Annotated in this window: 111 protein-coding genes and 1 pseudogene (1 of these 112 running past the window's edge); 42 read left to right on the forward strand and 70 right to left on the reverse strand. The window is 67.5% G+C overall.

Features of this window, described 5'->3' with window-relative positions:
• A partial coding sequence (locus NET02_RS10400; protein ID WP_284057345.1) for a hypothetical protein occupies window positions 1–372 on the reverse strand: 372 nt, incomplete at its 3' end.
• Window positions 373–562: 190 nt separating this feature from the next.
• Here NET02_RS10400 and NET02_RS10405 point away from each other — a divergent pair.
• Both NET02_RS10405 and NET02_RS10410 read left to right on the forward strand, forming a co-directional pair.
• Window positions 563–784 carry a helix-turn-helix domain-containing protein gene (locus tag NET02_RS10405; RefSeq protein WP_284057346.1) on the forward strand — a complete coding sequence of 74 codons (222 nt, stop codon included), beginning with the start codon at window positions 563–565 and terminating at the stop codon, window positions 782–784.
• A gap of 66 nt (window positions 785–850) precedes the next feature.
• Window positions 851–2,386, forward strand: coding sequence for a recombinase family protein (locus tag NET02_RS10410; protein WP_284057347.1), 1,536 nt, complete (start codon window positions 851–853; stop codon window positions 2,384–2,386).
• A gap of 50 nt (window positions 2,387–2,436) precedes the next feature.
• On the opposite strand, the gene NET02_RS10415 is transcribed toward NET02_RS10410, so the two are convergent.
• From NET02_RS10415 to NET02_RS10445, 7 genes are all read right to left on the reverse strand, one after another.
• Window positions 2,437–3,951 (reverse strand): sugar ABC transporter ATP-binding protein, encoded by a 1,515-nt coding sequence (locus NET02_RS10415; protein ID WP_284057348.1) that lies wholly within the window; start codon window positions 3,949–3,951, stop codon window positions 2,437–2,439.
• 57 nt (window positions 3,952–4,008) lie between these two features.
• Complete coding sequence (locus NET02_RS10420) at window positions 4,009–5,109, reverse strand: sugar-binding protein (protein ID WP_284057349.1); 1,101 nt, start codon at window positions 5,107–5,109, stop codon at window positions 4,009–4,011.
• Window positions 5,110–5,183: 74 nt separating this feature from the next.
• Window positions 5,184–6,029 carry an IclR family transcriptional regulator gene (locus tag NET02_RS10425; RefSeq protein ID WP_284057350.1) on the reverse strand — a complete coding sequence of 282 codons (846 nt, stop codon included), beginning with the start codon at window positions 6,027–6,029 and terminating at the stop codon, window positions 5,184–5,186.
• Window positions 6,030–6,538: 509 nt separating this feature from the next.
• Complete coding sequence (locus NET02_RS10430) at window positions 6,539–8,362, reverse strand: ABC transporter ATP-binding protein (protein ID WP_284057351.1); 1,824 nt, start codon at window positions 8,360–8,362, stop codon at window positions 6,539–6,541.
• A complete protein-coding gene (locus tag NET02_RS10435) occupies window positions 8,359–9,126 on the reverse strand; it encodes an energy-coupling factor transporter transmembrane component T family protein (RefSeq protein WP_284057352.1) in 768 nt (255 codons plus the stop codon). The genes NET02_RS10430 and NET02_RS10435 overlap by 4 nt, the downstream gene beginning before the upstream one ends.
• Window positions 9,127–9,148: 22 nt before the next feature.
• Window positions 9,149–9,772: an ECF transporter S component gene (locus tag NET02_RS10440; RefSeq protein ID WP_284057353.1), complete on the reverse strand. Its 624-nt coding sequence runs from the start codon at window positions 9,770–9,772 to the stop codon at window positions 9,149–9,151.
• A gap of 220 nt (window positions 9,773–9,992) precedes the next feature.
• Window positions 9,993–10,445 (reverse strand): arsenate reductase ArsC, encoded by a 453-nt coding sequence (locus NET02_RS10445; protein ID WP_284057354.1) that lies wholly within the window; start codon window positions 10,443–10,445, stop codon window positions 9,993–9,995.
• 206 nt (window positions 10,446–10,651) lie between these two features.
• Here NET02_RS10445 and NET02_RS10450 point away from each other — a divergent pair, with 206 nt between their 5' ends.
• Window positions 10,652–11,440, forward strand: coding sequence for a TIGR01458 family HAD-type hydrolase (locus NET02_RS10450; RefSeq protein ID WP_284057355.1), 789 nt, complete (start codon window positions 10,652–10,654; stop codon window positions 11,438–11,440).
• Here the strand turns inward: NET02_RS10450 and NET02_RS10455 are convergent.
• Entirely contained in the window at window positions 11,433–12,755 is a 1,323-nt protein-coding gene (locus tag NET02_RS10455) for a flavin monoamine oxidase family protein (RefSeq protein WP_284057356.1), read from the reverse strand. The two genes, NET02_RS10450 and NET02_RS10455, sit on opposite strands and share 8 nt — an antisense overlap.
• Window positions 12,756–12,830: 75 nt before the next feature.
• On the reverse strand, window positions 12,831–14,033 hold the full coding sequence (locus NET02_RS10460) for a pyridoxal phosphate-dependent aminotransferase (RefSeq protein ID WP_284057357.1): 1,203 nt from the start codon (window positions 14,031–14,033) through the stop codon (window positions 12,831–12,833).
• Window positions 14,034–14,289: 256 nt separating this feature from the next.
• Between NET02_RS10460 and NET02_RS10465 the strand changes: the two genes are divergently transcribed.
• On the forward strand, window positions 14,290–14,514 hold the full coding sequence (locus NET02_RS10465) for a hypothetical protein (protein WP_284057358.1): 225 nt from the start codon (window positions 14,290–14,292) through the stop codon (window positions 14,512–14,514).
• A gap of 405 nt (window positions 14,515–14,919) precedes the next feature.
• Here the strand turns inward: NET02_RS10465 and NET02_RS10470 are convergent, their stop codons facing one another.
• From NET02_RS10470 to NET02_RS10480, 3 genes are all read right to left on the reverse strand, one after another.
• Window positions 14,920–15,393 (reverse strand): Fur family transcriptional regulator, encoded by a 474-nt coding sequence (locus tag NET02_RS10470; protein WP_284057359.1) that lies wholly within the window; start codon window positions 15,391–15,393, stop codon window positions 14,920–14,922.
• A gap of 154 nt (window positions 15,394–15,547) precedes the next feature.
• Complete coding sequence (locus NET02_RS10475; RefSeq protein WP_284057360.1) at window positions 15,548–16,234, reverse strand: hypothetical protein; 687 nt, start codon at window positions 16,232–16,234, stop codon at window positions 15,548–15,550.
• A gap of 247 nt (window positions 16,235–16,481) precedes the next feature.
• Window positions 16,482–17,429 carry a DUF4331 domain-containing protein gene (locus tag NET02_RS10480; protein ID WP_347711033.1) on the reverse strand — a complete coding sequence of 316 codons (948 nt, stop codon included), beginning with the start codon at window positions 17,427–17,429 and terminating at the stop codon, window positions 16,482–16,484.
• A gap of 338 nt (window positions 17,430–17,767) precedes the next feature.
• On the opposite strand from NET02_RS10480, the gene cbiM reads away from it, so the two are divergent.
• Genes cbiM through NET02_RS10495 form a run of 3 tightly spaced genes read left to right on the forward strand, consistent with a single transcriptional unit; the run spans window position 17,768 to window position 20,501 of the window.
• Window positions 17,768–18,802 (forward strand): cobalt transporter CbiM, encoded by a 1,035-nt coding sequence (gene cbiM / locus NET02_RS10485; protein ID WP_284057361.1) that lies wholly within the window; start codon window positions 17,768–17,770, stop codon window positions 18,800–18,802.
• Between the two features lie 8 nt (window positions 18,803–18,810).
• Complete coding sequence (gene cbiQ, locus NET02_RS10490; protein WP_284057362.1) at window positions 18,811–19,674, forward strand: cobalt ECF transporter T component CbiQ; 864 nt, start codon at window positions 18,811–18,813, stop codon at window positions 19,672–19,674.
• Complete coding sequence (locus NET02_RS10495; RefSeq protein ID WP_284057363.1) at window positions 19,674–20,501, forward strand: energy-coupling factor ABC transporter ATP-binding protein; 828 nt, start codon at window positions 19,674–19,676, stop codon at window positions 20,499–20,501. Before cbiQ ends, NET02_RS10495 begins: the two co-directional genes overlap by 1 nt.
• A 291-nt stretch (window positions 20,502–20,792) precedes the next feature.
• Here NET02_RS10495 and NET02_RS10500 read toward each other — a convergent pair whose 3' ends face one another.
• From NET02_RS10500 to NET02_RS10520, 5 genes and pseudogenes are all read right to left on the reverse strand, one after another.
• The gene (locus NET02_RS10500) at window positions 20,793–21,788 is read right to left on the reverse strand and encodes a sigma-70 family RNA polymerase sigma factor (RefSeq protein WP_284057364.1); all 996 of its coding nucleotides are present in this window, start codon (window positions 21,786–21,788) and stop codon (window positions 20,793–20,795) included.
• A 391-nt stretch (window positions 21,789–22,179) separates the two neighbouring features.
• Window positions 22,180–22,434 (reverse strand): annotated as a pseudogene (locus tag NET02_RS10505) (AAA family ATPase); the annotation flags it as partial.
• A gap of 65 nt (window positions 22,435–22,499) precedes the next feature.
• Window positions 22,500–23,705 carry a S1C family serine protease gene (locus tag NET02_RS10510; protein WP_284057366.1) on the reverse strand — a complete coding sequence of 402 codons (1,206 nt, stop codon included), beginning with the start codon at window positions 23,703–23,705 and terminating at the stop codon, window positions 22,500–22,502.
• 175 nt (window positions 23,706–23,880) lie between these two features.
• Window positions 23,881–25,287 (reverse strand): sensor histidine kinase, encoded by a 1,407-nt coding sequence (locus NET02_RS10515; RefSeq protein ID WP_284057367.1) that lies wholly within the window; start codon window positions 25,285–25,287, stop codon window positions 23,881–23,883.
• Window positions 25,288–25,293: 6 nt separating this feature from the next.
• Window positions 25,294–25,971 (reverse strand): response regulator transcription factor, encoded by a 678-nt coding sequence (locus NET02_RS10520; RefSeq protein ID WP_284057368.1) that lies wholly within the window; start codon window positions 25,969–25,971, stop codon window positions 25,294–25,296.
• 278 nt (window positions 25,972–26,249) lie between these two features.
• Here NET02_RS10520 and NET02_RS10525 point away from each other — a divergent pair, with 278 nt between their 5' ends.
• The 6 genes from NET02_RS10525 (at window position 26,250) to NET02_RS10550 (ending at window position 32,057) form a co-directional block, all read left to right on the forward strand.
• The gene (locus NET02_RS10525; RefSeq protein WP_284057369.1) at window positions 26,250–27,035 is read left to right on the forward strand and encodes a YceI family protein; all 786 of its coding nucleotides are present in this window, start codon (window positions 26,250–26,252) and stop codon (window positions 27,033–27,035) included.
• Between the two features lie 2 nt (window positions 27,036–27,037).
• Window positions 27,038–28,207, forward strand: a complete 1,170-nt coding sequence (locus NET02_RS10530; protein ID WP_284057370.1) for an alpha/beta hydrolase family protein — start codon at window positions 27,038–27,040, stop codon at window positions 28,205–28,207.
• Window positions 28,208–29,133: 926 nt separating this feature from the next.
• Window positions 29,134–30,075, forward strand: coding sequence for a Vgb family protein (locus NET02_RS10535; RefSeq protein ID WP_430981080.1), 942 nt, complete (start codon window positions 29,134–29,136; stop codon window positions 30,073–30,075).
• Between the two features lie 35 nt (window positions 30,076–30,110).
• Window positions 30,111–30,521, forward strand: a complete 411-nt coding sequence (locus tag NET02_RS10540) for a hypothetical protein (protein ID WP_284057372.1) — start codon at window positions 30,111–30,113, stop codon at window positions 30,519–30,521.
• Window positions 30,522–30,732: 211 nt separating this feature from the next.
• Entirely contained in the window at window positions 30,733–31,284 is a 552-nt protein-coding gene (locus NET02_RS10545; RefSeq protein WP_284057373.1) for a sigma-70 family RNA polymerase sigma factor, read from the forward strand.
• Window positions 31,284–32,057: an anti-sigma factor gene (locus NET02_RS10550; protein ID WP_284057374.1), complete on the forward strand. Its 774-nt coding sequence runs from the start codon at window positions 31,284–31,286 to the stop codon at window positions 32,055–32,057. Before NET02_RS10545 ends, NET02_RS10550 begins: the two co-directional genes overlap by 1 nt.
• On the opposite strand, the gene NET02_RS10555 is transcribed toward NET02_RS10550, so the two are convergent.
• A complete protein-coding gene (locus NET02_RS10555) occupies window positions 32,054–33,157 on the reverse strand; it encodes an aminopeptidase (RefSeq protein WP_284057375.1) in 1,104 nt (367 codons plus the stop codon). The two genes, NET02_RS10550 and NET02_RS10555, sit on opposite strands and share 4 nt — an antisense overlap.
• 272 nt (window positions 33,158–33,429) lie before the next feature.
• Here NET02_RS10555 and NET02_RS10560 point away from each other — a divergent pair, with 272 nt between their 5' ends.
• The 6 genes from NET02_RS10560 (at window position 33,430) to NET02_RS10585 (ending at window position 38,377) form a co-directional block, all read left to right on the forward strand.
• Window positions 33,430–33,903 carry a TadE/TadG family type IV pilus assembly protein gene (locus tag NET02_RS10560; protein ID WP_284057376.1) on the forward strand — a complete coding sequence of 158 codons (474 nt, stop codon included), beginning with the start codon at window positions 33,430–33,432 and terminating at the stop codon, window positions 33,901–33,903.
• Between the two features lie 13 nt (window positions 33,904–33,916).
• Window positions 33,917–34,330, forward strand: a complete 414-nt coding sequence (locus tag NET02_RS10565) for a TadE/TadG family type IV pilus assembly protein (protein WP_284057377.1) — start codon at window positions 33,917–33,919, stop codon at window positions 34,328–34,330.
• Window positions 34,331–34,457: 127 nt separating this feature from the next.
• Entirely contained in the window at window positions 34,458–35,762 is a 1,305-nt protein-coding gene (locus tag NET02_RS10570) for a pilus assembly protein TadG-related protein (protein WP_284057378.1), read from the forward strand.
• A gap of 295 nt (window positions 35,763–36,057) precedes the next feature.
• Entirely contained in the window at window positions 36,058–36,543 is a 486-nt protein-coding gene (locus NET02_RS10575) for a TadE/TadG family type IV pilus assembly protein (protein ID WP_284057379.1), read from the forward strand.
• On the forward strand, window positions 36,540–36,989 hold the full coding sequence (locus NET02_RS10580; protein WP_284057380.1) for a TadE family protein: 450 nt from the start codon (window positions 36,540–36,542) through the stop codon (window positions 36,987–36,989). Before NET02_RS10575 ends, NET02_RS10580 begins: the two co-directional genes overlap by 4 nt.
• A 134-nt stretch (window positions 36,990–37,123) precedes the next feature.
• Window positions 37,124–38,377: a pilus assembly protein TadG-related protein gene (locus NET02_RS10585; protein WP_284057381.1), complete on the forward strand. Its 1,254-nt coding sequence runs from the start codon at window positions 37,124–37,126 to the stop codon at window positions 38,375–38,377.
• Between the two features lie 48 nt (window positions 38,378–38,425).
• Here NET02_RS10585 and NET02_RS10590 read toward each other — a convergent pair whose 3' ends face one another.
• Together NET02_RS10590 and NET02_RS10595 are read right to left on the reverse strand one after the other, a co-directional pair.
• Window positions 38,426–38,752: a GYD domain-containing protein gene (locus tag NET02_RS10590; protein WP_284057382.1), complete on the reverse strand. Its 327-nt coding sequence runs from the start codon at window positions 38,750–38,752 to the stop codon at window positions 38,426–38,428.
• Between the two features lie 40 nt (window positions 38,753–38,792).
• Window positions 38,793–39,359, reverse strand: a complete 567-nt coding sequence (locus NET02_RS10595; RefSeq protein ID WP_284057383.1) for an O-methyltransferase — start codon at window positions 39,357–39,359, stop codon at window positions 38,793–38,795.
• Window positions 39,360–39,532: 173 nt separating this feature from the next.
• Here NET02_RS10595 and NET02_RS10600 point away from each other — a divergent pair, with 173 nt between their 5' ends.
• Window positions 39,533–40,894, forward strand: coding sequence for an MFS transporter (locus NET02_RS10600; protein ID WP_284057384.1), 1,362 nt, complete (start codon window positions 39,533–39,535; stop codon window positions 40,892–40,894).
• A gap of 10 nt (window positions 40,895–40,904) precedes the next feature.
• Here NET02_RS10600 and NET02_RS10605 read toward each other — a convergent pair whose 3' ends face one another.
• Together NET02_RS10605 and NET02_RS10610 are read right to left on the reverse strand one after the other, a co-directional pair.
• Entirely contained in the window at window positions 40,905–42,002 is a 1,098-nt protein-coding gene (locus NET02_RS10605; RefSeq protein WP_284057385.1) for a quinone-dependent dihydroorotate dehydrogenase, read from the reverse strand.
• A 90-nt stretch (window positions 42,003–42,092) separates the two neighbouring features.
• On the reverse strand, window positions 42,093–42,479 hold the full coding sequence (locus tag NET02_RS10610) for a hypothetical protein (RefSeq protein WP_284057386.1): 387 nt from the start codon (window positions 42,477–42,479) through the stop codon (window positions 42,093–42,095).
• A gap of 125 nt (window positions 42,480–42,604) precedes the next feature.
• Here NET02_RS10610 and NET02_RS10615 point away from each other — a divergent pair, with 125 nt between their 5' ends.
• Together NET02_RS10615 and NET02_RS10620 are read left to right on the forward strand one after the other, a co-directional pair.
• On the forward strand, window positions 42,605–43,972 hold the full coding sequence (locus NET02_RS10615) for a M20/M25/M40 family metallo-hydrolase (RefSeq protein WP_284057387.1): 1,368 nt from the start codon (window positions 42,605–42,607) through the stop codon (window positions 43,970–43,972).
• A 238-nt stretch (window positions 43,973–44,210) separates the two neighbouring features.
• Window positions 44,211–44,609 (forward strand): DUF2283 domain-containing protein, encoded by a 399-nt coding sequence (locus NET02_RS10620; protein WP_284057388.1) that lies wholly within the window; start codon window positions 44,211–44,213, stop codon window positions 44,607–44,609.
• A gap of 165 nt (window positions 44,610–44,774) precedes the next feature.
• Here NET02_RS10620 and NET02_RS10625 read toward each other — a convergent pair whose 3' ends face one another.
• The 8 genes from NET02_RS10625 to NET02_RS10660 all read right to left on the reverse strand — a co-directional run bounded on the left by NET02_RS10625 (window position 44,775) and on the right by NET02_RS10660 (window position 53,701).
• Window positions 44,775–45,449 carry an HAD family hydrolase gene (locus NET02_RS10625; RefSeq protein WP_347711035.1) on the reverse strand — a complete coding sequence of 225 codons (675 nt, stop codon included), beginning with the start codon at window positions 45,447–45,449 and terminating at the stop codon, window positions 44,775–44,777.
• Window positions 45,450–45,717: 268 nt separating this feature from the next.
• Window positions 45,718–47,172: an RtcB family protein gene (locus NET02_RS10630; RefSeq protein WP_284057390.1), complete on the reverse strand. Its 1,455-nt coding sequence runs from the start codon at window positions 47,170–47,172 to the stop codon at window positions 45,718–45,720.
• A gap of 64 nt (window positions 47,173–47,236) precedes the next feature.
• Window positions 47,237–47,725, reverse strand: coding sequence for an archease (locus NET02_RS10635; protein ID WP_284057391.1), 489 nt, complete (start codon window positions 47,723–47,725; stop codon window positions 47,237–47,239).
• A gap of 541 nt (window positions 47,726–48,266) precedes the next feature.
• Complete coding sequence (locus tag NET02_RS10640) at window positions 48,267–49,469, reverse strand: flagellin N-terminal helical domain-containing protein (RefSeq protein WP_284057392.1); 1,203 nt, start codon at window positions 49,467–49,469, stop codon at window positions 48,267–48,269.
• A 650-nt stretch (window positions 49,470–50,119) separates the two neighbouring features.
• Window positions 50,120–51,697, reverse strand: a complete 1,578-nt coding sequence (locus NET02_RS10645; RefSeq protein ID WP_284057393.1) for a pilus assembly protein TadG-related protein — start codon at window positions 51,695–51,697, stop codon at window positions 50,120–50,122.
• Between the two features lie 43 nt (window positions 51,698–51,740).
• On the reverse strand, window positions 51,741–52,178 hold the full coding sequence (locus NET02_RS10650) for a TadE/TadG family type IV pilus assembly protein (protein WP_284057394.1): 438 nt from the start codon (window positions 52,176–52,178) through the stop codon (window positions 51,741–51,743).
• An 11-nt stretch (window positions 52,179–52,189) separates the two neighbouring features.
• Window positions 52,190–52,597, reverse strand: a complete 408-nt coding sequence (locus NET02_RS10655) for a TadE/TadG family type IV pilus assembly protein (RefSeq protein WP_284057395.1) — start codon at window positions 52,595–52,597, stop codon at window positions 52,190–52,192.
• Window positions 52,598–52,999: 402 nt separating this feature from the next.
• Window positions 53,000–53,701, reverse strand: a complete 702-nt coding sequence (locus NET02_RS10660; RefSeq protein WP_284057396.1) for a PRC-barrel domain-containing protein — start codon at window positions 53,699–53,701, stop codon at window positions 53,000–53,002.
• Window positions 53,702–53,879: 178 nt separating this feature from the next.
• Here NET02_RS10660 and NET02_RS10665 point away from each other — a divergent pair, with 178 nt between their 5' ends.
• The 5 genes from NET02_RS10665 to NET02_RS10685 all read left to right on the forward strand — a co-directional run bounded on the left by NET02_RS10665 (window position 53,880) and on the right by NET02_RS10685 (window position 57,698).
• Window positions 53,880–54,338, forward strand: coding sequence for a Fur family transcriptional regulator (locus NET02_RS10665; protein ID WP_284057397.1), 459 nt, complete (start codon window positions 53,880–53,882; stop codon window positions 54,336–54,338).
• A gap of 149 nt (window positions 54,339–54,487) precedes the next feature.
• Window positions 54,488–55,564 carry a metal ABC transporter substrate-binding protein gene (locus NET02_RS10670; RefSeq protein WP_284057398.1) on the forward strand — a complete coding sequence of 359 codons (1,077 nt, stop codon included), beginning with the start codon at window positions 54,488–54,490 and terminating at the stop codon, window positions 55,562–55,564.
• A complete protein-coding gene (locus NET02_RS10675) occupies window positions 55,565–56,383 on the forward strand; it encodes a metal ABC transporter ATP-binding protein (protein WP_284057399.1) in 819 nt (272 codons plus the stop codon).
• Window positions 56,373–57,218 (forward strand): metal ABC transporter permease, encoded by an 846-nt coding sequence (locus tag NET02_RS10680; RefSeq protein WP_284057400.1) that lies wholly within the window; start codon window positions 56,373–56,375, stop codon window positions 57,216–57,218. Before NET02_RS10675 ends, NET02_RS10680 begins: the two co-directional genes overlap by 11 nt.
• A 75-nt stretch (window positions 57,219–57,293) precedes the next feature.
• On the forward strand, window positions 57,294–57,698 hold the full coding sequence (locus NET02_RS10685) for a SaoD/DsrE family protein (RefSeq protein WP_284057401.1): 405 nt from the start codon (window positions 57,294–57,296) through the stop codon (window positions 57,696–57,698).
• 361 nt (window positions 57,699–58,059) lie between these two features.
• Here NET02_RS10685 and NET02_RS10690 read toward each other — a convergent pair whose 3' ends face one another.
• The 7 genes from NET02_RS10690 to NET02_RS10720 form a co-directional block, all read right to left on the reverse strand.
• Window positions 58,060–58,182, reverse strand: a complete 123-nt coding sequence (locus tag NET02_RS10690; protein ID WP_284057402.1) for a hypothetical protein — start codon at window positions 58,180–58,182, stop codon at window positions 58,060–58,062.
• 111 nt (window positions 58,183–58,293) lie between these two features.
• Window positions 58,294–58,422 carry a hypothetical protein gene (locus tag NET02_RS10695; RefSeq protein WP_284057403.1) on the reverse strand — a complete coding sequence of 43 codons (129 nt, stop codon included), beginning with the start codon at window positions 58,420–58,422 and terminating at the stop codon, window positions 58,294–58,296.
• A 262-nt stretch (window positions 58,423–58,684) separates the two neighbouring features.
• Entirely contained in the window at window positions 58,685–59,389 is a 705-nt protein-coding gene (locus NET02_RS10700; protein WP_284057404.1) for an ABC transporter permease, read from the reverse strand.
• 8 nt (window positions 59,390–59,397) lie between these two features.
• Window positions 59,398–60,270 carry an ABC transporter substrate-binding protein gene (locus NET02_RS10705; RefSeq protein WP_284057405.1) on the reverse strand — a complete coding sequence of 291 codons (873 nt, stop codon included), beginning with the start codon at window positions 60,268–60,270 and terminating at the stop codon, window positions 59,398–59,400.
• 46 nt (window positions 60,271–60,316) lie between these two features.
• Entirely contained in the window at window positions 60,317–60,754 is a 438-nt protein-coding gene (locus NET02_RS10710; RefSeq protein WP_284057406.1) for a DUF6069 family protein, read from the reverse strand.
• Window positions 60,755–61,019: 265 nt separating this feature from the next.
• On the reverse strand, window positions 61,020–62,390 hold the full coding sequence (locus tag NET02_RS10715) for a TrpB-like pyridoxal phosphate-dependent enzyme (protein WP_284057407.1): 1,371 nt from the start codon (window positions 62,388–62,390) through the stop codon (window positions 61,020–61,022).
• Window positions 62,391–62,511: 121 nt separating this feature from the next.
• Window positions 62,512–63,522 (reverse strand): cation diffusion facilitator family transporter, encoded by a 1,011-nt coding sequence (locus tag NET02_RS10720; protein WP_284057408.1) that lies wholly within the window; start codon window positions 63,520–63,522, stop codon window positions 62,512–62,514.
• Window positions 63,523–64,023: 501 nt separating this feature from the next.
• Between NET02_RS10720 and NET02_RS10725 the strand changes: the two genes are divergently transcribed.
• The 4 genes from NET02_RS10725 (at window position 64,024) to NET02_RS10740 (ending at window position 66,398) form a co-directional block, all read left to right on the forward strand.
• Entirely contained in the window at window positions 64,024–64,254 is a 231-nt protein-coding gene (locus tag NET02_RS10725; protein ID WP_284057409.1) for a hypothetical protein, read from the forward strand.
• 20 nt (window positions 64,255–64,274) lie between these two features.
• On the forward strand, window positions 64,275–64,646 hold the full coding sequence (locus tag NET02_RS10730) for a hypothetical protein (protein WP_284057410.1): 372 nt from the start codon (window positions 64,275–64,277) through the stop codon (window positions 64,644–64,646).
• A gap of 592 nt (window positions 64,647–65,238) precedes the next feature.
• Complete coding sequence (locus tag NET02_RS10735; RefSeq protein ID WP_284057411.1) at window positions 65,239–65,646, forward strand: hypothetical protein; 408 nt, start codon at window positions 65,239–65,241, stop codon at window positions 65,644–65,646.
• Between the two features lie 11 nt (window positions 65,647–65,657).
• Window positions 65,658–66,398 carry a DUF4388 domain-containing protein gene (locus tag NET02_RS10740; RefSeq protein ID WP_284057412.1) on the forward strand — a complete coding sequence of 247 codons (741 nt, stop codon included), beginning with the start codon at window positions 65,658–65,660 and terminating at the stop codon, window positions 66,396–66,398.
• A 25-nt stretch (window positions 66,399–66,423) separates the two neighbouring features.
• Here the strand turns inward: NET02_RS10740 and NET02_RS10745 are convergent, their stop codons facing one another.
• From NET02_RS10745 to NET02_RS10775, 7 genes are all read right to left on the reverse strand, one after another.
• Complete coding sequence (locus tag NET02_RS10745) at window positions 66,424–67,791, reverse strand: tyrosine-protein kinase domain-containing protein (protein WP_284057413.1); 1,368 nt, start codon at window positions 67,789–67,791, stop codon at window positions 66,424–66,426.
• A gap of 4 nt (window positions 67,792–67,795) precedes the next feature.
• Window positions 67,796–68,488 (reverse strand): Wzz/FepE/Etk N-terminal domain-containing protein, encoded by a 693-nt coding sequence (locus NET02_RS10750; protein WP_284057414.1) that lies wholly within the window; start codon window positions 68,486–68,488, stop codon window positions 67,796–67,798.
• Window positions 68,479–69,669, reverse strand: coding sequence for a glycosyltransferase (locus NET02_RS10755; RefSeq protein WP_284057415.1), 1,191 nt, complete (start codon window positions 69,667–69,669; stop codon window positions 68,479–68,481). Before NET02_RS10755 ends, NET02_RS10750 begins: the two co-directional genes overlap by 10 nt.
• A 124-nt stretch (window positions 69,670–69,793) precedes the next feature.
• Window positions 69,794–70,387, reverse strand: coding sequence for a GNAT family N-acetyltransferase (locus NET02_RS10760; protein WP_284057416.1), 594 nt, complete (start codon window positions 70,385–70,387; stop codon window positions 69,794–69,796).
• Window positions 70,388–70,575: 188 nt separating this feature from the next.
• Window positions 70,576–70,944 carry a hypothetical protein gene (locus tag NET02_RS10765; protein WP_347711036.1) on the reverse strand — a complete coding sequence of 123 codons (369 nt, stop codon included), beginning with the start codon at window positions 70,942–70,944 and terminating at the stop codon, window positions 70,576–70,578.
• Between the two features lie 7 nt (window positions 70,945–70,951).
• The gene (locus NET02_RS10770; protein WP_284057418.1) at window positions 70,952–71,419 is read right to left on the reverse strand and encodes a ClbS/DfsB family four-helix bundle protein; all 468 of its coding nucleotides are present in this window, start codon (window positions 71,417–71,419) and stop codon (window positions 70,952–70,954) included.
• Window positions 71,420–71,718: 299 nt separating this feature from the next.
• Window positions 71,719–72,504, reverse strand: a complete 786-nt coding sequence (locus NET02_RS10775) for a VOC family protein (RefSeq protein ID WP_284057419.1) — start codon at window positions 72,502–72,504, stop codon at window positions 71,719–71,721.
• 582 nt (window positions 72,505–73,086) lie between these two features.
• Here NET02_RS10775 and NET02_RS10780 point away from each other — a divergent pair.
• On the forward strand, window positions 73,087–74,130 hold the full coding sequence (locus NET02_RS10780) for a dipeptidase (RefSeq protein ID WP_284057420.1): 1,044 nt from the start codon (window positions 73,087–73,089) through the stop codon (window positions 74,128–74,130).
• Between the two features lie 87 nt (window positions 74,131–74,217).
• Here NET02_RS10780 and NET02_RS10785 read toward each other — a convergent pair whose 3' ends face one another.
• From NET02_RS10785 to NET02_RS10825, 9 genes are all read right to left on the reverse strand, one after another.
• Window positions 74,218–75,003 carry an ABC transporter permease gene (locus NET02_RS10785; protein ID WP_284057421.1) on the reverse strand — a complete coding sequence of 262 codons (786 nt, stop codon included), beginning with the start codon at window positions 75,001–75,003 and terminating at the stop codon, window positions 74,218–74,220.
• A complete protein-coding gene (locus NET02_RS10790) occupies window positions 75,000–75,869 on the reverse strand; it encodes an ABC transporter ATP-binding protein (RefSeq protein ID WP_284057422.1) in 870 nt (289 codons plus the stop codon). Before NET02_RS10790 ends, NET02_RS10785 begins: the two co-directional genes overlap by 4 nt.
• A gap of 49 nt (window positions 75,870–75,918) precedes the next feature.
• Complete coding sequence (locus NET02_RS10795) at window positions 75,919–76,533, reverse strand: acyl-CoA-like ligand-binding transcription factor (protein ID WP_284057423.1); 615 nt, start codon at window positions 76,531–76,533, stop codon at window positions 75,919–75,921.
• A 190-nt stretch (window positions 76,534–76,723) separates the two neighbouring features.
• Window positions 76,724–76,945, reverse strand: a complete 222-nt coding sequence (locus NET02_RS10800) for a hypothetical protein (protein ID WP_284057424.1) — start codon at window positions 76,943–76,945, stop codon at window positions 76,724–76,726.
• Between the two features lie 303 nt (window positions 76,946–77,248).
• Window positions 77,249–77,743: a peroxiredoxin family protein gene (locus NET02_RS10805; RefSeq protein ID WP_284057425.1), complete on the reverse strand. Its 495-nt coding sequence runs from the start codon at window positions 77,741–77,743 to the stop codon at window positions 77,249–77,251.
• A 164-nt stretch (window positions 77,744–77,907) separates the two neighbouring features.
• The gene (gene trpS / locus NET02_RS10810) at window positions 77,908–78,912 is read right to left on the reverse strand and encodes a tryptophan--tRNA ligase (protein WP_284057426.1); all 1,005 of its coding nucleotides are present in this window, start codon (window positions 78,910–78,912) and stop codon (window positions 77,908–77,910) included.
• 255 nt (window positions 78,913–79,167) lie between these two features.
• A complete protein-coding gene (locus tag NET02_RS10815; protein ID WP_284057427.1) occupies window positions 79,168–80,007 on the reverse strand; it encodes a lytic transglycosylase in 840 nt (279 codons plus the stop codon).
• A 462-nt stretch (window positions 80,008–80,469) separates the two neighbouring features.
• Window positions 80,470–81,747, reverse strand: a complete 1,278-nt coding sequence (locus NET02_RS10820; RefSeq protein ID WP_284057428.1) for an MFS transporter — start codon at window positions 81,745–81,747, stop codon at window positions 80,470–80,472.
• A gap of 32 nt (window positions 81,748–81,779) precedes the next feature.
• Entirely contained in the window at window positions 81,780–83,075 is a 1,296-nt protein-coding gene (locus NET02_RS10825) for an MFS transporter (RefSeq protein WP_284057429.1), read from the reverse strand.
• A gap of 231 nt (window positions 83,076–83,306) precedes the next feature.
• Between NET02_RS10825 and NET02_RS10830 the strand changes: the two genes are divergently transcribed.
• The 3 genes from NET02_RS10830 to NET02_RS10840 all read left to right on the forward strand — a co-directional run bounded on the left by NET02_RS10830 (window position 83,307) and on the right by NET02_RS10840 (window position 86,689).
• Window positions 83,307–84,602, forward strand: coding sequence for an aspartate aminotransferase family protein (locus NET02_RS10830; RefSeq protein WP_284057430.1), 1,296 nt, complete (start codon window positions 83,307–83,309; stop codon window positions 84,600–84,602).
• A 164-nt stretch (window positions 84,603–84,766) separates the two neighbouring features.
• Entirely contained in the window at window positions 84,767–85,507 is a 741-nt protein-coding gene (locus NET02_RS10835; protein WP_284057431.1) for a class I SAM-dependent methyltransferase, read from the forward strand.
• An 834-nt stretch (window positions 85,508–86,341) separates the two neighbouring features.
• Window positions 86,342–86,689, forward strand: coding sequence for a GYD domain-containing protein (locus tag NET02_RS10840; protein ID WP_284057432.1), 348 nt, complete (start codon window positions 86,342–86,344; stop codon window positions 86,687–86,689).
• Window positions 86,690–86,724: 35 nt separating this feature from the next.
• On the opposite strand, the gene NET02_RS10845 is transcribed toward NET02_RS10840, so the two are convergent.
• From NET02_RS10845 to NET02_RS10865, 5 genes are all read right to left on the reverse strand, one after another.
• A complete protein-coding gene (locus tag NET02_RS10845; protein WP_284057433.1) occupies window positions 86,725–87,984 on the reverse strand; it encodes an MFS transporter in 1,260 nt (419 codons plus the stop codon).
• A gap of 201 nt (window positions 87,985–88,185) precedes the next feature.
• Window positions 88,186–88,524, reverse strand: a complete 339-nt coding sequence (locus NET02_RS10850) for a spore germination protein GerW family protein (protein WP_284057434.1) — start codon at window positions 88,522–88,524, stop codon at window positions 88,186–88,188.
• A 51-nt stretch (window positions 88,525–88,575) separates the two neighbouring features.
• Window positions 88,576–88,776: a PspC domain-containing protein gene (locus tag NET02_RS10855; RefSeq protein WP_284057435.1), complete on the reverse strand. Its 201-nt coding sequence runs from the start codon at window positions 88,774–88,776 to the stop codon at window positions 88,576–88,578.
• A 16-nt stretch (window positions 88,777–88,792) separates the two neighbouring features.
• Window positions 88,793–89,707, reverse strand: coding sequence for a dihydrodipicolinate synthase family protein (locus NET02_RS10860; RefSeq protein ID WP_284057436.1), 915 nt, complete (start codon window positions 89,705–89,707; stop codon window positions 88,793–88,795).
• A 79-nt stretch (window positions 89,708–89,786) separates the two neighbouring features.
• The gene (locus NET02_RS10865) at window positions 89,787–92,057 is read right to left on the reverse strand and encodes an LUD domain-containing protein (protein ID WP_284057437.1); all 2,271 of its coding nucleotides are present in this window, start codon (window positions 92,055–92,057) and stop codon (window positions 89,787–89,789) included.
• A gap of 241 nt (window positions 92,058–92,298) precedes the next feature.
• On the opposite strand from NET02_RS10865, the gene NET02_RS10870 reads away from it, so the two are divergent.
• Window positions 92,299–92,982, forward strand: coding sequence for a flagellar brake protein (locus tag NET02_RS10870; RefSeq protein ID WP_284057438.1), 684 nt, complete (start codon window positions 92,299–92,301; stop codon window positions 92,980–92,982).
• 213 nt (window positions 92,983–93,195) lie between these two features.
• Here the strand turns inward: NET02_RS10870 and NET02_RS10875 are convergent, their stop codons facing one another.
• From NET02_RS10875 to NET02_RS10915, 9 genes are all read right to left on the reverse strand, one after another.
• Complete coding sequence (locus NET02_RS10875) at window positions 93,196–94,275, reverse strand: winged helix DNA-binding domain-containing protein (RefSeq protein WP_284057439.1); 1,080 nt, start codon at window positions 94,273–94,275, stop codon at window positions 93,196–93,198.
• Window positions 94,276–94,485: 210 nt separating this feature from the next.
• Window positions 94,486–94,926 carry a VOC family protein gene (locus NET02_RS10880; protein ID WP_284057440.1) on the reverse strand — a complete coding sequence of 147 codons (441 nt, stop codon included), beginning with the start codon at window positions 94,924–94,926 and terminating at the stop codon, window positions 94,486–94,488.
• Window positions 94,927–95,082: 156 nt separating this feature from the next.
• Window positions 95,083–96,762 carry an MDR family MFS transporter gene (locus NET02_RS10885; protein WP_284057441.1) on the reverse strand — a complete coding sequence of 560 codons (1,680 nt, stop codon included), beginning with the start codon at window positions 96,760–96,762 and terminating at the stop codon, window positions 95,083–95,085.
• A gap of 387 nt (window positions 96,763–97,149) precedes the next feature.
• Window positions 97,150–97,530 (reverse strand): hypothetical protein, encoded by a 381-nt coding sequence (locus tag NET02_RS10890; protein WP_284057442.1) that lies wholly within the window; start codon window positions 97,528–97,530, stop codon window positions 97,150–97,152.
• Between the two features lie 38 nt (window positions 97,531–97,568).
• On the reverse strand, window positions 97,569–98,000 hold the full coding sequence (locus NET02_RS10895) for a DUF6220 domain-containing protein (protein ID WP_284057443.1): 432 nt from the start codon (window positions 97,998–98,000) through the stop codon (window positions 97,569–97,571).
• Between the two features lie 77 nt (window positions 98,001–98,077).
• Window positions 98,078–98,554, reverse strand: a complete 477-nt coding sequence (locus tag NET02_RS10900; protein WP_284057444.1) for a cupredoxin domain-containing protein — start codon at window positions 98,552–98,554, stop codon at window positions 98,078–98,080.
• 143 nt (window positions 98,555–98,697) lie between these two features.
• Window positions 98,698–100,380 (reverse strand): sensor histidine kinase, encoded by a 1,683-nt coding sequence (locus NET02_RS10905; RefSeq protein WP_284057445.1) that lies wholly within the window; start codon window positions 100,378–100,380, stop codon window positions 98,698–98,700.
• 11 nt (window positions 100,381–100,391) lie between these two features.
• Window positions 100,392–101,096, reverse strand: coding sequence for a response regulator transcription factor (locus NET02_RS10910; RefSeq protein ID WP_284057446.1), 705 nt, complete (start codon window positions 101,094–101,096; stop codon window positions 100,392–100,394).
• A gap of 98 nt (window positions 101,097–101,194) precedes the next feature.
• Window positions 101,195–102,715: a DUF2207 family protein gene (locus NET02_RS10915; protein ID WP_284057447.1), complete on the reverse strand. Its 1,521-nt coding sequence runs from the start codon at window positions 102,713–102,715 to the stop codon at window positions 101,195–101,197.
• A gap of 905 nt (window positions 102,716–103,620) precedes the next feature.
• Between NET02_RS10915 and lysX the strand changes: the two genes are divergently transcribed.
• The 5 genes from lysX to melA all read left to right on the forward strand — a co-directional run bounded on the left by lysX (window position 103,621) and on the right by melA (window position 109,683).
• Entirely contained in the window at window positions 103,621–104,517 is an 897-nt protein-coding gene (gene lysX / locus NET02_RS10920; protein ID WP_284057448.1) for a lysine biosynthesis protein LysX, read from the forward strand.
• A gap of 143 nt (window positions 104,518–104,660) precedes the next feature.
• Window positions 104,661–105,785, forward strand: coding sequence for a citrate synthase (gene mmgD, locus NET02_RS10925; RefSeq protein ID WP_284057449.1), 1,125 nt, complete (start codon window positions 104,661–104,663; stop codon window positions 105,783–105,785).
• 42 nt (window positions 105,786–105,827) lie between these two features.
• The gene (locus NET02_RS10930; RefSeq protein WP_284057450.1) at window positions 105,828–107,270 is read left to right on the forward strand and encodes a bifunctional 2-methylcitrate dehydratase/aconitate hydratase; all 1,443 of its coding nucleotides are present in this window, start codon (window positions 105,828–105,830) and stop codon (window positions 107,268–107,270) included.
• An 18-nt stretch (window positions 107,271–107,288) separates the two neighbouring features.
• Window positions 107,289–108,230: a methylisocitrate lyase gene (gene prpB / locus NET02_RS10935; RefSeq protein WP_284057451.1), complete on the forward strand. Its 942-nt coding sequence runs from the start codon at window positions 107,289–107,291 to the stop codon at window positions 108,228–108,230.
• Between the two features lie 22 nt (window positions 108,231–108,252).
• Entirely contained in the window at window positions 108,253–109,683 is a 1,431-nt protein-coding gene (gene melA, locus NET02_RS10940) for an alpha-glucosidase/alpha-galactosidase (protein ID WP_284057452.1), read from the forward strand.
• A gap of 23 nt (window positions 109,684–109,706) precedes the next feature.
• On the opposite strand, the gene NET02_RS10945 is transcribed toward melA, so the two are convergent.
• Window positions 109,707–110,930, reverse strand: coding sequence for an amidohydrolase family protein (locus NET02_RS10945; RefSeq protein ID WP_284057453.1), 1,224 nt, complete (start codon window positions 110,928–110,930; stop codon window positions 109,707–109,709).
• Between the two features lie 229 nt (window positions 110,931–111,159).
• Between NET02_RS10945 and NET02_RS10950 the strand changes: the two genes are divergently transcribed.
• Window positions 111,160–112,038 carry a Rieske (2Fe-2S) protein gene (locus NET02_RS10950; protein WP_284057454.1) on the forward strand — a complete coding sequence of 293 codons (879 nt, stop codon included), beginning with the start codon at window positions 111,160–111,162 and terminating at the stop codon, window positions 112,036–112,038.
• A 50-nt stretch (window positions 112,039–112,088) separates the two neighbouring features.
• Here NET02_RS10950 and NET02_RS10955 read toward each other — a convergent pair whose 3' ends face one another.
• A protein-coding gene (locus NET02_RS10955) for a hypothetical protein (RefSeq protein ID WP_284057455.1) crosses the window boundary here: on the reverse strand, window positions 112,089–112,250 show its 3' portion. The gene runs 45 nt beyond the window's last position; the window shows 162 of its 207 coding nt (coding positions 46–207); the start codon falls outside the window, past its right edge; it ends in the stop codon at window positions 112,089–112,091.

Here is a 112,250-nt window from a genome sequence, read left to right on the forward strand (position 1 = left end):
CACCACCGAGACGTCCGCCGGCAGGCGATCGGACAGCTCCTCGAAGAACTGGAACTTATCACAGAAGCTGCTTACCGCTCCGGGGCAGTGCTGCTCCAGCCAGTCGGCGATCTCCGGCAGCGTGTCGAAGGTGTGCGCCTCCAGGTGGTCGCGCTCGCCCGTCCAGTTGGAGAGGCGCTGCTCGTAGAGCACGTACTGGGAGAGATCGGCCACCAGGTAGAGCACGAGCGCCGTCCAGCGGCCGGGATCGCCGGAGTAGCGCGGGTGCGCGCGGTCGGGGCTGGTCTCCCAGCGCCACACTTCGCGGCCGCGGAACGTGAGCGGGCGGCGGCCCGTCCGTTCCAAGATGATCTCCTTCATGACGTCGTTCATGACTCGCTCCCTTCCAGCATGCTCCAGTGGAACCCCAGGGACGCTGCTCGAGGTGGCGACCGTGGCATCGGTGACTCCGCTCCGGTTGTCTCTGTCATTCTCTGTGTGTATCATAGTGTCAATGACTGTCTGTGTCAACAGGTACGTAGCGGTCTCGCGTCGTCTTCGTGCTAAGATCGGGGAGATAGGGATGACGGCAGTCATCGAGAGGCAGACGGTGAAAGAGCGACTAGTCACCGTCAAGCAGGCGGCAGACATGCTGCAGCTCAAGCCGGCGACGATCCGCACCTGGATACGCCAGGGGAAGATTCGTGCCGTGTATCTCGGCTCAGACGCGGCTGGCTACCGTATCCCGCTGTCGGAGATCGAGCGGCTGCTCCGGCTGCCAGAGCCGCCGGAAGAAGAGGAGTGAAGGAAGAACGCCCCGCGCCTAGGCTGAGGCGGCCAACGCGGGGCGTTGAGCAGAGAGGAATCTGCCATGAGTGTACCACGTGCTGCGATCTATACCCGTGTCTCAAGCGACCTGCAAGAGGACAACTACTCGCTCCCGACCCAGGAAGCCGCCTGCCGCCAGTACTGCGACCAGCACGGCTACCAGGTAGTCGGCGTCTTCAGCGACGTGCACACCGGAGCCCAGTACCGCGAGCGGCCGGGGCTCTCCCAGCTCCGCGAGCTCATGCGCCAGAGGGCCCTCGACGTGGTGGTGTGCTACGCCGTCGATCGGCTGAGCCGCAACCAGGCGCACCTGTACATCCTGGTTGAGGAGCTGGCCGACCACGGCTGCCGGCTGGAGTTCGTCACCGAGCGCTTCGAGGATACGGCGGTCGGGCGCTTCATCCTGGCGGCCAAGTCGTTCGCCGCCGAGATCGAACGGGAGAAGATCGCCGAGCGCACCATGCGCGGCCGCTTGGCACGCGCCGAGGCTGGCAAACTCATGTCGCCGGTGCCGCTCTACGGCTACCGCTGGGCGGACGCCGAGAAGACGCGCTACGAGCCCGATCCGGAGACTGCTCCGATCGTGCGGCGGATCTTCGCGCTGGCGCTCCAAGGCCAGGGTGTGACGGCGATCGCCAATATGCTGACTGCCGAGGGCATCCCGACGCCATACGGCAGAGCCCAGTGGTCGCTGACGACCGTCTGGCGCATCCTCACCAACCGCACCTACACCGGCCAGGCCCGCGCCTTTACCTGGAGGCGTGGGAACAGCGGCAAGCGGAGCTACCGCCGCGACTGGGACGCCGGCATCGCCCTGCCGCCCGACGTCGTGCCGGCGCTGGTCGATCCGGAGACGTTTGCCGCCGTGCAGGAACGGCTGCGACTCAACCGGCTGCGCTCCGCGCGCCGCAACCGCTCGCCTGAGCTCTGGCTGCTGCGTGGTGGCTACGCACGCTGCGGCGTCTGCGGCGCCACCATGACCGCCTGCCATATCCACGGCGCGCCAGGGTACCGCTGCGCCAACCGTACCCGGCATCCCGATAGCATCGCCCGGCCGGGGATCACCGCGGACGAGCTGGACGCCATTGCCTGGCGGGCCGTGCACGCGGCGATGGAGCGTGACGACGTGCTCCAGCATGGCATGGAGCTGGTACTGAGCCAGCAGCCGTCTGAGCACGAGCTGGCCGGCATCGAGCGCGTCGTGAGCCAGCTCAAGCGCCAACAAGCCAACCTGGCTAAGGCCATCGCGCTGGCGTCCGACGACACCGCACTGGGGACGCTGATGGCCGAGCTCGAGCGCGTGGCGCAACGGTTACGGGAGCTGGAGGCGGAGCGCGACACGCTGGTGAAGCAGGCCCGGGCGTGGGAGCGTAAGCGTAGCCAGCTCCAGGAACTGACCCGCTGGCGACGCCAGGTGGCAGCGTACCTCGACCAGATGGGCTACCGCGAGCGGCGCTGGCTGCTGGATCTCCTGGGGCTCGTAGCGCACGTCTATCCGGCAGGTGACGCTGAGCACGACCGCGTGGAGATCAGCATGGCACTGCCACTGGCCGGAGACTTTGATTTACAGACGTCTTGACGTCGGTGATGCGCACGCCGCCTCCTTCCGTTCCGAAATCCAGTCTCTGCCTACCCGACCAACGCTTGCTCGCCGGTCGCAGCCGCCAGGATCCGCTCTTCGGTCGCCTCACCGTGAGGGAACTCGGCCACGATGCGTCCCTGTCTCATCACCAGGACGCGATGGCTCATCGCCAGGATCTCCGGCAGCTCCGAGGAGATCATCAGGATGCCGACGCCCTCGCGGGCAAGCTGCGCTACGATGGCGTGAACCTCGGCTTTGGCCCCCACGTCGATCCCGCGGGTCGGCTCATCGAGAATTAACACCTTCGGGTCGGTGGCCAGCCAGCGGGCTAAGACCACCTTTTGCTGATTGCCGCCGCTAAGGTTTACGACGCGCTGCTCTGGCGAGGGGGTGCGAATCCGCAGCCGCTCGATGTACTGGCCTACCAGGGCACGCTCGCGCCTCCGCGAGGGGAAGCCGAGACGGGCGAGGCGGGGCAACGTAGGCAGCGTCATGTTCTCGCGGACGGTCAGGATCAAGACCAGACCCTGGAGCTTGCGGTCTTCCGGCACCAGGCCGATCCCGAGCTCGACCGCGTCGCGGGGCGAGCGGATCGTCACCGGACGGCCGTCCAGCAGAATCTCGCCACTGTCGTAGGGATCGACCCCGAAGAGGCACCGTGCTAGCTCGGTGCGCCCCGAGCCGACCAGGCCCGCCAAGCCTACGATCTCCCCCGCGCGCACGGTCAGGCTCACGTCATGCAGCACTCCCGCCCGACGCAGCCCGCGCACCTCCAGTCGCACCGGCCCTGGATCTCCCTTCTCGGGGGCAAAGAGGCTGCCCAGCTCGCGCCCGACCATCATCCTGATCAAGCCTTCGCGAGTCGCTTCCTCGATCGGGAGCGTGCCCACTAGCTTGCCGTCGCGCAGCACCGTCACCCGCTGGGCGATGGCGAACACCTCCTCTAGACGGTGAGAGATGTAGATGACAGCCACGCCCTTCGCCTGTAGCCCGCGGATGATCTCGAACAGCTTCTCGGTCTCCTGCAGCGAGAGCGCGCTGGTCGGCTCATCGAGGATCAGCACGCGCACGTTCTGCGAGAGCGCGCGGGCGATCTCGACCATCTGCTTCTGCGCGACGCTGAGGCGAGACATAGGGGTGCGCGGGTCGATAGGCGCGCCGACGCGCTCGAGCAGTTCGGCCGTGCGTCGCCAGACCTCCGGCCAGTCCACCGCGATGGGCAGGCCTGGCCGGCGGGGCAAGCGGCCGAGGAGGACATTCTCCCCTACCGTCAGGTTGTCGATCGGACTCAGCTCCTGGTAGATGATCGCGATGCCCAGCTCCAGCGCCTGGCGCGGATCCGCGAACTCAACTGGCCGGCCATCGAGCAGGATCTGCCCCTCGTCCGGCTGGAGCGCTCCCGAAAGGATCTTCATCAGCGTCGACTTGCCGGCGCCGTTCTCGCCGACGACCGCTAGTACCTCGCCCGGAAACACGGTGATCGAGACGTCGTCGAGTGCCAGCACGCCGGGGAAGCGCTTGCGAATGTTCCTAGCCTCCAGGACTGGTCTTGCTCCCGCCATCCCCAATGTCCAGCTAATCTCGCGGGCCGGGTCATCTCAACCCGGCCCGCTCCGGCACTACTTGGTGTAGCTGTTCAGGTTGTCCTTAGTGACCACGGTGACGCCGGTGTCGATGTTCTCGAACGGCGGCTTGGCCTTACCCGTCAAAATATCGTAGGCCCACTGCACGGTGAGCACGCCCATCTGCACTGGGCGCTGGACCATGGTCGCCTGGATGATCCCCTCCTCGATGGCGCGTTTGGTCTCCTCCAGGTCATCGAACGCGACGATCTTGAGTTTGCCGATACGATCCTGGAACTCGGGCGACTTCAGCACCTGGGCCAGCGTGGGGCCACCGGTCGCGCTGACGCAGGCGATGCCGTTCAGATCCGGGTGAGCGCGCAGCATCGCCTCGCTGACGCTGAGCCCCTTCTGCAGGTCATCGTCGGTCGCCTGGGTATCCACGACCTCGATGTTGGGGCCGATGCCCTCCTTGAGCCCCTCGATGCGCTGGTTGAGGTTGAGCGCGCCCAGCCCACCGGTGATGATGCCGATCTTGCCCGTACCGCCAAGCAGCTCGGCCAGCGTCTCCCCCTGAGTCTTGCCCGCCGCCTTGTTGTCCGTACCGATGTACATGACGCGCTCGCTCTCGGGAGAGTCGGCATCGAAGGTCATCATCAGGATACCGCGGCTCATCCCCTCGGCAATGACCGGCTCTACCGACTTCGGCTCGTTCGGCGAGATCGAGATGGCGTGAACCTGCTTCGCGATCAGATCCTCGATCATCTGCACCTGGATCGCGGGGTCCGCCGTCTGCGGCGCCACCCACTGGAAGTCGACGCCCAACTCCTCGGCCTTCTGCGCGGCGCCCTGGCGCACGTCCTCGAAGAAGGGATGCACCAGCTTGGGTACCAGGGCAATGGTGATCTTCGTGCCGGGTGCGACAGTCGGCACTGGGCTCTCAGCGGTCTCGGCCGGTGTCGTGGCGGCTGCCGGGGTAGCCGCTGCCGCGCGGGTGGGGGTAGGAGACGCGGCGGGAGCCTGCGCTGGCGCTGTCGGCGCAGCCGCCTCCTGCCGGCAGGCACTGAGGATCGCCAGCGAGGCCGAGCCGAGGGCGAGGGAACTGAGAGCCTGTCGTCGGGTCAACCGTTTCTGCCAGAAGTCGATCGATCGCGCCATAGGTCTCCTCCTTCACGGGTCACCACCTGCACTAGGCTCATCGAGCAGTCCCACCCAACGTCCCGCCTCGCGCTTCACCTCCCCTCGCGGGCGGCATCGCCACGATGCCAGGGTGGAGGTTCCAGCACTCTCTCCGGATCAACGACCGTGCCCCGGTATCCGAGCCGGCGGGAGAGCTCGCCGGCACCGACGCGCACCAACCGGGCCAGCTCGCGGAAGCGTTCCGGCGTATCGCGGACGATGGGGAAGGAGATGCTCATTGCGGCAACGAGCTGCCCTCGGTGGTCGTGGATCGGGGCTGCCACGCAGCGCGCGTCGGCATTCGACTCGCAGTTGTCGTAGGCTACCCCACGCCGCCTGATGGCCGCGAGCTCGCGGCGCAGCGCGTCGAGTTCCGTGATGCTGTTCGCCGTCAGCGCCGGGAGCCGGTCGATGCCGCGATAGCGTTCGGCGAGCTCCGCGTCGGGGAGGCCGGAGAGCAGCATCTTGCCGACGGCCGTGCAGTGAGCCGGCAGTCGCCGGCCGATGGCTGAGACCAGGCGGACGGCGTTGGTACTGTCTACCTTGGCGATATAGAAGACCTCGGTACCGTCGAGCACCGCGATGTGGACAGTCTCGTCGCAGGCTGCAGCGATGCGCCGGGCCACCTCCTGGCCCTCGCGAGCGAGATCCAGCGTCGCGGCATAGGCGTTCCCCAGCTCGAAGACCTTGACATCGAGGGCGAAGCGGTGCGGATGGTCCTCGAGCGCGCGCAGGTAGCGCCGGGCAACCAGCGTCCCGACCAGCTCATGAACGGTGCTGCGCGGCAGCTCGAGCGCGCGGGCGATCTCCGGCACGGAGAGCGACTCCGGCTGCGGCGTGCGGAGAAACAGCTCCAGGATATCGAACGCTCGGTCGACGGCAGGGACTCGTCGCGGCATCCGTCTTGTCCGATATTTCAGACAGTATCCGAGATATCGATCGATCCGGACACAGTCTAGCGGCCCACCCGAGGACATGTCAAGCCCTCAGGGCGAACCACGCTTGGGACATCGACCAGCCGGGTCAAGGCGAGAGGGAAAGCAGGTGAGACGATCAGAGCAACTCGGAGCCAGCCCGATCAGCGGGAACCCGGCGCCCCGCTCACGTGTCTTGAGGGCAGCAAGGACAGGGCGCTCATTGGCAGTACGCCACCCCAGCCTGGGACGCGGTGATCCAGCGCACCCTGACCGAGCACAGTGTTGTCTTGCCGGGAGCGAGCACGGCTGAGAGCGCGCCAGCGATGCGCTCGGTACCCGCCCCAATGCCCACCTGGACTGGACCATGGCTCTGGGACGTCACCCTACCGTCTAGCGGGCCGATCGCCGCGACTGGCTGGGTAACCTGGCGTGATCGCCGACAGAAGCAACCCGAGCGCGATATCCACTGAGCACGAGCGCAGCCAGCGGCCTCAGCCAGGCGGAACCGAGGCAGCGGGTCGATCCGACGGCCCCGCCCCGAGGCCGGTCCAGTACTCGATGAATTCGCCAGGCGTCAGGGGATCAGCAGAGAGGCCAAGGGCGCGCGCCAGCCGGAGCGTCGACGGCGGCTCCAGCCCAGCCTGCCCGAGCAGCTCCGGCTGTGCGAAGACCGCCCGCGCTGAACCGGCGGCCAGCACCGCGCCGCGTGCCAGCACGACCACTCGAGGACAGTAGCTCGCGACGAACTCCATGTCGTGGGTGATCACGATGACCAGCCGGCCTTCGGTCTGAAGCTCGCGGACCAGCCGGCCGATCCGCTCGACTCCCGGATGATCCTGGGCGATCGTCGGCTCGTCGAGGATCAGGATCGGAGTCTGCATGGCCAGCACGGAGGCCAGGGCCAGCATCTTGCGCTGCCCCAGGCTGAGGTCGTAGGGGTTCTCCTCGGCCAGCGACCCCAGTCCGACCCGCTCCAGCGCCTCGCGGGCCCGCCGCTCGGCCTCGCGTGGAGACAGGCCCAGGTTGAGCGCGCCGAACATCGCCTCCTCGAGCGCCCGGCTCTTGAAGAGCTGGTCGTCGGGATTCTGGAACACCAGCCCAACCCTCCGGGCGATCTGCGCCGCGGTCTGCGCGCGGATCGCCTGTCCATCGATCAGGATCTCTCCGGACTGGGGACGGAGCAGCCCGGCGATCAGCTTGACCAGCGTGGTCTTGCCGGCCCCGTTCTCGCCGATGAGCGCAACCGGGCCGGCACCCGCGGCTACGTACCCTTCAGGCGCAGCCCCTGGCTCGACACCGCCGAGGGCTAGGCTCAGCTCCTGGAAGACGCGGGTGCCGTCGGGATAGGCGAAGCTCACCCCCCGCAGAGCGATGCGCGGTACGGTCCTGCTCGTCGATAGTCGCGACTCCTCGCGGTCAGCCGGAGTGTCCATCGTCCGAACCGCCGGCTCGAACGAGCCCGCCTTCGCTGCCAGCCGAGCGACGCGCAGGGCAGCCACGGTGTCTTCGATCCTCAGGGGGAGGGAACCGCTCGCCGAGCGGGCGCCCAGGCAAGCGGCGACGCGGATAGGGGCTGGGAGCGCCAGGCCGCAGGATTCGAGTTGGCCCGATTGCAGTACCTCCCCAGGAGGGCCCCAGGCCCGCACTCTGCCGTCTGCGAGCAGCAGGAGACGATCGGCGTGCTCCAGCAGCCGCTCCAGCTTGTGCTCGACCATCACCACTGTCAGGCCATCGGCACGCAGGCGGGCGATGCAGTCGAAGACCTCGCGCGTGCCGCTGGGGTCGAGCTGCGAGGTCGGCTCGTCGAGCACGAGCACGTCTGGGCGCTGGGCCAGCATGCAGGCGATGGCTAGGCGCTGGAGCTCCCCGCCGGAGAGGAGAAACGGGCTCTTCTCCCGCAGGTGGACTATACCCACCTGGTCCATTGCCCACTCGACCCGGCGACGCATCTCGCCCCTGGGCACGCCGAAGTTCTCCAGACCGAAGGCGACCTCCTCCTCGACCGTGAGCCGGGCGCCGGACAACTGGGTGAACGGGTTCTGGAAGACGAGGCCGGCCCGCCGTGCCAGCTCGTGCACCGGAGTACGGTTGACGTCCATGCCCGCCACCGTCACCCTGCCCTCGTACTGGCCGCGGAAGACCTGCGGCACCAGCCCGAGGAGCGCATAGCAGAGCGTCGACTTGCCGGCCAAGTTCGGCCCTACCACGCCGACGAGCTGGCCGGCCTCGACCGCGAACGAGACGTTTTCGAGGGCGTTCGCCTGCCCGGTGGGATAGCGGTAGGTGAGGCCTTCGACCTCGACGATAGGAGTCACCCGGCCAGCCTCCAGACCAGCGCCCCCAGTAGCGCAGAGAGCGCCGCCAGCCGCACAGGCCAGGCCAGCCGGTGCTGCCACGGCGGCCGGTAGAACGTGCGCGGTCCGGGCGCGCCGAAGCCGCGCACCTCGAGCGCCAGCGCTCGTTCCTGCATCGCGACTAAGGACGAGATAACCAGCGGCCCGAGCACGGGGAGAAGAGCCCGCATCCGCACCCACACCGGCCCTTCAGTCTCCATACCGCGGGAGCGCTGCGCGTCCTGAATGACCGAGACCCTCGCAGCCATCGAAGGGATGATCTGCAATACCGACAACAGCACGTAGCCGACCCGCGGCGGCAGGCCGGCCCGCATCAGCTCGTCGACGAGGTCGGCCGGACGCGTGGTGAAGAGCAGGACGAAGGCGGAGAGCGTCAAATTGATGAAGCGGGCTGACAGCCACGCGGCATGGGCCAGCCCTTCCTGGTAGAGTACAAGCGGGCCGACGCTCACCAGCGGCGTGGCGTTTCCCGGATACACCATGCCCTGGACGATGAAGAGCGTCGCCAGGAAGAAGCCCACCCCGGCCAGCGCGAGCAAGCCCTCGCGCAGCACGCGCCCCACGACCAGCAGACCGAGGTTGACGACGAGAGCGACGAACGTGATGCGCAGGTCGCCCGCGACGAACGGCACGAGCGCCAGGCAGACGGCATAGCTCAGCTTCGTGATCGGGTCGAGGCCATGGATGGGGCTCTGCCGCTCGACGTACAGGCCGACTGGCCGCATCGGTCCCCGGTTACCTGGCAGGTCAGGCAGTGCGCCGGTGCCCGGCCTCGCCGAGGTCGAACTGGCTGAGGAGCCGTCGCGGGAGCGCTCTGAATAGCCCGAATGCGATCAAGACCGTCAGCACCTTGTCGGGAAGATCGACGACCAGCTCGTCGAGGAAGGACGCCAGCCAGAGCGGCACGCCCCGCAGGGTCAGGGCCGTGAACAGTGCGTCGCCCCAGACGTTTCCAGTCTGCCCGCTCCAGAGATAGATATTGATCGGGAACGACACGACCGTGGCGACCAGTGCCACCACCAGACCAGCCACCACCGCGCGGGCAGTCGAGCGGATGAATCCCAGCCGGGCCATGATACCCGCGCTCAGCCCGATCCCGACCGAGGTGATGAAGTACCAGAACGACACGGGATCGACGGTCAGCCCGTAGATGATGTTGTTGAGCGCTCCGGTCAGGGCCCCCACCCAGGGCCCGGCGATGAAGGCGGCCAGCACCGTGCCGATCGAGTCCAACCACAGCGGTAGCTTCAGCGCCTGGGCGACGAACTTTCCGACGAAGTTGATGGCGATCCCGACCGGGATCAGCACCAGCGTGAGCGTGGTCCAACGGGTAGTCCAAACACCTGCCCGCGGCTGCGCGCCTGTCGCCATCGTTCACCCTCCTCGTCCACAGCCCGGATCACGATCTCTGGGGATCAGCAGGCTGGCCGCTCACTGCCGGTGATCCGCGCCACCCTCCTCTCCGCGCCGGCACGGCGAGGTAGAGGCGAGACCAGCTTGACCGGTCTCGGGGAGACTGCAAGACCAGATCTCGAGCGGCGCCTCCCGCTCGCCTCTGAGTAGTAACGACCGTTCACCCGCGTGAATTGTATCAGCCGCGTGAGAGTTCTGCGGACATCCAGCGTTGCAGGTGGTCCAGCAGCCGGTCGCGGAATGCGCGGAATTGGTGAAGGCGCTCCTCCTCGCTCCCGCTTGCCGCTGAAGGGTCTGGTAGCGACCAGTGCAGCCTTCGCGCCGCGCCGGGGAAGACTGGACAGGCCTCGGCCGCCTGGTCGCAGACGGTGATCACCCAGTCGAAGCGTTGCCCGAGAAAGCGATGAACGGGCTTCGATTCCGCGCCGCTGATGTCGACCCCCAGCTCAGCCATCGCCTGGACCGCCAGCGGGTGTACCCGCGACGGTTCGGTTCCGGCCGAATACGCCTCGACCCGACCGCCGGCCAGCCAGCGCAGCAGCGCCTCCGCCATCTGCGACCGCGCCGCGTTGTGCGTACAGAGAAACAGCACGCGTACGGGTGCGCTCTCTGTGTGTCCGCTCGCTTCCATTGTCCATTCTCCTCGCTGCTCTCCGCTCGCGATCCGCTGGCGATTGTGCTTCAGGCGGCCGCCCGGCGCGCTGTCGGGGTATGAACATCGTTTGAAGTTGTGGACACGGGTAGAATGAGAGGGAGCAGCGGAAGACTGCAAGCAGGCTGCCGTCCTACCGGACACGATCGAGCGCTTCATGCCTAGCCGGGAGGATGCGGGGAGCGATGGAAGCGCGAACGATCGATGGCTTGCTCATCGACGTCGAGGGCGTGCTCCACATCGATGGGCGCCCTATTCCCGGCGCTGCTGAGGCTCTACAGGCACTGGCCGAGGCTGGACTTCCGTACGTCCTGCTCACCAATACCACCATCCGGACTCGTCGCCAGCTCGGTGGGCTGCTCCGACGGCTCGGGTTTCCCGTGAACGACGAGCAGATCATCACGGCCGCCGCAGCCACCGCCGACTACGTCCGGCGACAGTACCCGGGTGAGAGCTGCTATCTGCTCGTCGAGGGCGATCTCAGCGAAGAGTTCGCCGGCATTCCGCTCACCGAGGGGCACGACGCTCGAGTGGTCGTCATCGGCGGCGCGGGGGACTGTTTCACCTACAGTCGAATCAACCACGTCTTCCGGCTACTCCTCGGCGGCGCCGCCTTCATCGCCATGCACCGGAACCTGACCTGGGAACGGCAGGACGGGACATACCTCGACTCTGGCGCCTACATCCTCGGCCTGGAGGCAGCCACCGGGGTTCAGGCTCAGGTCGTCGGCAAGCCCTCGGCCGACTTCTTCCAGGCAGGACTCCGCCTGCTCGGCGTCCCTCGAGACCGCGCGGCGATGGTCGGAGACACGATCGACCAGGATGTCGAGCCCGCCCAGCGCCTGGGGATGGCCGGTATCCTGGTTCGTACCGGGAGATTCCGGACTCGCGAGCCAGAGACCGGCCGACCCGACGCGATCCTGGACTCGATCGCCGATCTCCCCGCCTGGCTCGGCCTGCGACCGATCAGGTGAGGGAGGAGCCAGCCGCCACGAAGCGCTGCAGGACAGCATCGGCCGCGCGATAGCCACTCTCCAGCGCCCCGTGCACGGTGCCCGGGCGGATCGTGCTCGTCGCCTCACCGGCAAAGAAGAGCACGTCGCAGACAGGCTCGCTCAACCGCGCGCGCAGCCCGGCACTGCCGACTGGAGTGAACGAGTAGGCACCGCGGGCCAAGGGGTCGTGAGTCCAGTCGATCACCCGCGCCTCGACTACCTCGCCGCTCAAGTCGCGCCCCAACGCCGCAGATAACCCAGCGACGACCTCACGGATAGCTCTGTCAGCACCGAGCGATGATAGCCGCTCGGCGTCGCCGCCACCGACCAGCACGGTGAATAGCGGCAATCGCGAGCCGTAGCCCAGCCCTGGGCGCTCCCAGACTCCTCGTGGCTCGGCGGTAAAGATGCAGCCCACCTCCTCGGGCCAAATCTCACCCCGGAAACGGAGGGCGACGCGGAACGCCCGCCCCGGGCGCAGGCCATCGATGGCCTGCCGCAAGCTGGCCGGCAGCGGCGGGTCGAACTCGACCGTCCCAGCCTGGAGCACCCCGAGCGGGAGGGTCACCACCGCGCACGCAGCCTCGAACGTCTCGCCGGCCGCCACAGCGACCACGCCCCACTTGCTCCAGTGGATCCGCTCCACCGGGTGGCCGAGCCGCAGGTCGAGACCCTGATCGACGAGCCGTTCGACCACGCGACTGTAGCCGTCCGCTACCCGGAAATTGCGCTCGCCGTCTCCCTCGTAGGTCTCCTCGTCAGTGCCATAGACGCCCAGCTCTTCGAGGTCGGCCGACCAGCCGATCGCGGCGAGCGTCTGCCAGAGACGCCACCAGCGCTCGTCGGCGGCCAAGCCGTGCCGCTCGACCCACCAGCGAAGGGCTTCTGCCAGGGTCGTATCCGGTCGCCGCGCCGCGACCCACTCCTCCTCAGCCGCGACGAGCGCTGCCCATAGGCCTCCGGCAGGCAACTCCTCGGGCGCGTTGGCGCTCAACAACCTGCTGTCTAGCGCGAAGAAGCGGCGATATTGGCTCGGATCCTCGAAGACGCGCAATCCGAACCGCCTCACCAGTTCCCAGGTTATGACACGATCACCGTGTATGAACTCGGCACCGAGCTCGACCGGGAATGGCGCAAGGTCATACGCGGTCAGGATGCGCCCGCCGACCCGGTCGCGCGCCTCCAGCACTGTGACCGGAATCCCGTGCTCGCGCAGGCGCCGGGCTGCCGCCAGGCCCGCGGCCCCGGCACCGATCACCAGTACGCGCCGCTCCGCTTCGTCATCCTCGTCCATCGGAACCTCCAGACCGGCCCGGTTGGGCAATCGGTGGGCCTTCGCCGCGCGTGTCGCGAGGCCCCTTCGAGCAGTTCAACGGTAGCGCGTCTCGATCAGCCTGCCCATCCGCTCGAGCGCCTCCAGGATGTTTTCGAGCGAGTTGGCGTAGGAGAAACGCAGGTATCCCGCACCACCCCGACCGAACCCATCGCCGGCCAGCACCGCCACGCCAGCCTCGTCGAGAAGGTCACGCGCGATGGTGCGAGAATCCTTCCCCAGGCCGGAGACGTTGGGGAAGACATAGAAGGCGCCGGCCGGGCGGAGGCAGCGCACCCCCGGCAGGCGATTCAGGCCATCGACGATGGCATCTCGCCGGCGCCGGAACTCCTCGACCATGCGGGAGACATCGTCCTGGGGCCCGGTGAGCGCTGCTACCCCGGCGAGCTGGACGAAGCCGGGCACGCAGGAGTTGCAGTTGATCGCCAGCCGGGTCACCTGCTCGGCTAAGGCAGGCGGCATCACCCCGTAGCCCAGCCGCCAGCCCGTCATGGCGTAGGTCTTGGAGAACCCATCGAGGATGATCGTGCGGTCGAGCATGCCGGGGAAGCTGGCCACGCTGGCGAACTCGCCCTCGTAGAGGATTCGCGAGTAGATCTCGTCGGAGAGCACCAGGAAGTCACGGTCCTGAGCGAGCCGCGCGAGCTCCGCGAGCGCGTCGCGGCCCACGACCGCTCCCGTCGGGTTATGGGGCGAATTGACGATGACCAGCCGCGTGCGCTCGCTGACCAGCGAGCGGAGCTCGTCCGGATCGAAGGCGAAATTGTTCTCCTCACGCAGCGTGAGCGGCACTGGCCGCGCGCCGGCGAACCGAATCACCGACTCGTAGATCGGAAAACCGGGGTCGGGGTAGATCACCTCGTCTCCTTCGCCGGCCAGCGCCAGGATGGTAAAGAACATGATCGGCTTGCCGCCCGGCGTGACCACGACGCGCTCCGGCCCCACCTCGACCCCGCGTGTGCGGCTGACCTCACGCGCGATTGCCTCCCGCAGCTCCGGGATACCGGTCGCTGGAGTGTAGTGCGTGTGGCCGGCCCGCAGCGCCTGCACCGCGGCCGCGACGATATGGGGCGGGGTATCGAAGTCGGGCTCTCCGATCTCGAGGTGAATGACAGAGCGTCCCTGTGCTTCGAGCGCCCGCGCGCGGGCCAGCACCTCGAAGGCGCTCTCAGTACCCAGGCGGCTCATCCGCTCAGCCAGGCGAAGGGTAGAGACCGGTCGGGATTCACCGTTGCTCATCCTCGTGCCCCTTCACGAACCCGCACGTGACTCGGCTCTCGCTCGAGCAACCCGGTCGGGTCCGCGCGAGCGACCGGGGGTTGCCCGCATCCCTGGCTACTGAAACATACTCGGGAACGCGTGACAACCAGCCCCGGATGCTTGCACCGCTCGATCGCAACTCCCATAATCCCTCACGGGCATGTGCGGCGAGTCCGCACCCGCCCGGTCAGAGTGACCGAAACGACTGCGGCGCTCCGGCGGAGAAAGGGGAAGCATGCAGAAGGGTCAGAACCTCAAGCTAGCGGTGCTGATCCCGTTGGCCGCGATCCTAATCACGGTCGCGTCGATTGTCATCATCGGCGAGCTACTACTGTTCGTCAGCACAGCCATCGGCGGCACGGAGGCGATCCTGGTCGCCGTCCTCATCATGGCGGCGATCACGGTCGTTGCGGTGCTTCTCTCGCGCTCGAGCGGCCAGAGGGAGTCTCGGCACTCCTAGCGCCGTCTCCGGCTCAGTGCGTCCTGACCGTGAGCTCGCCGCGCGGGCCTATTGCCGCCACCGAAGCGGCCAGCGACTCGGGCCCTGCCGCGCTGCGACTCGAGCAACAAGGGATGTGTCGCAGCCTCCTGCCCCGGCGACCCGCGATACCGGTCGCGGTCACACGTGGAATACACAAGGCTGTTTGCCGGACGCGGGTGGTTCTGCTGACGGCACCGGCAAGGCCGTAGCGGCCTTGTCGCTGTCCCTGGGACCATCAGCACACCTATCAGGGCTGAAACGACCCGCGAGAGTCTGCGCCCCGGTAACGAACCGGACTGCCGGAGGGAATAGCGGAGAGCGATTGCCACGCGCCGCGCTGGCTCCGCCAGGATCCAGGAAGTCTGCCTGTAGCGGTTGGAATCGCTATGCCGGCGCTCGTGTCCCCGCTGCCCGGCTGCGCGACCAGCAAGCGGAACACGTGCCGAAGATGGCGAAGTGATCCATGCGAGCTACGAACCCATAGCGCTCGCGCAGCGCTGCCCGCAGCGGCTCGAGCAGATCGTCTTCCAGCTCGAACACGGCTCCGCACTGCTGGCACACGAGGTGATGGTGCCGCTCGGCACGGACGAGCTCGAAGCGCCGAACACCGCCCCCGAGATCGGTCTGGGTCACCAGCCCAAGCTCTACCCCTAGGTCCAGGTTCCGGTAGACCGTCGAGAGATTGACATCAGGGTGCTGAGCCCGAACCACATCGTAGATCTCCTCGGCGGTGCGATGACCACCCAACCGCGCCAGCGCGGTAAACACGGCCAGGCGCTGACGCGTCACCCGCTGACCCGACTGGCGTAACCGCTCCGCGACCCGGCGGAGCTCGGCGCTCCAGAAGTCTCTGGCCATCCCTGGCCCCCGCTTCCAACATGCCCCCGCCACCGAGACTGTCTCGATGGCGGAGGGATTGCATGTCTCGACGTGTCCCTGTCGGTAGGCTCGCATCAGGATGGTAACGCTGTTCCAGACCGGGGACAAGAGGCAGCACCGGAGCCGAGCGTGGTCAGGCGGCTCTATTTGCGCGAACTAGCATCTGCGCATCCGCAGCGGTCGCGATCTGCTCGAGCCAGGGTAAGAGAGCCGCGAGGTCCTCGGTCTGGAAGACATCGACCCGCACGATGCTGTCGCCCCACATGTCCCTACCGAGCTCGACCGCTAGCCAGCGGTTAGCCCAGCGGGAGGGCGCAACCTCGTCCCCCGAGCCAGCCTCGGCTGGCACGGCACGAAGCCTCTGCCGGGGCCCGCTCACCGCTGCCCCTGCTGCGCGCACAGTCAGGTACACGGCCGTCTTGCTCATCGACAGGCCCAGCGCCCGCAGCGCTCGCGGTACGTCTGCATAGCTCAATCCCAGGAGGTAGAGCAGCAGTGACAGGTGACGCAGCCGGAGCGAGGTCTGCGCTGGGCCGATACCCTGGGGGTAGACTCTGAACGTACGGCCGCAGCGCAGGCAACCGTAGCGCCGTGCCATGACCTGCCTGAGGAACGGGTCACGCACGGCTTTCGGCACGATCTGGCGGAGCAGCACATCTCGGCTCCCGCAGCGTGGATACGGGCAGCGTACCGGCTCAGGGTAGCGGTATGGCTCGAGCGCCGGGAACCGGAACGCGATCTGACCGGCCGGTAGGCGTTCCAGCGCAACTGGCCTCCGCCTGATCCCCAGTGCTGAATCTCGTGAAATAGGTGACGACATGGCGCGATACTCCTCTCCGCTCCACTGTTCCCCTGTGCGGACAGCTTAGGCAGCGACATGTTCAAGATACAGACCATTTCGTAGCCGTTCGTTGTTCACTCCTTGGTCAGTCCGTGCCCAGGCAGCATATGTTTCGTGGAAATCCGAGGCGCAGGCAGCTTGAACCGCATCCAGCACACACGAGCGAGCGCGGGATTCGATCCCGCGCTTCGAGGGTGTCGGCTGAACTGGCCGGTGTGGTCGAGAGTCAATCGTGCTCGTGCTCGTACCCTTCATGTGGGTGGCCGATATAGGGAAAGTCCCGCAGTGGCGGCACATCGTTCGCAGTTCCGTCCGCCAGGACCGCAGCAGCGGAATCCGGGGTGAAGGTCGGGTCGATCAGAGGATAGGTGAGGCCGGCAATCGCTCTCAGCTCGATTGCGACAACGTCGTCGAAGACGCGACGACCATTGGGAAAGCCTCCCAAATCGTCCCCCAAGATACCCAACGGGCTCGGATCCACGGTCGTCGGAGGGATGGCGAGATTCAGTCGGAGCATGTCGGCGGGGGTCGAGCCGGTGAAGTTCTGGAATTCGGGGATCAGCCCAGCGGGGATACCGGTCAGCAGGATGGCGAGCAGATCATTGCGAGGCCGGCTAGCAGGCGGCGCGCCCAGCAGCGCAGCGAGATTCGGAAAGACGCCCGGATACAGCACCGGCAGGAGATTTTGCAACTCGGGGTCGAGGTAGTATCGCAGGAACTGCTCGTCGTCCTCTGGCTCGCTCGCATTCCAGCGGTCCTTGTTGCCAAGCGGGATGATAACCTCGTTGATCAGCGGCATACCCAACCGCGAGACCTGGACCCACGGCCCAGCGAGGCGGACTGCCCCTCGCTTGGGCTCGCGCACCGACGCTCGCTGTCGGCTAGCAGTGGCCCATATCCCGATGACCGACGAGGGGTTCATCGGATCGGTCGGTTCGGAGTCGTCTCGGGTCAACTCTGTCTTCGGCACCTGCAGCGCGATAGTGTGGACGTTGAATCCCTTGGTCGCATCCACGCCGTCCGCGGCTGGGGTCGGGATCAGGTGGAGGTTCTGAAAGGGCCGGAGTGTACCGAGGTCGAAGATGGCGCCGAGATCGACGAAGAAGGCCTCCTCCCGCTGGCCGGCGAAGACCTTGCGCCCGCCTTCCAGCTCGTGGATAGCCGCCGCGGCCAGAGCCTCGTAATCGGGAGTTGACCGGGAGCGGTGGCATCAGCGCGGTTCGCCTCCCCCAGGCTGAGATCGCGCGGTCAGCTCGTGACTCCGCGTTCGATCCCATCGAGGTTCAGCCGGCGGTAAAACTCGGCTGGTGTGATCATTGACACCTGGAACCTCCCGGCGTAGAATCAGTCCGGCTATTACTGCAAGCTTTTGCAGCAACGGGCGTCGGGAGGACACAGCGACCGGGGAGCGGCTGATCGGTTTGCCACAGGCCTCCCGCAGCATATACGAGTTCCGCTTACGAAGACGGCGCCTCGGCCCGATGGACGCCGGACGAGCAGGAAGAGAGAGCGATGCATATCCCGGATGGGTACATCAGCCCTGCGACTGCGCTGGCGTTCTACGGCGCGGTGCTTCCCTTCTGGTGGGCCGCTGGCCAGCGGCTCAAGCGCGTCCTCACGGGCCAGCTCGTCCCGGCCCTGGCGCTCTTCTCCGCCTTTACGTTCGCGATCATGATGTTCAATATCCCAGTTCCAGGCGGTACCACCGCGCACGCTGTCGGTGGGACGCTGGCCGCGGTCGTCCTGGGTCCCTGGGCAGCGATCATCTCCGTGTCAGTCGCGCTCATCATCCAGGCGCTCTTCTTCGGTGACGGCGGTATCACGGCCATCGGAGCCAACTGCTTCATCCTCGGGGTCGCCTTGCCTCTCACCGGCTACGGCGTCTACCGGCTGGTCAGCGGCCGATCCGATCCACTGTCGCGGCGCCGGCTGCTGGCCGCCGCGATCGGGGCCTATGTCGGGATCAATGTCGCGGGCCTGCTGGTCGGACTAGCGCTCGGCATCCAGCCCATCTTCTGGAGCGAGAACGGGCGAGCGCTCTACTCGCCGTACGGGCTGCGCGAAGCAGTGCCGGCAATGTTGATCCCACACCTGACGATCGCCGGAGCGGCCGAGGTGATCGCGACGGTCTTCGGCCTCGCCTACGTCCAGCGGGCCCACCCCGAATTGCTGGAGCGGCGAGCGGCGACCGCGCGAGTGGCTCCATCAGCCCGGCGCTTGACACTGGCCATCTTCGTCCTGCTCGCCCTGTTCAGCCCGCTCGGCCTGCTTGCAACCGGAAGCGCATGGGGCGAGTGGGGTAGCGATGAGCTAGCGCAGCGCGTCGGCTACGTCCCGCGTGGCCTGGAGGAACTCGAATCGCTCTGGAGCGCGCCGCTCCCTGACTACACGCTCCCGTGGATGACGGAGACGGCGAGTTTCGCCGAGCAGGCGCTCGCCTACATTCTGTCCGCTATCGTCGGCATCGCCTTGATCTTCGCTACCACGTTCGCTCTGCGGATCCTGCTTCGACCACGACAGGGCCAGCAGGCCACCGCAGGCGGCTAGGAGCCAGCATGACCGCTTCGCCGACTTCCCGGCGCCGCAGGGCGCGCAAAAGCTTCGTCGAACGGACGATCACCGGGGTCGGCGCCGCGATCGAGCAGACGGTGTACGCGGAGACGTACGCGCGGCAGGACGGCTTCCTCCAGCGGGTCGACCCCCGAGCCAAGGTCGGTCTCTTCGCGCTCGCGCTGCTGGTGACCGGTCTCGTCCACGACCTTCCACTCCTGGCCGGCCTCTGGCTGGGCCTTCTCGGTCTGGGCATAGCGACACGCCTGCCCTTCCGCGTCATCGCGGTGAGGACGATGCTGGGCGTCCCACTCTTCACCGGGCTGGTTGCCCTGCCCGCGCTCTTCCTGGTCGATGGCCGCTCGCTCTTCACGATCGGGCCGGTGGGCTCGATAACGTTAACGGTGTCGGACCAGGCCGTCCTCAGCGTCGCGACCTTTCTCCTTCGAGTGAGCGCATCGGTGACGCTGGCAGCGCTGCTGGTGTTGACCACCCGCTGGGCCGACTTGCTCAAGGCGCTCCGCATCTTCCGCGTGCCGGACGTCTTCGTCATCGTCTTGGGCATGACCTACCGCTATGTCTTCCTGTTGCTCCGGCTCACCGAGAATCTCTTCCTCGGGCGCGCCAGCCGCACAGTCGGCAGGACGTCGTCCGGCGAACAGCGCCGCTGGGTCGGCGCCAGCATGGGGACGCTGATGAGCCGGAGCCTCAAGATGAGCAATGACGTCTACGCCGCGATGGTCGCCCGCGGCTTCAGCGGGGATGTACGGACACTGGCGACGTTTCGCATGCGCGACGAGGACTGGCTGTTCGTCTCGCTCGGCGTTGCCCTGCTGGGGCTGGCCTGGCTCGTGGATCTGAGCCGGTGATGGCGCAGACGGGCCCGATCTTCCGGCTGGAAGGCATCTCGTACCGCTACCACGGTCGCCACTCCGCGCTCGACCAGGTCGACCTGGTCGTCGAGCCGGGAGAGCAGCTCGTTATCCTGGGGGCCAACGGCAGCGGCAAATCGACCCTGCTCAAGATTCTCGACGGTCTCTATCGCCCGACGAGTGGTCGCCTCTGGGCCTTCGGCGAGGAGATCACCGATGTGGCCGACGACCCCGAGCGAGCTCGCTGGCTTCATCGCCGCGTCGGACTGGTCTTCCAGGATCCCGACGTCCAGCTCTTCTCGCCCACCGTCTACGACGACGTTGCTTTCGGCCCGCTCCAGCTCGGCTGGCCGGAAGAGCAGGTACGCGAGCAGGTGGCGCGAGCGCTCCGCGCGATGGAGGTGGCCCACCTGGCTGACCGCGCGCCCTACGAGCTGAGCGGCGGCGAGAAGAGGCGCGTGGCGATCGCGACCGTGCTGGCGATGGATCCCGAGGTGGTCTTGCTCGACGAGCCCACCGCCAACCTCGATCCCCGCACGCGCGCGGCACTGGTTCACCTGATCCGCGGCATGCGCGACCTGGGCAAGACCGTGATCCTGACCACCCACGAGCTGGATATCGTCCCGGGCATCGCCACCCGGGTCGTGGTATTCGGGGATCAGGAGCGCCGGCCGGTCGCTTCGGGCCACCCCAGCGAGATCCTGCGCGACACCGATCTCCTGGTGCGGACGAACCTGATCCACGAGCACCTGCACTGGCACGGCGAGCTCGCCCACACCCATCCCCATGCCCACGACGGCGAGCACCTGCACGAGCACCGTTGAGCGCTACCGCTCAGGCCAACCCGATGGGCGCAACGCCGGGTGCAAGCGAGCCTCGCTCACTACGCCGTGCGGCGTGACACCGGCCCCACCGGCAAGATCGTGAACTGCGGCCATCAGGCTCCGCGTCTCGCGTGGGCGCGAGCCACCACCTGACTACGCTGAAGCTGCCCGCGGTGCTCGATGCGGACCTCATAGCCTGAACATGAGCTTGGATCGCACTGAAACGACGAAGCCCCGGAGGGTTTACCTCCGGGGCTCATCGGTTGGTTCGCCTTCTTCGAGCTCGATCGCTCAGGCCGCGCTGGCGAGCTGGCGCAAGTCCGAGTTGCGGAGCTTGGCCAGCGCCTCCTTCTCGATCTGGCGCACTCGCTCGCGGCTGATCCCGTAGTGATCGGCGATCTCGGCCAGCGTGCGCGGCTGCTCGCCGCCCAGGCCGAAGCGGAGCATCAGGACACCGCGCTCGCGCTCGGTGAGCTGATCCAGGCTGCGTCGGATCTGCTCTCGGATCGCGTTCGTCAGCGCCTCGTCGACGACCTCCTCGCTGCGCGGATCCGGCAGCAGGTCGCCGATCGTGCTCTCGCCGTCCTCGCCGATCGGCTTGTCCAGCGACGAGGTCCGCGGGATGGACGAGCGGGCCTGCTCGATCCGGCTGACCTCGATGCCGAGCTGCTCGGCCAGTTCCTCGTTCGTCGCCGGCCGGCCCTTAGCCTGCTCGATCTGCGCCTCGGCACGCCGGATCTTGGCGATCAGATCATGCATGTGAACCGGAACCCGAATAGTCCGGCTCAGGTTCGCCACAGCCCGGCCGATCGCCTGGCGGATCCAGAAGGTGGCGTACGTGCTGAAGCGATAGCCCAGTTCCGGGTCGTACCGCTCGACCGCGGTCATCAGACCGATGTTCCCCTCCTGGATCAGGTCGATCAACGGGAGTTCGCTCGAGCGGTAGCGCTTGGCGATCGAGACGACCAGTCGCAGGTTGTGGCGAATCAGCTTCTCGCGGGCTTCCTGACCCTTGCGAACCAGCTCCCGCAGCTCCGGCGTGTCCTCGCCGGCCTCCATGCGCTTGCGCGCCTCGAGACCCGCCCTGACCGCTCGCGAGTACTCGATCTCCTCGGCGTGCGTCAGCAGCCGGTGCCCACCTACCTCACGGAAGTAGCGGTACACAGCGTCATTCGCTGCCTGGTCGATCAGATCGGCGGTCTCTTCGACCTCGTCGATCTCGTCGACCTCGGCCTCCTGCACCAGCTGCTCGAGCTCGAGAAGCTCCTGGATCTCTCGCTCTGTCATCGGTGCCGTCTTACCTCCACTGCCGTCCGTACACCTTGTTCGGACAGGCTACGTCGTCGTTTATAAACCTTCGTATTCTAGCACGATTCTGACGATCTGTCAACTGTGCAAAGCATCACGATCACGAGCCTGCCCGTCTCTCTCACCCGTTCACCTGTTATACGGTCGCATCCCCCTCTTGGTTCCGCTCCGCATCTGTCGTCGATCGTCCCATCGAGGAGGAAGAATTATGTCAATTATACCAGGCCCGCCCATTGGAGTCACCTGCCCATACACTAAACCGTTCCTCACCCCTTCGCTTATACCCAGCAGTCCCGATCGTTCCCCTGACCACGGTCATCCTCCATCTATGGCAGCCGCTGGAACCAGCGCAGGCTCAGCAACCCGCCAGCGTGAACTGCACCCGGCCGAATGTGCCACCGACCACCTGGGCCAGTGCCCGCACTGTCATCGTTTTGGCCAGGCCGGGCACTCCCTCGAGCAGCACATGCCCGCGCGCCAGGAGGGCCACAAGGAGCCGCTCCAGCAGGTAATCCTGGCCCACGATCAGCCGCTTGACCTCGAACAGCACATGCTCGAGCACGTTCAGCGAGTGCGACGTCTCTCCCAGGGGCCGCGGCAATTGGCGGAAACTTCTCGTCGTCATGCACCGCGCTCCTCTATCTGACTTCCCCGTTCCCACTCAGGTTTCCCGGCGGCGTCCCCGCCCAGCTATGGCGCTTCCGCCGGCCAGCTTCCCAGTGTCACCGTGACCTCCTGCTGCCGCCCGTCGCGCACGATCGTGAGCCGGACAGTGTCGCCTGGCGCGTGCCGGCTGATCTGCTCGACGAGCTGATCCATGGTCTCGATCGTCGTGCCGTCGATAGCGACGATGATGTCGCCACCGCGCGGCACCGTGCCGTCGCCCGTATCCTCACCACCACGCAGTCCGGCCTGATCCGCCGGGCTATCGGGTACCACGCTGGCCACCAGGACGCCACGATCGATCGAGAGGCCCTGCTCCCGCGCCAGGGCCGCGTCGACCGTCACCCCGCTGATACCCAGCCAGGCAGGCTGGAGCTGCGCCCCTGCCTCGAGCTGCGGCAGCATGCGCCGTGCCGTGTTGCTCGGGACCGCAAAGCCGATCCCCACCGAGCCACGTATCGGGCTCTCGATCATCGTGGTAATCCCGATGACCTCACCGTTGACGTTGAAGAGCGGTCCGCCGGAGTTGCCCGGATTGATCGGCGCGTCGGTCTGGAGCAGCCCGGTCCTCGTCCGGCCATCGCCGGGTTGCCAGGTGCGGTTAACCGCGCTGATGATCCCCTGGGTGACCGTGCCCTCGAGGCCGAACGGGCTGCCGATCGCTACGACGACGTCGCCGACTCGCACCTGATCGGAATCTCCGAGCGGCGCGACCGCGATGCCCTCCGGGAGCTCGACCTGGAGGAGCGCGAGATCGTTCCCAGTGTCCGTGCCGAGCACCCTCGCCTCGCGCACCTCTCCGTTGCTGAAACGCACCCGAACGTTCTCGACACCCTCGACGACATGAGCCGCAGTGAGAACCAGCCCCCGTTGATCGACGACCACCCCCGAGCCACCACCGACGGGCGTCGTCCCTAGCCGCCCCTCGACCGAGGTGACGATCTCCACCACCGCGCTACCGACCGCATCGTACACCGCCCCAGCGACATTTCCGGGAGCAGCAGTCTGATTCGCGACCGGTCGAGCCATAACCACCGGCTCGGACGCTGGTGCCGGCTCCGGCCCCAGCCAGCGCAGCCCAACCGCCGCTCCGGCCACCCCGACGGCGAAGACCGCCAGCATAACCCCGGCCACCGCCAACGCGATCAACCTAGGGCGTCGCCTACGGGTGTCACCCCGGCCGCTCTCTTCCGGCTCACCCTGACTCGATGTTCCCTGATACTGGTCGAACATGGCGGGTCTCCCTCGTACACCGACCGCTACCCTTTCCGGTAGGTGAAGGGTAGACCCGCAACTTGAAGGCACCCTAAGCGAGATCTGAGAGGAGGCTCAGCCGAAGCTAAGAATTCCCTAAGAGCCTGACTCGCAGTGCTGGGGGACGACTGGGTGACCGGAGGTGAGATGGAGGTCACTCGTCGGCGGGCAGCGCCTCGGCTCGGGGAAGCGTGACCGTGAAGACGCTTCCCCGCCCGAGCTCGCTCTGTACGCGAATCTCGCCCTGCTGGGCTTCGACCAGCGATTTGGCGATGGCGAGACCGAGTCCAGTATTCTGGCCGCTACGAGAAGAGTCGCCACGGTAGAAGCGCTCGAAGATGTGGGGCAGGGCAGCCGGATCGATTCCCGGTCCGGTATCGCGCACACTGATCTCGACCCTGCCATCCCTGACGGCCGCAGCGACGGTGATCATCCCGCCCTCCGGCGTGTACTTGAGGGCATTATCGAGGAGAATAAGCAATACCTGCTTGAGCGCATCACGGTCGGCTAGCACCGCGGCCTCCACCGTGTCGTCCCACACGAGTGCGCGGCCATCGGCGAGCACCAGTGCCTGGCGACAGGCGTCGTCGATGAGCGGGCACACCGGCACCGGCTCCCTGCGCAGTGGCAGCCCGGCATCGGTGCGGGCCAGGAGCAGCAGGCCGTTGACCAGGCGGATCATCCGTTCGATCTCCTCGGCCACATCATGCAAGACCGCGACGCGATCCTCCTCGCTGATGGGCGGGTCGCGCTGGAGCAACGCCACGTTTCCCCGAATGGTGGTGAGCGGCGTGCGCAGCTCATGCGAGGCATCGGCGACGAACCGCCGCTGTGCCTGGAGCGACTGCTCCACCTGCCGGTAGGCGGCCTGAAGCTCGGTCAGCATCGTGTTGAACATCGTGGCCAGCAGTCCGATCTCGTCGCTCGGCCCCGAGTACTGGACGCGACGGCTGAAGTCGCGCCGCGCGCCGATCTCCTGCGCTGTCTGGGTGATCCGGTTGATGGGACGCAGGCTCAGCCCGGCCAGCCCCCAACCGATCCCGAACGCCGCCACCGTCGCGAGGCCCGTCCCGACCATGAGCGTCCACTTCAAGGCTCCGAGGGCTCGATCCTGCTCGGCGAGCGAGCGCGCGACCTGAAGGATGCCCGCCGGCTGGCCAGGGAAACGGAACGGCTTGCTGTAGACCAGCAGCCGGCCATCCTCGGTCGAGACCGTCTCGGTCCATGACTTCGCCTCGCCGGTGCGGAGTTGCCGCATGCCTTCCTCGCTGATCGGCAGCGTGAAGTCCCCCAGGTTGGGGGACTTGTCGGCCACCTCACCGTCGAGCGTGCGCACCTGTACGTATGTCTCGGGGACAGCGATCCGGCCACGCGGCGTGTCGATGACCGTCAGCGTGAACACCCCCTGGGTGAGAATCTGGGTCGCCTCCTCGACGAGCGCGTTCTCCTGGAAATCGAGCATCACGCGCGAGACGGTGAGGTAGATCGTCACGCTGAAGGCAATCAGGGTAAAGACGAGGATCGCGCTGTAGAGCAATGTCAGCCGCAGGCGAACCGACATATTTCGCTAGCCTTCGCGCAGCACGTAGCCGACCCCGCGTACCGTGTGGATCAAACGTGGCTCGCCGCCAGCCTCGGTCTTGGCCCGGAGATAGCCGATGTACACATCGAGCACGCTGTCGTAGCCATCGAAGTCATGGCCCCAGACTGCCTCCAAGATCCGGCTTCGCGGGAGCACCCGGCGCGGGTTGCGCAGGAAGAAAGCGAGCAAGTCGAACTCCCGAGGACTCAGCGTGAAGGCCCGGTCACCACGACGTGTCTCCCGCGTGACGGGGTCGAGCCAGAGATCGGCAAAGCTGAGCGGCTTCTCGTCGGCTGCCGGCTCGGCCCGCCGCAACAGCGCGCGCACCCGGGCGAGCAGCTCCGCCGGCGCGAACGGCTTGACCAGGTAGTCGTCGGCGCCGCTGTCCAGACCCGCGACCCGGTCCTCGACCGCGTCGCGCGCAGTCAGCATCAGCACCGGCGTGGTATCGCCCGCCATCCGCAGGCGCTGGATCACCGTCAACCCGTCCAGCTTCGGCATCAGCCAATCGAGCACCACCACGTCCGGGCGCTGCTCTTGTACCCTCGCCAGCGCCTCCTGGCCATCGCTCGCCGTGACGACCCGGTAGCCCTCATAGGCGAGCGTGCGCCGGAGCATCTCGACGAGTCGTACGTCGTCGTCCACGATCAACACGGTCGCCATGTCCGCATCCCCTCGATGGCTCGTCTTCGATCCGCGGTCAGGCGCGCACGGGCCAACGGACAGTACCAGCCCAAGCATCGTGGAATGGTACCACGCGGCTAACCAACGCCCGGTCCGACCACCAGCTCACGGGAGGCGAACCACCCGTCTTAGCCTTTTCTTAGCTTCATCTTGGGTACGCTTTGGTTGCCGCAAGGTAGCATAGCGCGACGCTGAAGCCCAGCGAACGGCCAGGGCCGGCACGTGAACGTTGCCAGCAAGAAGAAAGGGGGAAAGGGGTGCGGATCGCTCAGGCTACGAGTACGCTGCGGCTCCTCGGAGCGTTGCTGCTGCTCGGGTTCGCCCTGGCAGCCTGTAGCGGGCAGGAAAATCCGGCGGCATTGACGCCTGCACCCAGCCCAACCGCTGCGACTTCCCAGGCGATGCCGACCATGCCGCCGACGCCCGCGTCATCTCCCGAACCGACGAGCACGGCAGCCACACCGGCTTCTCCGGCCGCAGGCGACGAATCGTCCACGACCGGCACCGTTCGACTGATCCTCGTTCCCGAGGAGAGCGAGGCACGCTACCGCGTGCGCGAGCAGCTCGCAAGCCAGTCGCTCCCCAACGATGCTGTCGGCGCTACTAGGGACGTCAGCGGCGCGGTGGTGCTGGCAACGGATGGCCGCATCGTGAGCGAGGAGTCTCGTTTCGAGGTCGACCTGCGTTCGCTCCAGAGCGACCAGAGCCGGCGCGACAACTTCATCCAGGAGAACACGCTCGAGACAGCTCAGTTCCCAACCGCTGTCTTCGAGCCACGCGAGACGAGCGGCCTGCCCTGGCCACTACCCGAGGGCGGCGAGTTCACCTTCCAGCTCGCCGGCGACCTGACCGTCCACGGTGTCACCCGCCCGGTGACGTGGGATGTCACGGCCAGGATGGAAGGCGACCGGCTGGTCGGCAATGCGGTCACTCGGGTAACATTCCAGGACTTCGGTATGGAGCAGCCGCGCGTCGCCGTCGTCCTCAGCGTCGAGGAGACGATCCAGCTCGAGCTCGACTTCACCCTCGTCAGGGAGCAGTGACCATGTCCCTCTCAACGACCATCGCTCGATCGCTCAGCGTTGCGGCCGGTACCGCGCTCTTCCTGGTGTCCCTGCTGGCTGCCTGTAGCTGGCGCGGCGAGCCATCCCCACCGGCCAGCACCGCGACGCCGGTGGTGTCGCCAGCGCTTGGCGATTCGACGCCGGTCACGAGCCCTGGCGGGGGTACAGCTCAGACGACGCCGGTTCCACCCAGCCCGACAGCCACGACACCCGCCCCGCAGCCCCAGCCCACCCCACCGCCACAACCGACCGCCACGCCTGAACCGACTCCGGCACCGCATCCCCTGGCGGCCTATACCATCGACGGGCTGCGCAGCCGCCAGTATCCCGGTGGCACAATCGAGATCCTGGGGACGCTCGATGCCACCGATGCGTACACCCGCTACGCGATCGCCTACCCCAGCGACGGGCTGCGGATCACCGGGGTGATGCACGTGCCTCACGGCGAGGGCCCCTTCCCGGTGGTGATCCTCAACCACGGCTACATCCCGCCCGAGCAGTACTGGCCTGGCGCTGACACCTGGCGCGAAGCCGACTTCCTGGCCCGCAGGGGTTACCTCTGCATCGCGCCGGACTTCCGTGGTTGGGCCGGGTCAGACCAGGGGCCCAACTACTTCCGAACCGGCATCGTCATCGACGTGCTCAACCTGATCAGCTCGCTCCCGTCCGTTCCTCAGGCCGATCCCCAGCGCGTGGGACTGTGGGGGCACAGCATGGGTGGCGGGCTGGTAGCCAAGGCGATCACGATCGACCCGCGGATCGACGCCGCCGTGCTCTACGGGCCGGTCAGCGCCTACGACCTCGACAACATCCAGAAGTGGGGCGACGGGCTGCCGGAGAACACCACTGACCCGCTGGCGCCCATCTACCGCGAAGCGGCCCGCGATCCGGCCTTCATCCGGCTGACCTCCGCCACGTTCTACTTCCACTACGTGACAGCCGCCGTGCAGATCCACCAGGGCACGGCCGATACCGTGACACCGCCCGAGTGGGCCCGCTCGATCCGCGACAGCCTCCAGCTCGCCGGCAGGAGTGTCGAGTACTACGAGTACCCGGGACAGGGGCATGCCTTCCAAGGCCAGAGCTGGCAGCTCTTCATGGAGCGCACGGCTGCTTTCTTCGATACCCACCTCAAAGGAGGTGGGGCTTAGGGCAGCCTGTTGAGCCGGGCAGCATAGCCCATGCCTCGCGGATCGCCTCCGGTGCCTCAGTACCCTCTCAGGGTCGCCTTAGACTCTTCTTAGCTGTGCGGCCTATGCTCTAACTGACGACTTCAGCTATCGCCGAGCGCGAAGACGCCGTCTATGAAGAGATCGCGGCCGAGGCTTCCAGTCATCTCGTCGCTGGCCGTCGCGCTGGTCACCCTCGCTGCAGTCATGGCATGCGCTGCTCCACCGGACCGCCCGGCGACGGCTGCGGCTCCGCCGGGGCCATCCCCATCGGCTCCGACTGCCCCAGTGCGCCCGTTCCCCTCACCGACCACGCTGGCCCTTCTTACACCTGTAGCTCAAGCCTCACCCATGCCGCCGCCTCCCGGCACTAACACCGTGCTAGTGGGGCACCTGTTCAACATCCTGGCCGCCGCCGGCATCTCTCTTCCCGAGGGCGGCGCGGTGATTTTCGAGCCGCTCGGCGATGCAGGCTTCCCACTGCTTGCGGTGGTGTTGTCCGAGGAGTGGACAAGCCTGGCCGGAACGGGCTCTGCCCCCGGCAGGCCCGCCAGCTCACGCTTTCACGTAGCTACACCCGATCGTCAGCCCCGCCGGCAGCACAATGCCGCGCGGGCCGGTCCCCCGCGCCCAGGATCCGTCGTCGACCGGGAGATCCCTGCGAACTCACAGCCGCCCGCGGCCTGGCACGAGCGAGCAGGAGGCGCGCCCGGGGCCTTGCTTGCGATCGTCCAGAGAGGGGATACACGACAGTGAAAAGACTCCTATGCCTGCTGGTCGCCGGGTTCGTGCTGGCTGGCTGCGGCGGCCCGGCCCAGCCGGCGCCGACGCCGACCACTCCGGCACCGCCGACAGTGCCCCCGGCGACTACACCATCCGTGCCGGCCGCCACCCCGAACACCGCCGAGGTGACGCCCACAGCTTCGCCGAGCCCGGCCGCCATCCCCAGCCCTGCCGGGACTCTGTCGATCCAGGAGTACCCCGTGCCGGAGGGATCGCACCCGCACGACGTTGCACCAGCACCGGACGGCACCGTCTGGTACACCGCCCAGGCCTCCGGCGAGCTCGGCAAGCTCGACCCGGTCACCGGAGAGACACGCCACATCCCGCTCGGCGAGGGCTCGCGACCTCACGGTGTGATCGTCGGCCCGGACGGCGCAGCCTGGATCACCGACGGCGGACTGAACGCGATCGTCCGGGTCGACCCACAGACCGAGGAGGTGCAGATCTTCCCGCTCCCTACCGGCTACGTGAACCTGAACACTGCCACCTTCGACCGGAACGGCGTGCTCTGGTTCACAGGGCAGGCCGGCGCCTACGGGAGGCTCGACCCGGCGACCGGCCAGATCGAAGTGTTCGAGGCACCTCGCGGGCGCGGGCCCTATGGCATGACCACGACGCCACAGGGCGACGTCTACTATGCGTCTCTGGCCGGCAGCAATATCGCGCGGATCGATGTGGAGACCGGGCAGGCGACCGTGCTCGAGCCGCCGACACCAGGACAGGGAGCACGGCGGGTATGGTCGGACTCCCGAGGGCGAATCTGGATCAGCGAGTGGAACGCTGGCCAGCTCGGGATGTACGACCCAGCCAGCGGCGAATGGCGCGAGTGGCCCCTGCCGGGCGACAACCCGCAGCCCTATGCCGTCTACGTCGATGAGCGCGATATTGTCTGGCTGAGCGACTTCGGAGCTAACGCGCTGGTGTCGTTCGACCCCGCGACCGAGACATTCCAGGTCCACCCGCTGCCCAGCCCGAACGCCAATGTGCGCCAGCTCCTCGGCCGCCCGGGCGAGGTCTGGGGCGCCGAGTCCGGCGCGGACAAGCTCGTCGTCGTGCGCTATCGCTGAGGTCGCCGTGCTCACGAGGGAGGAGAGAGTTTTCGATGCAGCGAACCAGTCGCATCTACGTCATGGAACTTGTCCGAGCCTATCAGTGCGGGCAGATTGGCCGTCGCGACTTCCTGCGCCAGGCAACGGCCGCGTTCGGCAGCACGGCCGCGGCTGCGCTCCTGGCTGCGTGTCGCCAGCCCGCGGCGGGGACGCCGCCACCAGTTGTGGTGACTCCTTCGCCGACCGTGACGTCGCCGGCGGCCACGGTAGGGCCGGCGCCGAGAACGACGGCCACTATCACTCCGATAGCAGGAGTGGAGGCCCGGACTGTCGAGTATCCGGACCCGGATGGGGAGACGCTGATGGGCTATCTCGCGCTGCCAGTCGAGAGCTACCGGCCCGAGGCTGCGCCCGACGCGTGGCAGCGCGCGCTCGCCTGGCTCCGGGAGTATCTCCAGGCCTGACCTCTCCCGGAGTCGCCGCCGGGCAGCTCACCCCGATCTAGCAAATCGGTACCGGCCGTCGCGTCCGGTATACTGGGACTGCAGTGGGAGCTTTACGATGCATCTTCATGTGTCTCTTCGACGTATATCCCAATGCAGCGGGCTCGATCGGCCTGCTGGCGAGACAAATGAAACGACCGGCGAGCTCCAGCGACTGGACGATGCGGAGCTGGTGACGCTAACCGGCCAGGGTGAGGTCCGCGCGCTGGAAGTGCTCTATAACCGGTATGCCCGCGCGGCGTTCGCCTTCGCCGTCCGGATCGTCGGTGACCCGCTGGAAGCTGAGGAGATCCTGCAGGAGGCCTTTTTGCGGGTGTGGCAGCAGGCCAACCGCTTCCAGCATGCCCGGGGAAGCTTCGCGAGCTGGCTCCTGAGCATCACGCATAACCTGGCGATCGATGCCTTGCGGCGACGGCAGCGGCGTCCACAACGGGCCGACATGGTCGACTTCTTCGAGGTGCTGCGCACTGAAATCGACACCGCGGTCGACCTCGAGGAGGCGGCGATGGTCGCGGAGCTTCGGCAGCAGGTGCAGGCGGCGATCGCCCAGTTGCCGCAGCGCCAGCGCGAGGTGTTAGAGCTCGCCTATTTCCAGGGATTGACGCAGCGCGAGATTGCCGAGCTGCTCGATGAGCCGCTCGGTACCGTCAAGACCAGGATGCGGCTGGGGCTACAGAAGCTACAAGAGGCCCTGCAGGCTCAGAGACCGGAGACCTCGGGCTGATGACCGGTGGAATCGAACACGACCAGGGCCACGTCGGCGATCTGATCGCCGCCTACGTGCTCGACGCGCTCGACCCGGAAGAGCTCGAACTGGTCGAGCGACACCTCGAGGATTGTCCGCAATGCCAGGCGGCCGTGATCGAAGCCCGAGCAGCCATCGACCTCATGGCCTACCTCCCGGATCCACAACCCGTGCCGCTACGCGCTCGCCATCGCCTCCTCGCTCGCCTGCACGCGGACGCGGCGAGCACGCCGGAAGCCGCTCCTATTCGCCTGCGCAGCCGGCTCGGCTGGCTCGCAGCCGCAGTGGCGGCGGTGCTGGCGCTCGCGTTCGCCTGGCAGAGCTTGCAGTCGCAGGCCGAAGTGCAGGAGCGCGAAGCGCAGGTACGCGAGCTGGAGCAGCGTGGCCAGGTGCTCACCCAATTCGTCAACAACCGGCCGCAGGGTTTCGTCATGCCGATCGAGAGCACCGTCGCCGCTCCCGGCGCGCGCGGCGGGATTATCCTCGACCCCACGAGCAACGCCGCGCTGGTTATGATCGAGGGACTCCCGCGCTTGCCCACCGGTCAGGCATACGTGGTCTGGCTCGTCGACGGCGACCGGTATATCAATGCCGGGGTACTGCCGGTGGATGATCAGGGCCGGGGAGAGCTGTACCTGACGCCCCAGGAGGCATTGTCGACCTTCACCGGCATCGCCATCACCGTCGAGACCGGTGCCCTGGCTTCCAGCCCGAACGGCCAGCCTGTCGCACAGGCCACCATCGGTCGCTAGACCACGACCTGGCCATCCTTCATGAAGAGCTGGCCATCGACCCACACCTCGCTCGACTCGCGCAGGTCGCAGATCATGTCCCAGTGCACGGCCGACTGGTTGCGGCTGCCGGTCTCCGGATAGCCGGCCCCGATGGCCACATGAATCGTTCCCCCGATCTTCTCGTCGAACAGGATGTTGCCGGTAAAGCGGGTGATGTTGCGATTCAGCCCGAACGCGAACTCGCCGAGGTAGCGCGCCCCCTCATCCGTCTCCAGCATCCGATGCAGAAACGGCTCGTTCCGGGCCGCCGTCGCCTTGACCACTCGCCCCTCTTCGAACCAGAGACGGATGTCCTCCACGCGCCGCCCGTTCACGATCGAAGGAAAGCTGAAGCGGATGTGGCCGGTCACCGAATGCTCCACCGGGCCGGTGAAGATCTCGCCGTCGGGGAAGTTCTTCCGGCCGTCGGCGCTGATGAACGTCCGCCCGGCGATCGAGAGGCGTAGATCGGTGTCGGGCGCGCGGATGTGCACCTCGCGCTTGTCCTTGAGCCAGTCGATCAGCCGTTGCTGCTCCCGGCCCTGTGCCTGCCAGGCAGAGACCGGGTCGTCGATATCGAGCAACCCTGCTCGGAAGACGAACTCCTCGTACTCCGCCAGCGACATGTCGGCGTCCTGGGCGTATGCCTCGGTGGGGAACAGGGTGAGGCACCAGTTGAGCTTGCCCTCGGCTGCGCGCTGCAGGTAGGTCCGGCGCAGCTCGGTTCGCGCCCGCTGGAAGACCTGCTGGCGCTGGGGATCGATGCCGGTGAGGGCACGAGTGTTGCTCTCGCTGAGGATGCGAAGCAACGCATCGGCGCGCTCCGGCCCCAGCCGCTCGTCGGGCGTGATGTAGTTGAGCTGGTGGTCGCTCGCCGTGCGGAAGAAGACCTCGCTCAAACCGGGCAGCGAGACCTGCACCACCGGGTGCGCGCCGCGCTCCAGCACGAGCCGGAAGACCGAACGGATCAACGGCTCGGCAACCGGCATGCCGCCGATGACGACGAGCTGGCCCGGCTGTACCCCGAGCGAGTAGTCGACCAGCACGCCGGCCAGCTTCTCGATGCGAGGATCAGTCATACCCCTACCTCCTCTGCCTCTGGAGGATGGTATCGCAGATGCCACCCCTGGCAAGAGACCCCTCCGTTGCGTTCATCTGTTCCCGCGTGAAATTCAAGAGAGGTCTGGCGATGGATAGAGCAGGATCAGGCGGAAATCCTTTGGCAGCGGCATCGCTTCTGTGGTGGGAACGAACGGCAGACAGCGAATAGTACCTTTGGCTCTATGGCGTACCCCCTGAAAGTCATATGATAGACATAGCGCATAGGCCTAGAGCACTAGGACGATCGCGGATGGCAGGCAGAGGACGATCGCCAGCACCGAGACCACACCAGCGGCGCCACGGGCAGGCGCTCGTCGAGTTCGCGCTGCTCGGCTTGATCCTGGTGCTGATGCTAGCCGGCGCCGTCGACCTCGGTCGCGCCTTCACCGCCTGGATCGCGATGGGGAATATGGCCCGCGCCGGCGCCCAGTACGGCACGATCGTCCCCCTCGTGGATCCCTCCTCGAGCGACGGCATCAGTGTGAGCGAGGTCGAGGAAGACATGCGAGCGGCTGCCCTGGCTGAGCAGCCGTCGATCTTCGGTTCCACGCCCACCGTCACCGCGGACTGGGTCACCGGCAACGACTGCCTGGCCCGGGTGACGGTCACCTACGACCTGGAGCCGATCTTGCAGATCCCGCCGATCCCGAACAGCATCACGCTCGAGCGCAAGGCTCAGATGCGGATCCAGTACGTGCCGCCCGGATATTCGTGCTCGACGTAGCGAGGAGTCGCTCGTGCGCGCGCATCGTCTTTTCGGCCAATCGACCGTCGAGTTCGCGCTGATCGCGCTCCCCTTCTTCCTGCTGGTCTTCGGGATTATCGAGGGCGGCCGGCTGGTGTTCACCTACCACGAGATCCAGAACGCCGCGCGGGAAGGCAGCCGGTACATGGTGGCCCACGGGGCTTTCGCCGATGACCCGCTGGCGCCCGGCGACGCCGACGAAGTCGAGGACTACGTGCTCAGCAAGACCGCCGGGCTCGATCCTGGAGCGCTGGAGATCTCCGCCGACTGGCTCGATGGCAGCAACGAGCCGGGCAAGCGCGTCGAGGTAACGGTTCAGTACGAATTCGAACCCATCGTCGGGATGGTGCTGGGCGCCGACCCGATCACGCTGTCGGCCCGCAGCGAGATGCGAATCCATTATTGACCTGGCTGTGCGCGGCGAGGGGGAGGACACGATGCGAAACCGATGTCGCCCAAGGATGTTGAAGCTCCGCGGGCTGGCGGCTGGCGTGGCCGGCGCCCTGCGCCGCCCCGCCCATACCGGGCAGACGATGGTGCTCTTCGCACTGATGGCGGTCGTCCTGTTCGGCTTCCTCGGCCTAGCAGTCGACGCGGGATATCTCATCAGCGAGCGGCGCCGAGCACAGAATGCTGCCGATGCCGTAGCACTAGCAGCTGCCAGACTTATTGCTCAAGGAAAATCGACTGATGTGGCGACCGCTGCAGCTGTTGCCGTTGTAGCACCGTCGGACGACTATCCTGATGGGTTCCCGAGCACAGAGATAGCGGTGGTCTATGAGCCCTCCGAGACATCTCCTGACCGGGTAATAGCCACCGTGCAACATGAGGTGCAGCCATTCTTCATCAGAGCGCTTTACACCGGCGAGTGGGCGGTTTCAGCCGAGGCGGTAGCGCGCTACGCTAGCCAGACAGGCCCATTCGCGCTGCTGGCATTGGCTGAGGGGAATAACTGCAACGCTCCGAACACCGGGATACGCTTCCAGGGTAGCGGGACAGTCGTGATCCACAACGGGAGTATCGGGTCGAACAACTGTATCCGGGTCAGCGGGGCAAACAACCTCACGGTCGACGTGAACGGTGGCAACGCGGAGGCAGTCCGCGAAGTGGTGTACAACGGAGGAGCTGAGATCGAGGTGGACGGCGGGTACTCGGTCCACGGCGCGATTCCTCCTATCCCCAACCCACTGGCTGGCCTGACTCCGCCGGCCTGTACCTCTCTGACGACGAACCCAGCGCCGCTCCCCGACCCGCAGTTCCCCGGAAACAATGATTACGTCATCTTGAAGCCTGGACGCTACACAAACTTTCCATCGAATGGATACAAGGGGATCAGCTTGCTCCCTGGGGTCTACTGCTTCGAAAAACGCATAACCGTCAAGAGCAACGGCTTCATCAGAAGCGTGGACGCGTCCTACAGCTCCGGCACTGCGCCGGGTGCCCTCCCCGCCGGAGGCGTGGTGATCTACCTCACGGGAAGTCAAGGAGAGCTTAGACTCAACGGCGGTGCCAAGTTACAGCTGCAGGCCGCTGGCGCCGCGCCGTCATTGACCTGCAGTGCGCTTAACGGGATAAATAGTGGGCTCTGCGATGAGAAGGTGGTGATCTGGATCGCCAACTCGAACTCATTGACGCTGAACGGGCATGTCGAAAACGAGCTAGTCGGCACCATCTACGCTCCCAACGCAAGTGTCACGCTAGCGGGCACGTCGGATACCCCTGTCCTGACGGGTCGCGTAATCGCCCGTGACATCACCATCACGGGCGACGCGGTACTTAACCTGGAGGCTGACCCGGAGAGCACCGCAGATCCCTCTCGCGTCTACTTGATCAAGTAGTCCGGGACCTGCTGCGCCGTACGTCTTTATGGCCGCTATCAGCCCCAGGGCCCCGAGCCTTGGGGTTGCCTGCTCCTGTTAATGCCAAGCTTCTGCTGCCACGCCCAACAGCGAACAGGACACATGGCGTGGATCAGTCATCTCGCCCACACCTTCCCCTCACAATTCATGCACCAGAGTAGCCATACCAGCCTATCCACGGTTAGGACCAATGGGCTCTGTTCCGTGACCTTAGAACTCCCCATGATGGCGATGTGAGACCGAGCAGCGCGAGGGCAGGGGGTTCGGCCACGCCATGACGTTCGCACGCCCCGGCCACCACCATGCTAGACCCGGCCAGTCCCTGGTCGAGTTCGCGCTCCTGGCCACAACGCTCGTCCTGATGCTCGGCCTCGCGGTCGACGGCGCGCGTGCCTTCTCCGCGTGGATCGTCATGGGCAACATCGCCCGCGCAGCGGCCCAATACGGCACCATCGGGCCGATCATGGACCCAGCGGTCGACGAGGAGCACGAGATCGAGGCCGGCATGGTCGCTGCGGCTGAGGATGAGCTCAATGACCAGGTGCTCGCCTTCGTCTTCAACGGAACCGCCGGGCCCGACGTGACCGCAGAACTGATTCAAGACGACCCGAACACCGCCGTCGGCGACTGCGCGGCTCGCGCGACCGTCAGCTTCGACTTCGAGCCGCTCTTCGTCCCGGTCTTTCCCGGGTTCGACATCCAGCGCCAGGCGACGATGCGCATCCAGTACGTCCCGCAGGGATTCGAGTGCCCGCTATGAGCGCGATCGCGGAGGGCATGCGCGTGTCCCGCCAGCAGCTCGCCGGCCAGACACTTATCGAGTTCGCGCTCGTCGCGCTGCCGTTCTTGCTCCTCACCTTCGGCATCATCGAGGGCGGGCGGCTGCTCTTCACCTACCATGAGGTCAACAGCGCTGCCCGGGAGGGAGTGCGCTACATGGTCGCCCACGGCGCGCTACACCCGGATCCAGATGAGCAGCTCGGCCCCGGTGACGAGGACGCGGTCATCGAGTACGTGCTCGACCGCACTGCCGGGCTCGACCCCGCCGACCTGACCGTCTCGCCGGCCTGGAACGACGGCGGCAACGCGCCTGGCCAGGTCGTCTCGATCCAGGTGAGCTATCAGTTCGAGCCGGTCATCGGCATGATCTTCGGCATCGACCCGATCGAGCTGGAGGCCACGAGCGAGATGCGCATCCACTATTGAGAAAACGGGCAACCACGCGCGGTTGCCCCTTCGGGAGAATGGGTAACCACGGGTTGCCCCCGAGGAGACATGTGCCGAGACAGGGGTATCCACGGAAGCGTTTTGGGGAGACCTCGCCCTCGGGAGGAACGTCTATGCGGGCATCGATTGTCGCCAGCACACGGGGTCGTCTCTTGGCCGCCGCTGGCCGGCATGCCGGCACTGGGCAGGTCATGGTTCTCTTTGCGCTCATGCTCACAGTCCTGGTGGGGTTCCTGGGGCTCGCTATCGATGCGGGCTTCCTGCTAGCCGAGCGGCGCGCCGTGCAGAACGCGGCCGACGCCTCGGCGCTCTACGGCGGGCGGCTCTTGAGCCAGGGGAAGTCAAGAGCTCAGGCCGAGGCCGGAGCGCTCGACTACGCAGCCCAGATCTACGGCTACGCCTCGTCCGACCCGGACGTCCAGATCGAGGCGGAGGCCACGTCGACGCAGGTGCGAGTGGAGATCACGCGGGAGCTACCACGCTTCTTCCTCGGAGTGCTTTACACCGGCGACTGGTCGGTACACGCCAACGCCGTGACCAGCATCAACCCGGAGACCGGCCCGTACGCGATGATCGCTCTCGGCAAGCTGCCCGATTACAACGGCATCGACTTCAACGGCAACAACACGTTGACCATTACCTGTAGCCCACCGGCCCCAGGGTGCGGCAGCATCGGGTCGAACGCCGACATTACGTTTTCAGGAAGTGGCAGCTCGATCCAAGCCACCGTCTGGGGTAACCTCGGCGCGATGGGGAACATCGAAGAGCTCCCCACCGGATTCCACGTCGAGGGCGACGTAGCCGGCGGCCAGGGGGAAATCGAAGACCCGTTCGCTGCTGTCAGTGCGCCGGATTGCGACAGCATGCCGGTGCAGCAGCCCCCCTCTGGCCCGCCCAACGAGCCGGTCGTGCTCGAGCCCGGACGCTACACAGGGAACGTCCGAAAACGGAACATCACCCTCCTGCCCGGCGTGTACTGCTTCGAGGGCACGCTGGAGATCATCGGCAACGGCTCCATCAGCGGAAACGGCGTTCTCTTGTACTTCCGCGGGCCCAACGGGCTGTTCGTCCCGGGGAACGCCACGATCGAGCTGACCCACACGAGTGACCCCGCCTGGAAGAACATTGTCATCTGGCTGGCGACCTGCAACGAGAGCCTGAAGCTCGACGGCAACGGCGACATGGTCATCACCGGGGCGGTTTACGCGCCCTGCTCGCACGTCGATCTCGGCGGCAATGCCGATTCCCAGGTGGTGAACGGCATGGTCGTCGGCCGTACGATCAAGCTGCACGGCGACGTCACGATCAACCTGGTGACCGGCAGCAGCTACACCGCCGGCCCGAAACAGGTCTATCTGATCGAGTAGGCGCCGGCTGCTGGCTAGGCCGCGAGGCGGGGTGTGGGCCGCGCGCCCTCACTCCCCTTCGCTCTCGTCGTCTTCGTCCTCTTCGACGCCGGCCTCCAGGCCAGCAATGAACTCGTCGATCGGAATAGCCGGCAGCGTCATCAACTTCACCGTGCCCCGTGCGCCCAGCGCGACCGACACCCGCGCGATCGTCTCGTTGTCGGGAGCTTCGACCAGGTTGACGAAGTCGTACGGCCCCAGAACGGCCCACTGCTGGAGCACCTTCGCTCCCATCTTCTCGACTTCCTCGTTCACCTCCTTGATGCGCCGCGGGTGCTCGTGCAGCGTCTCCATCCCGTCATCGGTCAGCGTGCTGAGCATGATATAGAGCGGCATTCTGTGCCTCCTTTCCGTCCGCCGAGCGTGTTCCCGATGCCTACGCCGGGAGCCAGCAAGCCAGGAGCTGCCCTGGCCCGAAGGGCAGCTCGACCGTATCTAGCCGCGGGTCGGACCGCACCCGTTCCAGGAACGTTCGGAGCTCTCCGGCGTGCGAGCGCACGTTGTCGGCCATGATCAGCCCGCCTGGCCTCAGCTTGGGCAGCACCGCCTCGAGATAGTGGATGTAGGACTCCTTGTCGGCGTCGATCAGGACGAGGTCGAAGGGGCCGGGCTGCGCGAGCACCGTCTGGCGCGCATCGCCGAGCACGATCCGCACCCGGTGGAGCAGCCCGACCTGCTGCAGATTCGCGGTCGCCATCGCGACCTTGCGCGGATCGGCCTCCAGTGAGATCAGGTGCCCGCCGGTCCGCTCCAGCGCGTCCGCCAGCCAGATCGTCGAATACCCGTTCGAGCCGCCGATCTCCAGCGCCCGCTGGGCGTCGATGGCTAGCGCCAGCAGGTGCAGCGCCTGGGCCGCCTCGGGGTTCAGGTTCCACATGCCACCGTGTTCGCGCCCCCAGGCGTGCAGGTGGTCGAGGAACGCCTTGCGAGCCGGGTCGATCATCGTCGCTCCTTCGCGTACCTGAGTTGACCACGATCATACCCCGAGTGGGCAGGTAGCGCGAGACTGGCGCCGGAGATTAGGATGAGAGGTGGCGCGACGATGAGAGGACCAGGCCGTTCGCAGCCGGGACGAGCCGTGGCGTCTCATCCACCGAGCGAGGAGGCAGGCCGGACATGGTCACCGTGAGCGACCGTCTCGAAGCGATCCCGACCACCAGGGAACACTGGCGCATCGTCCTGCTCAGCGGGCTGGGCTGGATGTTCGATGCCATGGACGTGGGCCTGGTCGGCTTCGTGCTCGTCGGCATCGGCCGCGACTGGGGGCTGGAGCGCACCCAGCTCGGGTTGATCGCCTCCGCCGGCTTCTTGGGGATGTTCCTCGGAGCGCTGGTGGCCGGCCGGCTGGCCGACCGCTATGGGCGACGTCCGCTCTTCATGGCCACGCTGCTGACCTATAGCATCGCCACCCTGCTGAGCGGGCTAGCCTGGAACCTGCCCTCGTTGCTGGCCTTCCGCTTCCTCGTCGGCCTCGGGTTGGGCGGTGAGCTGCCGGTCGCCTCGACGCTGGTGAGCGAGTTCGCACCGGCCGGGAGCCGCGGCCGGATGCTCGTCATCCTCGAGAGCTTCTGGGCCTACGGCTGGATCCTGGCCGCGGTGATCGGGCTGGTGGTCGTCCCCGCGCTCCCGGAGTGGGGCTGGCGCGTCGCGTTCTTCATCGGCGCGCTGCCGGCGCTCTACGCGCTCTACCTGCGCCGGCGCCTGCCAGAGTCGCCGCGTTACCTGGAGCTGGCCGGCCGCCACGAGGAGGCGGTCGCCGTTGTCCGCCGTCTCGAGGCGGCTGCTGGTGCTGGAAGCGCGCCGCTGGAACCAGAGATGGCCCGCCCGGCCCGGCGGGAGGCTATCCGGTCACGCTTGCTGGCACTCTGGAGCCGCGACCTCGCGCGCCGCACGCTGATGCTCTGGGTTCTCTGGTTCGGTATCGTCTTCTCGTACTACGGCGTCTTCACCTGGCTGCCGCAGCTCCTCGTGGATCGAGGCCTGGAGATCGCCCGGAGCTTCAGCTACGTCTTCATCACCACGCTGGCCCAGATTCCGGGGTACTTTTCCGCGGCCTACCTGGTCGATCGCTGGGGACGCCGGCCCACGCTGGTGGCTTACCTGCTCGGCTCGGCCATCGCGGCCTGGCTGCTCGGCAACGCCGGGAGCGACCCGATCCTGGTGCTGTGGGGCTGCCTGCTCTCGTTCTTCAACCTGGGCGCCTGGGGCGTCGTCTATACCTACACGCCGGAGCTGTACCCGACGCCGATGCGCGGCTTCGGCGCCGGCGCGGCCGCGGCCTTCGGGCGGCTGGCCGGGATCATCGCGCCCTACCTCACCCCCTGGCTGCTTACCAGCGGCGGGCTCTCCCAGCCTGCCGTGTTCGGGCTGTTCATGGCGGTCTTCGCGCTCACCGCGGTAAACGTCCTGGTCCTGGGCGAGGAGACCCGCGGCCGACCGCTCGAGCAGATCGCTGCCTCGGCTGGTGCGGCCGATTGATCGGCACCGTTCAGGCGTCGACGCCGACGAGCTGCTCGACGGAGCGGAGGCCCTCCCGCTCAAGGTAGGCCAGAAGGCCGCGGAGGATGCGACCCGGTAACGCGGGGCCCTCGTAGACGAAGGCGGTGTAGAGCTGCACCAGGCTGGCCCCGGCGCGCAGCCGCTCGACCGCGTCCTCGGCCGAGCCGATCCCGCCCACCCCGATGATGGCTAGACGGTCACCGGCTCGCCGGTAGGCCTCGCGGGTCAGCTCGGTGGCGCGCGCCCGCAACGGGCGGCCGCTGATACCGCCGGGGAGATCCGGGGCCGGTCGACAGAGGAGCCGGCGATCGGTGCTGGTGTTGGCGATCACCAGCCCCTGCGCGCCACCCTCGAGCGCCGCCTCGATCACCTGCTCCAGCCCACCGAGGTCCAGATCCGGCGCGACCTTCACGAGCAGCGGCCGCGGGCGCAGCCCGCGCAGGCGCGCCAGGCGCCGGTTCTCGTCACCGAGCGCCTGGAGCAGCTCGACCAATGCCGCGCGCGCCTGTAACTCCCGCAGGCCGGGCGTGTTCGGCGAGCTGACGTTGACCACCAGGTAGTCTGCTACGTCCCAGAGCGCCGCCAGCACCGCGACGTAGTCCTCCGTGGCCCGCTCGAGGGGCGTCTCGCGGTTCTTGCCCAGGTTGACCCCGACCACGCCGGGAAAGCGCCGGCCGGCCAGTCGCGCCCGAACCGCGGCCATCCCGGCGCTGGGAAAGCCGAGCGCGTTCACCAGCGCGCGCTCCTCCGGCAGGCGCCAGAGCCGGGGCCGTGGGTTGCCCGGCTGCGGGCGCGGCGTCACCGTGCCCACCTCGACGAATCCGAACCCCAGCGCCAGCAGCGCGCCGACCGCCTCGGCGTCCTTGTCGAAGCCGGCTGCCAGCCCCAGCGGGTTCGGGAACCGGCGGCCCAGGCAGTCGACGGCCAGCCGGTCATCGACGGGCGGGTCACAGAGCTGGCGCAGCAGCCGGCAGCCGCCGGGCAGCCGGTCGAACGCCAACAGCCCGCGCAGCGCCAGCCGGTGCGCTCGCTCCGGGTCGAGCCGGGCGAGCCCTGGGTAGACCACGTGCTCGTACCAACCGGTCATCGAGCTGCTATCCTCACCGCTCTCCTAGCATCACGATGCCCGGCCTCGTGGCTCGCGCGCGAGCGACGACAGGCCGGCCGTGCTCCTTCTCTACCACAGCACCTTCACCCACCAGCGCGGATCCACGACCTCGACGAACGCGCGGCCACGGTACTCGAAGGTGTACTCGCTCCGGTTCCGGAGCCGGTCCTCCTCGATCCAGAACTCGATGAGCTGAACCGCCTGATCCAGCAGCCGCTCCTCGCTGAAGTCCTGCTCGTCGACCTGGGCGAGCAGCGGGTACATGAAGGCGAACGCTGCCAGGCCCTCCGCCCACGCCACCAGATACGAGGCGACCTTGCCCAGCATCACCGGCGTGAACTCGAAGCCGGGCTGGCGCAGGTAGATCTCGTGCCCGCGATAGGTGCGGACCAGGCGATGCGTCGGCAGCACGGCGCGTTCCGATCGATCGAGGTCACCCAGGGCGACCGCCCACACCGCATCCTAGTGTAGTCGCTCCAGCCCGGCCCGGTTGCCGAGCGCGCCACGCTCTTCCCCGCCCCGGCAATGAGGTATATCCTGGCGGGGGGATGCTCGGGAGTTCAGGGAGAGGAGTGACCGGAGTGAGCAGAGACAGCCGGCTGGCCGAGCTCGACCGCTATATCGAGGACAACCTGCAGGCGTTCCTGGACGATCTCGCCGCCCTCTGCGCGCTGCCGACCGTCTCGGCACAGGCGAGGGCGATCGACGAGACGGCGAGCGCCGTCCGAGACCTGCTCGAGAAGTACGGCATCCAGGCCGAGGTGCTCCCCACCAGTGGTTTCCCGGTCGTCTACGGCCGGGCCGAAGGGGCTAGCCCGCGCACCCTGCTCTGCTACAACCACTACGACGTGCAGCCGGCCGAGCCGTTCGAGCTCTGGGACTCCCCGCCCTTCGAGGCGACGCTGCGCGACGGCAAGCTGTACGCCCGCGGAGTCGCCGACGACAAGGGCCACATCGTCTGCCGGCTGGCCGCCATCGCCGCGCTCCGCGCCGTCTACGGCGAGCTACCCTGCTCCGTTATCTTCATGATCGAGGGCGAAGAGGAGATCGGCTCGGTCAGCCTGCCGGCCTTCATCGAAGCCAACGCCGACCGGTTCCAGGCCGATGCCTGCCTCTGGGAGTCGGGGCGCGTCGACTACGAGGGGCGCCCGCAGATGTACCTGGGGATGCGCGGCGATTTTTATGTCGAACTCCGGGCACGTTGCATGAGCCGGGACGCGCACTCCGGCCAGGGCGGCTCGATCTTCCCGAACGCCGCCTGGCGGCTGATCTGGGCGCTCGCCACGCTCAAGGGGCCGGACGAGCGCATCCGCATCCCGGGCTGGTACGACGACGTGCGCCCGCCCTCGCAGCGCGACTTGGAGCTGCTCGCGGCCGCGCCGGAGCAGGACGAGGAGCTCAAGCAGACCTACGGCATCCGCGAGTTCCTGCTGGGCGCGAGCGGGCTCGAGCTGAAGCGCCGGCAGATCTTCGAGCCGACGTGCACCATCTCCGGCATCGCCTCTGGCTACCAGGGGCCAGGCTCCAAGACCGTGCTGCCGGCCGAGGCGATGGCCAAGGTCGACTTCCGCTTGGTACCGGAGCAGCGGCCCGAGGACCTGCGAGTCAAGCTGCGCCGCCACCTCGAGGAGCAGGGCTTCGGCGACATCGAGATCATCGAGCACTGCGGCTACCCGGCGGCGCGCGTGGATCCCGACCACCCGTTCGTCCAGATGGTCGCCGAGGCCGGCCGCGAGGTGTACGGCAAGGAGCCGGTGATCCATCCGATGAGCGGCGGCTCGGGGCCGATGGATCCGTTCGTGCGGGTGCTGCGGGTGCCGATCGCCAACGCTGGGATCGGCTATCCCGATTCGCGGGCCCACGCGCCCAACGAGCACATCCGGCTGAGCGACTTCGTGGACGGGGTTAAGCACACGGCGAGAGTGATGCTCCGCCTGCCCGAGCTGTAGGCGCCGGAGCTCTTTCGGAATCGACCCGGTCGGACGCCGGGGATTCGATAGATCACCAGAACGCTGAACCAGACCTCTTGTCGGGGCGACCGGCCGGTCGCCCCGACCGCTCCCGGGATGCGAAGGGCGGCGCGAGAACGATCGAAGGGGCGGGGGCTTCAGGGCCACGCCCCTCGGGCACGTCGCGGCTTCTGGTGCTAGGCTTGGGGGCGGCAGCGAGAGCCGGCAGGAGGACACTGTGCGCTTGACCTACCAGCCGCGAGAGAACGCGCTGCGGCTCGTCCTCGGGCCCGAGCCGCGGCCGGCCGCTCGCACAGTCGAGGGGACCGGGATCCTCGACCTCGGTGAGCAGGGACGTCTGCTCGGACTCGAGATCAGCGCGCCTCCCGGCCTCGACCTTCGACAGGCCTTCTGTCCCTGGCAGGAGCGCACTGGCTTCCCCGAATGGCTGAGCCTCGGCACCGCGAGCGCCTACCTGCGGCTCGTCCCCGAACCGTTGGCCCAGGCAAGCCGGCAGGCCCGCTCGGTCTCCGTCCGGCTGGCAATGGAGCTGGACGAACAGGGCACGCTGCTGGCCGTCATTCTCCCTCGCCGCGGCGAGGGTTACGAGCTGAGCTCCCCCAGTGGCAGCACCTGATGGCTCCCCCAGCGGCCCGGTGGGCCCGGCGATTGGATCTGCGAAGACGAGCAGCAGTAGGAGCGCCCGAGTATCTACCCCGCGCTGAACGAACGCGCGGAGCGAGCGACCGTTGGGTTCGTCGCCAGCTCTGCATCGCCCGCTAGGTGATCAGCCTCGACCCGGCTAGTAGACGAAGGTGCGTACCCCGACCTCGTCCAGGTGCCGCAGCAGGTCGGCCGGGTCCTGGTAGACGCGATACGCCCCGGCCACCTCCAGCTCCGCCTGGCCGTAGCCGCCGGAGAGCAGCCCCACGCCCAGCGCCCGCGCCCGGCGCGCGGCGAGCATGTCCCAGATGGAGTCCCCGACCACGACCGCCTCGGTGATCGGCACCCCGAGGCGCTCGGCTGCAGCCAGGAACAGGTCCGGGTCCGGCTTGGCATGCCGCACCTGGTCACGCGTGACCACGGGTACGTCAGGCCTCACCTCGAGCAGCTCGAGGGTGAGGCGCGCGCTCTCCATCCGCCCGCTGGTGGCGATGGCCCAGGGTACGCCGATGTCGGTCAGGTAGGCCAGCAGCTCGCGGGCGCCGGGCAGCGGTCGCACCTGCCCCACCTGGCGGGCGTAGGCCTCGGCATGGACGCGCTGGATGCGCTCGACCTCCTCCGGGGTGACCGGCCGGCCGGTCTCCCGCAAGAGCGCGCTTAGGAAGAGACCGCCGCTCATCCCGATGCGCCGGTGGATACGCCATACCGCCAGCTCGATCCCCGCCGACTCCAGCGCCTCCCGCCAGGCGAGCACGTGCTGGTAGACCGAGTCGACCAGCGTGCCGTCGAGGTCGAACAGGAAGGCTGGCCCCATCCGCCCGGCATCGCTCGGGTCTCGCGTCGCCGGCCCCGGCGACTGGTCTCTCGTGGCCATCGCGTGGCCCCCTCTCTTCGAGCGCCTGACGACGCTCCTAGCCTAGCCGCGCCGTGGCACGCGAGCCAAGCCCGCTAGGTTGCCATCTCGTTGTGACGCTGGCCGGCTGCCAGTTCAGCAGGTGCGGCAAGCTAGCCGTTAACCGGCGGGCAATCGGGTTCTGCCTTGCTCATCCCCCGAAGAGCCAGGGGCGAGCACGGCGCGAGCGCTAGCCCTTCAGGCAGATGATCGGTCTCAGCCGGGCCACCCGGGCGACGATGCCGGCCTTGCACATCACGTCGACCACGTGATCCACGTCCTTGTAGGCACCCGGCGCCTCCTCGCTGATCGAGGCCTTGCCGTGGGCGCGGACGATGATGCCCTGCTCGCGCAGCCGGCGCACGATCTCGTCGGCCGGGTAGGCCTTCTTGGCGGCCCGGCGCGACTTCGCCCGCCCGGCGCCGTGCAGCGCCGTGCCGAACGTCTCCCGCATCCCCTGCTCGGTTCCCCGCAGGATGTAGCTGGCCGTACCCATCGTGCCGCCGACCAGCACCGGCTGCCCGACCTGCCGGTACCGCTCGGGCAGCTCCGGCCGGCCGGGCCCGAACGCGCGGGTCGAGCCCTTGCGGTGAACCAGCAGGCGCTTGCGCTCGCCGTCCACCTCGTGCACCTCGAACTTCACGGTGTTGTGCGCCACCTCGTAGAGCGTCTCGATGGCGGTGTCGGGCACCCGGAGCGCCTTCCAGAACGCCTCGCGCACGAGGTGGGCCAGCACCTGCCGGTTCGCGAAGGCGCAGTTAGCGCCGGCCATCACCGCCCGGTAGTACTGCCGGCCCTCGGGGCTGTCGATCGGCGCGCAGACCAGCTCGCGATCGGGCACCTCGATCCCGTACTTCTTCGTTGCCTTGTCGAGGAAGGGTAGGTAGTCGGTGCCGATCTGGTGGCCGAGTGCCCGGCTACCGGTATGGAGCATGATGACGATCTGCCCCAGCTCCAGCCCGTAGGCTTCGGCAGCCTCGGCATCGTAGATCTGGTCGACCACCTGCACCTCGACGTAGTGGTTGCCCGAGCCGAGCGTGCCGACCTGCGCGAGCTGCCGCTGCTTGGCCGTATTGCTGACGACCGACGGGTCGGCGTCAGGCAACCGGCCGGTCTCCTCGATGTAGGTCAGGTCGTCCTCCCGGCCGTAGCCGAGGCTGACGGCATAGTGCGCCCCCTCACGTAGCACCCGGTCGATCTCCTTGGTGTTGAGCTTGAGCTCGCCGGTACTGCCCAGCCCGGCCGGGATGACCTGGTACATCGTGTCGGCGAGCTGCTCTTCCTTCCCCTCCAGGTCCTTGCGGAAGAGCGTGGTTCGCAGGCAGCGCACGCCGCAGTTGATATCGAAACCCACGCCAGCGACGCTGATGACCCCCTCTTTCGGGTCGAAGGCCGCCACTCCGCCGATCGGGAAGCCGTAGCCGGGGTGGATGTCGGCCATCGCCATCGCCGCCTTCTGGATGCCCGGCAGCGTGGCCACGTTCTTGAGCTGCTCTAGCGCGTTCCACTCCTGGCTACTCTGCTCCGTCAGCTCGCGCAGCGCCCGCTCGTCGATGAAGAGACGGGCGGGCACGCGCATGCGCCCTTGAGGCGGGATCTCGAACAGATAGTCGTGGATCTTGCGTACCAGCGCTTTGACGCTCATAGCAGCATCCCTCCCTGGTCACGACGGACGCGTCTTCATCCTCAGCGCGCAGTGCTCTGGATCGCTACAGGTCGAGGACGCAGCGGAAGCGCCAGCCTTGACCGGTGTGCTCGGCCAAGAAGCCGCCGTACGTGGCCGCCTTGACCTCGATCTCGACCGCATGGCGGCCGAGGTCGATCGGCTCGCCGGCTAGCACGCCCTCGGCCACCCACTGCCCATCTTCTTGCTCGACGCGGATGAGCCGGAATTCCCGGAAGAACATGCCGTGCAGGTCGATCGCCGCCAGCACGGCGTTCAGCAGGGAGACGAAGAGAGCGCCGGGGTCGTCGGCGCTCGCCTGAACGGGGACCTCCTCCCGTGGCTCGACCGTCTCCACGTCGACGAGCAGGTGGAGCAGCCCGGTCACCCCGTCGCTGAGGGCTTCCTCTAACGTGGCACCGGTGGCCTCGAGTCCGATGTCGGCCTGGTGCTCGAGGTACTCGTACGGCACGGCTCCCCGCTCTCCCTCAGCCGCAGCACCGGCTGCGCCCCAGCGCGCCCGACGAACGATCATGACCAGATATCCAATTGTACCGCCAGTGCCGCGGATCCAGCGAAAGATCTAAGGGGAGAAAACGACGAGGCCCCGACGATCCTTGTTCGGTACTCTCTACTCGCCTTGCGGCTTTCGATTTCCCTCCCGCGAACCATCGGGACCTGCCAGCATAGTAGCATGCCCGTGCCCCGATGTCAATACCCCGAGCCTGCTGCTCGCACGGCGGTTCGGGCGGGCACACGTTCGCCACCGGCGCGGCGGCGCCCCCCGGACGAGTGGCTCCCCGGTTGAAGCAGCCCGAGCCCAGCCGCCGCCACGTGGGCGGGCCGGGACCCGCCCCGTCGGTGGAGCCAGCAGGGCGAGGGGGAGGCGGCAGGCTCAGGGAGCGACCGCGCCTGGCCGGCGACTGCTCCGCCGGCTCGGGCGCGGCTGGGACGGCCGGTGAGCGCCGGCCGGCTCTCGCGATCGAAGCGGCGCCCCGGCTCGCGCGGCGCGGGGCACAAAGCCAACTGCCCCGGCCGGGTATCCGGCCGGGGCAGGGTCAGCGCGCCGACGTGCGCTAGCGGAGGAGCTGCAGCACCGACTGCGGGATGGTGTTGGCCTGGGCCAGCACGGCGATGCCTGCCTGCTGCAGGATCTGGCCGCGCGTGAAGTTGACCATCTCGGCCGCCATGTCCACGTCGCGGATGCGGCTCTCCGAGGCCAGCAGGTTCTCGTGGGCCACGCCCAGGTTGGCGATCGTGTGCTCGAGCCGGTTCTGCGCCGCGCCGAGCGTCGAGCGCACTTCGTTGACCGCTACGATCGCGCCGTCGACCGCTGTGATCAGCGCCTGCGCGTTTCCCACGCTCTGGCTCGAGTCGAAGCTGTTAAGCGCGGTGTACAGATCTGAAAAACGCGTGTCAAGATCGGGGTCAGCAGACGCGATCTCAACCCACGCGAAGCTGACGGTCATCGAGTCGCCCTGGTTGGCCCCGACCTGGAAGTTCGCGGATCCACTGGTGCTTGCGGTCAGGATGCTGTCCGTCGCGGCCGTCGTCAGCGCAGTGCCGAGGTTATCGGCCGTGATGCCGCCTGTACTCGTGATCGTCAGGCTGACGCCGAGTTCGCCGAAGTTGAGGGTCTGGCTTCCACCGGCCGCGATCGCGTTCAGCACGATTGTCTGCGAGACGTTGTCACCGCTGCGAGTCAGGGTAAGTTGGTCGGTCGTCGCGTTGTAGGCGAACGTGTAGGTCCTGCCCGGTGCGGCCGCGGAGACATCGAGCGCGTAGACGTGAGCAGTATCGGTGCCACCAGTCAGCGTCGTGCCGACCTTGAGTTCGCTCGTGGCATCCACCTGAGTCACGAGCGAACCGGTAAGCAACTGCTTGCCGTTGAAGGTCGTCCGGCTCGAGATGGCATTGATCTCCGTCTGAAGTTGTTGCAGCTCGCGGTTGATCGCCTGGCGGTCCTCAGTAGACAGTGTGTCGTTAGAGGCTTGCACCGCCAGCTCGCGCATGCGCTGGAGCATCGAGTGGACTTCGTTCAGCGCGCCTTCGGCCGTCTGGATCATCGAGATGCCGTCCTGCGCGTTGCGCATTGCCTGAGCCAGGCCTCGCACCTGCGCGCGCAGCTTCTCGCTGATCGACAGCCCGGCCGCGTCGTCGGCCGCGCGGTTGATGCGCAGGCCGCTCGAGAGCTTCTCGATCGACTTGGCCAGCGCGAACCCGGTGATGCTGAGGTTCCGCTGGGCGTTGACCGCGTTGACGTTGTTGTAGATCCGCATCGATGGCCTCCTCTGCCAGTTTCTCGCCGGCACCTCCCTGCGCCGGCTTCATGCTGGATCAATCTCGCGACCGTGCGGCGTCGCTCCCGGTTGACCTTTGCGTGCCGCCTACCAGGCGGTCGTTCCTCCCTTCTGCAAAGGTGTATCGGCAAGGTGGCCGGAAACTTTACCCCCGAGGCTTCCGGGGCTCGATCCGTCTCGTGTCTCTGCTTACCTCCGCTCGTCCCGAACGCCGTCCTGCGCTGGCCTGGAGCCCCGCGCTCACGGGCCAAGGCCAACTCGCCAGGGCGAAGCACCTGGTCGAGTGGGCGTCGGGGCTGGGGGTTAAACGCCCGAAGAACGGGCCGTCCTGCGCGCATCTCCAGGAGACACGTTCTGCCAACTCCTGGCGGGTATCCGTACGTGCCGGCGCGCGCACGCATGACCTCCGGCGAGGTCGCGGCCGCACGGGGGAAATCTGCATCGGCACGAGCGAACTCGACGGGTAGGGTGGACGAAATCCGAAGGTCTAGAGGCATCTGCGAGTGGCGAGACGAATGGTCGCTCGCGCTCTAAGCGCCTCGGACAAGCACGTGGGTAGGCGGCCAGCGCCCGCCCCGGCCTCAGGCTGGCCGACCAGGCGTAGAGCTTACCCGCACCGTCACGTCGAGCTACTCGATCAGCCAGACGGCAGGCAAATCGATGTTTACGTACTGGCGATATCTGACTTCGGCATCGGTGTTGCCATTGTTCCGGAGCTGGTCGACGATGAGCTGGCCCTCGGCCCAGGTGCCGGAGGCGTTGCCGCTGAGTTCCAACGGAGCGTCCGGCAGGTAGACGATGCCCTGGATGAAGGCGCCGCTGTTGCCGACCATTCGAAACGTCGACGTGTTACCACGCTCCTGGAAGATGGTCAGGCCGGGCTGCATGCCGGGGTAAAGCGGCGTGGTCGAGCCCGCGAGACGGTATGACGTGTTGCCGACCACGTCCATCCGGGCCCCGTTTGCCAGGTAGAAGAGCACGTCCTGGCCGACGATCGTCTGGTTGCCAATCAGCCGGAACGTGCCACCGTCGAAGTAGTAGATGCCAGGGAAGAGCGTCGTATCGCTGTTGCCAGTCGTCGCGAAGTCACTGTTCTGCATGTAGAAGCTGATCTGGCCCGGAGACGTTCCGCTGAACTGAAGGTTTCCGGTATTCAGGAACGAGCTGTTGATGAAGAAGAAATTGTACTGTCCGGAGAGCAACCGCACGGAGGCATTGCCGGTGATGCTGAACGCTCCACCCCGGAACACGTAGGTGCCTGGGTGAAGCACGACAGTCGCGTTGCCCGAGACGGAGAAGCCGGAGTCGAACTGGTAGAAGCCCGAGTTCAGCGTGACCGTGCCGTTGCCAGAGTAACTGACGGCGCGCTCGAACCGGTAGGTGCCCGCCTGGAAGGTCAGATTGTCATTTCCTGAGCAGGTCACGTTTTGGCGGTAGCGGCCCGGCGAGAAGACCCATGGAGCCTGGTTGTCACACGGGTAGGGCGGGTTAACCACGGCTGGATTGACCTGAGCTGGCACAGTCGGACGTGGCGGTGCGGGCATGTTGCGCAACGGATCCTCCACCACCGGCATGCCGCCGTTTCGCCCCTGCGCCCCCTGGAACTGGCAGTTCCCCGTCTGGCTGAACCCAGGCACGAGGTGAGCGTCGACCGTGCTATCAGCATGGAGCGACCCGTTCCCCACGCAGCGCATCCCACCGTTCGACATCGCGCCCCCGCCGACGACGTGGATATCGACGTTACCGATCAGGTTGATCGCCGTAGGATTGTCCTCATCCAGGGCCAGCAGCGCGTAGTCGCCTGGCTCGGCTCCGACCTTGGCCACGGCCTGCGCGCTGGCGAGCCAATCACCGGTGTAGACGGCACCGAGGAAAAAGCGCTCCACGTCGGTCGTCAGTTCCACGCGCACGGTCTTGGCCGTGCGATCGATCCGGACGTCGCTCGCCGTAATCCGCACGCTGTCGGTGAGGTTGCGGTTAGCGTAGTCAGCGACGGCCGCTTGGATCTCCGGATCGCTTCGGCCCGCCATCAGCAGGCGGGCACCGGCCAGCGCGGCGGCGTCGGCGGCGTTCTGGGCCGTGCGGCGCGCGCCCAGCAAGTGCCCGACGTCCACAGCCATCGCCGTGAAGCCGAGCATGACCACCATCGTGATGGCCATCAAGACGAGCACTTGTCCTTCAAATCGGTGATGTCGTTCTCGAACCATGTCTCGCTCCTCGAAAACCACGCACAACTCGAAAGCAGGTCTCTCAGTAGTGAACGCGCATCGTGCTGCTGGCGCTCAGGTTCCACCCGGTAACCGGAAGCGCATAGCCGATCAGCGGCTCGAACGGATAGCTGACCTGAACGCGCACCCGCTCGTCGGGATCAGGTTTGCCGTTCGCATTGGCATCGTTGAGGATCTCGAGCGTCACCGTCAACGCATCGGGATCAGGCAGTGCTACGCGGTCGAGGATCGCCTGCTCGACCCGGGCGGTGGTCGCGAGCTGGCAGGGTGGGGCTGCCTCGCAGCGCGTGCCGTGGACGGCGGCCCACCGGGCGCCCTCGCGCGCCGCGTTGGTGACCTGGTGGTCGACGTAGAGGAGCCAGCCGAACTCGAGCGTCCCGAACAGGAATAGCAGGAAGACCGGGACGACCAGGGCGAACTCGACCAGGTTCTGCCCGCGCGCTCTGCGATGGTGAGTCAAGAAGCGGCTCCTCATCGCAGCACCATCATCGTGACCTCGCGCTCGATCGGGATCGAGGCGGGGATCGGCGGGAACTGGATGAACGGCTCGAAGTCGAGCCGCGCGGTCACCGTGACGTACCGGTAGGTCTGGGAATTCCTCGTCTCCGTCCCGGTACTGCTCTGGATGGTCGGGGTCATCCCGAAGATCGTCGTCCCTTCGCCGATCGCGGCGTTGCGGATCCCGGCCGAGTCGACGGCGGTCGCGGGAGAGATCGCGCCGTAGCGGGCGCCTTCGCGCGCCATGTTGCCGAGCTCGATGTAGGCGGTGAAGGCACGGCCCACGTCCGCGGTGATGGCGACGAGGAGCACCAGCAGCGGGAGAGCTAAGGCGAACTCGACCAGCGATTGCCCGGTCAGCCGCTGCACGGAGCGACGCATAGAAGGAAACATCCAAGCGCACATGTCACGTATTTCTTTTCCCAGATATATGTCGAGCACCCAGACAAGCGGACTAGACTGAGCACGTCGTGAACAAAGCACCGGCAATTCGCTTGCAGAATACCATATCCTGATGCATGGTCCCAGGTACTTTCGTACTATCGTGACGGACGCACGGGTACCCGGTCATGGCCATCCGGGCCAGGGCGAGACAGGAACCGCTTGGGCGCGGCGCCGATCACCTGGCCAGTCTCCTCGATGCCGGCGCGAGCTCTGCAGGCAGCACTAGAGCAGCGGGAAGAGCCAGGAGGAGTCCTCCAGCCGCTCGCGCTGACACCGGCTCGAGGGCTCAGCACCAGTGCGAGCGGCCGGTCGTCTCTCGAGGCGTTGAGCGCCCGGTTCTCAGCTCGGCTGCCCCTGCGACTCGATCTCCTGGGCGCTCAGTCGCAGGTGCACTTCTTCGCTGGTCACTGACGACACCCAGTCGATCGGGACTCGAATATCGTGATGGAGAAGCAGGCCAGCCCGCACGACGAAGGCGACGACCTCGCCGTCTTCGTTGGTCTCTACCTCCTCCACCCTGCCGAGCTTCTCCCCCTCGCGATCGAGGACATCGGTTCCGCGACCGATCAGCAGCGTATCCTCCGGCAGATTGGATCGCGCTTCGAGCGGGGTATCCGGCGCTACTGCCGGGCCGATGAGCGGGCCGCTGGCCGGGTCGAACTCCTGGTATGGCTGCTCGGAGCCTGATCGCCGGGTGGCGGCCGAGGTCCAGAGGATCGTCGCGCCGGTTGCGACGGGAACCCCGGGGAGGACATAGGGCAGTGAGCGAAGATCCTCTTCCGTCGGACGGACGAACTCCGCCTCCACGAACTCCGGCAGCCGCTCCACCTCTGCTGCCGTGATGGCTAATCGTACCGTGCCGTCGTCCTCCACGCGCTCGATCAGGTCGCGGTCGACGATCCGATCCCGGGTGAGCAGTACTCCCTGGTGGACGATGATCTGCTCGACCTCGCGCGTGTCGTAGTCGAGCGCGATCCGGTCGACCCGCCCGACGCGCTCACCGTCCTTGCTGACGACCGGCTTGCCCAGTTCGATCTGCATCTCGTCTTCCTCTCCGTGCGCACTCCCGGCTGAAATGGCCGGGCCACCCGCCACTGTTCAGGCAATGACCACGCTCTGGGAGTATGTGAGCTAGGAGACCGTGGTGCCTGTAGTATATCGTACTGTCAAGTTACGGCCACACCGGCCCTCGTATAATCGAGGACGGAGGTCGTCTGCAATGCTCGCCGAAGCGGAAATCCTCGAACGACTCCAGGAGCTCGGGCTGCGGGTCACCCAGCCCCGCCGGCTGATCGTCCGCTCTGTCCTGTCCCAGAACGGCCCGTTCTCAGCCGAGGAACTGCTCAGCCAGTTGCATCAGAGCACCTCCCCTCCCGGCCGGGCCACCGTCTTCCGCACGCTCGACCTCCTCGTCGAAATCGGCGTGCTCGACCGCGTCCACCACCCGTCCGGACTCCACCGCTATGTGCTCGCCGGTGTCGATCACCATCACCACGTAGTCTGTTCACAGTGCGGCGCCGTCGCGGACTTCAACGGCTGCAACGTCGAGGAGCTGATCGCCGCCGCAGTCTCCCAGACCGGATTCCAGATCAACGGCCACTGGCTCGAGCTCTTCGGCATCTGCGCGACCTGCCAGCAGGCATCTGCGCCAACGCGCTCGCCGGCCGGGCTTCCCTGAGCCTGGCTCGAACCTCCCGGCAGGGTCGCGGGCACTGACCCGGAAGATGGCCGCTGGCAGCAGCAGCCCCACGCGCTGCCCTTGACCGCGTTACTGAGACTCAGTATCATCTTTCCGGCGTGGCACGGAGCGAGCGCGAGGAGCAACGGATGTCGAACAACGGACAGTGTCAGACGGCACAGCGAAGGTGGAGGGCTGAGCGACTGGGATACCGGTGGCTCCTCGCGCTCATCGCCGCCGCATCGCTCGTGGCCTGCAACGGCAACGCGACCCCAGCGGCGCGGGAAACCAGCACGGCAACCGCGCCGGCGGCCGCGGGTCAGATCCGGGTCGTGGTCAGCCTCCCGGTCTTCGTCTCCCTCGCAGAGGCGGTCGGCGGCGACCGTGTGCAGGTGAGCTCGATCGTGCCAGCCGGTACCGATCCCCACACCTACCAGCCAACTCCCCGCGATGCGCAGGCGCTCGCCGACGCTAAGGTGATCTTCGTCAACGGGCTCGGGCTGGAGGAATGGCTCAGCGACCTGATCGCGTCGGCCAGCTCCGGAGCGCCGGTGGTCGAGCTTGCCGAAGGGCTCGAAACCGCCCAGGACGAACACGCCCACGAGCACCCCGAGGGTACCCCCACGACCGAGCAGAGCCATGAGCACGCTCATGGGACGCCGGAAGCCGACCATGGCCACGGCACACCAGAAGGCGAGCACGGCCACGAGCACGAGGGCGGTAACCCCCATCTCTGGCTCGACCCGGACTACGCGGTCGAGTACGTGCGCCGGATCGCGCAGAGCCTCGAGGAGATCGATCCGGACGGCGCGGCGACCTACCGGGCGAACGCCGAGCGCTACATCGCCGAGATCCAAGAGTTCGACGCCTGGGCCAAAGGGCAGGTGGAGCAGATCCCGCCCGAGCGCCGCAAACTGGTCACGTTCCACGATGCCTTCCCCTACTTCGCCGAGCACTACGGCCTGGAGATGGCGGGGGTGATCGTCCTCAGCCCGGGGCGGGAACCCTCGCCTCAGGAGCTCGCTCAACTGGTCGATCTGATCCAGCGCCATGGTGTGCCGGCCATCTTCACGGAGCCGCAGTTCAACCCGAAGCTGGCGGAGACCCTCGCGCGCGAGGCGGGCGTCGAAGTGCTGGAGCTGTATAGTGATACTCCGCCGGCCAGTGAGGACTACATCGGCATGATGCGGCGCAACATCGAGCATATCGTCGAGGGGCTGGGCTAGATGCAGGTACAAACGGAACTCCAGCCATCAGCGGTCACGACCAGCGAGCCGGTCATCGTGGTCGACCGGCTGACGACCGGCTACCACCGCCAGCCCGTGTTGGAGGAGATCAGCTTCGCGGTACCGCGCGGCGCGCTGGTGGGGGTGATCGGCCCCAACGGCGGCGGCAAGTCGACGCTATTCCGCGCGATTATCGGGCTGCTCAAGCCCTGGCGCGGCAACGTGCTCATCGGCGGCGTGCCCGCGCGGCCGAACCCGGACATGACCTACGTACCCCAGACAGACATGGTCGATTGGGTTTTCCCAGTGACCGTGTGGGACGTGGTGATGATGGGCCGGTATCCGCGACTGGGATTCCTACGCCGTCCAGGCGCGCGCGACCGCGAGCTCGTGGAGCACGCGCTCGAGCAGGTGCGCATGCAGGACTACCGCCACAAGCCGATCGGCGCGCTCTCCGGTGGGCAGCGGCAGCGCGTCTTCCTGGCCCGCGCACTGGCCCAGGAACCCAGTATCCTCCTGCTCGACGAGCCCGTCAGCGGCGTAGATGCTCCGACGCAGCATTTCATCTTCGAGCTCCTGGAGGAGCTCTGCTCCGAGGGACGCACGGCACTGGTGGCCTCGCACGACCTGAGCTGTGTCGCCCAGCGCTTTAGCCAGGTGCTTCTCCTCAACCGTCGGATGATCGGATTCGGCTCGCCGGAGCGCATCTTCACCCAAGAACTGCTGAACCGCACCTTCGATTCCCACTTGCTGCTCCTACGCTACGGCGACCGGGTGATCGTGGTCGAGACTCCGGAGAATGGCTCACATGCTCATTGATCTCCTACTCGAGCCTCTACGCTACGGGTTCCTGCTGCGCGGGCTGGTGGCCGCGATGTTGATCGGCATCATCTGCGCGGTCATCGGCACCTACGTCGTCCTGAAGGGATTCGCGTTCATCGGGGACGCCCTGGCCCACATCGCCTTCACTGGCATCGTCGTCGCTTTTCTGGCCGGCGTCGTGTTCTACCTCGGCGCGCTGGTGGCAGCGATAGCGGCCGGGCTGGGAATCGGCCTGATCCAGCGACGGGTCGGCCTGAGCAGCGATACCGCCATCGGCATCCTCTTCAGCGGGGTCTTTGCCCTCGGCATCGTGCTGATGAGCCTGGGTATCAAGACCTACACGGTTGACCTCTTCAGCTATGTCTTCGGCGACATCCTCTCGGTACGCCCGAGCGATCTGCTGGTGATCGTGGGGCTGGGGGGTCTGATTCTTCTGCTCATCGGGCTACTCTACAAGGAATTCCTGTTCGTCAGCTTCGATCCGCTGGTGGCCGAGGCCACCGGCTTGCCGGGAGGAAAGCTCCAGCTCCTCCTCCTGACGCTGCTCTCGGTCACTGTCGTCGTATCGGTGCAGGCTGTCGGGGTCGTCTTGGTCGTCGCCATGCTGGTCACGCCGAGCGCGGCGGCCTACCTGCTGACCGACCGCTTTCACCGGATGATGCTGCTCGGCGCAGCGTTCGGGGCGCTGTCGGCACTGATCGGCTTCTATCTGAGTTACTACCTGAATGTGCCGTCCGGCGCCACGATCGTGCTGGTCGCCAGCGCGCTCTTCGCGCTAGTGGCCTTGCTGTCACCGCGGCGGGCCGACCTTCGACTGCTGGTTCGCGGGTGAGCGATCCGCCGCGCTCTGGAGAGCCAGTGAAGACCGATAGGTAGCGGTATCCGTAGTTCAGGAGGGACTCGTCCGATGAAGGTGGCATATGTCTTCGCGACGCCCCGAGCTGCCAGCTACAAGCTCGGCCAGATGATCCTGCCGCAGCTCGAGGCAGGAACGCACGGCGCCGAGGTGGTCGGGATGTTCTTCTTCGACGACAACGTCTTCGTGCTGCGCCGCGGCGATCCCATCGGCGAGCGGCTGGCGAAGGTGGCCGCGGAGAAGAACATCCTGCTGATGATGTGCGACATGTGCGCTCTGGAGCGCGGTCTGGCCGAGGGCGAACCGGTCTGGTGCGACCCGGCGACCGGCCAGGGCCGCCAGGAGCCGGCCACCTGCCGGCCGGCCAGCACGGTGGAGGGAGTGCGCGTGGGTTGCTTCCCCGACCTCTACGCTGCCCTAGCCACGAACCCGCCCGACCAGGTCATCACCCTCTGAACTCGTTGGCCGCGTCCCCGCCTATTCCGCACTAGCGGGTAGAGGACTGCGACCGGCAGAGGCTGGCACGCTGGGCCGAGCCCGACGTCGTCCACCGGGCACTCGCCGGTGACCGGATGCGCGACGGCGAAGCGGGTTGGGGCCCTGCCGACCGCGACGTCCCAAGCATGCCTGTCCAGGAGGCTGACCAGTTGGTCGCCCGGACGTCTGGTGTTTGGCTGTGATCGTATCGAGGATCGACCGCTCTACCGCGCGGTACTCGCCGGTGACGGCATCACTCGCCGCGTACCCCCGTCGGGCGCCTCTGGAAACCTGTACAGCGAGAACACCGTGCCGGCGAGGAGAACCGTGCTGAAGCGCCCTATGCCGGCTCGACCGCCTCGCCGAACGGGGTCAGCAGGCCGATACCGTGCTCACGCGCGGTCGTGTCGGCTTCCTGGTAGAACATCAGCCCGAACGCGTACGGCTTGATCGGTTCGCGCACGCCCGCTCTCCGGAGGCGAGCTCGAAACTCGGCCTGGCGAAACTTTCGCGCCCACTCGCGGACGCCCGACTGGCGCAGCCGAGCCTTCGCCTCGACGAGGAACCAGACATCTTACCCGCTTGGATCGCGCGCTGGCACGGCCGCATCGATCTCGCCGTCGACGGTGAGGCTCAGCGGGTGGCTGAGGATCTCGAAGTCCTTCCCTCGCAGGGCGTCAATGAGCGCTAGCGTCGCGTCCATCTCGAGGCTCGCTTCGAAGAACGCGCGCAGCGCGTCTAGCTCGCTCTGACAATCCACAGGCGGAAACCCTCATCAAGCCGCATGGCGCTCCCCACTACGAAGGAAGCCTATCGTTTAGCTGGCTGCGGCATCGCCGGAGCGCGTCGCACAGGTCTGGAACTATCCGGGGAGAGCCGTGCCTGCCACCCCCGTCTGGCGACCACGCCAGACGATCAAGTGAGATCGTCGCGAAGCTGGATAACCGCGCAGGCGCGCGATTCGGCTACGTGCCCGCCGCGGCGGGGACGCGAGCGCTCCAGCCGAGGGCGACGTTGACCACGAACGCGAGCGCCAGCAGCACGATCCCTAGCGCGATCGCGAGCGCGAAGTTACCACGACCGGTCTCCAGCACGATAGCCGTGGTCAGGATCCTAGTCTGCCCGGCGATGTTGCCGCCTACCATCAGCGAGGCGCCGACCTCCGAGATGGCCCGCCCGAAGGCAGCCGCGACGGCAAGCAGCACTTGGGGGAGCGCAGCACGAACCAGCTCCCACCCCAGCGCCAGCCGACCGGCGCCATCGACCCGCAGGGCGGCCAGCAGGTCGGGCTCCAGCAGGCCGAGCGCAGCCCGCGTGAAGCCCGCGGCGATCGGCGTAGCGACGAGGAACTGCGCCAGGACCATGGCCGCAGGGGTATAGAGCAGTCCCAGCGCCCCAAAGGGCCCAGTGCGCCACAGGAAGAGCGTGACCACGAGCCCCACGAGCACTGGCGGCAGGCCCATCCCGGTACTCACCACCACCTGGAGCAGCGCGCGCCCGGGGAACCGGCCGACGGCGAGCGCGATCCCTGCCGGGATACCAGCGGCCGCCGCCAGCGCGGTCGCAGTGAGCGACACCATGAGGGAGCGCGAGACGAGCTGCTGTAGCTCGGGATCAGCACGGAGAATCAGGCGAATCGCCTCGATCAGCCCATCCCACAGGAGATCCATGGCGCCCGCTAGCGGCCGAGCTGCTCTTCGGTCTTGCCCGCGTCGGGGACGAAGAGCGGCTGGCCGAACTGCTCGCGACCGAACTCGGCGATCACCTGCTGGACCTCCGGCGAGAGCAGGAACTGGGCGAATGCCCGGCCCCCCTCGGCGTTGATCTGCCCCTCTGGGAACCGCGCCGGGTTGACCGTGATCACATGGTAGAGGTTCAGCAACAGGGGATCGCCCTCGACCAGGACATCGAGGTCGACCCGATCCCGGTATGCGAGGAACGTGCCTCGATCTGAAAGGGTGTAGGCCCGCTTCTGGTCGGCCAGCGTGAGCGTGGCGCCCATGCCCTGGCCAGAGGTGACGTACCAGGCTGCCCCCTTCGGGCTCAGGCCGGCCTCTCGCCAGAGCCGCTTCTCGAGCTGGTCGGTGCCCGAGCCGTCGTCTCGGCTGACCCAGGTGACCTCCGCGGCCGCGATCTTCCGCAGCGCGTCCAGGGCGGAGCTCAGCCCGCGTATCCCAGCGGGGTCATCGGGCGGGCCGACGACGACGAAGTCGTTGTGCATCACGAGCAGTCGCTCGACCCCGTAGCCCCGGGCCATGAACTCGCGCTCGGCTTCCGGCGCGTGCACCAGCACCACGTCGGCCTCACCGCGCTCGGCCATCGCCAGCGCCGCGCCGGTGCCCACCGCGACCGGCTTGACGCGGTAGCCGGTTCGCTGCTCGAACAGCGGTAGCAGCACGTCCAGAAGCCCGCTGTCCTGCACGCTGGTCGTCGTCGCCAGGATAACGACCTCACGCCCCTCCTCCCCGCGCGAGCGAACCACGAAGAGGGCGCTGGCCGCGAGGGCGCCCATGATTACGACTATGCCCAGGGACATGAGCATGCGTCTCATCTGACCGTTACTCTCGGCCTCATCCCTGCACGTCTGCCCGGGGCAATCACGTGCCGGGGAACGTGCTGCGCTCGAACAGCGCCAGCGCCCCCAGGATCGACCCAGTGGCGACCACATGCATCAGGATCAGGGCCGCGGCAGTCGAGAGTTCCGGTGCCGCCCCGAGCGGCGGGATCAATAGGATCAGGAAGACGACCAGCGCCAGCACGACGAAGACTCGGAACGCTTGGCGGGTAAACCGGCGCAGTACCCCGTACACGACCGTCGCGATTATCAGTGGAACCGCTGTGAGGACCACGACTCCACCTGCGGTTACCTCGGAAGGCTCCCGGTTCGGCGGCTGCACGACGAACGACGCGCCGAGCGCATCGGCAGACAGGTAGATGACGACGTTGAGCGCGACCGCGACGATGGCAGCCAGCACCCCCGCATGCCAGAGCCGGGCCAGCCGCCACGATCGTCGCCGGGGCATCGAGGTGGCCATCGCGCGCCTCCCCAGGAGCTCGCCGAACCTCCCCGCGATTCGTGACTATTTTAGTGTACGCCTGTAGTGTACGCCGCCACAGGCACTACCGCGAGCCTCCGGCGACTCTCCCTGCTCGCGGTGAGTGGCCATCGAGGCCCGTTCGGAGCGAGTGACCGGCGTCGTGCCGGGTATGGCCAGCAGCATCACGAAGCGCCGGCTGAGGCCAGGTCATGCCCGGGCGCTCTCGGTCCCGGCAGAATACAGCGGTCTCCGAAGGCGGAGACTACGTCCCCACCTGGGGCAGGGCGGCGAGCGCCTTCCGGATCTCCTCCTCCGGATGCTCGTAATCCTCGAGCCGGCCTGCCAGATAGGCCTCGTAGGCACCGAGGTCGAAATGCCCGTGGCCGCTGAGCCCGATCAGGATCGTCTTCTCCTCGCCGGTCTCCGCGCAGCGGCGCGCCTCATCGATCGCCGCCCGTACCGCGTGCGCCGACTCGGGGGCTGGGACGATGCCCTCAGCGCGAGCGAAGAGCACCGCGCCCTCGAAGACCGCGTTCTGGGGCAACGCCAGCGCCTCGATAATCCCCTGCTCGTAGAGCAGACTCACCAGCGGTGCCATGCCGTGGTAGCGCAGCCCACCGGCGTGGATCGCTGCCGGGATGAACGTGTGGCCCAGCGTGTGCATCTTCATGAGCGGCGTCATCCGCCCGGTGTCGCCGAAGTCGAACGTGTAAGCCCCGCGCGTCAGGGAGGGGCAGGCGGTGGGTTCGACCGCGACGATGCGGATGTCCCTGCCCTCGAGCTTCTCGCGGACGAAGGGGAAGGCAAGGCCGGCGAAGTTGGAGCCGCCGCCGACGCAGCCGAAGATCACGTCGGGATAGGTGCCAGCCAGCTCGAACTGCTTCTGCGCCTCCTGGCCGATCACCGTCTGGTGGAGCAAGACGTGGTTGAGCACGCTGCCGAGCGAGTACTTCGTATCCTCGCGGGTAGCGGCATCCTCCACCGCCTCGCTGATGGCGATGCCCAGGCTGCCGGGCGAGTCCGGGTGCTCGGCGAGCACGCGCCGGCCGGCCTCGGTGTCCGGGCTGGGGCTGGGCACGCAGCGAGCGCCCCAGGTCTCCATCAAGATGCGTCGGTAGGGCTTCTGCTCGTAGCTGGCGCGAACCATATAGACCTTCAGCTCCAGCTCGAAGAAGGCGCAGGCCATGGCCAGCGCGCTGCCCCACTGGCCGGCACCGGTCTCCGTGGTGAGTCGTTTCACGCCCGCCTGTTTGTTGTAGTAGGCCTGCGCCACTGCGGTGTTCGGCTTGTGACTGCCAGCAGGGCTAACCCCTTCGTACTTGTAGAAGATACGGGCTGGAGTCCCGAGCACCCGCTCCAGCCGGTGCGCGCGGTAGAGCGGAGTGGGACGCCACAGCCGGTAGACGTCACGCACTGGCTCCGGGATCTCGATCCAGCGATCCCGGCTCACCTCCTGCAGGATCAGCTCCATCGGGAACAGCGGCGCCAAGTCATCGGGGCCGACCGGCTGACCGGTGCCAGGATGGATCGGGGGCGGCGGTAACGCCGGCAGGTCTGCCGCCAGGTTGTACCAGTGCGTCGGAACATCGCTCTCGTCGAGGACGAACTTGGTGGTCTTCAGATCCTTCGCCACCGCCGGCCTCCCCCCTGCGCCTCGATCGGTACGGTACTACGGATCGCCAGTGCCTGCTGGCGCGGCATTCTACCGTATCGCTCCACATCTCGCACGAGGTTCTAGAGCAACGGGCAGGGGATCAGCGCTGGGTCACACCGGGCTCGATGCTCCGCCCATCTCGGTTCAGCCCGCCAGGTAGCGGGACCAGGCAAGCGCTCTGGCCTTCGGGCGAGTCGAGCGAGCAGCCGCGGAAGGGTTCGGGCAAGCGGCGATGCTGCTCCGGCTGAAGCGTGACGTGGGCGATGCCGAACCGCTCGCGCAGCAGCGCGGCCAGCTCGATCAGCATCTCGTGCCAGTCGCGCCGGTCGTTCACCTCGACGTGGCCGCTCAGGGCCACCAGACCAGAGGTCACCGTCCAGATATGCAAGTCGTGGACGCCCTCGACTCCCCTGACCTGCTGCATGGCGTGGCGCACCTCCGCCGGGTCGATATGGGCCGGTGTCGCCTCCAGCAGCACGTCGACGGAGTCCCAGAGCAGCCGCCAGGCACTCCGCAGGATGAGCAGGCCGATCCCGATCGAGAGGATCGGGTCGGCCAGGTACCAGCCGGTGGCGAGCATGACGACGGCCGCGGCGATCGTCCCGACCGAACCGAGCAGGTCTCCCACAACGTGGAGGAAGGCGCCTCGGACGTTCAGGTCATGGGTATGCATGCCGCTGCGTATCAGCACCAGGGCCGATCCGGCGTTGGCCGCCAGCCCGAGGACGGCGATGACGAGCATCGGGAGCGTGTCGACCGCTGGTGGTTCGATCAGTCTCTGAATCGCCTCCCAGAAGATGAAGAAGCAGATCACGATCAGGGTTGCCGCATTGGCGAGAGCAGCCAGCACCTCGGCCCGGTAGAAGCCGAACGAGCGCGCCGGCGTGGCCGGTCGCCGCGCCAGCCAGACAGCAAAGAGCGCCAGCGCCAGCGCCGCCGCGTCGGTGGCCATGTGGCCGGCATCGGCCAGCAGCGCGAGCGAGTTGGTGAGCAGCCCGCCGGCCACCTCGATTACCAGGAAGAACACCGTGATCGCCAGAGCTAGCGCGAGCGGCCGTGGCTTGGACGACCCCACCGGCTCGTGCACATGATCTCCGTGAACTCGACCCATCGCGCTCGATCCTCGATTTCGATTCACTCGAGAGACTCGGCCTTCGCGACCGCTCCATCATAAGCGTACCGGAAGGACCGTGCCAACCGTCATTAGCGGCGAATCGCGGTGCCCCGGAGGCGAAATGTCGTCCCGTTTCCCCGCCCACGTCCCCATGTCCCTTCCAGTAACCGTGGCCCATCGACCGGTGCCTGCTCGCCTTGACAGGCCGAGGGGTGCGGCCTAGAATGCATGCGTACGTACCAGAGGGAATCGGTTCCAGGAGGCACACAGGTCGCGTTGAGACTGGAATAGGCGAGGTAGCGAGAGGCCGGGGCTGCTGGCAGCCCTGACCGATTTCCTATCAACTCGGAGCGCACGGCTGCCAAAGATCTGTGTAGAGCGGGTGTGAGATCACTCAGGGACGAAAGCGAGCGAGGAGAGGGGTCGAGATAGCCGGCGATGCCTGACCGGGACGATCAGCGGACAGCCATTTCTGCGCGCGAGGAAGGAACACAGTCTATGCAGGCCCCTTGGCCCGTCACGATTTTCCCGAATCCCTGTACCGGCGAGATTCCTTGGCTGGCCCTGGCCTGCGAGCCAGGCGAAGTCCCGCCCGAGGTCACGAGCTCGTGCCTGGTCCTGAACTACTGGCGGCGGCAGCGAAGCTGTCCACCCATCGGCGAAGGCGAGACCCCCAACGCGGCGTTGGCCGACCTGATGGCGGCACTCTCCCGGCGAGCAGCCAGCTAGCGAGAGGAGCCGGCTGCGTTATGCCCGACCAGCGCGAAGCTATCGCCATGGTGATCAACGCCATTCGCTCGTCTGGTCTGCCCTTGGCTGCCTGGAGCGTGGAGCACGGAGAGCTTCACCTGCTGCTCTCCGGGGGAACGGACATCGCTTTGCCACTGGCGCAACTCGGCCATCAGGCGCCCGGCAGCCTGGTCGCCGAGCTCGTCCGCCGGCTTCCCCGGCAGATGGCCTCGATGACCGTCCGGTCCCCCGAGGACATCGTCGAGCTGACTCCCAACCAGGCTGCCCGTCTGCGCTTCGTGCACTGGCTGGTCACCACCGGCCGGCTCGCCGGTGACACGGCCGTCGTAGGCCCGGCTCCCGCGGTCGAGGCCCGGCTCAGCGCCACCTGATCACATCCTCTCCCACGCTGACAGCGCGCCCCACGCGCTCAGACGGGCTGGGAGTAGATCGGGACTTCAGCCTCGGACACGCCGAGACAACGAGCCGCTCTTGGACGTTACCCTGGATGGGCGCGATGACGCCCTGATCCAGCCGCTCCAACCGCCGGACGTGAATTCCCAGGCCGCGCCCGCGTGCCGTCCAGGCTGGCCTCGACCAGCTCGACCCGCATCTGCCCAGCTCCTTGCGGGGCGAGGGTCCACGGGCCAGTCCTCACCCGATCGCGTCCAGCACGGTACCGATCGCCTGCCCGAACCCGGCCGGCCGATGCCAGCAGCCCATCGCTCTCGCCGCCACACTGGCCAAATGTACCTGCAGAGATAGTACCTTTCGCTATTGCCGCGCCGGGCGCCCTGCGGCTGAATCGGGACGGAGCTCCGAGGTAACCCCGCTGGCTTCGGGGCTGTGCGCGGGGTCCCATGACCTCAAGGGGGGATACGAGTATCATCATCAAGCGAAATCGGGCGAGAAAGCCTCACTACTCTGTCAGCGACTGCTTGGAGATCGTACGTGAAGCAAGACAGCAGGCGGAACGTTCAACCCGTGGCGTCAGAGCAGCAGGACTTCGTCGGGAGCGACGAGGTCCAGGAGCAACTGGAGGCCTTTCACCAGTACCTGGCCAGCCTGGAGGTGCGTGAAGGGCTAGACCAGGTACAGCCACCGGAGCGGCTACTCCGCTACTCGGAGATCGAGAACCTGGTCAGATGGCGAGTCACGCTCAAGCCAGTGCGGAGCTTGCGGGCGGCCGCGCGCTTTCGCGCAGCGCTCTCACAGTTGCCGCTCTGCATCACCGCGCAGGCCTGCGATCTCAGCCCCGAGGAGCTGCACTTCAGCCTGACCACGGTCCACCTCTCGCTCGCAGAGGTCCGTGCCCGGGTCGAAGCTGCGCTCCACGCGACCGGCTGCCTGGGCGTGGTGGACGTGGAGCCGCAATCCTTGGAAGACGCGTAGCGAGGTGCCCCATGCCCTTCTATGGTGATCTGGAGGACTTCCCGCTGCATGCAATCCTCCAGGGGATCACCTCGACCGCCAAGTCGGGTCGCCTGACCCTCGGCACATCGTCGGACGAGATCACGCTGGTCTTCGACCGGGGCCGAGTCGCTGCGGTTACGACGAGCGACGGGCGCCTGCGCCTGGGCCGCGTGCTGGTCGAGCAGGGCTACGTGAGCGAGGAGCAATTAGAGCAGGCCCTGGCGCTCCAGATGGTCAGCCCCACGCCCGTGCGGCTCGGGGATCTGCTCCTCGAGCTGGGCTTCGTCACCCGGCAGCAGGTGAAGCTGGCGCTAACGGCCCAGCTCGAGGAATCGCTCTTCCGCATCCTGGTCAAGCCGAGCGGCTCGTTCGCCTTCATCTCGGAGACACCTCCGGCTGCGCCCGACGAGACCATCCTCGACGAGACACCGCTCGAGCCGCTCGTGCTCAACGCGATCCGCCGGGCCGACGAGTGGATCGCCTCCCGCGGGCGCCGCGAGGTGATCACGCTTGCCGACGAGGTGACCGATCCTGCCGTCCTCGATTCGCTCACCCGCGTCGAGCGGGCCGTCCTACTGGCGCTGATCAACGGGGCGACGACCGTGCACGATCTGCTCGTCGAGACAGGTCATCCCCTGCCGGAGATCGATGCCGCGCTGGCGACGTTGTCACGGCTGGAATTGATCAGAGTCACGGAGGAAGCCCCAGACTCGCGGCCCGCGAGCGAGTAAACAGCGGGGCCGTGGCTGGCGACGCTCAACGCTGGAGCATTACCACCCCTAGCAGTCGAGCACCGACCCGCTCTAGAGCCTGTTTCGCGGACTGCGCTGCGGTCCGCCGCGTATGCCCACTCCGCACCAGCAACACTACGCCATCGACGCGCGGCGCGATCGCGAGGGCGTCGCCGAAGTCGGGCGCCGGCGCTGTATCGATGACCGTATAGGCTACTTCCCGGCAGACCTTCTCCAGAAACGCCGCGAACCGCGGCTGGCTGAGCAGGTCCGCCGGGTTCACCGCTCCCGCCGGGGACAGGCTCCCCGCCGGGACGAAGAGGAGGCGGTCATAGGCGGTAGCCACGAGCGGCAGCGGCGCTTCAGGATCATGGCTGCGCAACCACTCGGCTAGCCCGGCGTCGTTGGAGCGCCCGAGCAGGCCATGCAGTCGCGGCGTGCGCAGGTTTGCATCCACCAGCGCGACCCGGTCGCCAGCCAGTGCCAGCGCCGCGGCGAGATTCGCGGCGACCAGCGGACTATCGTTGCCAGAACCGGCCTCGGCCACCAGTACCGAGCGGACTGCCCGCTCGCCTCCCGCGAAGACGATCGCCGCGCGCAGCGAGCGATAAGCCTCCGCTTCCGGTGAGGTCGGCTCAGCCACGACAGCGAGCCGGCTATCCGGGTTCCCAGACCGCATGCTGCTCCCCCTTCGTCCTCGGCCTGACGGCGCGTTGTGCTTCATCTGACCGATCGTGGCCAGCGCCAGGTAACGCTGCACGTCACGCTCGTTACGAAGCCGATCGTCGAAGTACTCGACACCGAAGGCCAGTACCACGCCGAAGGCGAGCCCCAGCAAGAGTCCAGCGGCGCTGTTGAGCTTCACGCGTGGGCCGATCGGGATGCTGGGCGGCCCCGGCGACTCCAGCTTGACCACTTCCACCGTCCCCTGGATCCGCTCGCCGCGCGGGTCGGTGAAACGCTCCAGGATCTGCTGGTTCTCTGCGGCCGATCGCGCCACGAAGGCGTCAGCGACCGCGTTAGCGATGGCCGCAGCCCGCTGAGGATCGGTATCCGTGACCACGATCTGGACGAGGTTGCTGTCCTGGTTACGTCCGAGGGTGAGGGTTCCCATCGCGTGGCCGGGGTCGATATCCAGGCCGGCTTGCCTGAGCGCCTGGCTGACGAAGTCCCAACTCCGGATAAGATCCTGGTACGAGGCGAGCCGATTCTTGGCGTAGAGATCGAGCCAATAGTCCGGCGGCTGGGCGACCGCCATCAGGCGGACGCTGACCTGGTAGGTGCGGGGCTGCGCGCTGGTGTAGAGGAACGCGGCCAGCCCGGCGACGAGGGCGGCAACGACGAGGATCCACCAGCGCCGGGCCAGAATCGCCAGGTACTCCTCGGGCCGCACGCGGCTACGACCTCCTCACCGGGATGACGCCGATCACCGGCAGGCCGAGCGCGTCCTGTACCGCCTCGGCCGTGTCGAGCGTATCGGCGAGATAGTCCACCAGGAACGCCACGAGCACGCCACCGACCACCGCTACCGCGAGCTGGAGCGCCCACAGCATCTGCTGGCGCCTGGTATCAGATGCGGCCCCGAGTGGCTGCTCGATGACCGAAATGATCGCGCGCCGCGAGGCGTCGTCGAAGCCGAAGTACGCCGTCCCCCGCTCCTCCAGTGTCTGGGCTGCCGCCTGGGCGATGGCAACTGCGCGCTGGGGGTCGAAGGAGGTCGCCCGGATGGTCAGCGCGCGGTTGCGGCGCTCCACGCTGAGCGCGCCTTGAACCTCGCCGGCCGAGATCTGCATGCCAGTCGTCCGCGCCAGCCTCTGCTCGACATCGGCGGCGAAGACATTGCCGCGCACGACCTCGGTGAAGTCGTCGACCGTATATTCGTTGGTCAGGTAGAGGTAGTACTCATCGTAGCGGAAGACGTCGGGCGGCGCTTCCTGCGGCACGCGGGTGACGATGAGCCGGGCCGTGGCCGTGTAGCTCGGCCGGCTCTGCACGGCTTGCAGTACTACGCCGGCCAGCACCAGGGCCGGCAGGATCAGGGCGATCCAGCGTCGCCGCCAGAGGATAGCCAGGTAGGCCCTCAGCTCCATACGCGCTGCACCTCTTCGGATACCGGGGCGCCAGGCATGGCCCGGCGAGCCTCGAGCTCCCGCTCGATCAGCTCCCGCATCTCCTCTTTGAACCGGGCACGGCTGAACCGCCGGGCCTGGCGCACGATCTCGCCAGTCGAGAAGTGTAGCCGCTCGAAGCGGCGCACCGCCTCGATGAGCGACTCTACTGTCTGATCCGGGAAGAGCACGCCGGTGACCCCGTCGACCACCGTGTCGAGCGCGCCGCCCCGAGCCAGCGCGATCGCTGGCCGGCCTGCGGCTTGCACCTCGACCTGGGCAATCCCGAAATCGTCCTCAGCGGGGAAGATCGCCGCCCGGCAGCGGGCGTAGAGGTGGAACTTCTCGTCCTCAGGTACCTGGCCCAGAAACTCGACCGTCGGCCCGGCCTGGGCCATCAGAGCCGCGCGGTCGCGCCCCTCCCCGACGATCTTGAGCGGGAGCCCGAGGGCGTTGAAGGCAGCGATGGCCAGGTCGATCCGCTTGTACGGCACCAGCCGGGAGACCAGCAGGAAATAGTCGCCGATCTCCCCGGGCGGGGCCGGCCGTGCCCGCTCGACGTCGACCGGCGGGAAGATGACTGTCGCCTCGCGCCCCCACCAGGCCCGGATCCGCTGCGCCACCGCAGTGGAGTTGGCCACGATGACGTCGACCCGCTGCGCGGTCGCCACATCCCAGCGACGGAGCCAGGCCAGGAGAGGAGGCAACGCGCGGCGCAGCAGCGGGCCGATCTGCTCGCGCTCGGCATACTGGCGGAAGGTCCAGGCGAAGCGCATCGGGCTGTGGCAGTAGCAGACGTGCAGCGCGCCGGGCGCCGGGCGCACCCCCTTAGCGAAGGCGCTGCTGGAGCTCAGGACGACCTCGTAGCCATCCAGCCGGAAGCGACGGAAGGCCAGCGGGTAGAGCGGCAGGTAGATCTGGTGGTGGCGGTGCACGCCGGGCAGGCGCTGCATGAACGAGGTTCGGATGTCCCAGGAGCGGTAGGCAGGCGGCATGGCACCGGGGTCGTACATCGAGGTGAAGACCGGGGCGCCGGGAAAGAGCTCGTGGAGCGCCTCGAGCACGCGCTCTGCTCCGCCGTACTGGTTGAGGTAGTCGTGGACGAGCGCCACCCGTCCCAGCACTGCCTGCTCCCCGACTCGCGGCCGGTCTTCTCCAGCCACCCATCATACCCTAACGTCCCAGCGCTGCCCGGTGGACAGGAGATGGCGGCAGATCTCGCGCCGGGCGATGGCGGTTCGGACGCGCTGGCGTGCAAGGCCGGTCGATCCCCGGACTGGAGGGAGGTCAGGGGGCCGGGACGATGACGTAGCGCATGATCGGGCGGCGATCCGAGCGCCGGGCTACCTCGACGAAGCCGGCCCGCTCGAACGCCGGAGCCAACCCAGTGAAACTCCGGACAGCTTCCACCGCCTGGCCGCGAGGATCGACCGGGTAGGCCTCGACGATCCGCGCGCCCTGCTGCGCCGCGTACGCCACGGCCGCCTGGATCGAGGGCACGAGCAGTCCCCGCTTCCGGTACTCTCTCGCCACGAAGAAGCAGACGATCGACCAGACCGGCTGGTCGTCCACGCGCGCCAGAATGCGAGACCGCTCGAGCGCCGGGTACGACTCCCGTGGGCCGATGGAGCACCAGGCGACGGGCCGCTCGTCGAGGTAAGCGAGAACGCCCGGCACCTGGCCGGAAGCGACGATTCCCTGCAGGACCTGCTTCCGCTCCGCGGCGGAGTAGCCGGAAAACTCCGAGCGGCTCAGCCGCCACCAGGTGCACCAGCAGCCACCATTCGCCCCGCGCGGGCCGAACAGCCGCTCGAGATCCCCCCAACGCTCGGCCGTCACCGGCCGGGCATCGAGCTTCATCACGCTATCTGGAACAGTCACCGGCGGGAGATCATCGCCATTTACGCGCCGCCTCCAATCAGAGTCCCAGGGCTGGCCCCGCAGAGTGATCGTCGCGACACTCACCACCAGCGCCGGTAGGAGGCTGAGGCTGTGCCGTGCGGGCACCGCCGGGTTTCTCGCCGAACGGGGAGGTTCGACGTTTCCCGTGCCCGGCTTTGCCGTTCACTTCACGGCTCAGCCGGCTGGGCGAGCTCGCCTCGGAGCAGTTCCCGGATCAGCTCGACGACCGGAACCGGGTCCCTGACCGGCTCGATGGCGACTGAGACGTGGCCACCAGGGAGCGGGGCGACGAACTGGTAGAAATTCCCATAGCGGACCAAGACGAACTCGAGCCCGCCGCAGTCGATGTTCCCTCGCTGGGTGGTCAGGGTCAGGATCGCCGGGTTGACGAGCAGCTCTTCGTACCTGTCTGACTCAGCGCTGCTCGCGCCGCCGATGCCCGCCCTCGTCGCGGACACCAGCTCACCGTCGCGGTAGACGGCGGCGTAGCGGATGGACGGGTGAAGCCCCAGCAGCGCGTCGAGCAGGCTCTGCATGGCCACGCTACCTCCCGGCGAGCCAGGCTCGGATCGACTCTCTATGCTCCGGGTAGTGCCAGCACGTGTTCCCCGCGACCAACACCCAGACGGGGCGACCACCGGTCCAGGCGAACCGGTCTGGCGCGGACAGCTCGTCCTCTGGCAGCGCCTCGATGGCTGCGAGCAACTGCTGGTAGGTCTCGCGCTCCTCGGCCAGCAGCTCATCCAGCGGGCGGTCGCGGTTGGCGAGGAAAACGCGCTCGTTGATCTCGTCGAGATCACCCTGGAGGCCGCGCTCGCCGGTACGCAGTCCATCGAGCACGGTGCGCTCCCAGAAGCCGATGTGCGCCACGATGTCCTTGATTGACCAGTCGCCCATGGCGCCGGGTTCGCTCGAGCGTTCCGGGTCGATCTCGGCCAGCAGTGCCTCCCACTCGGCGCGGGCGGCACGCACCTTTTCGAGCAACTCCGCCTTGGTGATGCTGTCCAGCACCGTAACCTCCCTGCTCCGAGCACCGGGAATCGCTTGCCCCCGGCTGCCCCTCGAGCCGGCCGCTGGCGGCCTCTAACTCGCTGGAAGCCACAAACTCGTTATACGATAGCGAGCGACACCTAACCTGTCAAGATCCTTTCGGCGGTTTGGCTACATCACAGGGCCCGGGCGCCCCGTCGCGAGGGGCACTGTCGCGGCTGGCTCACGTTCGCTCTCGACGAACACGACGGGAGCGGCGTGACGAGCCGGGCAGACAGCGAGGCGGAGGCCGACCGGGCTGGCAGGGCGCGAGGTCGCCCTCAAGCCGGCTGGAGCACGAAGTGAGCGCCGTCGATCTCCAAGCGGCGCGGCTCGGCCAGCCGCTCGACCAACAGGGCCACCTCCACCGGGCCGTCGCCCCGAAGACGGATCCGGTGAGCTACCAGCCCCTCGGAACCGGCCGGCTGCGCGAGGACGATCCGGTGCGGCCCGAGCGTGAAGGTCGCCGTGATCGCCTGGAACTGCTCGTCCTGGCCGCGTTCCGGTTCGCCAGCGTCGAGAAGGCTCTGGTACTCGCGGATCGCCCGCTCCAGGTCGCTGACGGCGACCGTGACCGCCGCGAGACCAATCACACCGAGCGCGTGCTGCGCCTGTTCGCCGCCAGGGACGCGCAGCTCACGTGGGGTGACGTCCTGAATCAAGAAGGGGAGCGCGCCGGTGAGGTCATCGGTCGGGGTGGCGCCGCGCCACTCGACGACCTGCCCATCAGGCCGCCGGCGGCTGCCCGCGGCCGGCCCGTGGTACGGCAGCCCGCGGCTTCGCAGACGCTCGACCTCACCTGGCAGGTCGTCGCTGGCCAGGCAGACGTCGATGACACCAGGCCCGGAGGACAGGAAACGGTACCAGCGGTGGGCATGCGGGCGCTCCGGCTCGCGGAAGGCCAGCAGCTCCAGGTAGGCACCGTCGGCGAAGCCGACCAGCGCGTTGTGAGTCCCGCCCGGATGCTCGCCGCCGATGACGACCTGAAATCCCCGTGCCCGGTACGACTCGACCGCCGCATCGAGACACGCTACCAGCACGACAACGTGATCGACTTGTCCCAGCATCGGCCGCTCCCCTGATCCACCGATTCAGTGCCAGGCCAATCATGCGGCCCGTTGCCTTGGAGAGCAAGGCCAGCGAGCACCGGCGCAGTCGAGTAGCCCCGACAGAGGCACCGGAGTCGCCGGCTCGTGGTAGACTGCCGCAACTGTACTCGTGTGCCCGGGGATGTTCGCCTCGGGATCCGGGCGGATCAGCACCGGATCGGGTGGAAGCTTGAGCCGACGGGTCTACGGCAGTGCGGGGAGAGAGCCGCGACGGCGACTGCCGAAGGACGATCGAGATCGGTGCCGGCATCGGGGGACCGATCGCCGCCGCGGCGGCACGCCAGATCGGGCTGGCGTCGCGCGGCGACGAGCGTGACCCTGGCCTCCGCCGAGCTTGAGCATGGACTCGCTGGGGCAGGGACTAGCACCGAGGAGTGGGGCGAGATTTCCGTTTCGGTTCCTGGCGGATCGACTGGCCAACCGTAGAACCACCAGCCCCGGCTGCGACAGCTCGCCCGTGGCCAGTCCGCTTGGAGCCGTTCGTTACCTGGAGACGCTTGGGACACCGCAAGCCGTGATTCGTGAGAGGAGTGAGTCCAGATGACCAGCACCCCGCTGCACAAGGGTATCCACCCCGTCCTGGAGCAGGACCACCCGTACATCTTTATCGACGCCTGCATGCAGGCCTGGCCTGACGCCGACTACGCGCATGCCCACCGGCATGGGGTGACCGCCTACGCGGTCACCGCCTTTCACCCGTGGGCAGGGTTGGACGAGGCGCTGGAAGGCTTGATGTTCTGGCACCTGAGCGCTCGCCGGCACTCGCATCTCGGGATCGCCTGGATCGCCGAGGACATCCGGCACGCCAAGCGCGAGGGCCGAGCAGTCTTCGTCCTGGCTTCGCAAGGTGGCGACTTCATCAGCAACGCGCTGCATCGCATCGAGGCGTTCTACCGGCTCGGCCTCCGTATGCTGATCCCGGCCTATAGCCGGACGAACGCCATCTGCGGCGGTTGCCTCGACCGGGCCGACGGCGGCTTGACCAGCTTCGGCGAACTCGTGGTCGCCGAGTGCAACCGCGTCGGGCTCCTGCTCGACTGCTCGCACGTCGGCAAGCGATCGAGCCTGGAGATCATCGAGCGGAGCGCGGCACCGGTCGTCTTCAGCCATTCGAACCCCAAACGGCTCGTCGACAACCCGCGAAACATCGACGACGAGCAGATCCTCGCCTGCGCTGCGCGCGGAGGCGTAATCGGCCTGGCGCCGTGGGGTCCGCTGGTGATGAAGCCGGGCAGCCGAACCCGCCCGACCCTCGACGACTTCGTCGAGCACATCGACTACGTGGCCCAGCTCACCGGATCGGCCGACCACATCGGCATCGGCACCGATATGAGCCTGGGCACCTACCCCGACCACGAGCACGACCCCTGGGGCGAGCCGGCCTACGCCGCTGTGACGCGAGAATACGACCAGCATGTCACCGCCGATGTGCGCTCGCCGCTGCGAGCGGTCGAGGGGTTCAGCAGTTACCCTGAAGTGCTGAACCTGGTCGACCGGCTCCAGCGCCGCGGCTACGGAGAGGCGGACGTGCGCAAGATCCTCGGTGAAAACATGCTGCGGGTCTTCGAGCAGGTCTGGAGGTAGCTGGCGACCTATCTCGACAACGGATCGTTCCGAGATGCGGGTGACCACGTGCACGGGGCTGAGCCCAACCGGGGAGTCTTGCCTCTCCTACGGCTGGTCGGCCAGCCACCACCAGGTGAGCGTTCCAGCCACCCCTAGGACACCAGTGAGCATGACCAGCAGGCAACTGCCGAGACTCAGCTCCTGTAACTCCGAACCGGCTACACCACTGTAGAGCGCCGGTACCGACCAGGGAAAGTAGGCGCCCCAACCGAGCGCGGCGATCACCTGTGACAGGAAGAGCACGAGGAACACGGCTCCGACCGGTGGCAGGTAGCCACGTCCAGCACTCGCTGCCCAGGCGAAGGGAGTGATCAGCACGACTGTGAGGCCAGCCGTCGCCATCAGCCGGCCGGCCGCGCAGGCCGCAAGCCAAAGCGACCACCCGGGCAGGCCGACTACTCCGCCAGTGACCAAGCCAAGCGCGTACACGAGCGCGGCCAGCATCGTCGAGAGCGTTGTGACCACGACGAACTTGGCGATGACGATGACTACGCGGGATGTGGGCAGAGCCAGCAAGTCGGCGACAGTCCGGTCAGTATATTCGCGGCCGAACACCCAAACGGCGATGAGAGCGAAGACGATCAGGCCGCCGACCGCTACAGCCTGTGCCAGTAGCGAGAAGTATGTCGGCCAGTCGGCGGCGCCGGCGCTGATCTGCGCCTTGGCGGAGACTAGCCCAAAGCGCCGCGCCCACGCGGGATCCTTCAGGATCAGCATGAACACTCCTCCCATGAGGGGAGCGAGGGAGATGCCGAGCGCGGCCAGCCAGGGCACCTTAGAACGAACTGTCTTGAGTACCTCCGCCCACATGGCGGCCGTGAAACCGGTCATCGCTCGCCTCCAGGCGCCACCCCGATCAGCCGCAGAAAGTACGACTCGAGGTCTTCCTGCTCCACACTGAGCCGCGTCAAGCACATGTTCCGCTCCAGAAGGAGCCGAGCGACATCGTCCGGGCAGGCGATAGCGTGGTCCCCAGTTACCACGAGTTCGCCGTTCTCGCCTGAATCGACGCTGAATCCGGCAGCTTCGAGGATGGCCCGAGCCGCCCGGCGGTCGCGGGCATCGACCACAAGCCAGCGGCGACAACGCCGCACGAGCTCTTCGGTACCGAGCTCCTGGATTAGCCGCCCCTCGTGCATCACCCCGATCCTAGTGGCAATGCGCGCGACTTCGCCGAGCAGATGGCTCGACATGAACACTGTTACGCCGCGCTGGTGGACAAGCTCCTGGAGCAGCGCTCGTATCTCCACGATGCCTGCAGGATCTAGCCCGTTCATCGGTTCGTCGAGGATAAGCAGATCCGGATCATGAAGCAGGGCCTTTGCCAGGCCAAGCCGCTGCCGGTTACCGAGCGAGAGCGTAACGGCACGCCGGTCGGCATACGGGCCGAGCCCGAGGCGTTCGATGGCCCGCTCGACCGCCTTCGGGTCGGCGACGCGGCGCAACCGCCTGAAAACCTCGAGGTTCTCGCGCACCGTGAGTTCGGGGTAGGCACCCGGGGTCTCGACAAGATAGCCTACGCGTGACCAGAGCTCGAGAGCGCCTGGGTACACTCGCACACCGAAGACCCAGGCTGATCCCTCAGATGGCCGGATCATCCCGAGCAACAGGCGGATAGTCGTTGTCTTTCCCGCGCCATTGAGTCCGAGGAAGCCGTAGATCTCGCCTTTCCTGACCTGGAGTGAGAGTCGATCCACCGCGGTTCTATGACCGTAGCGCTTTGTCAGACCAGAGGTGAGAATCGCCCTATCCATCGGCCCTGCCCAGCTCATTCCGCAGCGCGCTGAGCGCCTGGTCGATGAGCACGGGGAGTTCATCGGCGCCTTCGTTTTCGGCCCAGACGAGAACGGCGGTGGTAACCGCGGCGAGACTGGCGGCGACCGCGACGCGCAGGCGGAGGTCGTCCCCCTCCTGGCCAGAGGCGGCGGCCAAAGCGCGGGCGATCAGGCGTTCGGTTGACGCTTGCTGCTCCCAAAGCCGGGCACGCAAGGCTGGGGTGCGCAGAATGAGCCGTGTGCGAGCCAGCAGGGCTTCGCGATCGGCGGCGTAGACGCGCTCGAGCCCCGCTTTCAGGGCGCCCCGGATCTTGTCCATGATGGGCTCGCCGGCTGGGCGGGCAGCAAGCTGTTCAATGATCAGGCGATCGTAGTCGTCGATGAGGATAACGTCTTCCTTTGTGGGGAAGTAGCGGAAGAAGGTCATGTGGGAGACGCCAGCAGCAGCAGCGATCTCTTGGACGGTAGTCGCCTCGTATCCCTTCGCTGCGAAGAGCCGCAGGGCGTGCTCCTGGATGGAGCGGCGTGTCAGCGCCTTCTTGCGCTCTCGGAGGCTTGACCTACTTGATGCACTGGACAGCGTCATGCGCTATCCGCCTCGAACCGGGGTCTTGTGCCCGAGACACTATCAGTTATTCGCTAACACATCTTATTGAATAACACAAATCCTGTCAAGCCCCCGGGGGTCATATGACGTTCAGCGATGTCCTGTTGGGCCGAGGCGAGAACACCGACGGTTCTCGCTGGGCCGAGCTCGGGGTAAGAGCGCAGCAGGATCAGCGGTTCTGCTTCTCCGCCTGGCGCTTGCGTCGCTCGGCGCGGCTGCGCAGCATCGGCAGCAGGTCCTCCTGCCGGGCCGGGACTCGCCCCCGCTTGGTCTGGCGAAAGCGATACGGGTAGCTACGCGGAGTCGGCCGATCCTTGACTGGATTCGCACGGCGCTGAGCGCGCCGGCGTGCCCGGCTGCGCAGCTTGGCGATGACGGATCCGATCGACATTCCACCCTCCCTCCAGTCTCGCTCATCGTCCGGCGACCTGGCGCCGGCCAAGCCGGGCACAGGTCACACCATTCTGGTGTAGCCGCCGGGGGCCTGGTGCGGCAAGTCGCCCGCGCAGGAGCGGAGTGCGCTCGCACGCCCAGCAGTAGCCGTGTTCCATGCTCTGGCCGATTCACAGCAAGAGTGACTTGTTAGGACCACGGCTCGGGATCGACAGGTGGATCACGCCGATCACGTTAGCCAGCGCTACTCGAGCCCTCGCACTGCGCAAGTAGCCCTAGCCTAGGGCCGGTGCTTGGAGGGTCACCCAGGCACCCAATCGGGCACGTCGTCCGTTCCGGCCACGATATCCACCGGCTCGACCCCCAGCAGCTCAGCGACTCGCCGGCTCAGCTCCGCCATCGCCTGCTTCTGAAACCCGGACGCCTGCCACAGCACGGTTCCAGCCTGGTCGATCAGCGAGATCGTCGGCGTCTCCGGAATATCGAAAGCCCGCGACACGGCATAGTCGTCCTCGTCGAGCAAGACGGGGAAGCTGATACCGTACCGGCGGATGAACGAGCGGGTCACGTTGGCCGAGTCCTGGGCAACCCCCCAGACAGTCAGCCGCTCCGCCGGGTATGCCTCGAAGATGCGCTCCAGGAACGGCATCGCAGTCTTGCTCGCCTGGCAGGACGCCTTGTAGATGGCCAGCACCACCGGCCCCCGCTGGAGTGCCTCCTCGAGGCTGTGGCGTTCGCCTTCCACCGCATCGAGGAGGACGAACGCCGGCGCCTTCATCCCGACCTCGACCGGCATCGATCCCGCTCCTCACCTCGCGTCCGACGAACCACACGGCGCAAGGGCAGAGTCCCCCTGCTCACGACTGAGCAACGAGAGCGAGGCGCGCCGTATTCCAGCAGGTGCTGGTTTGTCCTCGATTGCTGCCTCAGGCCCTGCCCGGCTTCGAGCTGCTAGCTGGCTCAGTCGAGCGGAGGCAGACCCAGCCCACAGCGATCGCGCACCACCGCCATCTTCGCGACCGCGAGCTCGCGGGCCCTGGCAGCCCCCCCTCTGAGCGTTCGGATGACGATGCCAGGGTCGGCGGCTAGCTCGTCGAGCCGCTGCTGGATCGGCTGCAGACCGGCGATGACCACCTCGGCAAGGTCTCGCTTGAACTCGCTGTACCCCTTACCAGCGTAACGCCGCTCCAACTCCGGGATCGGCACGTCTGCAAAGAGCGAGTAGATGGTCAGCAGGTTCGAGATCGCCGGCTTGCGCTCTTCGTCGAAGCGCACCTCCGCCTCGGAGTCGGTCACGGCACGGCGAATCTTGCGACGGATGACGTCTGGCGGATCACGCAGCTCGATCCGGCTCTCCGGATCGGGGTCGCTCTTGCTCATCTTCTTCAAGGGGTCGGTCAGCGACATGATGCGCGCGCCCGCTGGCTTGATGTCCGGCTCAGGCACGACGAAGGTCTCGCCGAAGGTACGGTTGAAGCGCATCGCCAGATCGCGCGTCAGCTCGATGTGCTGCTTCTGATCCTCGCCGACCGGCACCACCGCGGCGTCATACAGGAGGATGTCGGCGGCCTGGAGGACCGGGTAGAAGAACACGCCGGCACCCACGCGCTCGCTCCCCTTCGATTTCTCCTTGAACTGGGTCATCCGCCGCAGCTCGCCGTAGGTCGCGAGCGTTCCCAGGATCCAGCACAGCTCGGTGTGCTCGCGCACATCCGACTGGACGAAGAGGATCGACCGCTGGGGGTCGATGCCGGCGGCGAGCAGCGCGCTGGCGACCTCGACCGTGCGCGGGCGAAGCTCGCTCGCGTCGTAGGGCAGCGTCATCGCGTGCAGGTCGACGATGCAGAACATGTTGTCGTACTGATCCTGCTGCAAGACCCAGTTGCGGATCGCCCCGAGATAGTTGCCGATGTGGATACCACCGGTCGGCTGGATCCCCGAGAACGCTCGTGGCTTGCCGGTCATCGCGCACTCCTCCTGCCTGCCATCCCAGAGGGACAGGATACCACGAGCGATCCTGCGAGAGATGCCCGGCAGCCCAGGCAACTGGCCTTCGCGCTCGAGAGGGCTGGGTCACTTCTCACACTGCCTCGACACGAGGCGCTGCGATGCTGCTCGAGGAGGGGCGAGCCATGCTGGGCGACCGGCCCGCCACCCGTGCGCTCAGCTAGGTGGGGCGGCGAGAGATCTTCCCAGCCCGAGGCCAGCCGCCGGTGCGGCTCACTGCGCCACCGGCGGCACACCATTGCGCGCGATGTAGTCGCGGATCGCTAGTACATTGGCGACGAACTGCTGGGTTTCCGGAAACACGCCGTAGCGCGCGACGCTGCCTGGACCCTGGTTGTAGCTAGCGAGCGCCAGCTCGAGGCTGCCGCTCCGCGCGATCAGCCAGTGGAGAAACGCGACGCCGGCCAGGATATTGTCGGAGACGCTGCCGCTGATATCGAGCGGCCGGCCGACCAGGTAGTCGCCGACCCAGGAACCCGTTTCCGGCGTCACCTGCATGACTCCCACCGCTCCGACCGGGCTGACGACCTGTTGCTGCCAGCCGCTCTCCTGCCAGGCCAGAGCCTGCACCAGGGCAGGGTCCAACCCGTAGCCGGCGGCGTGCTGCGCGAGCAACTCCGGGATACTGGCCGAAACCGCACCGGGGACACGGATCTGCTGTCCGACGACGATATGGTTCGGATCAACGATCGGGTTGACCGCTAGAAGGGTATTGAGGCTCACGCCGTAACGCGCCGCGATACCCCAGAGCGTGTCACCGGGCTGTACCGTATAGAAGCCGGTGTCAGGCCCGTCACCCGCTGGCGTCCCCCCGCCCGATGGTGGGATGACGAGCTGCTGACCGGCATAGATCACGTCGGGGTCGGCAATACCGTTCTGCTGGGCCAGCAGCTCGACCGGGGCACCGTACTGCGCGGCGATGCCGCTCAGCGTATCGCCCGGTCGGATCAGATGGACGTCCTCGGCACCGGCTGGGATCGCGCTCAGCAGGGCAGCGACGACCGCCGCGCAGCAACCGATCGTCGCTCGTCGCCACCGTTCGCTGCGAGCCATCGGCTTTCCCTTCCTCTCCACGCCGCCCAGGCCGACCTCCATCTCTGCACGTACACAGTGTACAGACAGTGGGCCAGATAATCAAATATTGTCTAGTTGTCACAGGTATGCCAGAGGGGTCACCCCGCCCGCTGCCCAGCCCGGTTAAGGCAGCGTCAGTGGAAATGCGTGGACGCGGCTACCAGGGGCGCAGTTGCTTGACGGCCAGACACAGCGCGCTTGCCTGCAACCATCGGCAACGGGGCCAGTTGAACCCCTCTGGCGCGCGCGGCGAGGGCCAGGGCAACGAGCCGGGCAGAGCCGTGCCGGCTACCCCGTCGATCCGTACAGGCCCCTCGGGAGATCGCCTGGAATCCGCGCGTGAGCCTCGACGATACCGGTAACCTGGCGCTCCCAGCGCGGACGCGGGCACAACGGAGGACTGTCTCTAACCGGCGGGCGAGGTGGAAACCGGCCGGTCACTCAGGCACCTGATCGACTGACCGGATCGTCGCTCGGTGGATCGGCAGCCGGATCGGTAGAGCCGGTTGCCAGCGTGCCCAACGGCTCCACCCGCCGTAGCGGAGTACCTTTGGCCTGCTCAGCCTTTCTGATCAGCCCGATCGCGACCGTGGCGAGGACGAGCAGGGTGAGGCCTCCGGTGAGGAACGGCACCGGTCGACCAGCCTCGTACAGCACCGAGCTGAGGAGCGCGCTGGTTGCGGCTCCCGCCATGCCAGCGGTCGTATAGGCGCCCTGCACCCGTCCCTGCACCCGGGGGTCGGACACCGACGCCAGGTACGCATCCACCGAGGGAGAGAGCAGCCCGATGATCGCCCCCTCGAGCGCGCCGAGGAGCAAGATCGCCGGTACCGAGGGGATGGAGTACCCGATGACGACCACCCCCAGGGCCAGGCTGAGGACGAGCAGCCGCCGCCAGCGTGGCGCGCGGTCGGCCAGCCGCCCACCGAGCGGCAGGAAGAGGAGATTGGTGACCGAAAAGGTCGTGTAGGAGATGCCCAGCTCGAACTCGCTCGCTCCCAGGTCGGCGAGATAGACGCTCCAGATCCCGGTGAAGATGCCGACCGGGAACTCGAAGCCGAGCGCGAGGATGAAGGCAGCCACCAGCGGCGCGGCCAGCAGCGCCCGGTACGGTACCCGCTCCCCGATCAGGCGCGGGAGCGGCCGGCCGGAGCTGAGCTGGCCGATGGTCGCGAGGACGAGCGCCCCCAGCGCGACTTCGCCCAGCCCGCCGACCACGAAGAGCGGCGCCTTTCCGATGATTCCGGCCAGCACGCCGCCGAGGGCCGGGCCGAGCAGCCAGCCACCGTTGAGCGCGCCCCACCAGGCGGCAAACGCCTGCCCCCGCCGCTCCGGCGGCGTGAGGTCGACGATCAGCGCTCTGGCCGAAGGATAGATCAGCGCCAGTCCGACGCCCTGCGCCAGCCGGAGCAGCACGAACAGCTCAGGCGCGGTCGTGAACGCGAAAGCGGCCGTCGCCAGGCCCTCGACCACCAGGCCGGCCGCGATCGGTATGGCGCGCCCGATGCGGTCGGAGAGGGCACCGGCCGGAAACTGGAGCACCGCCTGGGAGATGAGGAAACCGGAGGCCATCAAGCCGATCAGCGCGTAGGAGGCGCCGCGATCGCGCGCGATCAGGGAGATGAAGGGCACCACCAGGCCGGAAATCAGCCCGGCGAGGGCCGAGAGGAGCAGGAGAACTCGCAGCGAGGGGTCACGCAGCACCCAGGGCAGACGCACGGCCGGTAACTCCTTCTGACCATCGAAGCTGGCTAGTCACCGAGCCGAGCGCCGGGCCGCTCCCGCGTAAGCAGGCCCGGCGGGCGCCGCGGTGAGGGGTAACGAGTTCGCAGGATCGGGAACCGGACGGCGGTCAGACCCACGGCGACCAGGGCGAGGACCGTGAGGATCGTTACCGCGATCGGTGCACCCCAGCCGTCCGCGATTGTCCCGGCCGGCAAAGTGCCGAGCGGCAGCAGGCCCCAGGTGAGGAGATACACGCTCAGCACCCGGCCGCGCACCTCGTCGTCGACATGGAGCTGGAGGAGCGTGTTGTTCGCCGACATGTAGACCGAGCTGACGAACCCCGCCAGGAAGAGGAACAGGGAGGCCAGCCAGGCGACCGGCGAGTGCGCGAACGCGATGACGCTCAGCCCGAAGCCGAGCAGGCTGAGAAGGAGCATCCGCGGCGATTCGGCCAGTGCCCTCAAGCCAGCGACGGCGAGCGCGCCGCACAGCCCCCCGAGCCCGTTGAGGGCCATGAGTAGCCCCAACCCACCAGAGCCGAGGCCCAGCTCATCACGCGCAAAGACGGGAAGCAGGCTGGTGTACGGCATGATCAGCATCGTCGGCAGCGCGGCCAGCACCAGCAGCGCCAGCAGATACTCGCTCTGCCGGATGACCGAAAGCCCCTCAGCGAAGGACGCCAGCAGGGAACGGGGTACGCGCCGGGGTGGTCGAGCCGGGAGATGCCAGGAGATCGCTACCGAGGCGAGCTGCAACAGCGCGCAGAGTGCCAGCGTGGCGGCGATGCCGAGGCCACCGACCAGTGGGCCGGCGAGCGCCGGGCCAATGACGCGCGGCGCGTTCTGTCCAGCCGAGTTCAAGGCGACAGCGTTCGCCAGGTCGTTCCGCTCGACGAGGTCGGCCACCATCGCGTTGCGCGTCGGGAAGACGAACGACATCGCCGTGCCCGCTAGGAAAACCCCCACCAGTAGGTGCCAGGGAGCGAGCCAGCCTCGCCAGAACATGAACGTCACCGCGGCGACCACCAGCGTCACGCTGACCTGCGCCAGGAGCAGCACCAGCCGGCGGTCGACCTGGTCGATCACCACTCCAGCCGGGAGACTGACCAGCAGCATCGGGATCCCGCCGAGAAAGCCGACCAGCCCGACGAAGAAGGGCGAATCCGTGAGGACCAGCGCCAGCCAGCCGATGACGAGCTGCCACATCCAGAAAGACGCGTTCGTCGCCACGGTGGTGAAGAAGAGAACTCTGAAGCCCGGGTAGACCTGCAGCGAGTGGAGAATGCCGGACTTCACACTCGCTTTAGGATGTTCGACAGCCATGCCAGACGCCGATCCCGAACCTGTGCATCGCTCCCTCTGGCCGGGCATCGTACCACAACGCACCCAGCCGACACCCGCTGGATCCGCGCTGCCGGCAACCTCGACTTAGCGGTCGATAGCGATGGACAGCCGGCTCGAGATGCCCGGCCCTGTCGTACAATGGCCCTGGCCAGCCGTCGTTGCCCGCGAGGGCGGAACGAGTGCCGGTAACGTGAAGGGACAGGCAGGGCGATGGACACGATCCGCAAGTACCAGGACTATGTCTGCACCAGCTTCGTTGCCGCGATCGAGCCGGTCGTCGTCGAGCGCGCTCGCGGCGCGACGGTCGTCGACGCTGGCGGTCGCGAGTACATCGACTGCTTCGCCGGCATTGCAGTGACGAACGCTGGACACTGCCACCCGAAAGTCGCAGCGGCGGCCAAGGCGCAGATCGACAAGCTGATCCACGCGGCGAGCTACGTCTACTACGTACCGCCGGTCGCCGACCTGGCCGAGCAGCTGGCCCAGGTCACGCCCGGCGCGCTGAAGAAGACCTTCTTCGGCAACAGCGGCGCCGAAGGGATCGAGACCGCCCTACGCATGGCCAAGGCCTATACCGGCCGCTCGGAGTTCATCGCTCTCACCCACTCGTTCCACGGACGCACCGTGGGCACGCTCTCGGTCACCGGCAACATGCAGCGCAAGAAGCGTGGCGGGCCGTACCTGCCCGGCGTCGCCTTCGCCCCCGCGCCGTACGTCTATCGCAACCCGTTCGGGACGGATGACCCGGAGGTGGTGGCCGAGCGGTGCGCGGAGATGGTGGAATGGGCGATCAAGTACCAGACTTCGGGCAACGTGGCCGCCTTCATCGCCGAGCCGGTGCTAGGGGAAGGCGGCATCATCGTGCCGCCCGCCAGCTACTTCCGCCGGGTCAAGGAGGTGCTCGACCGCTACGGCATCCTCTTTATCGTCGACGAAGTGCAGAGTGGCTTCGGGCGGACCGGCAAGCTCTTCGCGATCGAGCACTACGGCGTGGAGCCGGACATCATGGTGATGGCCAAGGGTATTGCCGATGGCTTTCCCCTCTCGGCCTGCACGGCCCGCGCGGAGATCGCCGACGCCTTCCAGCCGGGCGAGCATCTCTCCACCTTCGGTGGCAACCCGGTCTCCTGTGCGGCCGCGCTGGCGAACTTGGAGGTGATGCTCGAGGAAGATTTGCCGGGGCAGGCTGCTGCCAAGGGGGCCCAGGTGCTGGCCCAACTGCGGGAGATGGCGCACGAGCACGAGCTGATCGGCGAGGTGCGCGGGCTGGGCCTGATGATCGGTGTGGAGCTGGTAACCGACCGGAAGACGAAGCAGCCGGCGGCGAAGCAGGCGGCGTCAATCCGGGCATACGCCCGCGAGCATGGCGTGCTGATCGGCGTCGGTGGGCAGGAGGGCAACGTCCTCCGGCTCCAGCCGCCGCTGACGATCACCGAGGGTGAGCTCGAGCGCGCGCTCGACGTGATCGGCAAGGGGCTGGAGATGGCCCGCTCTGTCTCGTCGTGACGGCCAGGATCCTCTCCACCCAGCACGGCCCGCGGCCTCGCTAGCGTCGCGATCCGGCCGCTATGCGGCTGAGATTGGTTGCGGTGGCTCGAAGCCGCCGCGCGTCCAGCTCGACCGAGCGCGGCAGAGCTGGCGTCCAAATGAATGGAGGCAACACGAGAGACATGCTCGAGCGACACTTCAACGAGGATCGCCTCGCTGCCCTGTATGACTTGTTCTACCCGCCGGAACGGCGAGCGGACCTGGCCTTCTATCTCCCTCTGGTAATGTCCGCCCGGGCGGTGCTGGATGTCGGCTGCGGAACTGGTGCGCTGCTACGGATGGCTCGACAAGCTGGGCATTCCGGGCGGCTGTGCGGGCTCGATCCGGCTCTAGGCATGATCACCCAGGCCCGGAAGTGGCCAGATATAGAATGGGTGCACGGTGACCTCACCACGGTCAGGTGGGAGCAGGAGTTCGACCTGGTAGTCATGACCGGACATACCTTCCAGGAATTCATCGAGGATGACGAGATCCGCGCCGCGCTCGCGGCAGTCCGGGCGGCGCTCGTCGATGGAGGCCGATTCGCGTTCGAGACGCGCAACCCGCTCGACCGCGCGTGGGAGCGCTGGGACTCACAGTACTCAGGCGAGGTCGTCGATGCCACCGGTGCCGTTGTACGGGCTGAGTACCAGGTCGAGACGCCGGTGGAAGGGGACATCGTGCGCTACGTGAGCGTCTTTAGCAGCCCGGACTGGGACCAGCCCGAGGTGAGCCGAGGGGTACTCCGGTTTCTCGATGCTGAGAGACTGGCCGCATTCCTGTCCGACGCAGGCCTGGTCATCGAGGAGCAGTTCGGGGACTGGGCCCGGAATCCGCACACCGCCACCAGCCCCGAGATCATCACCATCGCTCGGAGGATCTGAGCCAGCAGGCTGTGGTCGAGAGGCACGAGAGTCAGGCCACGCACCCTCACCGGCGACAGTGCCGTTTGTGCCGTTTCAACCAATCCATAGGCAAGACCGCGCGTCGCGCTCTGCGTGTTTGGATTTTCAATCTCGCTACAACCGCACCAGTCCGAGCGGTGCCGCTGGGACCCCTCGCGACCACCCGGATGTCACGTTATCAGCAGTCAGTAGCACGACCCCGGCGCCGCTGGGGCTCAATATGGGGCATGGAAGGTGGCAAAGGCGCCAGCCCAGGCAGGTGGATTGGCCACGAGAGCCCGCGTATCGAACCAGCGGTTCTGCCCCTCCGCGATGGCGAGCGGCACGCAGCCTCTCGCGTGCACTGCGTCACTCGTGGCCGCACTCGCAACTTGCGTTGGCAGCGGCCCTGGCGCCTGGCAACCAGCGGTGGACGCAGCCATGCTCGTCTCCGGCGTAGCCACCGTGCCTGGCAATACCGGCGGAGTCGTCGCGAGTAGCACGCCGGTGGGCGTCATTTTTCCTGGCCGGCAGACGGGCTGCGGTGCCACCACGGATATCCCCGGCGGCGAAGGTGGCGTGGTGATTCTGACTGGGATCGGAGACGGGTTCAGCGTAGAACTCGAGAGGACTCCGGTACGACACCGTCTGGACGGCTTCTCCATCTCCAGGTATTGACATCGGGTCACGGGGTTGCTATCATGATAGTGGGTCCCGACGGTTCGCGGGAGGGAAATCGAAAGCCGAAAGGCGAGTAGAAAGTACCGAACAAGGATCGTCGGGACCTGTCTTTTTCCCTCCACCCGTCCCCACCCTCCAGGAAAGGAGATCGCGATGCCGATCTACGCGCTCTTGACCAGGCTCTCCCCAGCAACCCTCGGTGAGTGGGCCAAGTGGGCCGGCAAAGAGACCAGCGCCGACCCGAAAGTGATCGCCGAACTCGGCGAGCAGGTCACGCAGTCGCTCAAACAGCAGGTCCCTGAAGCCAGGTGGATCGCCAGCTACGCGGTCCTCGGCCCGTACGACTATCTCGATATCTTCGAGGCGCCGGATAACGAGACTGCCGCGAAGGTCGCAGCGGTCATCCGGACCCACGGGAACGCCACCACCGAGACTTGGCCACTCACGCCGTGGGACCGCTTCCGCGACCTGCTCCGCGCGATGGGTACACAGGGCATGTAGCTGTCCACTGGCCTGATCGGACACGCTCATCCCCTTCAGTCACCGGGCAAGAGCGTGCTCTGGGACTCCTTGGCGGGTTCGACCCGTCGCTCTCCCGGCATGCGGAGGCCACGGAGCAGCGCGAAGAGCGCCAGATCGTACACGCTCTTGAGGAGGCCTGCCGCGACCAGCGCGAGGCCCGAGACCGGGTTACTCCAGACGAGCCCAGCGGCTGCCGGGGCGATCGCTGATCCGGCGGTGCGAGCGGCGGCGGCTAACCCGGCGGCCGCCGCTCGCTCATCCGGCTCGACGAGCGAGAGCAGGAGCGCCTGGCACGGCGGCACGTCGAGCGTCGCCGTCAGATGCCGAATAACGAAGAGAGTCGCTGCCAGCTCGACGCTCGGCATAAGCGGCACGAGCATCAGGATCAGGTTAGCCGGCAGGTGGGTGAACACCATGGTGTTGACAGGGCCGAATCGCCGGGTCAGCGGGGCGGCGAGCAGCAGCGAGCCGGCCATCAGGAACTGCGCGAGGGAGAACATCATCCCCAGGGTGGCGGTCGAGGCACCGAACTTCTCCGCGAACCAGTAGGCGACTGCGCTCTGAACCGCCAGCCCTCCGGCGAAGGCGTCCACGGCGAAGAGCGCGGAGAGCGTCAGGATGAGCCGCCGCGAGCGGTGCAGTCCCAGGAGCGACAGGCCGCCGGCCTGCACGCGAGGCGGCGGCTCGATCGTCGCCGGCAGGCGGCTGAGCACTGCCAGGAGCAGCAAGCCGATGGCGGCTGCGCCGAGGAACACGGTCCGGTAGGCATCCGACCCGGTCATGCCCAGGGACTCGGGTGCCGAGGCTGCCAGCGCCCCGATCCCGCTGCCGAGCATGCTGACAAGCGTGTGAGCAGCGAGGAGACCTGTCCGCTGCTCGGCGCGGGTCGCTTCGGCCAGCGCGGCCTGCTCGAGCGAGAGCGCCGGGCCGGTATCGTAACCGGTCGGGCCGAGTGCCCCGACGAGCGCCGCTGCGAGCAACAAGGCCGGCAAGCTGCTGATGGCGAACACGAGACTGGCCACGACCAGCGCCAGTGTCGCCACCATCAGCAATCGCCGGCGGCCCAGCCGGTCGGCCAGCAAGCCGAAGAGTGCCGAACTGGCAGCGCCGCCAGCTAGCATCACGGTAAAGACCCCGCCGACGGCCACCGGCTCGAAGCCGAGCGCGCTCAGGTGCAGGCCGAGCACGACGGCCACCGCGCCGAGCGCCACGTGCCGGAGCCCGGCCGCAAGGAGCAGCAGCCAGACTGGCCTCGGCCAGCCCCAGCCGAACACGGCTTCCCTGTTCTTCCCCCTAATCCTGCTGGCCCGGGCTCCTTACAGGGCGCACACCGGCGAGGATTCGTCCGCCGGTGCTCGAGGAGCCGACGGCGATGATACGCTGACTGGGGCCCGCCTCCAGATACTGCCGCTCCCCGTCGGGCGGCGGCTCCCCTTGGCTGTCGCAACTGTGGTGCCGGAGCTCGAGGCGTTGCCTTACTTTCGCGCCCGCGCCTGCACGATGGCCCGGATCACCAGCAGCATGGCGATCGCCACGAGCTGCCCGCCGAGGATGATCCGGTTGACGTCCAGCGCCGGCTGCCAGGTGACTTGACCACCTTTGATAATGTACACGCCAGCCGGCCGCGCGCTCACGCCGAAGCCGCCTCCCCAGCCCCGCCCCTGCGCTTCACCCTCGCCGCTCCCACCCCCGGCGCCGCCGGAGATCTTCGCCACCGGGATGATGGTCACGCCGTCCCGCTCGTACGGATCGCCGAAGACCCGCTTCACGCTCATCGCGTCCTGTGCCTGGGCCAGAAGCTCGCGAATGTCCATGACTGCCCTCCCTGTCGTGTCCTCGCTGCCCGAGTCTACGGGCCGGACCGCCTATTCCTCCGGCTCGAGCGGGATGATGATCCAGAGGATCACGTAGGGAACCACCCCGGGTAGCCCGCCGGGAATGAAGAGCAGGATCCAGATGAAGCGCACCAGCCAGACGGGCACGCCGAACCGCTCGGCCAGGCCGCCCGCCACCCCGGCGATGATGCGGTGACGCCGTGAGCGGTAGAGCCCTCGCTGTGTAGCCATCGCTTCCTCCATTCTTCTACCGGGCGACGGTGCCATGCAGCAGCGGTTCGATCTCCGAGAGGAGCGCGTCCAGCTCGCGGAGATCGAACGCGTCGAGCGGGTTGCCGGCCACGCTGCGCAGGTAGTTCGTCCGGATGACGCCCCAGCGCCGCAGCACCTCCTTGTACATGGCGACACCGTGCAGGGCCTCGTAGTTCAAGAGCGGGAGCAACCGGGCGTGCAGGTCGCGGGCCGTGCGCTCGTCGCCTGCCTCCAACGCCTCCCAGATCCGGACATGCACATCAGCCATCTGGCAAGCCGGCATCGTCCCGCAGGCACCGCGCCGGTACTCGTCCAGCAGGTAGCGCCCGCCGATGCCTCCCATCACGCCCTGGAGACGCTGCCCGGCCTGCTCCAGCAGGGCTGAGATCGCCCGCCCCGGCGGCAGCGTCTCCTCCTTCACGTACCAGGCGTGGTCGATCTCGCTGACGAGCCGCGCGATGAACTCCGGCCCCAGGCGCGTGCCGAGCGGGGCATCGTGGTTCTGGATGAAGATCGGGATCGCGACGGCCTCGGCGAGCGCCCGGTAGTAGTCCCAGAGCGCGGCCGGCGGAACCGGTCGGGCGTGGGGAGGCATCGCCATCACCGCGCTCGCCCCGATCTGCTGCGCATGCCGGGCCAGCTCCACCGCCGCCTGCGCGCTTCCCGCGGTCACGCCGACGACGGTCGGCACGCGCCCGGCGACCTCCTCCACCATGATCCGGGCGAAGCGACGGCGCTCCTCGTCGGTGAGCGTCCAGAACTCGGAGGCGTTGGCCGGGCCGACGACCCCGTGCACCCCAGCATCCAGGCAGAAGCGGATCTGCCGGCGCAGGCTCTCCTCGTCGAGCGCCCCACCCTCGTCGAATGGAGTACAGAGGATCACATACACGCCGCGCATCTGCGATGCCATCGGATCCTCCTTCCCCTTCAGCGGATACCCCTGCCCCGAAGCACGCAGCCCAATCCAGCGAACGGCCGTGCAGCGTTCTTCAACCGGGGAAGTTACCTCGTACCGGCGCGGAGCTCTCGACGGTTTCACCCACCTCAACCAGCTCACCCAGGCGCTCGGCGATCAGTTCCGCCAGGTGCAGCGCTCGCAGCGCGCTCCCCCGCGCATGCAGCCCGCCACGGATCTGCATCAGGCAGCCCGGGTTATCGGCGACGATCAGATCGGCCCCAGTCTGCGTCGCGTTCTCCAGCTTGCGGGAGAGGATCGCCGCGGAGAGCTGCGGGTAGTCCACCGAGAACGAGCCGCCGAATCCGCAGCAGACGCTCGACTCGCGCATCTCGACCAGCTCGCAGCCCAGCACCTCGGTCAGGAGCCGGCGCGGCGCCGTATCGATCCCGAGCGCGTTGTGCGACTGGCAGGCGTCGTGATACGTCACCCGAGGGCCCGGCCGGGTCCACCGCTGCGGCCCGAGGGCTGCTATCCGGTCCAGGAAGGTCGTAAAGTCGATCAGTCGCTCCGCCTGCCGGGTCGCCCGCTCTCGCCATTCGGGTTCCGTGCGGAACAGATGCTGGTAGTCCTGCGCCACCGCCGCCAGGCAGCTCGTCGAATTGGTTACGACCCAGTCAGCTTCGGTCGCCTCCAGCATCTGGATCGTCTGCCGGGCCATGGCCCGCGCCCGCGGCCGATCACCCATGTTCGCCGCCACCAGCCCGCAGCAGTGCTGGTCGGACGGGAACACGACGCGACAGCCGCAGGCCTCGAGGACGCGCACGACCGCCTCGCCCATCTCGGGGAGCACCCGGTCGGTAAGGCAGCCAGGGAAGAACGCGACCGTTAGCCCGGCGGCGCGGCTGCCCTGGAAGCGCGGGGCGGGAGCCGGCCGCTCGTACCCGGCCCGGCCGGCCAGGTGGCGCAAGCGATCGCGCAGGGGTTTGCGCGCCGGGGCGATGAGATGCCGCCGCTCCGTTGCCCCGTTCAAGAAGGGAGTGCGTCCGAGGTACCCTTCGCGGTCGGCCAGCGGGGCGGTCACCAGCGCGGCTAGCCGGGCCCAGCGGTCGCCACTCCCCGGTTTCGTCCAGCGCTCCAGCACCTGCTCCTTCAGCCAGGGCAGCCCCAGGCGTTCGGCCACCCGGGCGCGCACGTCGAGGATCAACCGCGGGATCGGGATAGCCACTGGACAGACCAGCTCGCAGGCGTTGCAGGATACGCAGAGGCTCTGCGGGTCAGCGACCGGCTCCAGACCGTGATGGATCGCCGTGAGCGGCAGGCCGATCGGCCCGGTGTAGATGTGGCCGAAGAGGTGGCCGCTCACCACCTGGTACGGCGGGCAGACGTTGGAGCAGGCGCCGCAGCGGATACAGTAGAGCGTATCGACCAGCTCCGGGTCCTCGCGGGTCGCCAGCCGGCCGTTGTCGAGCAGCACGATGTGCAGCTCCTTGGGGCCGTGCGCGCCGCGCACCGGGGTCAACTCGATGTCCGATGTTCGACTCGGGCCGGTGATGAAGCTCACGCGCACGGTGAGCTTTTGGGCAGTCCCCGAGCGCGGCAGCAGCCGGAGCATGGCGGTCACGTCGTCGAGCGTGGGCACGATCTTCTCTACGCCCAGGACGGCCACGTGCACCGGCGGCAGCGTCGTCACCAGTTCGGCGTTGCCCTCGTTGGTCACGATGACAAGCGTGCCGGTCTCGGCCACGGCGGCGTTGGCGCCGGTGATGCCCATCCCCGCCTCGATGAAGAAGCGGCGCAGCTCCTGCCGGGCCACGGCCACCAGCTCCGGCGGATCGGGTGGGATCTCACGCCCGAGCAGCCGGCTGAACAGCGCGGCGATCTCCTCGCGGGACTTGTGGATCGCCGGCGCGATCAGGTGCGAGGGGTGCTCCCCAGCGAGCTGGATGATCCACTCGCCGAGGTCGGACTCGACGACTTGGATCCCAGCCTGCTCCAGCGCCAGGTTGAGCCGGATCTCCTCGGTCGCCATCGACTTGGTCTTGACCGCCAGCCGTATGCCGTGCCGCGCGGCGATGTCCCGGACGATCGCGCATGCCTCCTCCGGCGTGCCGGCCAGATACACCTGCGCTCCGACCGCCTCGGCCTCGCGGGTGAACTGCTCGATCAGCTCGGGCAACCGGGCGATGGCACTCTCCTTGCGGCGTCGCAGTTCCTGGCGCATGGCCTCGAAGTCGAGCCCGGCGAACGCCTGCGCGCGCCGCTCGCGAAAGGTCGACAGCGCCCGGTCGAGCGCGCGGGCCAGGTTCGGGTCGGCAATCGCGGCATCGAGCTCTCGCTGGAACGTCTTGCTACGGGCCGGCATCGCTAGGCCCCTCCCGTTGCGGCATCACGACTGGTCAGTCGAGAGAATCCTACTCCTTCCGGAGCGTCGCAGTACACGTATACGCTCTACGGGGCAGAGCCGGACGGGCCGATAGAGAAGATGGAGAGCTCGATGCGGGGGCTCGCGCCTAACCGATCGCGGGTTGTATCGCTCGGGATATTCGAGTTGGCCGGGATCAGCCACAGCCCGCGCGCACGGCGAGCCTGGCCAGGAGAGGACCGTGTCTCGAGGATCTTCCACCGCACCTAAGGGGCTCAGCATTTGGCAAGCCGTGGACCTCGGAGTAATCGCCTCCGGCGAGACGCGCTGGTATCGAACGCGGGTCGAGGAGCACGACCCGGCGACTGGCGAGCTTACCGTCGGCTGGCCGATGATCCAGCTCAGCTATGTCTCGGTTCATCGTGGCGACCTGGTCTATCTGGGGGCTCCGATCGCCAGCGACGCGCTCTACGTCGTCGAGTGCCTGGTCATGCAGGCTACGCTGGAACCGCAGGCCCGGCTACGGCTGCGCCCGGCTGGGGAGTGGCACCGCATGCAGCGGCGCGAGCATGTGCGCATCGAGGTGAGCATCGTTCCGGAAAGCGTGCATCTTCTGGTATCCGAAGGCGAGCCAGAGCCGCTCTCGGCACGGATCCTGGACCTCAGCGCCGGCGGCGCTCGCCTGCGCCTCGGAAAGCCGCTCCGCGTGGGCGACCGGCTGGCACTCGCGTTCACCGTACCAGGCTGCCCGGGGCCGATCTCGACCCGCGCCGAGGTTCGGCGCTGCTGGCCGGTCGAGCATGCTGATCCTCCGCGCTGGGATGCCGGCTGCCGGTTCGAGAACCTGGGGCAGCGCGAGACGGACCAGCTCGTGCGGTTCATCTTCACCCGCCAGCGCGAGCTGGCCCGCCAGCTCCGCGGCTAGGGGTAGGACGACCCCATCCGCAGCGACCTGAACCGTCACTGTGGGAACCGCGCATCCACCGCAGAGTCTAGTCGTGAGCCTCCATACCGGCTTCCCCCAGTCACTGAGGCACACAGGCACGACCGCCAGGGCAAGAGCACGTCCCCGCCCTTGCCCCTTGAGATCTGGCTCTCCAGCGCAGGTGAGTCCGGCAAGCACGCTCTGCTCTGCGGGTTACATACCGTCGATGGAGAGTGCTACAGGCTCGCCGAGGAACGCCCCGTATCGCTCGAGCGCCGCCCGGAGCGCGCGCTCCTCGGCGCGGGCGAGAGGCCGGTAGAGTGAGACCGTCACCTCGATGGATCGCCCCCGATTCTCACGCCAGCGTCCCACCATGCGGCCATTGAGCAGGATGACTCGAAGGAACGCTCCTCGATCCGTCACGAAGCCCGCGCGTTCCGGGCCCGAGAGAACGTCCCGGCTCTCGCTGTAGGCGATCACGATCTCGTCATACACGTGGACGAGGTTGGCTGCCGGGGAGGGCGGCGCCTCGCTGGCCGCTGCGGGGTCGAACCAGTAGGTCCGGCCGTCGACCTCGACCCGCTCGAGCTCGCCAGCGACTGCCTCGAGTCCTCGTCGCCCTTCGGCTGCGGTGAGGCTGGACCACTGTAGAAAGTCTCTCAAGGTCGCCGGGCCCCGGCTGGCGAAGTATCGGCGGGCGAGGAGCGCGAGCGCTTCATCCCGGCTCACGGCAGGCCCGGGCGGAACCCGCGCATCGAAGGCCGCGTAGGTATGCTGCTTCCCCCTCCGCGGGCCGCTGACGAGCACCCCGTCGAGCTCGGCCAGCATCAGCAAATGGGGCAGGCGCTGGCCAGCGGGATCGATACCTGCCCACTTGAGGGCATGGGCAAGCTCCTCACGGGTCTGTGGGTGCTCAGCCACCGCCCGCTCGAACGCCCGGTTCGCCCGCCGGCGAACCTCTGCGTCGAGCCCGAGCTCCCGGTGCCGCGAGGCCATCCGGCTGAGGATCCTCGGCGCGGTGAGGCCGAGCAGCCAGCGGAGATCCTCAGGGTGGACGAAGTGCCAGGTGGGCCGGAGGACGTGGGTACGGAGGATCCGGCCTTCTGTGAACGCCCGCTCTACGTCGTGGTCCGTCGCCGCTCCGGCTCGCTGCCCTATTGCCCACTTCGCTGGCGCGAAGTCCTGGGCTTGCATCGCTACGAGCCGTCGGACCACGTCCTCGGGCCGCTCTTCCCGGCGTCCCCAGAGCCCCTGCGCCAGCATCCTGCGCTGTGCAATCGCTTCCACATTCACGGCATATGACCCTCTGGGCCGGCGATGAGCCGGCGAGCGCTCAATCCGCAGCGCACCTCGGACATCGCCGAACCAGCCACCCGGCTTCCGGACAGCGCGCGAAACCGTGTACCCGACACCGCCAGCTTCCGGTTGCCGACCAGCACAGTCCGCTCCTCGAGCACCTCGGTACGCCTGGGCGTCCCCACAACATCTGCCAGGAGAACCCCCTCAGCCGAGCTCTTCGGCGAGCGCGACGATGATGCCCTCAGGGCCGCGAACGTAGCAGAGCCGGTATGTGTCATCGTATTGAACGACCTCGCCCATGAGTTTAGCCCCATGTGGGCGCAAACGCTCGAGGACATCCTCGATATCGTCGACGACGAACATGATGCGACGTATGCCCAGGGTGTTCACTGGCGCGTACGTCGGCTCAGGTTTGACCGCTGCGGGCGTGTGGAACTTGTCCAGCTCGATCCGAGCTCGGCCGTCCGTGGTCCGCATCATCACGATCTCGGATCGAACGTTCTCGAGCCGAACAATTCGGTCCACCCATGATCCCTCCACCGTCATCTGGCCCTCCAGCTCCATACCCAGGTCAACGAAGAACGCTTTTGCAGCCTCGAGGTCGTCGACCACGATGAGAACGTTGTCCATGCGTTTTAGCGTCATGCTCTTCCGTCCCTCACCTCACTGTGGATGTCCCGCGCTCGTCTCCGTTAGACTGCGGACACGCATCTGTTTCCGAACGATCCCGGACTTCCGTCCGGGGGTGGGAACCTCGCTGAGGCATCGGAAACCGGCAGCGCGGTCTGACGGTCCTGCGGTTCAGTCATCCCAAGAGCCGCCTGGCGGTCGCACCTGGCCGCGCCCTACCGGCTCCGATGAGGGCACCTCCGCCTCACCGGCCATCGCTGAGGTCACGGCCGCGCCCCGGGCCTGTCGCAGCGGGATCTCCGGGATAGCGGCCGTGACCAGGAGCGCCAACCCCAGGAAGATCGCCCCCACCGTGAACAGCTCGGTAATAGCGGAACTCAGGCTCAGGCGCAGCGCCAGCAGCACCTGATCGACGAGCTGCAGGCCGGCCGGTCCGAGCTGCCCGAACGCCTCCCGCAAGCGAGCCAGCGCCTCCACCGACACCAGCGCCTGCGGGTCGCGCAAGAGTCCGAGCTGCTCGGGCGTCAGCCGCTGGCGGACCGGTTCGGGCAGATTCGTCGCGAAGGCGCTGGTAAAGCGGTTGGTCAGTACCGAGCCCAGGATGGCGGCGCCCAGCGTCCCGCCGATCGAGCGGAAGAAGACCAGCCCCGCGGTGACTTCGCCCAGCACCTGCATCGGAAAGGCGTTCTGCACCACAATGGTGAAGAGACTCATCGTGGTACCGATCCCCAGGCCGGTGACCACCATGTTGCGCACCACTTCGCCGCTGGTCGTCTGCGGTGTCATCCGCGAGAGCAACAGCATGCCCACGGCAGCCAGGGCCACGCTACCGATGGCCAGCACCTTGTACCGCCCAGTGCGGGCCATGAGCTGACCTCCGATCACGCTGCTGGCGACGAAGCCCAACATCATCGGCGTGAGCACGGCCCCGGAACTGGTCGCCGTGTGGCCGAGCACGCCCTGGATGAAGAGCGGCAGGTAGAGAATGGTGCCGAACATGCCGACGGCCATGAAGAACCCGGCCATCACGGAGAGCGTATAGATGCGGCTGAGAAAGAGCCGCGGGTTGACGACCGGCTCGGCTGCCCGCAGCTCCACCAGGACGAAGCTGACCAGCAGTGCCGCCGCCAATGCGAGCAGGCCAACGATCTGCAGCGAGCGCCAGGGATACTCGATCCCCGCCCAGGAGAGCGCGAGCAGCAATGGGACCGTCCCGGCAATCAGGGTGGCGGCACCCAGGTAGTCGATCGTGTGAGGCCGGCGGCTCAGCCGCCCGGGGATGGTGAGACCGGCCGCGAGCAGTGCTACGGCTCCGACCGGCATGTTGACGTAGAAGGCCCAGCGCCACCCCCAGTGATCGGTGATCCAGCCTCCCATCGTCGGGCCGACGATCGCCGTCAGGCCCCAGACGGCCGCGAAGACGCCCTGCCACTTGCCCCGCTCGGCCGGCGGCAGCAGGTCGCCGACGATAGCCAGCGCGATCGGGAAGAGCGCTCCAGCACCCAGCCCCTGCACCGCACGAAAGACGATTAACTGGGTCATCGTCTGGGACAGCCCGGAGAGCGCCGAGCCCAGCAAGAAGATCCCCATTCCGAGCAGAAAGAACCGGCGCCGACCATAGATGTCGGACAGCTTGCCGTAGATGGGGACGGTCACAGTGGAGGCCAGCATGTAGGCAGTGAACACCCAGGCGTAGTGCTCGAGTCCCCGGAGCTCCGCGATGATCCGCGGCATAGCTGTGCCCACGACCGTCTGGTCGAGCGCGGCCAGCAGCATTCCGAGCAAGACGCCGGCCAGCACCAGCCAGACGCGGCGCCGGCTGACCGGATTCAGGTAAGACTCTGAAGTCATCTGAGTTCTCCCCTTCGTAACGCTCCGCTCCTGCAAGAGCGTGGCGCGCTCCACGACCTCCGACGACCGGTCACAGTTCCGCCGCGGCCGGGATGACCTCGCGACCGATGATCTCCAGCGGCTCGATCCGCTCTACGCCCAAACCCAGCCGAAGGCCGTCTCGATCCCGAGGCTTGCCAGCCAGCGGACTCTGCCGAGCAGCTCGCCAACCTTCTCACCGCACGGCCCGGCGTCGCAGCCGACGAGACCAATCGCCGCTCTGCTCAGCGGATGCCCACTCCCAGATGAGTGCGGGGATCTCGTCGATCTGAGTGGCCACTGGTTCTCCTCTCGCGTTGGCTGGCCCACCATCCCGGCGCCTCGCTGTCCTCCCGCATCGTGGATGGGTCAGGCGGCGCGTGCTGCCTCGTTGCCGCTGGTGGAGCCGCGCGCGGCGACCACCAGCCCCCACGCCAGCGCGATCAGGATGGCGACGTGGTAGACGATATCAGGCACGGTGCGGGGGCCGATGCCGATCGCAATGGTGAACACCCCCACCAGCGTGCCCAGCAGCGCGAACGCCAGGGCGAAAAGGCCGATCGGCCGCGTCCAGGCCGGCAGGACGAGGCTCAACGCCAGCCCGGCCAGCAGCACGGCCGCGATGACTGTCTCGGCGATAGCCGCCTCCCGGTGCCCGTAGCCAGCGACCAGCAGGCCATCGTGGATCGACGCCGCAAGCAGGAAGGTCGCTCCGGTGAAGAGCAGGAAGAGCCGGATCGTTCGCTTCATAAGACCACTCCTCTCCGCTTGCATCGGCGCTCTCCCGATCAGCCGGGACGACGCGGCTCACCCTCCACCACCAGCTCCGTCTCGCGACCAGCGGTCTGAAGCGTACCAGCTTTCGTCGATGGCTCGGCCCGCGCGAGCCGGGCCGTGGTGCCGAGTACCGCGAGCGCGTTGACCGCGTGCAGCGCGGCCGCATAGGGCACGGTGAAACGGAACTCGGCGAGGGCGTACTGCACGATGTACAGCACGAAGAGCAGTGTCGACAGGACAATGCGCTGGCGCCCCAACCCTCCGACCACCGCAAGGATCGCAAGGATGATGACGATAAGGCCGAGCACGTGACCCCAGAAGGCATGCACGGCGAACGACGTCGCGCCGAAGGCAGCCGCGCCTGCCAGGTATAGCTGGATCAGCAGGCCCGCCAGCGTGAGCCAGGCGAGGCCCCGGTGGAGCTGAGACACGAGCGCTCTCATCGTCTACCCCTCTCCGTTTCAGGAGTGGGCCGCCAGTTCTCCGAAAGGAACCGGCAGCCCACCACGCATCACTCGCCTTACGACCCGGTCACGGTGAACTCACCCTGCATCCCGAGGCGGGCGTGTCCGCCCACAGTGCACTCGTACGAGTAGGTCCCCGGTTGCAGCTCCACCGTGAGCTGCGCTGACTCACCGGGCTGGAGCATGGGCGTTCGCTCGTCGACGCCGTCCCCGCGAATCCGGAAGTCGTGCGGCACCTGGCCCTGATTCTCGACGACGAACGTCACCGTACCGGCAGGAACCTGGAGACTATCGAGCGCCAGCTCGAACTCGCTGGCCACGACCCGCACCGTGTTCCCTGCACCCGGCGTGCCGCTCGGCACCACCGCTGTCGCTGCGGCGGGGGGCTTTCTCACCTGCCCGTCCCGCCAGGCACCCGCCCCAACCCAGCAGGCCGCGGCGATAAAGGTGACTGCGAGGCAGGTCACCAGCAGCAGCCCAACGCCGAACAGCAAGGCAGCGAGGCCTTTCCAGGAACGGCGCTCAGCGTTCATCGCGTCTCTCCTTTCCCTCGATCGGTCGTCTCCTCGACCGGACTCTCACGTCACGAGGGAAAGGCTAGGAGCGCGGTGTCGCATGTCCTTCGCGGGTCTGTCGCAAAACTGTCGCAGACTGTGAGGTCGTGAGAGAGAGCGGTTCAGCGTGCCGCCCGCGCGACCGGCAGGCGCAGGGTGAAGCAGCTCCCCTCGCCGGGAATGCTCTCGACAGCGACCGAGCCGCCCATCGCCTCGGTCAGCTCCTTCACCAGCGCCAGCCCGAGCCCGGTGCCGCTCTCATCGCGCTCTCGGGCGTTGCCACCGCGATAGAACCGGTCCCAGATCCGTGCCAGATCCTCCGAGGGGATCCCCTCACCGGTGTCCTTCACCTGAATGATGAGCGCCGAGTCCTCAGCCAGAGCGCTAAGCAGGACCAGGCCACCAGGCGGCGTGTGCCGGACGGCGTTCGCCAGCAGGTTACGGACTACTTGCTCGAGTCGATCCGGATCGACCAGGGCGGGGGGCAGAGCGGCCTGAGTCTCTGCCAGCACCTCTACCCGCCCGCGCTCCCAGGCCAGCGGAGCCACCGCCTCGGCGCAGCGCCGAACCAGCGCGGCGACGTCCGTGGGTTGAATCGCCAGCGGCAGGCGGCCGATCTCGGCACGCGAGAGGGTGAAGAGATCCTCGATGAGCCGCTGCAAGCGCTCGATCTCGCTCGCCATCACTTCCAGGTCCTGGCGGAGCGTCGCTGGCGGGATGCCGTTCCAGTGGGCCAGTGCCGACTCGAGGTAACCGCGGACCGTGCTCACCGGGGTGCGTAGCTCGTGGGAGACGGCCGCAACCAGCTCGCGCCGCGCCTGGAGCAGGCGAGCGACCGCGTCGCGCTCCTCCTGGAGCTCGTTCAGGGTTCGCTCTAGCTCGCTCGCCATCGCGTTGAAGTCCGCCTGTAGCCGGGCCACCTCATCCTCCCCGTTGACCGGTACGCGAGCAGCCAGATCTCCAGCCCGGAGTGCGCTGGTCGCGGTTGCCAGCTCTTCCAGGCGGCGGGTCGTCCGCCGCAGGGCCACGTACGAGATGACGGCAGCAGGCGGCAGAATGAGGACGAGGGCAGCCAATCCTAGCCCGAGGATCGCGGTGACAGGGGCCAGGACACGTGTCGTGAGCCAGGTCAGGAAGGTTGCGGCCGGACCAGCGCCCTCGGGCAACGACTCTGGGCCGAATGGAGGTTCATATGGGCTGGTGAAGTACGCTGCTGCCGCGAGCAGCATGAGCAGCGCCGCCACGCCCATAGCAAGGGTCAACCCGGCGACGAGCTGGGCGTGGGTGAGCGCCCACAGGAGCCGCGTCCGGCGCAGGCGATCCCAGGCTGGCCAGGCGAGCACTGCTGCGCGGCAGAGAAGGTAACCGCCGCTGCTGTTGGCCATCGCTGCCACGGCGAAAGCGAACGCAGAGACGACATAGACAGGCCGGTCGAAGGTGGCGGCGGGGTCGTGGAACGCGATCCAGAACGCAGCGACGAGGTGGCCGCTCAGGACTCCGGCCCCAATGGCGAGCTGAAGCATCACGAAGAGCGGAAGCTCAGCACGCGCAATGCGCCACCGGCTGCCGCTCGGACGGGGTAGGCGGACCGCGCTGAGTAACCCGCTCAGCAATCCGGTATAGACCATGGTGATCCCGAACACGGGCCAGGGATCGCTTGCGGCAGGCGGCGCACCAGGATGGGACACTCCCAGCCCGAGCACTGGACGGAGCACTGCCGCTACGGGGAACGTGAGCGTAAAGGCAAAGATCCCCACCTCGAGCAAGCCGCGGCGCCGGGTGGTACTCGGAAGCTTCAGACGCATGGCCGACGCTCCTAGCCAGGCGGCTGGAGCGGGCGCAGCCGGTAGCCGACGCCCCAGACCGTCTCGATCCGCTCTCCGAGCGGCCCAAGCTTCCGGCGCAGCCGGTGGATCGCATTGTCGACGGCGCGGTCGCCCACCACCGGCTCGTCCCACACGGTATCCAGCAGGTAACTGCGGCTGAACGCCCGGCCGGGGTTGCGGAGGAGCAGGTGCAGCAAGCGAAACTCGTTGGGAGTCAGGTCGAGCGGCCGACCGTCGAGCGTCGCGTCGTGCTGGTCGGGGTCGAGGTGTAACGGGCCGTAGGAGACCGGCATACGGCTGCCTTCGCGGTCGGCCGCGAGCGCCTGGCGCAGCAACTCGGCCCGGCGGAGCAACGCGCGCACCCGGGCAATCAGCTCGCGCATGCTGAACGGCTTGGTGAGGTAGTCGTCCGCGCCCAGCTCCAGGCCGATGACGCGATCGACCTCCTCGCTTCGCGCGGTCAGCATCAGCACCAGCGTGCCCGAGGACCGGCGCAACTCGCGCAGCACCTCGAGCCCGTCGAGTTCGGGGAGCATCCAGTCGAGCACGATCAGGTCCGGCCGCTCGCGCTCGTGAAGCGCCAGCGCGGTTCGCCCATCGGCCGCGTGCAGGACCTGGTAACCGGCAGCCTCCAACTCGCGCCGAATCACGCGGGCCAGGTCGCGGGCATCTTCAACTAGCAGGATCGTCGCCATGGTCGATATCCCACGAGGTCACCGCACACCGGCCATTATGCCCCACCGGCCAACTGGCGGAGATCTCGCGTGCTGGTGCGGAGATGGGGCGACCAGTATCAGAAGCTGCCACCCGAAGCGGCGCTGCCCGAGGAAGCCGCAGTGCCGCCACCGGTCGCAGGGCTGACACTCGCGTGGAAGGCTGCCCAGTACGGATAGAAGCCGCCTTCCCAGGCTTCGGCTCCCAGCGTGCGCCCCAGCCAGGCCGGCGCATAGCCCCGCTCGCTGGCCTCTTTCAGCCGCTTGTCCAGAGCGCCGCCTGCCTGCATCGCGACGGCGTAGGGGACAACCTGATCCAGGTTCAGCTCGAGATTGGGGTCGCGTCTCGCTGCCTCCAGACCGGCGAGGTAACCACGCCAGGGAGCTGCCGCCGCTTCGCCCTCTGTGGTCGTTTCCGGCAAGCCCGCACCCAGCGCGATCGCCATAATCCCCGTACCCCCGAGCAGCGCAACCCCGATCACACCCCAGGGCTGCTGGCCCACGAGCACCGGGAGTAGCGCCAGAAAGGCGAGGACGATCCCGGCGAGCCCGGCCAGGTAAAGCGGTCGACGCCGCGCGCGTGCCGCGGGGTCGAACCAGCCGCGCGCTTCCAGCTCCGCCCGCAGAGCCGCTCGCGCTGCTTCCCATCGCCCGCGTACCCGGCGCAGCCGGTCGCTCGGGACCAGACCTCCGTCCGCCGCCTCCGCCGTCAGCGCATCCCAGACAGCCCGCTCGAAGGGATGCTCGATCAGGCTGGAGTCCAGCAGGCGAATCTGGACCCTCTTCCTTCCGGCCGGCTCGATGGCCAGTGCCCCGCGCCGGGCGAGGTCCAGGATTGTCGCCTCGAGCTGGGCATCCTCGATCCGACCGCGGGCGAGAGCGCCGGCCAGGGCGGGAGGCAGCTCGGCTGGCGCCTGGGTAGTCGGCACGATGGGCGCGATGGTAGACGGGCGGGAACGCCAGCGCTGGGCGGCGAAGAGGCCTAGACCGGCCGCCAGGGCAAGAGCGATGATGTTGAGCGGGACCCCGGCGAAATCGGACATCGCGCGCTCGAACTCGCTGGGCGGCGGCGGGCCGGCGGCCAGGTTGCGAGCCACCGCATCGAGCCCGATCGCGATCCCCTCAGCGATCCGGCCATCGCGCAGCAGCTCCAGCATCTGCTCGGAGATTTGGTCGAGCTGACCCTGATCGAGCACGCCGCCGCGCGCGTGCGCCTCGCCGGCGACGATAGCGAAGTCGCCGTGCTCCAGGTTGCCCGGCACCAGGTTGAAAAAGATGACAAGGCCATCCCGCGCGCCGGGAGTAGACTGGATATCCCAGTCATCCATCAACGCCCGGGCGTCGTTGACCGTTTCCTCGAAGGTCGCGTCTCGAGCGCGCAGATAGACGACGACCGGAGCGCCAGCCTGCTCCACAGCCAGAGCGCGCTGCTCGAGCTCGGCGATCTCGAAGGGGGAGAGGACTCCAGCGCGGTCATAGACATGCCGGCCAGGCTCAGGCTCGCCGAAGTCCTGGGCAGCCACGCTGGCTGTGACGAAAACGAGCAACGGTAACAGGACCACCAGCGAGGCAACCAAGCGTCGCACGCGGTGCCGGGTCACGAATTACCTCCAGACTCTTCGTTTCGTTCTCCACCGCGATCATATTACAGCGCAGCATCGATCGCCCCGGATGCCAGCAGGACGTGAGCGAGGCAGATCTCGTGGGCACTGCCGTGCGAGTGAGCTCGCAAAGATCCCCTGCCGGCACGATCAAACGCTAGGCCCGGCGACCGGCGACGGACCCGGCACAGTCCACATCGATCGGATGCGCGGGCGAGCGGTGCCGCGCGGATGGAGGAGCGGTGAACGATCCGGATCTCCTGGACAGCAGCGGTCCTCATGGACTACACTACCTGCGCCAACGCGATATCGAAGCGGCGGCGAAGAGGAGAGTACCCGGCGGGACCGGTACAGAGAGCCGCGGGAGCTGAGAGAGCGGTCCGTTACCGCCGGCGAAGAAGGCCTCGGAGCTTCGCCCCGAGCCCGCGCTCGCGGGGGTAGGCGGCGACGGCCGGTTCCCGTTAGCGAACCGCTGTGCCTCGCAGCGAGGCACAGGCTGAGGCCGCGACCCGCGAGGGCGCGGCGAAGCGGGGTGGTACCGCGAGAGTGGACCGCTCGCCCCCGTTCGGGTGAGCGGTCTTTCGATTTCAGCGGCAGCGCGGTGATGGTGGATCGAGTAGCGACGTCCATCGCTGGGACAGACGAGGCATCTGGCACCCGGCATCAGTGCCGGGCGAGCCAGGTCGCACTCCGCCACCCGGCGGGTCGATTCCCCAGCCCGAGCGTCCTCGTGTCTCGATCGGCGGTTCCGGGCAGACCCCGCGCTGATCGCTGGCACCGGTCCCCTCTCTGGTGGACCGGCAACGCCAAACGCACGGGGCAGGCAGCCAAAGCGAAACGGCTGCTCTGCCCAGCGATGGTGATGCCGGTTGATGGTGTCGAGATGCGCCAGAGAGGTCGGATCGATGAGCCACGATATCAGGATCGCACTCGTGCATGGCCCACTGCGGGCCGAAGAGCAGCTCCTCCTCGCCGAGTTCGACCGGCGGGGCATCCAGTGTGACCGTATCCACGACCGGACAGCGCGGATCGATCTCACCGGCCCGCCCTGGCCCTACGACGCCGTGCTAGGCCGGAGCGTCAGCCAGCAGCGCGCGCTGCACATCGCGACCGTCTGCGCGGCCTGGGGCATTGCTACCGTCAACCCACCGCAGGTACTCGACGTCTGCAACGACAAGCTACGGACCTCGGCGGCACTGGCGGCAGCCGGCGTGCCCCAGCCGCGCGTGATCATCGCCTTCAGCCCTGAAGAGGCGCTGGCGGCGATGGAAGAACTGGGCTATCCCGTCGTGGTCAAGCCGCCGCTCGGCTCCTGGGGCCGGTTGCTGGCGCGGGTCAACAGCCGGGCGGCCGCCGAGGCGTTGGTGCGGCACAAGACCGAGCTCGGAGGGTTCCACCACGGCACCTTCTACATCCAGGAGCACGTCGAGAAGCCAGGGCGCGACATCCGGGCCTTCGTCATCGGCGAGGAGACCATCTGTGCGATCTACCGGACCTCGGAGCACTGGATCACTAACACGGCGCGCGGCGGCCGAGCTTCCAACTGCCCGGTCACGCCGGACCTGGCCGAGCTCTGCGCGCGGGCAGCGCGGGCGGTGGGTGGCGGCGTGCTCTCGATCGACGTCTTCGAGCACCCCGAGCGCGGGCTCCTGGTGAACGAGGTCAATGCGAACACGGAGTTCCGCAACAGCATCCAGCCGACCGGTGTAAACATCCCGGCGCGCATCGTCGACTACGTGTTGGAGCAGGCGCGCAGCGAGCGTCCATGCCCGGTTGCCTCGATGCCGCTCGCCGCGCACTGACAGGACACCATCGTCCTGCACTGCGACCACGTCAGGGGGATGAGCCTCGGGAGCGCGAGCAGGCGTTGAAGACGTAAAATGAACATGGTGACAGGTTGTGCTGCCGCTCGCCGCATCGCCTGCTGAAACCGAGGGATTCCGCCATGGCAGAGGAGGTCTACCGCCCCGGACTCGAAGGGGTAATCGCGACCGAAACCGCGATCTCCTTCCTCGATGTCGAGCGCGAGGAGATCGTCGTCCGCGGCTACAACCTGCTCGACCTCGCGCGGGAACGGACATACGTCGATGTGGTCGGGCTGCTCATCGACGGGCGGCTACCGGACGACCAGGAGCGCGCGGTGCTGGAACGCCGGCTGCTGGCCGCCGCGGAGGTGCCAGCGCAGATCTGGGAGATATTGCGGCTCCTGCCGCCCCGGATGCACGCCATGGATCGCCTGCGCACCGCTATCTCAACGCTCGGGGGCTTCGACCCCGGGGTGGAGCGGGTCGATCCCGAGCAGGACCGTGAGAGCGGCCTGCGGATCGTAGCTCAGGCGGCCACGATCGTCGCGAACCTGGTGCGCGTGCGCGAGGGGCAGCAGCCGCTGGCCCCCGACCCGAGCCGGTCCTTCCCCGCGAACTTCCTCTGGATGATCACTGGCCGCGATGGCAGCCCGGCCGAGGTGCGTGTCTTCGACCAGGCCCTCATCGCCTACAGCGAGCACGAGCTGCCCAACTCGACGTTCGCCGCCCGGGTCATCGCCTCCACCCTGGCCGATGTCTACGGCGCGCTGACCGGAGCCGTGGCCTCGCTCAAGGGGCCGCTCCACGGTGGGGCGAATGAGGCGGTCATGGCGATGCTGCTCGAGGCCGGCGACGAGGAAGGGATCGAGCGCTGGATCCGGGAGCGGCTGGCCCGCAAGGAGCGGATCATGGGCTTCGGGCACCGCGTCTACATGCGACGCATGGACCCGCGTGCCCAGCTCCTGAAAGAGACGCTGACCCGGCTGGTCGCCGAGCGCGGCGACGCCGAGGGGCAGAAGCTCCTGCGCATGTGCGAGCGCGCCGAGCGCCTGATGCACGCTGAGAAGGGCCTCTACCCGAACCTGGATTACTACGCGGCTCCGGTCTTCTACGTCCTCGGCATCCCGATCGAGCTCTACACGCCGATCTTCTTCGCCGCGCGCACAGCCGGCCTGGTAGCGCACGTCGTCGAGCAGCACGCCCATAACCGGCTCTTCCGGCCGCGGGTGCGCTACACTGGCCCGCGCGGGCTGAAGCCGGCATAGACACCGCGCTGGCCGTGTGAGAGCGAGAGGAGAAGGGGGCACGTGGCGACCCTCACCCACGCGCGACCGGCTCCGGATCGGGCCCTGCAGGAGCTTGCGGACTACACCCTCCGCGCGGAGATCTCCAGCGAGCTAGCCTACGAGACCGCCCGGCTGGCGCTGGCTGACTCGCTCGCCTGCGCGTTCGAGGCGCTGGCCTATCCCGAGTGCACCGCGCTGCTGGGGCCGGTCGTGCCCGGCACCGTCGTCCCCAACGGGGTCAAGGTGCCGGGGACGCCACACGTCCTCGATCCCGTGCAGGCGGCCTTCAGCATCACGGCCATGATCCGCTGGCTCGACTACAACGACACCTGGCTCGCGAAGGAATGGGGCCATCCGTCCGACAACTTCGGCGCGGTGCTGGCCGTCGCCGACCATGTCAGCCGGCTGCGGCGCAGCCGTGGCGAGGCGCCGCTCCGCCTGCGCGACGTGCTCACGATGGCGATCAAGGCGTACGAGATCCAGGGCATCCTCGCACTCGAGAACAGCCTCAACCGCTTCGGCTTCGACCACGTCCAGTTCGTCAAGGTCGCCTCGGCAGCCGTCGCGACCGCCCTCCTGGGCGGCGGGGAGGACGAGGTGCTGAGCGCGCTCTCGAACGCCTGGATCGATGGGCCGGCGCTGCGCACGTACCGCCACTACCCGAACACTGGGCCGCGCAAGTCATGGGCCGCCGCCGACGCGACCAGCCGTGCCGTCCGGCTCGCGTTCCTGGCTCTCCGGGGCGAGCCCGGCTACCCCACGGCGCTCAGCGCGCCCCGCTGGGGGTTCGAGGACGTGGTGCTGCGCGGCGAGCGGGTCGTGCTCGGCCGTCCGCTGGGCAGCTACGTGATGGAGAACGTCCTCTTCAAGATCGCCTTCCCGGCGGAGTTCCACGGGCAGACCGCCGTGGAGGCCGCGTTCCGGCTGCACCCGCTGGTGCGTGACCGGTTGGACGAGATCGAGCGGATCGTCATCGAGACGCAGGAGCCGGCCGTCCGTATCATCGATAAGCCCGGGCCGTTCGCTAACCCGGCCGACCGCGACCACTCGCTCCAGTACATGACAGCGGTGGCGCTCCTCTACGGCGAGCTGCGCTACGAGCACTACACCGAGCCGGTCGCGTCCGACCCGCGCATCCCAGCGCTGATCGCCCGAATGGCCGTGGTCGAGCATCCCCAGTTCAGCCGTGACTACCTCGACCCCGACAAGCGCTCGATCGCGAACGCCGTCCAGGTCTTCTTCACCGACGGCACCAGTACCGAGCGGGTGCTCGTCGAGTTCCCGCTCGGGCACCCGCGGCGTCGCCAGGAAGGGTTGCCGCTCCTACGCGAGAAGCTGCGCCGCGCGCTCGCCGCCGCCTATCCGGAGCGCCAGGCCGAGCGGCTGTACGCCTTGCTGGCCGAGTCGCCGCAGCTACCCGACCTGCCAGTCGATCACCTCATGGACGCGCTCCATCGTGGCTAGCGGAAGGATGGCGTGCCGGTGAGCTGGCTGCAGCAGAGCCCGACCCCGCAGGCTGTGCTGGCCGAGCAGTTCCGCGAGCTGGTGGCCCAGGAACCACTAGTGCTCCCGGGGGCGCACGACGCCCTCGCCGCGCTCCTGGCCCGGCGCGCCGGCTTCCGCGCGCTCTACCTCTCGGGCGGAGCCTACACGGCGAGCCGCGGGCTGCCCGACCTGGGGCTTGTCGGCCTCGAGGAGGTGGCCGAGCGGGCCCGCGACATCGTGCGCGCCGCCGAGCTTCCCCTCATCGTCGACATCGACACCGGGTACGGCGGGGTGCTGAACGCGGCACGAGCCGCCCGCACGCTGGCGGAGGCCAGGGTAGCGGGAGTCCAGATCGAAGATCAGAGCTACCCGAAGAAGTGCGGCCACCTCAGCGACAAGTCGCTCGTGCCTCCAGAGGAGCTCGAGCAGAAGATCCGAGCGATCAAGGCGGTCGCACCGACGCTCTACATTATCGCTCGCACTGACGCGCACGAGAGCGAGGGACTCGAGGGCGTCGTCGCCCGGGCACGACGCTACTTGGCCGCTGGGGCAGACGCGATCTTTCCCGAGGCACTGACGAACGAGCGGGACTTCCGGGCCGTGAGCGAGGCGCTGCCGGGGGTGACGTTGCTGGCCAACCTGACCGAGTTCGGCAAGACGCCGCCGTACACCGCGGCCGAGCTGGCGAGCTGGGGCTACCGCATTATCTTGTTCCCGGTCTCGGCCCTCCGGGTCGCGGCGAGAGCCATGGAGCGGCTCTACCAGCACCTCTGGGAGCACGGAACCACCCGCGACCTCGTGCCCGAGATGCAGACCCGCGCGGAACTCTACGAGACGATCGGCTACTTCGACTACGAGGCGCTCGATAGCCAGGTCGCGCGCTCGACGTTGCCCCAGTGGCCACCGGCCGATACGAGCCACGGCGGGCAGCAGGGATAGGGCCACAGGAGTACAGGCGACTATGAAGCTCGCGTTCATCGGGGCCGGGAGCACGGTGTTCGCACGCGCGTTGCTGCGCGACCTGTTCCTCTTCCCCGAGTTCCACCAGGCCACCATCGCGCTGATGGATATCGACCCTGATCGGTTACGCGATACCGAGCTAGTCGCTCACCGCGTCGCCGATCAGGCCGATGCCCGTCCACAGATCGAGGCAACGACCGACCGGCGCCGAGCGCTCGACGGCGCTGACTATGTCCTCACTATGTTCCAGGTTGGTGGGTACCGCCCGGCCACGGTGATCGACTTCGAGATCCCGAAGAAGTACGGTCTTCACCAGACGATCGGCGACACCCTCGGCATCGGCGGGATCATGCGGGCGTTGCGCACCATCCCAGTCATGCTCGAGCTGGCCCGCGACATGGAAGAGCTGTGCCCGCAGGCACTCCTCCTCAACTACGTGAACCCGATGGCGATGCTGGTCTGGGCCGTCAGCCGGGCGACGCGGGTCAAGGTCGTCGGGCTCTGCCACAGCGTGCAGGGCACGGCGGCTTACCTGGCCCACCTGCTGGGCCTGAAACCGGAGGAGGTTACGTATGTCTGCGCCGGCATCAACCATCTGGCCTTCTACTTGCGCCTGGAGCACCACGGGCAGGATCTCTATCCAGCACTCCGCCGGCTCCTCGATGATGGGGATGCGCCAGCGCACGACCGGGTGCGGTTCGAGATCTTTCGCCGTTTCGGCTACTTCCCTACGGAGTCGAGTGAACACTTCTCCGAGTATGTGCCCTGGTTCATCAAGCGGGACCGGCCCGATCTGATCGAGCGGTTCAACATCCCGCTCGACGAGTACCCGCGCCGCTGCGAGGCCCAGATCGCCGACTGGCTGGAGATGCGCGCGGCGCTGCTCGATCCGGATCCGGCCGCGCTCGCCCGTTACGAGCAGGACCGGCGCCAGCGTCAGCTCGCGATGCTGGAGGCGGTCGGCGAGCACCGGCGCGCCGCCTGGCTGCAACGGGTGTGGGAAGAGGAAGCGCGGACCGGCCGGCCGCATCACTCCGGCGAGTACGCCACGCTGATCATCCACTCGATGGAGACCGGACAGCCGCGGGTGATCAACGGGAACGTGATGAACCACGGGCTGATCGATAATCTACCTCCAGGCTGCTGCGTGGAGGTGCCCTGCCTGGTGGACCGCAACGGGGTGCAGCCGGTGCACGTCGGCCCGCTGCCGCCGCAGCTTGCGGCGTTGATCCAGACCAACGTGAATGTGCAGGCGCTGACGGTAGAGGCGGCGCTGACCGGCCGGCGGGAGCATATCTATCATGCGGCTATGCTCGATCCGCACACCAGCGCGGAGCTAGATCTGGACCAGATCCAGGCACTGGTCGACGAGCTGCTCGATGCCCACCGCGCGTGGCTGGCTCCTTGGCAGGAAGCTGCCGCAGCTTCCTGACCGAAGACTCAGGATCGAGGACATCACACATAGAGTGTGGACGAGCTGGCATTCTCAGCGACGAGCCGGCCGTTCGCGATCACGTAGCGCGGCGGCGCGTGCTCGAGGATGGCCTCGTGCACGCTCTCCGCCTCGAGCACGACCAGGTTCGCCGGCGCCCCGACAGCCAGCCGGTGCCCCTCGACACCCATCGCCCGGGCCGCCAGGGTCGTCGCCATGTCGTAGAGCCGCTCCATCGCCGCGGGCGTCATCGCCCACATCAGGTGCGAAGCGAGGAACGCCACTTCCAGCATGTTATGTCGCCCATAAGGGTAGTAGGCGTCGGCGATGTCGTCCTGGCCCAGCGCGACGATTACTCCGGCGTCGAGCAGGTCGAACGCGCGGGCATAGAGCGGGCCGGTGTGCGGGTCGACCACGAAGCGGAGATCGGCCTGCCTCGCCAGCACCGCCAGCTTGCGGAAGTACGGCTCCGGGTACAGGGCCATGGCCCGGGCATGGCACGCCGTGACCCGGCCCTGCCACCCATAGCGAAGCGCCGCCGTAGCCAGGAGCTCGGTCGTGCGCAGGCCAGGATCGCCGGCATCGTCCACGAGCATCGCCACCGGCCGACCAGTCTCCCTCGCCAGGTCGAACGCCCACTCGACATGCTCCCGCATCGCCTCGTCGGTGTACTCGATCCAGGGGATACCACCGACCACGTCGGCGCCGAGCTGGATCGCTTCCCGGACGTAGTCGGCAGCCCCAGGATCGCGTAGCAGGCCGTCCTGCGGAAAGGCGACGACCTCGACCTGCACGGCTGGGGCCAGCTCGTCGCGAAGGCGCAACACCGCCCGGGCCGCCTCCAGCCGCGCCTTCGTGTCCACGTCGACGAACGCCTGGACATGCGTCACGCCATAGCGCAGGCCGTCAAGCAGTGCCCGGCGAGCGTTGCGATAGATCCAATCCTCCCGGTACTCTGCCTTCACCGCGGCCGCGAGCTCGATGGCCGACATCGCCCCGCCCATCGCGCCGCCCTGGTACTGTGCCAGCGCCCCCTCGCCGACCATGTGGAACGTATAGACCTTACACAGGTGCAGGTGTGGATCGACGAACGACTCGGTGACGAGCCTGCCCCTGGCGTCGAGCTCATCGTCGCCCCGTTCCAGACCGGAGCCGATGGCAACGATCTTCCCTTCCTCGATGGCGATATCGACGAGCTCAGCCGGGCGCTGCCGCGTGCGAGCGTTGCGGATCACGAGCTTCGGCATGGTCGAATCCTCCAGAAATCAGCGGAAACGCGCTCCACGGCAGCCTAGCGCCACCTCGGGCATCCGGCAAGGGCCGCACCGGCCTCACTCCCGGAGCACCCGCACCCCTGGAACTTGACAAAACGCGATCGTACAATCAGCCTACCTGACCTCCGGCGAGCAACGGCTGTCCCCTCGCTGAACCGGAGCGTCACGACGGGCGGGAATCGAGGGTGATCGGAGAGGCACCGTGTGGTGGGAAGCGATATTGAACGCAATCGACCGGCAGCGCTGGCTGGATCGGCCGGGCAAGGTGCTGCGCGGCGCCGTCGGCTCGGCGCTGGCGAGAGGAGGGCTGGCCGGCCGCTGGCTGAAGAATGCTCTACACGGTACCTGGCTCGGGCACCCGCTCCATCCGGTTCTGACCGATGTGCCGCTCGGCGCCTGGACCGCTGTCGCCGTCCTCGACGCGGCCGAGGTCTTCGGCGGCCGGCGTCGCCGCCGGAGCGGGGCCGACGCTATCCTCGGGGTGGGGCTCGCGGCCGCGGTCGGCGCGGCGGCCAGCGGCCTCAACGACTGGCAGCACACGCGAGGCCGTCCGTCACGGATCGGCTTAGTCCACGGCTCCCTCAATCTCAGCGCCACGCTGCTCTACGCAACGTCGCTCTGGTGCCGCAGGAACGGGGCGCGGGGGGCCGGGCAGGCACTCGGCTTCCTCGGCTATGCGCTGGCATTCGCCGCGGCGTATCTCGGCGGCCACCTGGTCTATGGCGAGCGGATCGGGGTCGACCACGCGACGCGCGAGGGACTGCCCCGCAGCTTCGTGCCGGTGCTGCCCGAGACGGAGCTCGAGGAGGGGAAACCGCGACGAGCCATCGCTGGAGAGGTGCCCATCGTGCTGGTCCGATGTGGCGGCCAGATCTACGCCCTGGGCGAGACCTGCTCGCACCTCGGGGGACCGCTCTCGCAGGGCACAGTCTCCGATTGCAGCATTACCTGCCCCTGGCACGGCTCGCGCTTCTCGCTGGAGGACGGCCGGGTCCTCGACGGCCCAGCGACCTACCCGGCGCCGCGCCTCGAGGTGCGCGTCCAGAACGGGCAGGTCGAGGTGCGGGCGGCGCATGCCTGATCGCACGCCGGTTGCTCGACCAGCTTGGGCAGCCCGGTGACGCGCGCCGCTCACATCGACCGTGGGGGCGCCAGCACAGCCGCAACCAGGGCAACCCCGCCGAGGATCAGGCCGATGCCGACCATCCAGTAGAGCAGTGCCGGGTACAGAATGATCAGGATACCCAGGATGATCAGTAGCGCCCCCAGCACGATTGCCGTCACCGGGCTCAG

It is taken from the genome of Thermalbibacter longus (assembly GCF_023806485.1).
Classification (GTDB): Bacteria; Chloroflexota; Chloroflexia; order Thermomicrobiales; family Thermomicrobiaceae; genus Thermalbibacter; species Thermalbibacter longus.

What these genes read in the sequence shown, in the direction of transcription:
- NET02_RS10885 (WP_284057441.1), bottom strand. Translation starts at nt 96,762, where the DNA reads ATGACTTCAGAGTCTTACCTGAATCCGGTCAGCCGGCGCCGCGTCTGG.
- NET02_RS10495 (WP_284057363.1), top strand. Translation starts at nt 19,674, where the DNA reads ATGGCGCAGACGGGCCCGATCTTCCGGCTGGAAGGCATCTCGTACCGC.
- NET02_RS10540 (WP_284057372.1), top strand. Translation starts at nt 30,111, where the DNA reads ATGCAGCGAACCAGTCGCATCTACGTCATGGAACTTGTCCGAGCCTAT.
- NET02_RS10780 (WP_284057420.1), top strand. Translation starts at nt 73,087, where the DNA reads ATGACCAGCACCCCGCTGCACAAGGGTATCCACCCCGTCCTGGAGCAG.
- NET02_RS10605 (WP_284057385.1), bottom strand. Translation starts at nt 42,002, where the DNA reads ATGACCGGTTGGTACGAGCACGTGGTCTACCCAGGGCTCGCCCGGCTC.
- cbiM (WP_284057361.1), top strand. Translation starts at nt 17,768, where the DNA reads ATGCATATCCCGGATGGGTACATCAGCCCTGCGACTGCGCTGGCGTTC.
- NET02_RS10640 (WP_284057392.1), bottom strand. Translation starts at nt 49,469, where the DNA reads ATGCGGATCTACAACAACGTCAACGCGGTCAACGCCCAGCGGAACCTC.
- NET02_RS10560 (WP_284057376.1), top strand. Translation starts at nt 33,430, where the DNA reads ATGGCAGGCAGAGGACGATCGCCAGCACCGAGACCACACCAGCGGCGC.
- NET02_RS10460 (WP_284057357.1), bottom strand. Translation starts at nt 14,033, where the DNA reads ATGAGCAACGGTGAATCCCGACCGGTCTCTACCCTTCGCCTGGCTGAG.
- melA (WP_284057452.1), top strand. Translation starts at nt 108,253, where the DNA reads ATGAAGCTCGCGTTCATCGGGGCCGGGAGCACGGTGTTCGCACGCGCG.
- NET02_RS10570 (WP_284057378.1), top strand. Translation starts at nt 34,458, where the DNA reads ATGGTGCTCTTCGCACTGATGGCGGTCGTCCTGTTCGGCTTCCTCGGC.
- NET02_RS10475 (WP_284057360.1), bottom strand. Translation starts at nt 16,234, where the DNA reads ATGTCGTCACCTATTTCACGAGATTCAGCACTGGGGATCAGGCGGAGG.
- NET02_RS10765 (WP_347711036.1), bottom strand. Translation starts at nt 70,944, where the DNA reads ATGCAGAGCCTGCTCGACGCGCTGCTGGGGCTTCACCCGTCCATCCGC.
- NET02_RS10670 (WP_284057398.1), top strand. Translation starts at nt 54,488, where the DNA reads ATGTCGAACAACGGACAGTGTCAGACGGCACAGCGAAGGTGGAGGGCT.
- NET02_RS10425 (WP_284057350.1), bottom strand. Translation starts at nt 6,029, where the DNA reads ATGCCGCGACGAGTCCCTGCCGTCGACCGAGCGTTCGATATCCTGGAG.
- NET02_RS10635 (WP_284057391.1), bottom strand. Translation starts at nt 47,725, where the DNA reads ATGATCGTTCGTCGGGCGCGCTGGGGCGCAGCCGGTGCTGCGGCTGAG.
- NET02_RS10555 (WP_284057375.1), bottom strand. Translation starts at nt 33,157, where the DNA reads ATGACTGATCCTCGCATCGAGAAGCTGGCCGGCGTGCTGGTCGACTAC.
- NET02_RS10825 (WP_284057429.1), bottom strand. Translation starts at nt 83,075, where the DNA reads ATGGCTGTCGAACATCCTAAAGCGAGTGTGAAGTCCGGCATTCTCCAC.
- NET02_RS10625 (WP_347711035.1), bottom strand. Translation starts at nt 45,449, where the DNA reads ATGGGGCCAGCCTTCCTGTTCGACCTCGACGGCACGCTGGTCGACTCG.
- NET02_RS10660 (WP_284057396.1), bottom strand. Translation starts at nt 53,701, where the DNA reads ATGCAGATCGAACTGGGCAAGCCGGTCGTCAGCAAGGACGGTGAGCGC.
- NET02_RS10510 (WP_284057366.1), bottom strand. Translation starts at nt 23,705, where the DNA reads ATGTTCGACCAGTATCAGGGAACATCGAGTCAGGGTGAGCCGGAAGAG.
- NET02_RS10445 (WP_284057354.1), bottom strand. Translation starts at nt 10,445, where the DNA reads ATGGAAGCGAGCGGACACACAGAGAGCGCACCCGTACGCGTGCTGTTT.
- NET02_RS10750 (WP_284057414.1), bottom strand. Translation starts at nt 68,488, where the DNA reads ATGGAGCTGAGGGCCTACCTGGCTATCCTCTGGCGGCGACGCTGGATC.
- NET02_RS10595 (WP_284057383.1), bottom strand. Translation starts at nt 39,359, where the DNA reads ATGATCGACCCGGCTCGCAAGGCGTTCCTCGACCACCTGCACGCCTGG.
- NET02_RS10435 (WP_284057352.1), bottom strand. Translation starts at nt 9,126, where the DNA reads ATGCGGCCAGTCGGCCTGTACGTCGAGCGGCAGAGCCCCATCCATGGC.
- NET02_RS10575 (WP_284057379.1), top strand. Translation starts at nt 36,058, where the DNA reads ATGACGTTCGCACGCCCCGGCCACCACCATGCTAGACCCGGCCAGTCC.
- NET02_RS10600 (WP_284057384.1), top strand. Translation starts at nt 39,533, where the DNA reads ATGGTCACCGTGAGCGACCGTCTCGAAGCGATCCCGACCACCAGGGAA.
- NET02_RS10705 (WP_284057405.1), bottom strand. Translation starts at nt 60,270, where the DNA reads ATGAGACGCATGCTCATGTCCCTGGGCATAGTCGTAATCATGGGCGCC.
- NET02_RS10500 (WP_284057364.1), bottom strand. Translation starts at nt 21,788, where the DNA reads ATGACAGAGCGAGAGATCCAGGAGCTTCTCGAGCTCGAGCAGCTGGTG.
- NET02_RS10730 (WP_284057410.1), top strand. Translation starts at nt 64,275, where the DNA reads ATGCCCGACCAGCGCGAAGCTATCGCCATGGTGATCAACGCCATTCGC.
- NET02_RS10580 (WP_284057380.1), top strand. Translation starts at nt 36,540, where the DNA reads ATGAGCGCGATCGCGGAGGGCATGCGCGTGTCCCGCCAGCAGCTCGCC.
- NET02_RS10455 (WP_284057356.1), bottom strand. Translation starts at nt 12,755, where the DNA reads ATGGACGAGGATGACGAAGCGGAGCGGCGCGTACTGGTGATCGGTGCC.
- NET02_RS10685 (WP_284057401.1), top strand. Translation starts at nt 57,294, where the DNA reads ATGAAGGTGGCATATGTCTTCGCGACGCCCCGAGCTGCCAGCTACAAG.
- NET02_RS10655 (WP_284057395.1), bottom strand. Translation starts at nt 52,597, where the DNA reads ATGCGTCGCTCCGTGCAGCGGCTGACCGGGCAATCGCTGGTCGAGTTC.
- NET02_RS10465 (WP_284057358.1), top strand. Translation starts at nt 14,290, where the DNA reads ATGCAGAAGGGTCAGAACCTCAAGCTAGCGGTGCTGATCCCGTTGGCC.
- NET02_RS10880 (WP_284057440.1), bottom strand. Translation starts at nt 94,926, where the DNA reads ATGACGCTAAAACGCATGGACAACGTTCTCATCGTGGTCGACGACCTC.
- NET02_RS10585 (WP_284057381.1), top strand. Translation starts at nt 37,124, where the DNA reads ATGCGGGCATCGATTGTCGCCAGCACACGGGGTCGTCTCTTGGCCGCC.
- NET02_RS10470 (WP_284057359.1), bottom strand. Translation starts at nt 15,393, where the DNA reads ATGGCCAGAGACTTCTGGAGCGCCGAGCTCCGCCGGGTCGCGGAGCGG.
- NET02_RS10680 (WP_284057400.1), top strand. Translation starts at nt 56,373, where the DNA reads ATGCTCATTGATCTCCTACTCGAGCCTCTACGCTACGGGTTCCTGCTG.
- NET02_RS10515 (WP_284057367.1), bottom strand. Translation starts at nt 25,287, where the DNA reads ATGTCGGTTCGCCTGCGGCTGACATTGCTCTACAGCGCGATCCTCGTC.
- NET02_RS10440 (WP_284057353.1), bottom strand. Translation starts at nt 9,772, where the DNA reads ATGGCGACAGGCGCGCAGCCGCGGGCAGGTGTTTGGACTACCCGTTGG.
- NET02_RS10865 (WP_284057437.1), bottom strand. Translation starts at nt 92,057, where the DNA reads ATGCCGGCCCGTAGCAAGACGTTCCAGCGAGAGCTCGATGCCGCGATT.
- NET02_RS10590 (WP_284057382.1), bottom strand. Translation starts at nt 38,752, where the DNA reads ATGCCGCTCTATATCATGCTCAGCACGCTGACCGATGACGGGATGGAG.
- NET02_RS10835 (WP_284057431.1), top strand. Translation starts at nt 84,767, where the DNA reads ATGCTCGAGCGACACTTCAACGAGGATCGCCTCGCTGCCCTGTATGAC.
- NET02_RS10450 (WP_284057355.1), top strand. Translation starts at nt 10,652, where the DNA reads ATGGAAGCGCGAACGATCGATGGCTTGCTCATCGACGTCGAGGGCGTG.
- NET02_RS10520 (WP_284057368.1), bottom strand. Translation starts at nt 25,971, where the DNA reads ATGGCGACCGTGTTGATCGTGGACGACGACGTACGACTCGTCGAGATG.
- NET02_RS10695 (WP_284057403.1), bottom strand. Translation starts at nt 58,422, where the DNA reads ATGGACGCGACGCTAGCGCTCATTGACGCCCTGCGAGGGAAGGACTTC.
- NET02_RS10700 (WP_284057404.1), bottom strand. Translation starts at nt 59,389, where the DNA reads ATGGATCTCCTGTGGGATGGGCTGATCGAGGCGATTCGCCTGATTCTC.
- NET02_RS10850 (WP_284057434.1), bottom strand. Translation starts at nt 88,524, where the DNA reads ATGGACATTCGCGAGCTTCTGGCCCAGGCACAGGACGCGATGAGCGTG.
- NET02_RS10800 (WP_284057424.1), bottom strand. Translation starts at nt 76,945, where the DNA reads ATGTCGATCGGATCCGTCATCGCCAAGCTGCGCAGCCGGGCACGCCGG.
- lysX (WP_284057448.1), top strand. Translation starts at nt 103,621, where the DNA reads ATGAGCCACGATATCAGGATCGCACTCGTGCATGGCCCACTGCGGGCC.
- NET02_RS10830 (WP_284057430.1), top strand. Translation starts at nt 83,307, where the DNA reads ATGGACACGATCCGCAAGTACCAGGACTATGTCTGCACCAGCTTCGTT.
- NET02_RS10630 (WP_284057390.1), bottom strand. Translation starts at nt 47,172, where the DNA reads ATGAGCGTCAAAGCGCTGGTACGCAAGATCCACGACTATCTGTTCGAG.
- NET02_RS10855 (WP_284057435.1), bottom strand. Translation starts at nt 88,776, where the DNA reads ATGGCTACACAGCGAGGGCTCTACCGCTCACGGCGTCACCGCATCATC.
- NET02_RS10665 (WP_284057397.1), top strand. Translation starts at nt 53,880, where the DNA reads ATGCTCGCCGAAGCGGAAATCCTCGAACGACTCCAGGAGCTCGGGCTG.
- NET02_RS10420 (WP_284057349.1), bottom strand. Translation starts at nt 5,109, where the DNA reads ATGGCGCGATCGATCGACTTCTGGCAGAAACGGTTGACCCGACGACAG.
- NET02_RS10860 (WP_284057436.1), bottom strand. Translation starts at nt 89,707, where the DNA reads ATGGCATCGCAGATGCGCGGCGTGTATGTGATCCTCTGTACTCCATTC.
- NET02_RS10720 (WP_284057408.1), bottom strand. Translation starts at nt 63,522, where the DNA reads ATGGGTCGAGTTCACGGAGATCATGTGCACGAGCCGGTGGGGTCGTCC.
- NET02_RS10405 (WP_284057346.1), top strand. Translation starts at nt 563, where the DNA reads ATGACGGCAGTCATCGAGAGGCAGACGGTGAAAGAGCGACTAGTCACC.
- NET02_RS10740 (WP_284057412.1), top strand. Translation starts at nt 65,658, where the DNA reads ATGCCCTTCTATGGTGATCTGGAGGACTTCCCGCTGCATGCAATCCTC.
- NET02_RS10530 (WP_284057370.1), top strand. Translation starts at nt 27,038, where the DNA reads ATGTCCCTCTCAACGACCATCGCTCGATCGCTCAGCGTTGCGGCCGGT.
- NET02_RS10945 (WP_284057453.1), bottom strand. Translation starts at nt 110,930, where the DNA reads ATGCCGAAGCTCGTGATCCGCAACGCTCGCACGCGGCAGCGCCCGGCT.
- NET02_RS10550 (WP_284057374.1), top strand. Translation starts at nt 31,284, where the DNA reads ATGACCGGTGGAATCGAACACGACCAGGGCCACGTCGGCGATCTGATC.
- NET02_RS10805 (WP_284057425.1), bottom strand. Translation starts at nt 77,743, where the DNA reads ATGCCGGTCGAGGTCGGGATGAAGGCGCCGGCGTTCGTCCTCCTCGAT.
- NET02_RS10415 (WP_284057348.1), bottom strand. Translation starts at nt 3,951, where the DNA reads ATGGCGGGAGCAAGACCAGTCCTGGAGGCTAGGAACATTCGCAAGCGC.
- NET02_RS10645 (WP_284057393.1), bottom strand. Translation starts at nt 51,697, where the DNA reads ATGGTTCGAGAACGACATCACCGATTTGAAGGACAAGTGCTCGTCTTG.
- NET02_RS10675 (WP_284057399.1), top strand. Translation starts at nt 55,565, where the DNA reads ATGCAGGTACAAACGGAACTCCAGCCATCAGCGGTCACGACCAGCGAG.
- NET02_RS10795 (WP_284057423.1), bottom strand. Translation starts at nt 76,533, where the DNA reads ATGACGCTGTCCAGTGCATCAAGTAGGTCAAGCCTCCGAGAGCGCAAG.
- trpS (WP_284057426.1), bottom strand. Translation starts at nt 78,912, where the DNA reads ATGACCGGCAAGCCACGAGCGTTCTCGGGGATCCAGCCGACCGGTGGT.
- NET02_RS10725 (WP_284057409.1), top strand. Translation starts at nt 64,024, where the DNA reads ATGCAGGCCCCTTGGCCCGTCACGATTTTCCCGAATCCCTGTACCGGC.
- NET02_RS10710 (WP_284057406.1), bottom strand. Translation starts at nt 60,754, where the DNA reads ATGGCCACCTCGATGCCCCGGCGACGATCGTGGCGGCTGGCCCGGCTC.
- NET02_RS10410 (WP_284057347.1), top strand. Translation starts at nt 851, where the DNA reads ATGAGTGTACCACGTGCTGCGATCTATACCCGTGTCTCAAGCGACCTG.
- mmgD (WP_284057449.1), top strand. Translation starts at nt 104,661, where the DNA reads ATGGCAGAGGAGGTCTACCGCCCCGGACTCGAAGGGGTAATCGCGACC.
- NET02_RS10895 (WP_284057443.1), bottom strand. Translation starts at nt 98,000, where the DNA reads ATGAGAGCGCTCGTGTCTCAGCTCCACCGGGGCCTCGCCTGGCTCACG.
- NET02_RS10775 (WP_284057419.1), bottom strand. Translation starts at nt 72,504, where the DNA reads ATGCTGGGACAAGTCGATCACGTTGTCGTGCTGGTAGCGTGTCTCGAT.
- cbiQ (WP_284057362.1), top strand. Translation starts at nt 18,811, where the DNA reads ATGACCGCTTCGCCGACTTCCCGGCGCCGCAGGGCGCGCAAAAGCTTC.
- NET02_RS10815 (WP_284057427.1), bottom strand. Translation starts at nt 80,007, where the DNA reads ATGGCTCGCAGCGAACGGTGGCGACGAGCGACGATCGGTTGCTGCGCG.
- NET02_RS10785 (WP_284057421.1), bottom strand. Translation starts at nt 75,003, where the DNA reads ATGACCGGTTTCACGGCCGCCATGTGGGCGGAGGTACTCAAGACAGTT.
- NET02_RS10905 (WP_284057445.1), bottom strand. Translation starts at nt 100,380, where the DNA reads ATGCGTCTGAAGCTTCCGAGTACCACCCGGCGCCGCGGCTTGCTCGAG.
- NET02_RS10840 (WP_284057432.1), top strand. Translation starts at nt 86,342, where the DNA reads ATGCCGATCTACGCGCTCTTGACCAGGCTCTCCCCAGCAACCCTCGGT.
- NET02_RS10900 (WP_284057444.1), bottom strand. Translation starts at nt 98,554, where the DNA reads ATGAACGCTGAGCGCCGTTCCTGGAAAGGCCTCGCTGCCTTGCTGTTC.
- NET02_RS10890 (WP_284057442.1), bottom strand. Translation starts at nt 97,530, where the DNA reads ATGAAGCGAACGATCCGGCTCTTCCTGCTCTTCACCGGAGCGACCTTC.
- NET02_RS10910 (WP_284057446.1), bottom strand. Translation starts at nt 101,096, where the DNA reads ATGGCGACGATCCTGCTAGTTGAAGATGCCCGCGACCTGGCCCGCGTG.